This window comes from Paenibacillus nicotianae (assembly GCF_042681745.1).
GTDB classification, from domain to species: domain Bacteria; phylum Bacillota; class Bacilli; order Paenibacillales; family Paenibacillaceae; genus Saccharibacillus; species Saccharibacillus nicotianae.
Genome location: NZ_JBHUGF010000010.1, coordinates 1,384,112 through 1,499,454, shown reverse-complemented (window position 1 = coordinate 1,499,454; position 115,343 = coordinate 1,384,112). Strand labels below are relative to the sequence as shown.

General features: G+C 37.7%; 100 protein-coding genes and 3 pseudogenes (1 of these 103 cut by a window edge). 32 read left to right on the top strand and 71 right to left on the bottom strand.

Annotated elements, in window-relative coordinates; all coding sequences use genetic code 11:
* The first annotated feature begins 63 nt into the window (after positions 1 to 63).
* A complete protein-coding gene (locus ACFSGI_RS10895; protein WP_204824156.1) occupies positions 64 to 1,275 on the top strand; it encodes a multidrug effflux MFS transporter in 1,212 nt (403 codons plus the stop codon).
* An 87-nt stretch (positions 1,276 to 1,362) separates the two neighbouring features.
* Here ACFSGI_RS10895 and ACFSGI_RS10890 read toward each other — a convergent pair whose 3' ends face one another.
* Positions 1,363 to 1,824 carry a hypothetical protein gene (locus ACFSGI_RS10890; protein WP_204824155.1) on the bottom strand — a complete coding sequence of 154 codons (462 nt, stop codon included), beginning with the start codon at positions 1,822 to 1,824 and terminating at the stop codon, positions 1,363 to 1,365.
* A gap of 424 nt (positions 1,825 to 2,248) precedes the next feature.
* On the opposite strand from ACFSGI_RS10890, the gene ACFSGI_RS10885 reads away from it, so the two are divergent.
* From ACFSGI_RS10885 to ACFSGI_RS10870, 4 genes are all read left to right on the top strand, one after another.
* Positions 2,249 to 2,953 (top strand): SDR family NAD(P)-dependent oxidoreductase, encoded by a 705-nt coding sequence (locus ACFSGI_RS10885; RefSeq protein ID WP_204824154.1) that lies wholly within the window; start codon positions 2,249 to 2,251, stop codon positions 2,951 to 2,953.
* Positions 2,954 to 2,982: 29 nt separating this feature from the next.
* Positions 2,983 to 3,468, top strand: coding sequence for a MarR family winged helix-turn-helix transcriptional regulator (locus ACFSGI_RS10880; protein WP_204824153.1), 486 nt, complete (start codon positions 2,983 to 2,985; stop codon positions 3,466 to 3,468).
* A gap of 210 nt (positions 3,469 to 3,678) precedes the next feature.
* Complete coding sequence (locus ACFSGI_RS10875) at positions 3,679 to 4,257, top strand: Crp/Fnr family transcriptional regulator (RefSeq protein WP_204824152.1); 579 nt, start codon at positions 3,679 to 3,681, stop codon at positions 4,255 to 4,257.
* 78 nt (positions 4,258 to 4,335) lie between these two features.
* Positions 4,336 to 4,680: a darcynin family protein gene (locus ACFSGI_RS10870; protein ID WP_204824151.1), complete on the top strand. Its 345-nt coding sequence runs from the start codon at positions 4,336 to 4,338 to the stop codon at positions 4,678 to 4,680.
* Positions 4,681 to 4,801: 121 nt separating this feature from the next.
* On the opposite strand, the gene ACFSGI_RS10865 is transcribed toward ACFSGI_RS10870, so the two are convergent.
* The 3 genes from ACFSGI_RS10865 to ACFSGI_RS10855 all read right to left on the bottom strand — a co-directional run bounded on the left by ACFSGI_RS10865 (position 4,802) and on the right by ACFSGI_RS10855 (position 8,264).
* The gene (locus tag ACFSGI_RS10865) at positions 4,802 to 7,321 is read right to left on the bottom strand and encodes an FAD-dependent oxidoreductase (RefSeq protein WP_204824150.1); all 2,520 of its coding nucleotides are present in this window, start codon (positions 7,319 to 7,321) and stop codon (positions 4,802 to 4,804) included.
* Complete coding sequence (locus ACFSGI_RS10860) at positions 7,318 to 7,632, bottom strand: ArsR/SmtB family transcription factor (protein WP_204824149.1); 315 nt, start codon at positions 7,630 to 7,632, stop codon at positions 7,318 to 7,320. The genes ACFSGI_RS10865 and ACFSGI_RS10860 overlap by 4 nt, the downstream gene beginning before the upstream one ends.
* Before the next feature lie 164 nt (positions 7,633 to 7,796).
* Positions 7,797 to 8,264 carry an Lrp/AsnC family transcriptional regulator gene (locus ACFSGI_RS10855; protein WP_204824148.1) on the bottom strand — a complete coding sequence of 156 codons (468 nt, stop codon included), beginning with the start codon at positions 8,262 to 8,264 and terminating at the stop codon, positions 7,797 to 7,799.
* A 140-nt stretch (positions 8,265 to 8,404) separates the two neighbouring features.
* Here ACFSGI_RS10855 and ACFSGI_RS10850 point away from each other — a divergent pair.
* The 7 genes and pseudogenes from ACFSGI_RS10850 to ACFSGI_RS10820 form a co-directional block, all read left to right on the top strand.
* Positions 8,405 to 8,706 (top strand): annotated as a pseudogene (locus tag ACFSGI_RS10850) (MBL fold metallo-hydrolase); the annotation flags it as partial.
* A 73-nt stretch (positions 8,707 to 8,779) separates the two neighbouring features.
* Positions 8,780 to 9,454: a response regulator transcription factor gene (locus tag ACFSGI_RS10845; RefSeq protein ID WP_204824988.1), complete on the top strand. Its 675-nt coding sequence runs from the start codon at positions 8,780 to 8,782 to the stop codon at positions 9,452 to 9,454.
* Positions 9,451 to 10,809 (top strand): sensor histidine kinase, encoded by a 1,359-nt coding sequence (locus tag ACFSGI_RS10840; RefSeq protein ID WP_204824147.1) that lies wholly within the window; start codon positions 9,451 to 9,453, stop codon positions 10,807 to 10,809. The genes ACFSGI_RS10845 and ACFSGI_RS10840 overlap by 4 nt, the downstream gene beginning before the upstream one ends.
* A 238-nt stretch (positions 10,810 to 11,047) precedes the next feature.
* Positions 11,048 to 13,159: a serine hydrolase domain-containing protein gene (locus tag ACFSGI_RS10835; protein ID WP_204824987.1), complete on the top strand. Its 2,112-nt coding sequence runs from the start codon at positions 11,048 to 11,050 to the stop codon at positions 13,157 to 13,159.
* Complete coding sequence (locus tag ACFSGI_RS10830; protein ID WP_204824146.1) at positions 13,156 to 14,094, top strand: alpha/beta hydrolase; 939 nt, start codon at positions 13,156 to 13,158, stop codon at positions 14,092 to 14,094. Before ACFSGI_RS10835 ends, ACFSGI_RS10830 begins: the two co-directional genes overlap by 4 nt.
* 379 nt (positions 14,095 to 14,473) lie before the next feature.
* Positions 14,474 to 15,664 carry a glycine C-acetyltransferase gene (locus tag ACFSGI_RS10825; RefSeq protein ID WP_204824145.1) on the top strand — a complete coding sequence of 397 codons (1,191 nt, stop codon included), beginning with the start codon at positions 14,474 to 14,476 and terminating at the stop codon, positions 15,662 to 15,664.
* 37 nt (positions 15,665 to 15,701) lie between these two features.
* Positions 15,702 to 16,661, top strand: a complete 960-nt coding sequence (locus ACFSGI_RS10820) for an L-threonine 3-dehydrogenase (protein WP_204824144.1) — start codon at positions 15,702 to 15,704, stop codon at positions 16,659 to 16,661.
* An 837-nt stretch (positions 16,662 to 17,498) separates the two neighbouring features.
* Here the strand turns inward: ACFSGI_RS10820 and ACFSGI_RS10815 are convergent.
* Entirely contained in the window at positions 17,499 to 17,825 is a 327-nt protein-coding gene (locus ACFSGI_RS10815) for a DUF3139 domain-containing protein (protein WP_204824143.1), read from the bottom strand.
* Between the two features lie 233 nt (positions 17,826 to 18,058).
* Here ACFSGI_RS10815 and ACFSGI_RS10810 point away from each other — a divergent pair, with 233 nt between their 5' ends.
* A complete protein-coding gene (locus tag ACFSGI_RS10810) occupies positions 18,059 to 18,610 on the top strand; it encodes a hypothetical protein (protein ID WP_204824142.1) in 552 nt (183 codons plus the stop codon).
* Positions 18,611 to 19,499: 889 nt separating this feature from the next.
* Positions 19,500 to 20,162, top strand: a complete 663-nt coding sequence (locus ACFSGI_RS10805) for a CPBP family glutamic-type intramembrane protease (protein ID WP_204824141.1) — start codon at positions 19,500 to 19,502, stop codon at positions 20,160 to 20,162.
* A gap of 172 nt (positions 20,163 to 20,334) precedes the next feature.
* Here ACFSGI_RS10805 and ACFSGI_RS10800 read toward each other — a convergent pair whose 3' ends face one another.
* The 18 genes and pseudogenes from ACFSGI_RS10800 to ACFSGI_RS10715 all read right to left on the bottom strand — a co-directional run bounded on the left by ACFSGI_RS10800 (position 20,335) and on the right by ACFSGI_RS10715 (position 41,808).
* Positions 20,335 to 25,098, bottom strand: a complete 4,764-nt coding sequence (locus ACFSGI_RS10800; protein ID WP_204824140.1) for an S-layer homology domain-containing protein — start codon at positions 25,096 to 25,098, stop codon at positions 20,335 to 20,337.
* A gap of 230 nt (positions 25,099 to 25,328) precedes the next feature.
* On the bottom strand, positions 25,329 to 25,967 hold the full coding sequence (locus tag ACFSGI_RS10795; RefSeq protein WP_204824139.1) for a sugar O-acetyltransferase: 639 nt from the start codon (positions 25,965 to 25,967) through the stop codon (positions 25,329 to 25,331).
* A 95-nt stretch (positions 25,968 to 26,062) separates the two neighbouring features.
* Positions 26,063 to 26,536 (bottom strand): coagulation factor 5/8 type-like protein, encoded by a 474-nt coding sequence (locus tag ACFSGI_RS10790; RefSeq protein WP_204824138.1) that lies wholly within the window; start codon positions 26,534 to 26,536, stop codon positions 26,063 to 26,065.
* 214 nt (positions 26,537 to 26,750) lie between these two features.
* The gene (locus tag ACFSGI_RS10785; RefSeq protein ID WP_204824137.1) at positions 26,751 to 28,115 is read right to left on the bottom strand and encodes a glucoamylase family protein; all 1,365 of its coding nucleotides are present in this window, start codon (positions 28,113 to 28,115) and stop codon (positions 26,751 to 26,753) included.
* A 289-nt stretch (positions 28,116 to 28,404) separates the two neighbouring features.
* Positions 28,405 to 29,706, bottom strand: coding sequence for an NCS2 family permease (locus tag ACFSGI_RS10780; protein WP_204824136.1), 1,302 nt, complete (start codon positions 29,704 to 29,706; stop codon positions 28,405 to 28,407).
* A gap of 442 nt (positions 29,707 to 30,148) precedes the next feature.
* Entirely contained in the window at positions 30,149 to 30,862 is a 714-nt protein-coding gene (gene bglS, locus ACFSGI_RS10775; protein WP_204824135.1) for a beta-glucanase, read from the bottom strand.
* A 105-nt stretch (positions 30,863 to 30,967) separates the two neighbouring features.
* On the bottom strand, positions 30,968 to 32,497 hold the full coding sequence (locus ACFSGI_RS10770; RefSeq protein WP_204824134.1) for a glycoside hydrolase family 43 protein: 1,530 nt from the start codon (positions 32,495 to 32,497) through the stop codon (positions 30,968 to 30,970).
* Positions 32,498 to 33,016: 519 nt separating this feature from the next.
* Positions 33,017 to 33,568 (bottom strand): annotated as a pseudogene (locus ACFSGI_RS10765) (TetR/AcrR family transcriptional regulator).
* Positions 33,569 to 33,799: 231 nt separating this feature from the next.
* On the bottom strand, positions 33,800 to 34,195 hold the full coding sequence (locus ACFSGI_RS10760; RefSeq protein WP_204824133.1) for a cupin domain-containing protein: 396 nt from the start codon (positions 34,193 to 34,195) through the stop codon (positions 33,800 to 33,802).
* 78 nt (positions 34,196 to 34,273) lie between these two features.
* Positions 34,274 to 35,032: a carboxymuconolactone decarboxylase family protein gene (locus ACFSGI_RS10755; protein WP_204824132.1), complete on the bottom strand. Its 759-nt coding sequence runs from the start codon at positions 35,030 to 35,032 to the stop codon at positions 34,274 to 34,276.
* A gap of 34 nt (positions 35,033 to 35,066) precedes the next feature.
* Complete coding sequence (locus tag ACFSGI_RS10750; RefSeq protein WP_204824131.1) at positions 35,067 to 36,128, bottom strand: NAD(P)-dependent alcohol dehydrogenase; 1,062 nt, start codon at positions 36,126 to 36,128, stop codon at positions 35,067 to 35,069.
* A gap of 335 nt (positions 36,129 to 36,463) precedes the next feature.
* Positions 36,464 to 36,859: a hypothetical protein gene (locus tag ACFSGI_RS10745; RefSeq protein WP_204824130.1), complete on the bottom strand. Its 396-nt coding sequence runs from the start codon at positions 36,857 to 36,859 to the stop codon at positions 36,464 to 36,466.
* 54 nt (positions 36,860 to 36,913) lie between these two features.
* Positions 36,914 to 37,696 (bottom strand): SDR family NAD(P)-dependent oxidoreductase, encoded by a 783-nt coding sequence (locus tag ACFSGI_RS10740; RefSeq protein ID WP_204824129.1) that lies wholly within the window; start codon positions 37,694 to 37,696, stop codon positions 36,914 to 36,916.
* A gap of 183 nt (positions 37,697 to 37,879) precedes the next feature.
* On the bottom strand, positions 37,880 to 38,458 hold the full coding sequence (locus tag ACFSGI_RS10735) for a TetR/AcrR family transcriptional regulator (RefSeq protein ID WP_204824128.1): 579 nt from the start codon (positions 38,456 to 38,458) through the stop codon (positions 37,880 to 37,882).
* A 103-nt stretch (positions 38,459 to 38,561) separates the two neighbouring features.
* Positions 38,562 to 38,819 (bottom strand): muconolactone Delta-isomerase family protein, encoded by a 258-nt coding sequence (locus ACFSGI_RS10730; RefSeq protein WP_204824127.1) that lies wholly within the window; start codon positions 38,817 to 38,819, stop codon positions 38,562 to 38,564.
* A gap of 29 nt (positions 38,820 to 38,848) precedes the next feature.
* Positions 38,849 to 39,550, bottom strand: coding sequence for an SDR family oxidoreductase (locus ACFSGI_RS10725; RefSeq protein ID WP_204824126.1), 702 nt, complete (start codon positions 39,548 to 39,550; stop codon positions 38,849 to 38,851).
* Positions 39,551 to 39,957: 407 nt separating this feature from the next.
* The gene (locus ACFSGI_RS10720) at positions 39,958 to 40,977 is read right to left on the bottom strand and encodes a Gfo/Idh/MocA family protein (RefSeq protein WP_204824125.1); all 1,020 of its coding nucleotides are present in this window, start codon (positions 40,975 to 40,977) and stop codon (positions 39,958 to 39,960) included.
* A gap of 60 nt (positions 40,978 to 41,037) precedes the next feature.
* Positions 41,038 to 41,808 carry a sugar phosphate isomerase/epimerase family protein gene (locus tag ACFSGI_RS10715; protein ID WP_204824124.1) on the bottom strand — a complete coding sequence of 257 codons (771 nt, stop codon included), beginning with the start codon at positions 41,806 to 41,808 and terminating at the stop codon, positions 41,038 to 41,040.
* Between the two features lie 147 nt (positions 41,809 to 41,955).
* On the opposite strand from ACFSGI_RS10715, the gene ACFSGI_RS10710 reads away from it, so the two are divergent.
* Positions 41,956 to 42,783, top strand: coding sequence for a helix-turn-helix domain-containing protein (locus ACFSGI_RS10710; protein ID WP_204824123.1), 828 nt, complete (start codon positions 41,956 to 41,958; stop codon positions 42,781 to 42,783).
* Between the two features lie 289 nt (positions 42,784 to 43,072).
* Here the strand turns inward: ACFSGI_RS10710 and ACFSGI_RS10705 are convergent, their stop codons facing one another.
* The 5 genes and pseudogenes from ACFSGI_RS10705 to ACFSGI_RS10685 all read right to left on the bottom strand — a co-directional run.
* The gene (locus ACFSGI_RS10705; RefSeq protein WP_379283947.1) at positions 43,073 to 44,533 is read right to left on the bottom strand and encodes a DHA2 family efflux MFS transporter permease subunit; all 1,461 of its coding nucleotides are present in this window, start codon (positions 44,531 to 44,533) and stop codon (positions 43,073 to 43,075) included.
* Complete coding sequence (locus ACFSGI_RS10700) at positions 44,529 to 45,677, bottom strand: NtaA/DmoA family FMN-dependent monooxygenase (protein WP_204824121.1); 1,149 nt, start codon at positions 45,675 to 45,677, stop codon at positions 44,529 to 44,531. The genes ACFSGI_RS10705 and ACFSGI_RS10700 overlap by 5 nt, the downstream gene beginning before the upstream one ends.
* Positions 45,678 to 45,965: 288 nt before the next feature.
* Positions 45,966 to 46,262: an ArsR/SmtB family transcription factor gene (locus tag ACFSGI_RS10695; RefSeq protein WP_204824120.1), complete on the bottom strand. Its 297-nt coding sequence runs from the start codon at positions 46,260 to 46,262 to the stop codon at positions 45,966 to 45,968.
* 153 nt (positions 46,263 to 46,415) lie between these two features.
* On the bottom strand, positions 46,416 to 47,402 hold the full coding sequence (locus ACFSGI_RS10690) for a Gfo/Idh/MocA family protein (protein ID WP_204824119.1): 987 nt from the start codon (positions 47,400 to 47,402) through the stop codon (positions 46,416 to 46,418).
* A gap of 34 nt (positions 47,403 to 47,436) precedes the next feature.
* Positions 47,437 to 47,844: pseudogene (locus ACFSGI_RS10685) on the bottom strand (Gfo/Idh/MocA family oxidoreductase); the annotation flags it as partial.
* A 197-nt stretch (positions 47,845 to 48,041) separates the two neighbouring features.
* Here ACFSGI_RS10685 and ACFSGI_RS10680 point away from each other — a divergent pair.
* The 4 genes from ACFSGI_RS10680 to ACFSGI_RS10665 all read left to right on the top strand — a co-directional run bounded on the left by ACFSGI_RS10680 (position 48,042) and on the right by ACFSGI_RS10665 (position 50,486).
* A complete protein-coding gene (locus ACFSGI_RS10680; RefSeq protein ID WP_204824117.1) occupies positions 48,042 to 48,908 on the top strand; it encodes a MurR/RpiR family transcriptional regulator in 867 nt (288 codons plus the stop codon).
* A 229-nt stretch (positions 48,909 to 49,137) separates the two neighbouring features.
* Positions 49,138 to 49,416, top strand: a complete 279-nt coding sequence (locus tag ACFSGI_RS10675) for a sigma factor (protein ID WP_379283163.1) — start codon at positions 49,138 to 49,140, stop codon at positions 49,414 to 49,416.
* A 27-nt stretch (positions 49,417 to 49,443) separates the two neighbouring features.
* The gene (locus tag ACFSGI_RS10670; RefSeq protein WP_379283161.1) at positions 49,444 to 49,632 is read left to right on the top strand and encodes an RNA polymerase sigma factor; all 189 of its coding nucleotides are present in this window, start codon (positions 49,444 to 49,446) and stop codon (positions 49,630 to 49,632) included.
* 5 nt (positions 49,633 to 49,637) lie between these two features.
* A complete protein-coding gene (locus tag ACFSGI_RS10665; RefSeq protein ID WP_204824116.1) occupies positions 49,638 to 50,486 on the top strand; it encodes a hypothetical protein in 849 nt (282 codons plus the stop codon).
* A 47-nt stretch (positions 50,487 to 50,533) separates the two neighbouring features.
* Here the strand turns inward: ACFSGI_RS10665 and ACFSGI_RS10660 are convergent, their stop codons facing one another.
* Both ACFSGI_RS10660 and ACFSGI_RS10655 read right to left on the bottom strand, forming a co-directional pair.
* Positions 50,534 to 51,871, bottom strand: a complete 1,338-nt coding sequence (locus tag ACFSGI_RS10660; protein WP_204824115.1) for a dihydrolipoyl dehydrogenase family protein — start codon at positions 51,869 to 51,871, stop codon at positions 50,534 to 50,536.
* A gap of 196 nt (positions 51,872 to 52,067) precedes the next feature.
* The gene (locus ACFSGI_RS10655) at positions 52,068 to 53,327 is read right to left on the bottom strand and encodes a cytochrome P450 family protein (protein ID WP_204824114.1); all 1,260 of its coding nucleotides are present in this window, start codon (positions 53,325 to 53,327) and stop codon (positions 52,068 to 52,070) included.
* 277 nt (positions 53,328 to 53,604) lie between these two features.
* Between ACFSGI_RS10655 and ACFSGI_RS10650 the strand changes: the two genes are divergently transcribed.
* Positions 53,605 to 54,198 (top strand): TetR/AcrR family transcriptional regulator, encoded by a 594-nt coding sequence (locus ACFSGI_RS10650; protein WP_204824113.1) that lies wholly within the window; start codon positions 53,605 to 53,607, stop codon positions 54,196 to 54,198.
* A gap of 81 nt (positions 54,199 to 54,279) precedes the next feature.
* Here the strand turns inward: ACFSGI_RS10650 and ACFSGI_RS10645 are convergent, their stop codons facing one another.
* Entirely contained in the window at positions 54,280 to 55,407 is a 1,128-nt protein-coding gene (locus tag ACFSGI_RS10645) for an NAD(P)/FAD-dependent oxidoreductase (protein WP_204824112.1), read from the bottom strand.
* A 164-nt stretch (positions 55,408 to 55,571) separates the two neighbouring features.
* Positions 55,572 to 56,567 (bottom strand): aldo/keto reductase, encoded by a 996-nt coding sequence (locus tag ACFSGI_RS10640; RefSeq protein ID WP_204824111.1) that lies wholly within the window; start codon positions 56,565 to 56,567, stop codon positions 55,572 to 55,574.
* Positions 56,568 to 56,847: 280 nt separating this feature from the next.
* Here ACFSGI_RS10640 and ACFSGI_RS10635 point away from each other — a divergent pair, with 280 nt between their 5' ends.
* The 3 genes from ACFSGI_RS10635 (at position 56,848) to ACFSGI_RS10625 (ending at position 59,643) form a co-directional block, all read left to right on the top strand.
* Complete coding sequence (locus ACFSGI_RS10635) at positions 56,848 to 57,765, top strand: AraC family transcriptional regulator (RefSeq protein WP_204824110.1); 918 nt, start codon at positions 56,848 to 56,850, stop codon at positions 57,763 to 57,765.
* Between the two features lie 39 nt (positions 57,766 to 57,804).
* A complete protein-coding gene (locus ACFSGI_RS10630) occupies positions 57,805 to 58,350 on the top strand; it encodes a TetR/AcrR family transcriptional regulator (protein WP_204824109.1) in 546 nt (181 codons plus the stop codon).
* A 252-nt stretch (positions 58,351 to 58,602) separates the two neighbouring features.
* Complete coding sequence (locus ACFSGI_RS10625; protein WP_204824108.1) at positions 58,603 to 59,643, top strand: NAD(P)-dependent alcohol dehydrogenase; 1,041 nt, start codon at positions 58,603 to 58,605, stop codon at positions 59,641 to 59,643.
* A gap of 124 nt (positions 59,644 to 59,767) precedes the next feature.
* Here ACFSGI_RS10625 and ACFSGI_RS10620 read toward each other — a convergent pair whose 3' ends face one another.
* From ACFSGI_RS10620 to ACFSGI_RS10605, 4 genes are all read right to left on the bottom strand, one after another.
* Positions 59,768 to 61,660, bottom strand: coding sequence for an RICIN domain-containing protein (locus ACFSGI_RS10620; RefSeq protein WP_204824107.1), 1,893 nt, complete (start codon positions 61,658 to 61,660; stop codon positions 59,768 to 59,770).
* A 310-nt stretch (positions 61,661 to 61,970) separates the two neighbouring features.
* The gene (locus tag ACFSGI_RS10615) at positions 61,971 to 62,738 is read right to left on the bottom strand and encodes a nucleotidyltransferase domain-containing protein (protein ID WP_204824106.1); all 768 of its coding nucleotides are present in this window, start codon (positions 62,736 to 62,738) and stop codon (positions 61,971 to 61,973) included.
* 209 nt (positions 62,739 to 62,947) lie between these two features.
* Entirely contained in the window at positions 62,948 to 63,886 is a 939-nt protein-coding gene (locus ACFSGI_RS10610) for a serine hydrolase domain-containing protein (protein WP_204824105.1), read from the bottom strand.
* Positions 63,887 to 64,237: 351 nt separating this feature from the next.
* Entirely contained in the window at positions 64,238 to 64,792 is a 555-nt protein-coding gene (locus tag ACFSGI_RS10605) for a TetR/AcrR family transcriptional regulator (RefSeq protein ID WP_379283945.1), read from the bottom strand.
* 175 nt (positions 64,793 to 64,967) lie between these two features.
* Between ACFSGI_RS10605 and ACFSGI_RS10600 the strand changes: the two genes are divergently transcribed.
* Positions 64,968 to 65,309 carry a YciI family protein gene (locus ACFSGI_RS10600; protein WP_204824103.1) on the top strand — a complete coding sequence of 114 codons (342 nt, stop codon included), beginning with the start codon at positions 64,968 to 64,970 and terminating at the stop codon, positions 65,307 to 65,309.
* Positions 65,310 to 65,718: 409 nt separating this feature from the next.
* On the opposite strand, the gene ACFSGI_RS10595 is transcribed toward ACFSGI_RS10600, so the two are convergent.
* The 9 genes from ACFSGI_RS10595 to ACFSGI_RS10555 form a co-directional block, all read right to left on the bottom strand.
* On the bottom strand, positions 65,719 to 66,255 hold the full coding sequence (locus ACFSGI_RS10595; RefSeq protein WP_204824102.1) for a GNAT family N-acetyltransferase: 537 nt from the start codon (positions 66,253 to 66,255) through the stop codon (positions 65,719 to 65,721).
* Positions 66,256 to 66,439: 184 nt separating this feature from the next.
* Positions 66,440 to 66,727 (bottom strand): hypothetical protein, encoded by a 288-nt coding sequence (locus ACFSGI_RS10590; RefSeq protein ID WP_204824101.1) that lies wholly within the window; start codon positions 66,725 to 66,727, stop codon positions 66,440 to 66,442.
* A 55-nt stretch (positions 66,728 to 66,782) separates the two neighbouring features.
* Positions 66,783 to 67,151 carry a hypothetical protein gene (locus ACFSGI_RS10585; protein ID WP_204824100.1) on the bottom strand — a complete coding sequence of 123 codons (369 nt, stop codon included), beginning with the start codon at positions 67,149 to 67,151 and terminating at the stop codon, positions 66,783 to 66,785.
* Positions 67,148 to 67,969 (bottom strand): hypothetical protein, encoded by an 822-nt coding sequence (locus ACFSGI_RS10580; protein ID WP_204824099.1) that lies wholly within the window; start codon positions 67,967 to 67,969, stop codon positions 67,148 to 67,150. The genes ACFSGI_RS10585 and ACFSGI_RS10580 overlap by 4 nt, the downstream gene beginning before the upstream one ends.
* Positions 67,970 to 68,355: 386 nt before the next feature.
* Entirely contained in the window at positions 68,356 to 69,072 is a 717-nt protein-coding gene (locus tag ACFSGI_RS10575; RefSeq protein WP_204824098.1) for a DUF7002 family protein, read from the bottom strand.
* Between the two features lie 48 nt (positions 69,073 to 69,120).
* On the bottom strand, positions 69,121 to 70,098 hold the full coding sequence (locus ACFSGI_RS10570; protein ID WP_204824097.1) for a hypothetical protein: 978 nt from the start codon (positions 70,096 to 70,098) through the stop codon (positions 69,121 to 69,123).
* Positions 70,099 to 70,255: 157 nt separating this feature from the next.
* A complete protein-coding gene (locus ACFSGI_RS10565; RefSeq protein ID WP_204824096.1) occupies positions 70,256 to 70,519 on the bottom strand; it encodes a hypothetical protein in 264 nt (87 codons plus the stop codon).
* A 1,181-nt stretch (positions 70,520 to 71,700) separates the two neighbouring features.
* The gene (pelA, locus tag ACFSGI_RS10560; RefSeq protein ID WP_204824095.1) at positions 71,701 to 72,651 is read right to left on the bottom strand and encodes a pectate lyase; all 951 of its coding nucleotides are present in this window, start codon (positions 72,649 to 72,651) and stop codon (positions 71,701 to 71,703) included.
* A gap of 204 nt (positions 72,652 to 72,855) precedes the next feature.
* A complete protein-coding gene (locus tag ACFSGI_RS10555; RefSeq protein ID WP_204824094.1) occupies positions 72,856 to 73,461 on the bottom strand; it encodes a pentapeptide repeat-containing protein in 606 nt (201 codons plus the stop codon).
* A gap of 342 nt (positions 73,462 to 73,803) precedes the next feature.
* On the opposite strand from ACFSGI_RS10555, the gene cyoE reads away from it, so the two are divergent.
* From cyoE to ACFSGI_RS10540, 3 genes are all read left to right on the top strand, one after another.
* On the top strand, positions 73,804 to 74,715 hold the full coding sequence (cyoE, locus tag ACFSGI_RS10550; RefSeq protein ID WP_379283151.1) for a heme o synthase: 912 nt from the start codon (positions 73,804 to 73,806) through the stop codon (positions 74,713 to 74,715).
* Positions 74,716 to 74,902: 187 nt separating this feature from the next.
* The gene (locus ACFSGI_RS10545; RefSeq protein ID WP_204824093.1) at positions 74,903 to 76,294 is read left to right on the top strand and encodes an N-acetylmuramoyl-L-alanine amidase; all 1,392 of its coding nucleotides are present in this window, start codon (positions 74,903 to 74,905) and stop codon (positions 76,292 to 76,294) included.
* Positions 76,295 to 76,346: 52 nt separating this feature from the next.
* Entirely contained in the window at positions 76,347 to 77,429 is a 1,083-nt protein-coding gene (locus ACFSGI_RS10540; protein WP_204824092.1) for a glycosyl hydrolase family 18 protein, read from the top strand.
* A gap of 117 nt (positions 77,430 to 77,546) precedes the next feature.
* Here the strand turns inward: ACFSGI_RS10540 and ACFSGI_RS10535 are convergent, their stop codons facing one another.
* Entirely contained in the window at positions 77,547 to 78,671 is a 1,125-nt protein-coding gene (locus tag ACFSGI_RS10535) for an NADH:flavin oxidoreductase (RefSeq protein ID WP_204824091.1), read from the bottom strand.
* Between the two features lie 193 nt (positions 78,672 to 78,864).
* Here ACFSGI_RS10535 and ACFSGI_RS10530 point away from each other — a divergent pair, with 193 nt between their 5' ends.
* Positions 78,865 to 79,461: a TetR/AcrR family transcriptional regulator gene (locus tag ACFSGI_RS10530; protein WP_204824090.1), complete on the top strand. Its 597-nt coding sequence runs from the start codon at positions 78,865 to 78,867 to the stop codon at positions 79,459 to 79,461.
* A 35-nt stretch (positions 79,462 to 79,496) separates the two neighbouring features.
* On the opposite strand, the gene ACFSGI_RS10525 is transcribed toward ACFSGI_RS10530, so the two are convergent.
* The 5 genes from ACFSGI_RS10525 to ACFSGI_RS10505 form a co-directional block, all read right to left on the bottom strand.
* Positions 79,497 to 80,159: an SGNH/GDSL hydrolase family protein gene (locus ACFSGI_RS10525; RefSeq protein WP_204824089.1), complete on the bottom strand. Its 663-nt coding sequence runs from the start codon at positions 80,157 to 80,159 to the stop codon at positions 79,497 to 79,499.
* A gap of 108 nt (positions 80,160 to 80,267) precedes the next feature.
* Positions 80,268 to 80,417, bottom strand: coding sequence for a hypothetical protein (locus ACFSGI_RS10520; RefSeq protein ID WP_204824088.1), 150 nt, complete (start codon positions 80,415 to 80,417; stop codon positions 80,268 to 80,270).
* A gap of 15 nt (positions 80,418 to 80,432) precedes the next feature.
* Positions 80,433 to 81,653: an MFS transporter gene (locus tag ACFSGI_RS10515; RefSeq protein WP_204824087.1), complete on the bottom strand. Its 1,221-nt coding sequence runs from the start codon at positions 81,651 to 81,653 to the stop codon at positions 80,433 to 80,435.
* A 148-nt stretch (positions 81,654 to 81,801) separates the two neighbouring features.
* A complete protein-coding gene (locus ACFSGI_RS10510; protein ID WP_204824086.1) occupies positions 81,802 to 82,812 on the bottom strand; it encodes an ROK family protein in 1,011 nt (336 codons plus the stop codon).
* A 163-nt stretch (positions 82,813 to 82,975) separates the two neighbouring features.
* Positions 82,976 to 84,982, bottom strand: a complete 2,007-nt coding sequence (locus ACFSGI_RS10505; RefSeq protein ID WP_204824085.1) for a TerD family protein — start codon at positions 84,980 to 84,982, stop codon at positions 82,976 to 82,978.
* A 191-nt stretch (positions 84,983 to 85,173) separates the two neighbouring features.
* Here ACFSGI_RS10505 and ACFSGI_RS10500 point away from each other — a divergent pair, with 191 nt between their 5' ends.
* On the top strand, positions 85,174 to 85,737 hold the full coding sequence (locus tag ACFSGI_RS10500) for a GNAT family N-acetyltransferase (RefSeq protein ID WP_204824084.1): 564 nt from the start codon (positions 85,174 to 85,176) through the stop codon (positions 85,735 to 85,737).
* 136 nt (positions 85,738 to 85,873) lie between these two features.
* Here ACFSGI_RS10500 and ACFSGI_RS10495 read toward each other — a convergent pair whose 3' ends face one another.
* The 12 genes from ACFSGI_RS10495 to ACFSGI_RS10440 all read right to left on the bottom strand — a co-directional run bounded on the left by ACFSGI_RS10495 (position 85,874) and on the right by ACFSGI_RS10440 (position 101,889).
* Complete coding sequence (locus tag ACFSGI_RS10495) at positions 85,874 to 86,377, bottom strand: ferritin (RefSeq protein WP_204824083.1); 504 nt, start codon at positions 86,375 to 86,377, stop codon at positions 85,874 to 85,876.
* Positions 86,378 to 86,607: 230 nt separating this feature from the next.
* On the bottom strand, positions 86,608 to 86,961 hold the full coding sequence (locus tag ACFSGI_RS10490; protein WP_204824082.1) for a DUF948 domain-containing protein: 354 nt from the start codon (positions 86,959 to 86,961) through the stop codon (positions 86,608 to 86,610).
* Positions 86,962 to 87,023: 62 nt separating this feature from the next.
* Positions 87,024 to 88,751 carry a ubiquinone-dependent pyruvate dehydrogenase gene (gene poxB / locus ACFSGI_RS10485; protein ID WP_204824081.1) on the bottom strand — a complete coding sequence of 576 codons (1,728 nt, stop codon included), beginning with the start codon at positions 88,749 to 88,751 and terminating at the stop codon, positions 87,024 to 87,026.
* Between the two features lie 236 nt (positions 88,752 to 88,987).
* Positions 88,988 to 89,710, bottom strand: a complete 723-nt coding sequence (locus tag ACFSGI_RS10480; RefSeq protein WP_204824080.1) for a YebC/PmpR family DNA-binding transcriptional regulator — start codon at positions 89,708 to 89,710, stop codon at positions 88,988 to 88,990.
* A gap of 184 nt (positions 89,711 to 89,894) precedes the next feature.
* Positions 89,895 to 90,242 carry a hypothetical protein gene (locus tag ACFSGI_RS10475; protein WP_204824079.1) on the bottom strand — a complete coding sequence of 116 codons (348 nt, stop codon included), beginning with the start codon at positions 90,240 to 90,242 and terminating at the stop codon, positions 89,895 to 89,897.
* Positions 90,243 to 90,416: 174 nt separating this feature from the next.
* Positions 90,417 to 91,973 (bottom strand): ribosomal protection-like ABC-F family protein, encoded by a 1,557-nt coding sequence (gene abc-f, locus ACFSGI_RS10470; RefSeq protein WP_204824078.1) that lies wholly within the window; start codon positions 91,971 to 91,973, stop codon positions 90,417 to 90,419.
* A gap of 187 nt (positions 91,974 to 92,160) precedes the next feature.
* Positions 92,161 to 93,888: an assimilatory sulfite reductase (NADPH) hemoprotein subunit gene (gene cysI / locus ACFSGI_RS10465; protein ID WP_204824077.1), complete on the bottom strand. Its 1,728-nt coding sequence runs from the start codon at positions 93,886 to 93,888 to the stop codon at positions 92,161 to 92,163.
* 63 nt (positions 93,889 to 93,951) lie between these two features.
* On the bottom strand, positions 93,952 to 95,796 hold the full coding sequence (locus ACFSGI_RS10460; RefSeq protein ID WP_204824985.1) for an assimilatory sulfite reductase (NADPH) flavoprotein subunit: 1,845 nt from the start codon (positions 95,794 to 95,796) through the stop codon (positions 93,952 to 93,954).
* 187 nt (positions 95,797 to 95,983) lie between these two features.
* Positions 95,984 to 97,162 (bottom strand): alanyl-tRNA editing protein, encoded by a 1,179-nt coding sequence (locus tag ACFSGI_RS10455; protein WP_204824076.1) that lies wholly within the window; start codon positions 97,160 to 97,162, stop codon positions 95,984 to 95,986.
* A gap of 195 nt (positions 97,163 to 97,357) precedes the next feature.
* Complete coding sequence (locus tag ACFSGI_RS10450; protein ID WP_204824075.1) at positions 97,358 to 97,798, bottom strand: GNAT family N-acetyltransferase; 441 nt, start codon at positions 97,796 to 97,798, stop codon at positions 97,358 to 97,360.
* Positions 97,799 to 97,818: 20 nt separating this feature from the next.
* The gene (locus ACFSGI_RS10445) at positions 97,819 to 98,841 is read right to left on the bottom strand and encodes an acyltransferase family protein (protein WP_204824074.1); all 1,023 of its coding nucleotides are present in this window, start codon (positions 98,839 to 98,841) and stop codon (positions 97,819 to 97,821) included.
* A 306-nt stretch (positions 98,842 to 99,147) separates the two neighbouring features.
* The gene (locus tag ACFSGI_RS10440) at positions 99,148 to 101,889 is read right to left on the bottom strand and encodes a family 78 glycoside hydrolase catalytic domain (RefSeq protein WP_204824073.1); all 2,742 of its coding nucleotides are present in this window, start codon (positions 101,887 to 101,889) and stop codon (positions 99,148 to 99,150) included.
* A gap of 121 nt (positions 101,890 to 102,010) precedes the next feature.
* On the opposite strand from ACFSGI_RS10440, the gene ACFSGI_RS10435 reads away from it, so the two are divergent.
* On the top strand, positions 102,011 to 102,925 hold the full coding sequence (locus ACFSGI_RS10435) for a helix-turn-helix domain-containing protein (protein WP_204824072.1): 915 nt from the start codon (positions 102,011 to 102,013) through the stop codon (positions 102,923 to 102,925).
* On the opposite strand, the gene ACFSGI_RS10430 is transcribed toward ACFSGI_RS10435, so the two are convergent.
* Positions 102,926 to 103,981 (bottom strand): LLM class flavin-dependent oxidoreductase, encoded by a 1,056-nt coding sequence (locus ACFSGI_RS10430; RefSeq protein WP_204824071.1) that lies wholly within the window; start codon positions 103,979 to 103,981, stop codon positions 102,926 to 102,928.
* 119 nt (positions 103,982 to 104,100) lie between these two features.
* On the bottom strand, positions 104,101 to 105,768 hold the full coding sequence (locus ACFSGI_RS10425) for a GGDEF domain-containing protein (RefSeq protein WP_204824070.1): 1,668 nt from the start codon (positions 105,766 to 105,768) through the stop codon (positions 104,101 to 104,103).
* Between the two features lie 391 nt (positions 105,769 to 106,159).
* Between ACFSGI_RS10425 and coaA the strand changes: the two genes are divergently transcribed.
* The gene (gene coaA / locus ACFSGI_RS10420; protein WP_204824069.1) at positions 106,160 to 107,089 is read left to right on the top strand and encodes a type I pantothenate kinase; all 930 of its coding nucleotides are present in this window, start codon (positions 106,160 to 106,162) and stop codon (positions 107,087 to 107,089) included.
* A 36-nt stretch (positions 107,090 to 107,125) separates the two neighbouring features.
* Positions 107,126 to 107,494 carry a DUF423 domain-containing protein gene (locus ACFSGI_RS10415; RefSeq protein WP_204824068.1) on the top strand — a complete coding sequence of 123 codons (369 nt, stop codon included), beginning with the start codon at positions 107,126 to 107,128 and terminating at the stop codon, positions 107,492 to 107,494.
* Positions 107,495 to 107,659: 165 nt separating this feature from the next.
* Here the strand turns inward: ACFSGI_RS10415 and ACFSGI_RS10410 are convergent, their stop codons facing one another.
* The 6 genes from ACFSGI_RS10410 to ACFSGI_RS10385 form a co-directional block, all read right to left on the bottom strand.
* Complete coding sequence (locus ACFSGI_RS10410; protein ID WP_204824067.1) at positions 107,660 to 110,491, bottom strand: chitinase N-terminal domain-containing protein; 2,832 nt, start codon at positions 110,489 to 110,491, stop codon at positions 107,660 to 107,662.
* 267 nt (positions 110,492 to 110,758) lie between these two features.
* Positions 110,759 to 111,871, bottom strand: coding sequence for an NADH:flavin oxidoreductase (locus ACFSGI_RS10405; RefSeq protein ID WP_204824066.1), 1,113 nt, complete (start codon positions 111,869 to 111,871; stop codon positions 110,759 to 110,761).
* Positions 111,872 to 112,066: 195 nt separating this feature from the next.
* On the bottom strand, positions 112,067 to 113,080 hold the full coding sequence (locus ACFSGI_RS10400) for an AI-2E family transporter (protein WP_204824065.1): 1,014 nt from the start codon (positions 113,078 to 113,080) through the stop codon (positions 112,067 to 112,069).
* Between the two features lie 155 nt (positions 113,081 to 113,235).
* Positions 113,236 to 114,288 carry an aldo/keto reductase gene (locus ACFSGI_RS10395; protein ID WP_204824064.1) on the bottom strand — a complete coding sequence of 351 codons (1,053 nt, stop codon included), beginning with the start codon at positions 114,286 to 114,288 and terminating at the stop codon, positions 113,236 to 113,238.
* 151 nt (positions 114,289 to 114,439) lie between these two features.
* Positions 114,440 to 115,237, bottom strand: coding sequence for a helix-turn-helix transcriptional regulator (locus ACFSGI_RS10390; RefSeq protein WP_204824063.1), 798 nt, complete (start codon positions 115,235 to 115,237; stop codon positions 114,440 to 114,442).
* A 36-nt stretch (positions 115,238 to 115,273) separates the two neighbouring features.
* Positions 115,274 to 115,343 carry the 3' portion of a fumarylacetoacetate hydrolase family protein gene (locus ACFSGI_RS10385; protein ID WP_204824062.1) on the bottom strand. It continues 824 nt past the right edge of the window, so 70 of the gene's 894 nt are visible here — the last part of the coding sequence; its start codon lies off the right edge, out of view; its stop codon occupies positions 115,274 to 115,276.

Here is a 115,343-nt window from a genome sequence, read left to right as displayed (position 1 = left end):
TAGCCGGCTAAAGCTTATTCATAGCATTTCAAAAATCAATTGATCTAGTACCAGGAGGAATAGATGAAAGTTACTAAAAAACAAAATACATTAGGATTTGCTTTGTTATTAGCTTCCTTTTCTGCATTAGGGCCTTTTACAGTAGATATGTATTTGTCGTCTCTGCCCGAAATCATGAATTATTTTCAAACCAATACATCGATGATCCAGACGACATTAACAGCTAGCTTATTAGGCTTAGGAATCGGGCAATTTGTAATGGGGCCTTTAAGTGATATATACGGTAGGCGTTATCCTTTGTTAATCTCGATGATTCTTTATTTTATGTTCTCGATTGCCTGTGCTTTTGCACCTACTATTGAATTGTTTATCGGTATTCGATTTGCTCAAGGATTCGTAGCTTCCGCAGGGCTTGTTATTTCTCGCGCGATTGTACGCGATCTATATCATGGATCAGAATTAACTACATTTATTTCACTTTTGACAATGATTAGTAATGTTGCTCCATTAATCTCACCACTTGCTGGAAGTGCAGTTATTGCGTATACCTCATGGAATCATATCTTTATTAGTTTGGGACTGTTAGGCATTGTACTTACGCTATTAACGATATGGGGCATACCCGAGACATTACCTGCTGACAAGCGTATAGCTGGTCATTTTGGCAAAGTGATTGGCAATTATAAAGAGTTATTTGGTAATCGGATATTTATGAGTTATGCACTGGGAAATGGTATTTTGTTTGCAGGAGTTTTTGCTTATGTATCGGCGACACCTTTTATTTATCAAAATATGTATGGCGTATCACCTATAGTATTTTCGATTCTATTTGCGCTGAACGGTGTAGCGATTATGTTAGGATCACAATTGGTGAAGTATTTGGCAGGGCATATTGATGAACGTCGTATTTTTGTTATTGGATTACTATCTGCTTTTGTAGCAAGTATAGTTATTCTACTGATCACTTTATCTTCCGGTTCGTTTATCGGGTTAATTATCGCGCTGTTTTTGTTTGCTTTTGCGATTGGAGTGATTGGGCCTGTGTCTTTCTCTTTGGCTATGGAATCTCAAGGTCATATCGCCGGAAGTGCTTCTGCTGTACTGGGCGTGTTACCTTTTTTCTTAGGTTCTTTGACTTCGCCATTGGTGGGACTTGCCGGAGAATATTCTGCCAAACCGTTTGGAATCGTTATTTTTACAGTGAGCTTGTTGTCTCTGATAGGTTATAAGGTATTAAATACTACCTCTACAAGCAAAATAATCAATAATCATTGATAATCCTCATTGAAAAGTTAGAAAAACACAAGAAAAGCGTGGAAAGAGCAGGCGATAGCTGCTTCCGCGCTTTTCTTATTTGATAAATTAAGACCAGCGATCAAACCAGTGAATATCCGTAATGATATCTTGATCTAAAGGAATACCGTACGTTTCGTTGATCCATTTTAAGCTATTGAGTTTGTTTTTGACCACTTCTGCTTCTTCTGGAGATAACTGTTTGTCCATGACTTTGATTACGATATAGTCGCTCCAGAAATCGTAAAAAATAACAGGAGCCCCGATAGCTTCTTCAACCGCACGGTAAAACTGTCCACGCGGTTCACTGTCGCCTGCCATAATCGTATCCATAAAATCGATTGAAAAGCGAATACTGTGATAATTAACAGATGCTTGAGAGGTAGAAGATTGCAACGTCGTTGGATGTCCTGCGGAGACCGGGGTAGACGCATTAGTATACTGATCACTATCGGATGCTGAAGCAGATGTTACCGGCATAATCGAAGCAACTAACGTTGCAGACAACAACAAAGAAGATAATTTTTTCATTATAAACCTCCTGTATAAGTGTATTGGGCATACAACTAAAGATTCCTGTAGCATCTAAACCAATAACTACTGTGCTGATCGCAGATACTACTGTTATGTAATGCATTCCTCCTTTGTCGCTTAATACATATATGCGGAGAATACACATAAAGTATATATTATTTTTATTTTCATTAATATACCTAAATTGTTAAAATATTCTTTTTATGTTTAATATGATCGTAAGAACAATATCGTTGCATACTAGATCGAAAAGCAACTCGAAAAGTAACGATGATAAACAGGCTTTAAGTCATCATTTATCATGATTATAAAAATAGCTTGCGGAGAATGAAAAAATATTTTAAACTGTTGATAAATCAACCGTTGATGTATCAACGTTATTTGTTTTGATAAAAATAAGAGGTCACAAAGGAGAATTGTCATGACAAAAACAGCATTCGTTACAGGAGCAAATAAAGGAATTGGATTTGAAATAGCAAAACATCTATTGCAAGCAGGCTATCATGTATTAGTAGGAGCACGCGATCAAGAACGTGGAGAGTCAGCAGTAAATGAACTTAAAGCATTTGGTCAAGCAGAGTTGTTATTAATCAATATGGCTGATCTACAAAGTATTGATCAAGCTGTCGACACGATTAAGCAAAACTATAAACATTTGAGTCTTTTGGTAAATAATGCCGGTATTCCTGGAGATATGCATAAAGTAGGATGGGAATTTGATGTAGAAGAGTTAGAAGCGACTTATCAAGTTGACTTTATTGGCCCATTTGCTCTTTCCAAAGGATTATTGCCTTTATTAATAGCTAATAAAGGAACGATTCAAAATATCAGCATACCGATTGAGCCACTATCCTTTTTTAATGCTTTTGCTTATCAGACTGCTAAAGCTCCGTTGAATGTGATGACCAAGTCATGGGGAATGAGCTTTGAAAAAGAAAATATACCGGTTGAAATTTTTGCTGTTATGCCAGGAGCGGTCTCTACCGATCTCAATGGAAATATGACAGGAGACTTTGTCAAAACAACAGCTCAAGCTGCTGAAATTATTGTAGGTTATGTACTTGATGATAAGAATCACAATGGACAGGTCATCAATTACGACGGAACTCTGTCGGTATATCAATAAAACGCAATTTTTTTTATAATCGATATATAATGTACTTCAAGTGTCAAAATAAGATTACGAAAGATGGGATAGTGTTGAAAAAAGATTGGTCAGAAGAGAGTGCGTTGTTATACCAAATGTATCGTGTAAACAACGCGATAAATACGACATTTGATGCTTATATTAGTATCAGCCAATCTCGCTTTGAAATACTTGCATTGATATATCAAGACACAGAAATTAGTCAAAGTGATCTACAAAAAAAGGTAACGCTTGATAAAGCAGCCGTAGCAAGACATCTCAAACAGCTTGAAGATCAGAAAATCGTATCCCGAAGAAGAAAAGATGGAGACAACCGCATTATTTTAGTACAACTGACAGACTACGGCACAGAAGTAATCGAGAACTCGCAAAAAGAGAAAGAGCAATTTGCCAGAGGACTTTTGAATAATATTAGTGATACCGAGTTCAATATGCTCCAAAAAGTGCTAGAACAATTAAATGAAAATGTGAAGCAGATGAAAAATAATGCATAATTACTCGAAAGTCGCAAGCACATCTAGCAATCAAATACATGCTATTCAAGCAGATAGTGACACCAAAGTCGGTCTATACTGATCGACTTTTTTTATTTTTACATAGAAGTATATACAAAAGAGAGCGAAAGAGAGAAACTATAATCAACTAGATGGATCATAACATTAGAAAATGAACGGACAATATCTAATCAGAGAGAGGCAACGATCATGGAGCATCATTATCAGACCCTTCAGTCTATGGCTTATCAAGCTTCTATATCGCCTACAGAGTGGAAATGTTTTGTAACTGCAACGACCGTGAAGTCTATTGCACGTGGAGTGAAGATTATTAAATCTGAAGATCATGTAAAACATGCTTATTTCTGTACACAAGGGTTGTTTCGGCTGTATTATACATTAGCAGATGGGCAGGAATATAATGTCGCTTTTACATTGGAAAACGATTTTGCTACAGCTTATGGAGCTATGATCACTGGATTAACTTCAAAGTATACTATTGAGGCTATCGAAGATTCCACTGTTATCGAAATTCCGTATTCGACTTTACAAATGCTTATGGATCGAAGTCATGGATGGGAACGATTTGTTCGGACTGCTTTAGAACGACTTTATATCCGTAAAGAAGAACGTGAACGAGAATTGTTATATTTATCTGCTTTGGAGCGCTATCAAGCTTTTTTGTTAAAATATCCCGGACTTGAACAAAGAATACCGCAATATCATATTGCTTCTTACCTCGGCATCTCACCTGTATCTCTAAGTCGAATCCTGCATGAAAATGATTAACCTATGTTAATGCGATTGTAGATCATGCACGTTAGACTAGAGATATAGCAACGATTATTTAAATGAGGTGAAACAAGTATGCGACAATTAATGATTGTGTTACTAGAATTTTATCCTTCTTGGTTAGCCTTACCACGAGAAGAACGAAGAGAGCATGCAGAAGAATTACAGCAAATTATCAATAAGTATCGTTCATCTATCACTGTACGCTTTTTTGACGCCGAAGCTTTACCTGGCAAAGATTATACCGATTTTGTAGTCTGTGAGACAGAAGATCTCAAGCAGTATCATTATATGTGGGAAGAAATTCGTGATTCCAAGACATATACTAAAGGATACGTGAAAATCAAAGATGTAATTATGGGCTTAGAAAATGCGTTTCAATCGTATGAGAAGGAGGCTTTGCAGATGTCTTCAGAATAAAATGGATTACTATGAAATGAACTATTAAGATCAGTGCATTTATATTAGAGTCTAATCAAACGTAAAAAGGAGCGTCTTTTATAGACACTCCTTTTTACGTTTTTTACAAATTGCTTCTTAATTATATAAAAAGATTATGGTTCGCTTGAGAAGCTTCTCCCAGATAGTAACCGACGCCAACACTTTTAACATGATCCATCAATTCGTCGCGATGAATATTCATCAAATCCATCGACATCTGACAAGCAACCATTTCTACACCTTGATCGACTGCACTCTGTATTAATTCTTCCAGAGAAGGAACATTGTGATGTTTCATAAGACCCCGAATCATTTTGGGACCCGCACCGAACATATTCATTTGTGATAAGCGTAGCTTGCGGCTAGTACGAGGAAGCATCATATCAAACATACGACCGATCGTCGTTTTGGAGATCGCTTGAGGTGGCTGTTTACGAATAATCGTTAATCCCCAGAATGTGAAAAACATTGTAACTTTACGACCGCTTGCAGCAGCACCGTTGGCAATAATTAAAGAAGCGATTGCTTTATCCAGATCACCGCTAAAAACGACCATCGTACTAGCAGGATCGACTTCAGAAGCATTGGAGGATGAAATTTCAGAGTTCTGCTGTGGTATTGCTTTGCTAATAATAGCTTCAACAACACCACTTTTCCCATGTTCTAATTTTAGCAGAGTAGATTTAGTCATGGTTGTCCATGCTTTGATATCTTCATAAAATCCAGGGTCAGAAGCTTGTACACGCAAAGTTTGCCCGTCTGCAAGCATATCCATTTTTTGCTTTACTTGCATCAGAGGACCAGGACAGCTTAATCCGCGTGCATCCAGTTCAGCATCTATATGAATAGAATGAACAGATGTCTGTTCGTTATTAGCTAATGGATTTGCTTGTACAGCAAGTGTTGGTAAGTGATCAGATGGATTGTTAGGAGTATTATCTGATTTCTCGGCAATTATAAGAGTTGGTTGGAATTCAGCCATACGGTATGTTTTGTAACCACCACTTAAATTTTTAGTCTCAAAACCATGCTGACGCAAAATTTGAGAAGCGGTATAGCCGCGCAATCCCACCTGGCAATACACCCAAATTTCTTTGGAACGATCCAGTTCATCCAAGCGCTGACGAAGTTCATCAACAGGGATATGCAGCGAACCGGGAATATGTCCATTGTGATGTTCCAGTTCACTACGTACATCGAGCAGAATAGACTGATCATGATTACGTTCTGCTAGTTGGTCGTAAGTAAAGACCTTTACACGTCCAGACACTATATTTTCCGCGGCATATCCTGCCATATTTACAGGGTCTTTTGCAGAAGAATAAGGTGGTGCATAGCTAAGTTCCAGTTCTGCCAGATCATGAATAGAGCCGCCAAAATGAATAGCTGTAGCAATATCGTCAATCCGCTTATCTACACCTTCATAACCGATTGCTTGAGCACCTAAAATTTTGCCTTGTGGTGTAAAGAGTAACTTGAGTGTGATAGCGCTGGCACCAGGATAGTAAGAAGCATGAGAGGAAGGATGAACAATGACACTCTGGTAATCTATGCTTAGACGTTTGAGCGTTTTCTCATTACTACCTGTAGAAGCACCGGTTAGGTCGAATATTTTAATCACAGACGTTCCCATCGTTCCTTTGTAACTAGAGTTCAATCCAGCGATACGGTCAGCAACGATTCTACCTTGTTTGTTAGCAGGCCCTGCAAGTGGAATTGCCGTCTGGTTTCCATGAATATAGTCTTTAACTTCAATAGCATCCCCGACAGCATAGATATCTGGCAAGTTGGTTTCAAGCGCTTCATTGACAACAATATGACCACGTGCTCCAAGAGCCATACCGCTACTTTGCAAGAAAGAAGTGTCGGGCATTACACCAATAGCGAGAATCACTAGATCAGCAGATAGAGATTTACCACTTTCAAGTTCAACACCGATCCCTTGCTCATGGGAATGAAAGCCGGTAACACGTTGCTTAAACATCAATTTGACACCATGTTGCTCCATTTCTTGTGCTAATGTCGTCGCGAGTTCGGGATCGAAGGGAGCTAGTAGTTGTGCATTACTTTCGATCAGCGTTACATCCAGACCAGCTTCACGTAAATTTTCTGCCATTTCTACCCCGATAAATCCTCCACCTACCACAAGCGCTGATCGCGTATGTTCGGAAGTGACACGTTGCTTGATACGCTCGATATCAGGTACATTGCGTACAGTAAAGATAAGCGGATGATCATTACCGGGCAAGTTAGGAATAAAGGGACGAGCACCTGGAGACAAGATCAACTTGTCATACGTTTCTTCATATAGACCACGTTCAGGATGCTTGATCTGAATGGTATGAGTATCGGGATGAATAGCTACCACTTCGCTTTGTATCCGCACGTCAATTCGAAAACGCTCTGCCATGCCTTTCGGCGTTTGCACAAGCAAACGTTCACGATCGGTAATAGAACCACCAATATAGTAAGGTAATCCGCAGTTAGCAAATGAAATATGGGGGCCTTTTTCAAACATAATAATCTCGGCATGTTCATCAAGTCGGCGCAGCCGTGCCGCAGCCGATGCACCTCCAGCCACACCACCGACAATTAATACTTTTTGACTTTGTTGATTCATGATTCGCAATCTTCCTCTCCAAACAAAATATGGACGATTGGCTCGATCCGCGGATCAGCAAGAAGATAATTAACTTCCAGACCACTACGTTCAGTGGTAACAATCCCTGTACTACGAAGCTTCTGTAGATGTTGAGAAATCGTCGATTGTGGAATATCCAGACATTCTTGCATATAAGAAACGTTACATTTACGTTTACGTATTAAGCCACGCACAATACAAAGGCGAATAGGGTGCGATAAAGCTTTCAGCAGGTTAGCAGGTTCATCGAACTGTTTTAAATCTTTGACGTCAAAAGCAGCAATATCCATATTAACTCTCCTTATATCGTTATATTAGAATAATACGATATAAAGAATAATCAGTCAAATGTATTTGGAAAAGAGAGATTAGGAGGATAGAAGTAGATTGCCATTTTATAAAAGGTAGTAGATAAAAAAGGAAACTATTGTTGCAGGCTTCTTTTTTATACCGATTATGAATAAGAGTTACTTTTATTTTGTAATACCGCTGTTAGGGCATCGATTTGCTTCATTTTTTGGATAGACAAATTTAGACTATAATTGCCGTGAACAAGTAATGTGTCAAGAAAATCATTTAACTGTTCTTGCGAACTGACTTTCAATGTTACATGATAGCAACCATTTCCAGAAATGCGATGAGTTTCGATAACTTCATTCCGTTCGCTAATAAAACGGATAAAAGATTTGTGATTGGCACTATTCATTGTAATAATAACAAACGCTGTATAAGCAAGACCTAGCTTGAATTCATTAACAATCAAAGAATAAAAGTGGATCACTCCGTTATCTTCAAGCTTTTTGATCCGATTGTCTACCGCTTGTCCTGTCATATGAATCTGCTCTCCAAGATCTTTCCATGGAATACGTGAGTTTTCTGATAATATACGAAGGATCTGATAATCCGTATGATCAAGTTGCATATAGAAATCCTTTCATCTTGAAATGATTTGATACGAAATGGTTTCGCTAAATGATGGTCTGCAATCCAAATAATCTTTATCATTTGATTATACGCTAAAAGTGATATAGGAATGAAATACCTATTTCTATAAATCTTAATATGTACTTACCGTATCCCAATAAAAGGAATATCCAATTAATCCGTAATGCTACTCTTATCGTTCAATATGCAGGCAAGAAATTTCTCATAGATTCCTTTTAGCTGAAAAGGGTACACTTCCTGCTTTTCCTAATGCGGCTAGAGAAGATCAAAAAAATCCGCTTGTCGCTTTGCCTATTTTAATTGAAGAAATGATCAGTGTAATAGACGCAGTGATCGTGACTCACTTACATATTGATCACTGGAGAGATGCAGCTAAAAGATCATTTTTTCGATCAATCCTGTTGCATGATTACAACCAATAAGGTAGCATGATTTAAACATTCATGACTTTTACATCACCGCAGAAATTTTCTTATCAGGAGAGTGGAAAAGATACCTACAATATTGGTAGTTGACGATGATGCAAATATTCGGAAGCTAGTCTGTTTATTTTTGAATAATGATGGATTTACAACGATTACTGCCGCGGATGGAAAGCAAGCACTGGCTCTATATACCTCTACGCCAGTCGACTTAGTCATTCTCGATATTATGATGCCCGTTATGGATGGTTGGATATTGTGTGAAGAACTTCGAAAAGCCAATCCTGATCTTCCGTTACTGATGTTGACGGCAAGAAGTGAAACATGGGAAAAAGTACAAGCATTTCAACTTGGAACAGATGATTATTTAACCAAACCATTTGATCCGCTTGAGTTGATGGCTCGTGTTAAAGCATTGTTAAAAAGATACCGTATAGGTTCGACACAGACGATTCAGTTAGGGGACGTTATTCTAAATCGGCAGACTTACAAAATTGTAAAAGGAACCGATTTATTTATTTTGCCACTTAAAGAATTTGAATTGTTATATAAGCTGGCTGAATTGCCAGGACAGGTGTATACGCGTGAGCAATTAATCGATCAAGTCTGGGGAATTAATTATAGTGGAGATGATCGAACGATCGATGTACATATTAAGCGTCTACGTGAACGTTTTGCAGACGTACCTGATTTTCGTATTGAGACCGTAAGAGGACTTGGTTATCGACTTGAGGTGCAGAAGTGATCAGTTCTTTGTATACGCGCGTGGTTCTGACTTTTCTGGCTTCTGTGATCGGAGGGACTGTGATTGCTTTTTTTGCGACAACATGGATATTTCAGGATAAATTAAACGAAAATTTACAAAGTAATTTGTTTGATTTTGGTCAGGATGTTGTCCATATCTATAATACGTTACCTTTAGATGAAGCGGAAGCATTTGTAAGTGAGATGAAGCAACTTCATTCGTATTATATTCGAATCTATACCACAACCGATCAATTCCGTTCTTATGGAGAGCTTAAAGGACAAGAACCTTTCTCGGTGACTAATGAAGAAGTCCAACAAGTGCTAGATGGGCAAAATGTTCATATCAATGGGATTGATACGATTTTTTTGGGATTACCGATAAAAACAGAAAGAGGCAATCAAGCGATTTTTATAGAACCCCTTACTTCCTCATCCAATTCGTTTCTTATTAAGTTTGTGCTTACTTTTTTGTTTTGCTCGTTAATAGCAGGAAGTTTATTAATATTAGTAGCCGCTATTTTTCTAGTGAGACCAATCAAAAAGCTGACAAAAGCGACCCGATTGATAGCAGATGGAGATTTCAATATCCAACTTAATATTAAGCAAAAAGGCGAAATAGGCATGTTGGCTCGTAGCTTTGAAGAAATGATGCGAGACTTACAGCAGCTTGAACAGATGCGTAGAGAATTCGTAACCAATGTTTCTCATGAAGTTCAATCGCCACTTACATCTATTTCTGGTTTTGCTATAGCGCTCAAGCAAGTAAACCTTTCAGATGAAGAACGAAGCTCTTATCTTGATATTATTATTACTGAAACAGTACGAATATCTAAAATAAGTGATAGTCTACTTAAATTAAGTGTGCTTGAATCTCAGTCATTACAAATGAAACTTGTGACCTTTGATCTTGATGAACAGATTAGACGAGTAATTGTTGCTATTCAACCTCAATGGTCAGCTCGTAATATTCAATTTGATCTTGATTTGTCCCCTACTTCTATTACTGCCGATTATGATCTATTAGATCAGGTGTGGATCAACCTTATTGCCAATGGTATCAAATTCTCTGAAAAGGATTCTCAAATGAGTATCACGATCAAGCAGGATAGCAAGAACACGATAGTCTGCATATCGGATTCAGGTATTGGCATTCTGCCAGAAGACCAAAAGCATATATTTGACCGATTCTTTAAAGCAGATCGTTCTCATAGCCAGACATACGGAGGTAGCGGTATGGGGCTTGCGATTGTAAAGCAGATCGTATCACTTCATCAAGGAGATATCCGAGTAGAAAGCGAATATGGTAAAGGGACGACATTTATAGTTACCTTACCGATCCTCATAGATACCTAATCATTTAACATTCAACAAGGTGCTTTGATTAGGTTACAACATCAGGCACCTTCCTGCATTTCTATACTCATTTCAACTTTTTGAGTCTGTTCATACTCCGTTCATATTGTAGTCATTGGGAGGACATATGGGTTGTCTATACTGTCTTTAGCGCCACTATTAGTGTGACGTAACCATGATAGAGACAGGAGTAGATACAAGAGTGAAACATACAGAGAGGGCATCAAAAAAAAGAACTATGAGCACAGTAAGCAAAAGAAAGGTTATAACCGCTGTGACTCTTATACTCACATTGCTTGCTCCACTATCGGCAATGGCGGCACCAACGACTACAAATAATACTAGTCATCTTTCGTATAAAACAATGAAGAGCGCAATCAGTGAAAAAGCTGATTTACTGATGGAGAAGTACGATACGACAAGTCTGCAATACGCACTTATCGACAATGGCAAAATTGTAGTATCCGGACAAACGGGAAAGAATGATATCAACAACAAAGTACCTCTTACTTCTAATACGATTTATGGTATTGGTTCCACTAGTAAAATGATGCTAACCGCGGCAGTCATGAAGCTGGTTGACGAAGGTAGGATTGATTTGAATCGTCCTGTTGTGAACTATATGCCTGATTTTAAAATGAAAGATAAGCGCTACACACAGATTACACCACGCATGTTGTTGAATCATTCCGCTGGTCTTTTGGGCAGTTCATTTAACAATGCTACATTGTATGCAGATAATGATACCTATGCACACGATACTTTTCTGAAGCAATTAGCAGGTCAAAATCTAAAAGCAGATCCTGGTGCATACTCAGTCTATAGCAACGACGGCTTTACGTTAGCCGAGCTGCTAGTCGAAAGAGTGAGTGGTATTTCTTATACTGCATTTATACACAAATACTTTACAGAGCCTTTGGATATGGAACACACCAAAACACCACAGGATCTAGTTCAACCAGCAGAAATGGCAGGAATCTATTCGCCTTTCTACAAAGGTCAACTTCCCAAAGAAGATTATAATATTATTGCTACAGGAGGTCTTTATTCTACTGCTGAAGATCTGGTTAAATTTTCAACTTTATTTACAGGAAAGGGTAATGGTATTCTTTCTAGCAAGTCTATCAAAGCTATGGCACAAAAAGAATATAGAAGAGGCATATGGCCCAAAGACAGCGATACATCTATGGGCTATGGGTTAGGATGGGATAATGTGAACGTATTCCCATTCAGTGAATACGGTATCCAAGCATTAGTAAAAGGTGGAGATACATTTTCTTATCATTCTTCACTGGTGGTAATTCCCCAATATAATATGGCTGCGGCCGTTATTTCTTCAGGTGGGTCAAGTGTAACAGATAGTGTTATCGCAAATGAGTTATTACTTCATGCACTGGAAGAAAAGAATATTATTAAAAAAAGAAAACCGGACAAATCTTTTGGTGTACCTGTAAAAGTAAATATGCCTAAAGAGATATCCAAGTATGCAGGTCTATATGGTGGAAGTGATATGGTTACAAAGATCAAAATGAATACTGCTGGACAAATAACGGTATCTACACTTGAAGCTCCAAACAATCCACCTCAAACATACACATATACAGCAGATGGTAGTTTTGTGAATGCTGATGGGACAGAAAAGTTAAAATTTGTTGTTGAGAAAAATGGTCATACCTATCTTTGGTCTCGTTCTTATGCATCTATACCCGGACTGGGGCAATTCGCTTCCTCAGAATATAGTGCAGAGAAGCTTAAAGCCAACCCATTATCCAAGCCGATTAAAGCTTCGTGGCAAAAGCGTGATGGCAAAATATATTACCTGCTGAATGAGAAATACACATCTATGGTATATCTAAATAGTTCGCCTATTGTGCTTATGCATATGAGTAAAGAGAACCCGGGATATATTTCTACGAATAAGATTATTGGAGCGAACGAAGCCACGAATCTATTGCAAATTCCGGGTAATGCGGGACGTGATACGAGAGATATTCATTTTTTTACAAAGAATGGAGTGGAGTATCTTACAACTTCAGGATATGTATATGCGAGTGAAGAATTTGTTAAGCCGATCTATTCGGATAAGCAATCTGCAATAACTATTCAAAAAGATGGTTATAGTCAATGGTTTTCGATACCAAAGACTCTAAAAGGAAAAGTGATGAAGGTAGAAGTACCTGCCAATAGTGGATTTGCTGTGTATGATAAGAATGGTGTTTGTATGAATCACACTGTGGTCAGCCATAAAAATGAAGTTATTTTACCAGAAAATGGACGCATTGTATTTGCAGGTGAAGTCGGCTCCCAATTTAAAATATCATTCAAAACGAATAAGGAAAAACAATCATGATGAAAAAAATTATGCTCATTTTAATTAAAATATTTGGTGTTGTCGTTATCGCTTTTGCACTATTTATTGCTACTGTTTTTGTTGTTAATATCGTTAGCAACCAATCAGAGGCAAAAGAAATAAAGCCTTATGGTCAGTTAGTCAAGGTTGATGGCAAAAATATGAATGTATTTATTCAAGGAAAAGGCGAGAATACAGTAGTATTACTACCTGGCTACGGAACGCCCGCGCCCGCCCTTGATTTTAAACCTTTAATTGATGAACTATCTCCATTTTATAAAGTTGTTGTTGTTGAACCTTTTGGTTATGGCTTAAGCGATATTACGGATAAAGAACGTACCACTGCAAATATAGTCAGTGAAATTCATGAAGCTTTAGGACAACTTCATATTTCCCGTTATACGCTCATGGTTCATTCGATTTCAGGCATTTATGGACTAGATTATGTAAATAAATATTCGAATGAAGTGACTGCCTTTGTCGGAATCGAAAGTAGCGTTCCCACACAAGGAGATACCGATGATCCATTTCCAACAGAAACGTATACTTTATTGAAAAAATCAGGTTTTTACCGATTGTTAATGAAACTGGCTCCAGACCAATTGCAGGCACCTGATGTGGATAATGATACGAGAGAGCAAATTAGAATGCTTTCCCTTAAAAACACATTTAATCCTGATAATCTAAATGAAGGTGAGCACTTCGGTGTTAACTTTAAAGCAACAGAGCATTTAACTTTCCCGAAAGATCTGCCTGTTATTTTCTTTTTACAAGCGAATGATACGGAAACCGAAAATTGGATACCTCTTCATGAGGAACAAATAAAAAACTCTGTACATGGAAAAGTAATGACATTTGAAGGCGCACATTATTTGCACTATACCCGCTCCAAAGAAATCGTAGAGAATTTCAGGAAGTTTATGAATCAAAGATAAGGAAAGATTACCAAAGACATTTTCTCCAAATTGATGGAGAAAATGTCTTTTTTTATTGATAGGATAGATAAGGTATTCATATTAGTAAAACGTAGTTAGTGAAAGTAAATAGGGTAAGTTGATCATATTGGTGCCACCAAACATAGTATTTATTGATAATTTAAGAGTTTAAATAATATATTTTATTTAGTTCAATTGACAACTTTCGTATTTACAGTAGTATTCATCACTATGTCTTGTATATCATTTGTCCTCCACATGTGTACAAAAAATGAAAAAGGTGATACATTAAAATTAGCAATTATCTTTATTGTAAGCGTTTATTTTGTGTTTTGATGTCTCCTGTATAAAGACATTTGTGTAATGAGGAGGGAATGAAATGTCGAGCCAAGCATTGGAACAATTCTTAAGCTCCAGCATAGAGGATTTAAAAGCGAAAGGTCTGTATAACGTCATTGACACGCTACAGGGTGCTAATGGGCCTGTTATTCAGATTGATGGAAAATCTTTTATCAATTTGTCTTCTAACAACTACTTAGGTCTCGCAACTGATCAGCGCCTGATTGATGCTTCAGTGAAGGCGGCGCAGATATACGGTGCTGGCGCAGGAGCTGTGCGAACCATTAATGGTACGATGGATCTGCATATTGAGCTTGAAGATAAGCTTGCGCATTTCAAAAAGACAGAAGCTGTTATCGTATATCAATCGGGATTTAACTGCAATATGGCCGCTATATCTGCGGTAATGGATCAGCATGATGTGATTTTATCAGACGAACTGAATCATGCTTCGATTATTGATGGCTGCCGCTTATCGAGAGCCAAGGTAATTCGATATAAGCATTCAGATATGAATGATCTAAGGCAAAAGGCGAAAGAAGCTACAGAATCAGGACAATATCATAAAATTATGGTCATCACCGATGGCGTGTTCTCTATGGATGGCGATATAGCTAAGCTACCTGACATTGTCAATATAGCTGAACAATTCGATTTGATTACGTATGTAGATGATGCCCATGGTTCGGGGGTTCTAGGAGCAGGTGCAGGAACCGTTAAGCATTTCGGATTATCCGACCGTATTGATTTTCAAATCGGTACGTTGTCCAAAGCAATCGGCGTTGTTGGTGGTTATGTCGCTGGTAAGAAACAACTGATCGAATGGTTGAAGCTGAGAAGCCGTCCATTCCTATTTTCGACCTCACTACCGCCGGCTGCAATCGCTGCTTGTAGCACATCAGTCGATATTTTAATGAGTGATACAGAACTGATTGAGAAGCTATGGGCGAACAGCAAGGAGTTAAAGCATGGCTTGAGTCAGCTTGGATATGATGTAGGTCAAAGCGAAACACCGATCACTCCTTGTATCATCGGCGATGAAGTGACTACCCAGCAGTTCAGCAAACGGCTTTATGAAGAAGGTGTCTATGCCAAGGCGATCGTATTCCCCACGGTACCCAAAGGAACGGGCAGAATACGTAATATGCCAACGGCTGCCCATACGAAGGAAATGTTGGATCAGGTGATCTTTGTCTATGAGAAAGTCGGCAAGGAAATGAAACTGATCTAGATGCATTCACAGGATTCTACTTCGGGAGGAATGTCTGATGAAAAAGATATTGGTAACGGGAGCACTCGGTCAGATTGGTTCAGAGTTAGTGATGAAGTTACGTGAGCTATATGGCGCGGATCACATTGTTGCTACAGACCTCAAGTCATCTGCCCACGAAATCACTCGCTCTGGACCCTTCGAGTTGTTAGACGTGACGAATGATAAAGCAATGTTCGAAATCGCCAAGCGATATGAAGTCGATACTGTTATCCATTTGGCTGCATTGCTATCAGCTACTGCAGAAGAGAAGCCGCTGCTTGCTTGGAATCTGAATATGGGTGGATTGATGAATGCACTTGAAGTATCTAGAGAGCTTGGCTGTCAATTCTTCACACCTAGCTCGATTGGAGCTTTTGGTCCTTCGACGCCAAGAGATAATACGCCGCAGGATACCATCCAGAGACCGAATACGATGTACGGTGTGAATAAGGTATCAGGTGAATTGCTTTGTGATTATTATTTCCATAAATATGGCTTGGACACAAGAGGATTACGTTTCCCAGGCTTAATATCTTATATGACACCTCCCGGTGGAGGAACCACAGACTATGCGGTGGAAATCTATTATGCAGCTGTAACGACTGGAAGGTACACATCTTATATTGCGAAGGACTCGAATATGGACATGATGTATATGCCAGATGCGCTGGACGCTATCATTAATTTAATGGAAGCGGACTCATGTCGGTTAGTACATCGGAACTCATTTAACGTTACCGCAATGAGTGTTGATCCGGAGGCGATCGCTGCGGCAATTCGAGAAGAAATTCCGAGCTTTATCCTAGATTATAATATTGATCCAAAAAGACAAGCGATTGCAGATAGTTGGCCGCATTCTATTGATGCAACAGCAGCTACAAGAGAATGGGGATTTCATGCCAACTATGACTTAAAGGCGATGACGAAGGATATGCTGGCAAAGCTGAGTGAGAGACATGTACTTCGTAAGGCTTAAATTTTTGATATTTTAGCTAGGTTAATCCATTGGAAATTATTAGGGATTAAAGCTAGTATACATGTAGTAGCAAAAAAATGTTGCAAGAGGTTGGGCGTTACGCAGATTATTTTTTGAATTATTATAATGAACCTTATTTGCACTATAAGCATTATTAACACTGAACAGATGTTCACTGGATATGCAGCATATATACGATAAGCTTCATACGAAATAAAAACTCTGTAGCGTGATTATAAAATAGCCGATACAGAGTTTTTTTATTTAAGAGTAATTTAAAATTATTACAACAAATAGAATATTGTTGCGTAAGCTTAAAGATGATGTGAGTCCAAAAGAATAAGATTGTAAACTAACTACATGTAAAAAATATAGATAAATTGCTAATGGGAAAGTATGTATGTGAGATACAATAGTAAATAAAAGTCAATTATATGCTTAAATCACTAAAACATAATCACAAAACTCGTATTTTGTACATATGTATATATGTTTGATATGACTCTGTTTTCTCACCTTGTTTTGTAGTCTCATACAAAATCACCTCTTTGTTGAGGAAAAAATACTAATTTGAAGCTTTACATATAAAATAAATGTATAAAGAAATTATTCATCTTTATTTTAGTGTCAAAAACTAATAAGATATATCTTATATCTGGATAAAAAATTCTAGCTAAGTTGGCATTTTTGTGTTGCTACTTAAGTAAGTCAGCATTATTTACCGCAATCTTCATTTCTTCATCTGTTAAGTATGTATAGATTATATTTGTTTGAACTTAAGCATCATCTAATTAATTCTTTAATTTTGAAATATGCTTATTTAACTATCAAAATAGTCTACTTTTCCTTATGTTTGTATGGATAGCTATCTTGTTCATATATATTAAAACCTATGACCTCCGGTGTCCCTTGGAATATTTTATCTTTGACTTTCCAATAGTAATAGATAACCTTTTCTTCATCTTTAAAAATAACTTTAGTATTGAATAACGGGGCTTTTGCGATTTCGGTTTTGATCGAAACAATATCTGAGGCAATATATCCCTTTTCTTGCAAATAAGCTTCTATATCTTTTGTCTGAGTTGACTTAAAGTAGCTAATAATTAAATATCCCCCTGTTACAATGACAATTAAAACTATTATTAAAAACGTAAATTTTTTCATAGCTATTATTTCTCCTTTTAAACGCTTGAATCTAGTTTACTACATATTACATTATCATTGTTTGGTACCCGATGCTGAATTTACTTAGCCAAAAAGAGCAAACCACTATGCATTATTCTTTATATTTTGCTCTTTATCTACGTTTTAAGATATTTCTCCCCTTTTACTAACCAGATGCTTGAGAAACCTGCAAACTTGTAGTGCAAAAATAGTACGTTGAAAGGAAAATATATATGATAAGAAACGACAGAGATACAATTGTAGAGGGTATCAAACATTTATGTGATGGAATTGGGCCATTCCAAAAAATGGATTCCCTTGAGGATTATTTTAAAATGCAAACGGATGTCTACGATACTTTTGGAGACGATTCGTTCGATATTTTAATAGACATTTTATTACATCCTCCTGATTTGGGACGCTTTGATCCGAATGATTTTGAATACGAATTACAAGAAGCTCTCACAGCGGTCGGGCGTAGAAACCCTCGCTATGCCTTAGATAAAATCGATGATCTGCTCGGTATCAAAAGTATACGGCTTGTCCTGATAAATATTATTGGTGGATTGGAAAATGAAGACGGTTTGTTTCTATTAGAGTCTTTATTGCAACAGTCAACAGAGTCGGATCCTTTGTCAGAAGATGAACTTATAGGTTTGGCTTGTGCGCTCCGTGAGATTAGAGGCAAGAAAGCAGTTGAACTTTTATCAAAAATGAAAGTTAGATATCGAAATCATTCATCTGATCTATTGGAATATATTGAAAATGGGTTAAAGGTACGCTAGAAGCTTTTTTAAAGTAATGAAGCAAAGCCCAGCAATTCTTTTGAACGTTCATCTTGGAGATGATGACCTTGCTGGGCTTATCTTGATCTGCAAAGGAACTATGCTCATGGATTCCTCTTTTTTGTCTCTGAGCTTCTATCTTTCCCCACGATTCTATCGCTTCTTCAACGCGAAAAAAGCCCCGCGAAAATTTGGATCCGCTGTGTGCAGATAGATTTTCGTGGGACTTTGCAGTGAGGTGACGCCGTTTTCTGCGAAAAAGCAGAGAACGGTTTTCTTTATATCTTACTCCTGTATCTTATTCCTTCTGTTTAAGAAAATGTCCTACCAGTTTGTACGCGGTATCAACTCGTACAATTGAACGTCAAGACCGAAATATCGTGGAAGATCAAGTTTATCTTTGCGCGTTTCTATCATGCTTACAATCTTTTAGGCAACTTTTAAGCATTTGCTTTCAAAAATAATCTTTTTTATGAATAAATATAAAAAATAAAGTAGTTTTGTTACGATAGAACCCTGGCGAAATGCTTTCTTTTTATCATTTTGTTTTAATTATGATAATGTAATCCGTCTTAAGTTTTATTCTTTACTAGGCTAAAGCCTTAAATAGAGCCTAGTCTTAGGTTTATTCCTCCTATTTTCAACGACTGCTATACTTCTTATTAAAATACACTTGTTTTTAAAGGAGTGAAGTCGTTTGGAAACTGATAGAATCAATAACAGAGCAACGAACCATCAAGACCCGAACATTATTCGGAAATCTAGAAAAGGATTGGTTGTTTTTTTTGCATGGCTTGTTCCTCTCACATTCCTCAGTTATATACTTGCAATCTACGTATCACCTGTATTTGGGCTTCTCCTTATGTGGTCGCCAGGATTATCATCTTTCTTGACCCGCCTCTTGTTACGTGAAGGATTTGCAGATATTTCATTTCGATTTCGAGGAAAATTAGCTTTACAATCGATTCCGTTTGTATTACTTTTTCCGGTCATTATTGGACTGCTTGCTTACGGTTTTGCATGGATAACAGGCTTAGTTGACTTTGTACATACTGACAACTCCTATGTGTGGCCCTTGATGATAAGCATTATTTATCAGATGTTTGTAGGGACATTAATCGGCATAATCAGCAGTGCTGGTGAAGAGTTGGGATGGAGAGGATATATGCTCAGCCGATTAATAACAGCAGATGTGCCAAAGCCGATTTTGACAAGTGGACTGATTTGGGGCGCTTGGCACCTCCCTGCTATTCTACTAGGCAGTTATTACTCGGGCCCTTCATTAATGCTATCTATCATCTTGTTTATGATCACAATTAGTTCATTTAATTTTATTATTAGCCACCTTCGCTTAAGCACTGGAAGCATATGGCCAGCCATCCTGCTTCATGCTTCCTGGAACGCTGTAATTCAAGATTCATTTGATGTAGCTACCAAAGGTGAAAATGCCTATCTATGGACAGGTGAATCGGGCATTTTGGTTACACTTATAATGTTGTTAGCTGTCTGGATATTTTCCAGAAAATCAATTTTTATGTATCGTACTCGCTGAAATTAATACAAAATATAGAAGGAAATGCACATACACAGTTAAGCAAAAAAAGCCGTACGAAAAGAGCAACCTCATTTGAGATTGCTCTTTTCGTATAACCATGTTGTAGCTTTTTCTTATTACCTATAAACTTATTTACTTTTTCTTATACTCCATTATCAGCATACATTCATCACTTATTCAATAATCTATAAATTACAACGGCTGTTTCTTCTTTGGTAATCTTCTGCTTAGGCTTGAATTGACCATTCTCGTAACCAATAAAAAGTTCTCCTCCTAATTTATTGATTGCTGTTTGTGCCCATGAAGGAATACTTTTTTGATCAGTAAACTGATAGACTACATCTTCTTGTTGCTTAATAAAGTTTTGTAAAATTGTAGCTGCTTCTGCTCTGGTTATTATTCGATCTGGTTTAAAGGTTCCGTCTGGATAACCTGAAACGTAGTTCAGTTCAGCCGCTTTTACTACATTTGAGGTATACCATTTTTCATCAATATCACTAAATAAATTAGATGCTGGCATAGAAGCAGTTGCAACTTCAAGCTGTTCATTTCTAGAGCGAAGTAACATGCTTATAAATTCTGCTCTTGTAATACCTGCTTTAGGATTGAACTTACCTGATTGATCACCATATACAATGCCGCGATCAGCTAGATCATTAATTGCACTCTCCGAGTATCGAGACTTCACATCAACAAATCGATTGGGTAGATTATTATCGTTAGTAGTTGGACGCACAGATAATGAAGTATCTTCCTCTGTTGTTTTATCCAGAGGTTGATGATCTATAGTCACTGCTGGATTCAAAACAGTCGAAGACACATTACCTACTGGCTTTTCTTTCGTTTTAAAAGTTATACGATGTACTTCCGATAGAATACCTGTTGAGTTTTCAGTCCATACATTTATTGTATAACGGTGAGCATCTGACAGGTTTTTGAGCTCGATCATTGGCGATGATGATCGCTGTATTTCATTTTTACCATCTGCAAAAACAAATACATCTAACTTGCTTCCATTTAGCACATTTATCGTTGCTGAAGATGTAGTGATATCATCGACTTGTAGTTGGAATTCTGAGAACGGATGCGTTTCAAATGAGAGCTTATACAAATCCCCCATAACTCCTGTTGAATTGACTGCACGAATTCCAAAATCGTTATATCTTGTACTGCTTGCTAGCTTATCTATATGCACTTCATTGTCCTCAACAGTTTGGATTAATGTATTACCATCATACACACGATAAGATGTGGCTCCCTTAAAATGTCCCCAACCTATAGTAACAGAATCAGAATGTAACGCTCGGATTGCTAAGACAGTAGATTGATTCGGAATAGGCGCTCCCTGATATTGTATCCATAAGCGCTCAGTACTTTCACCATCTCTACCTACAGCCGCAATTCCGAAAGAGGATAACATGCCAGCACCCGGGCTAGGTACATTAGCATTCAATTCACTGGTTGTTTGGATCAAATGACCATACATATCGTAGATACGGTAGTATAGAGCACCTTGAGAAGACGAAAATGATAATTGAACCTCATCATTTGTATTTGAATATACTTTTCCAGATTTAGGAGCAAGCGGTATCGTCTGAAATTGAAAAGATTGTCCAGCAGACTTGCCACTTTCATTGACAGCATATACATTTACTGAATACATTTCACCAGCGGTTAGGTCGTTTAAATCGATAGTTGACGTTGAACTTGTATACTCTTTTCCGTTGATGGTTGCAATATAAGCAGAAGCTCCCTTTACCGGAATAAACTTTATTTGTGCTGAAGTATAAGTGATATTGTCTATATGCACATCCTGATTAATAGACTCAGGCAATGTAATAAATGTACCATCAGCAGATTCTCCTGTTCCAAAATCATTAAAAGGAACTACTGAAATCGCATGAATACTACCTGGATTCAATTTAGTAAACTCATAACTTGCATGCTCTGTTGTTGCTGTTTTGATACCATCCAAATAGATATCATAACCTTTAGCACCACGCACATCTTTCCAGATATAAGTAGCAGATTCTGTGGTTATACTTTTCTGTATCAACGTTGTTGCCACAGGTAACGTCCACAATGAAATATTTTTAAAATTACTTTGCCCTGATGCATTGGTGACAGCGATCGAGTAATTGTAAGATGTTCCAGAAATAAGATTATGATCTGTAAATAGAATATTTGAATTGGGATAAGCTACATTATATTCGTTATAGGTAGCATCTGTAGCTGTTGTATAAGTTTCTTCGGTAACGGTTACGATATGCTTATCATCGCGGTTTACATCGTAATAAACATCTCCTGTTACACTGTCCCAGGATAGCTGTGCAAAATTGGTTCCAACCCCTACTATATTTAGACCAGCAAGCGAAGGTAAAGTCAAAAAGGTATAACGACTCTCTAAGCTTTGTCCTGATTCATTTACTGCATAAATACTCAAAGTATAGTTATGATTAGGAGTAAGTTGCTCAAATGTACGACTTGTATTCATACTTCCTTTTGAAATAAGGTTTCCATTTTTATCGGAAAGTTCATATAAGTAATGAGTAGCCGATGGAACAGATTCTAACGCTATACGAATAGAAGTCTCGGATAATGGATAGACGCCTTCGACTCTTGCAGCAGCAGGAATAGTCATATAACTATAGCTTACTGATTCACCTCTACCTGATACATTAATAGGTGTGATGATGTAAGTATATAGAGTACCTGGGTTTAAATTTGTATCTATAAATGAATGGCTACCAGCAGGTATATGTAATGTAGTTCCTGTTTGCTGATTAAACACTTCATAACTTTCATCTGTTCTCGATGGTAAAATCCCTTGAATACTGCCTGATGATAAAGAACTTACATGAATATCACTATTGGCAAGCTTTTCTGGTAAAGCTTTAATTTTAATTTCTTTTGAGCGTCCATACGACTCATTGCCGGCTGAATCTATTGCAAGCACATGAACATACCAAACTCCCTGCTTTTCGGAAGGTAATGCAAGAGAAAAGTTCTCGGTACCATCTGTCCACTGTGCATAGATGTCTGGACGAGTACTTTGCTGATTAACAAGATAACGAACAGATTGTAATGATCGATCAGCAGTTAGAACATGTACATCTACTTGATTAGCTTGCCAATCGGAGCCATCTGGTGTAAATGAAATTGTAGGGCCTTCTTTGTCAATATTTGAAACTGTGATTGTTTTGGAAGACTGGTTCCCTATCCAGTCATATGAAGTAAATGTATAATCACCATTCTCGGTCACATCGTATGACGTAACTCCTGTTGCTACACTATTGCCATTTGGAAGTGTGGTCTTGGTAATCCATGTGCCCGAATCTGTGGCAGATACATAAATGGTATTCCCGTAACGATTCAATGTATTGGATGCAAGCGATAGATTCAATTCTGGTTGACTATTATCCGTTAAAGTGATCGTTTGTGTAGCACCAATATTACCATTATTATCAACTGCGGCTACATGAATAAATGGAGTTTTAGCATCGGGATTCACGGTTATATGAGTCGCAGAAGTAGTCATAGATCCAGATGTAATTATTCCATTAGCATTATTATCTTGAGTTACGATGTATCCTGCTATACCAGAAGTGACTTTCACTTGAGTAGGATCTTGAACTGAACCTAACGAGCCATCTCTTAATTGACCTTGAATAGTGTATGTATAGTCTGATCCATTATCTAGTGGAGCTGTCCATGTTAGATCGACATTTTTATGTGAAGGTGCAAAGGCATAGTTCAGACTTTCAACCTTATTAGGTTTCTCCGTATCTACAGCAGTATTATCGTTATAATTTGAGTCATAACCCACATAGACTTGTTGACCATTTCGGTAGATAATGGCTTTTTGCGCATATCCAATTTTGAATTCGTCCACTTGCATAAGACCGTTAGTGGATGAGGTAAAACTAAGATTGGCTCCATACTTACCAAGATCAAACTGTGTCGTATCTGATGGAATATCTAGACTACGACTGTATGTTGTCCAATTGGGATGATATCCTATATCAGACATTCCGGTACCAAAATCTCCATACGGAAAAGTAACCAGCGAGTCTCCAGATTGAAATGTATATTCTCCATTGCTAGTCATACCTGATGCTCCAATAGTCGTATACCAGAAAGAAGAATTAGAAGAGTCTAGAACCAGCGACTGAGTAGCAGCTTGATATTTATAATAAGCAACTGCCCAATGCCAATCCGTATTTGCGGAACTAAGTATAGTTAGAAATTTTCCATCAGGCCAATTAGGGCTTCCTCCCTCCACATATATAGGAATGATTTGAGGCGTATTTGCCGACTTGCCCGGAACAATAGAAGTGACGTTTCTAAAGCGGACAACTCTTCCACTATCATCTGTCAATTGAAGCCCTTTTTTACCACGAATATCACCAAATTGAACTGCACTTTGATTCGTTGATCCAGATAAAGAACGCATATCGTATTGAGCCTGAAGCCGTGCTCCTTGCTGAAGACTTGCAATAGAAGTCCGAGCCAAACTGGTATCGCTAGATGTACTAGGATATCCATAAGCATTACCTTTACGATTCGTGATAGTATCGGCGATTTGTAATGATGTACCTTTATCGGTAGAGACATAAGATTGATTGCCCTGACTACCGCTACCACCATAATAAGTAGAAAATTGATTAGACTCAAAATTAGTTTTATATAGAACCTCACTATCTGGCATAATGACAGAAAAGTTCAATGCCACCGAGTTAGTCCCGGCTTTGGCAGATGTGATATCGGCTGTGACATTGGCAGCTTGAGCATTTGGGATTGGACCGAATACAGATGTTAATATAAGAAGGCTTAAAGAAGTTTGAAGTAGTTTACGATTAGATACCCAACGATGTAATTCACTATAAATAGTGGGTATTGCTTGTTGATCGATAAGTTTTTTAGAATTTTTCACAATATATGCTCCTTTACGAAAACAAAAAAAGCACCTCGCCACAGATACAAAGTATCTATAAGCGAGGTGCTTCCTCGTAACTTAATTTAATTGAGTTTATCATAACTGCATTTTAGAAAAAAAGCAAAGGGAATATTATATACATTAAAAATTTTTATTTCATACATCAAACTATAATAATCATAAAAAGCTCTACGATATTTTTTGTTTTTCCAATCCTTTTCTTTCATCTACTCTAAGATATTACAATCTGCTAAGACCTCTGGTTTAAAACGCATACTGTCTGACTCTGTAATCGGCCTAATCACTTTACAAGGAACTCCTGCTGCAAAAGAATGTGGTGGAATGTCCTGAGTAACTACACTACCGGCTCCAATAACACATCCGTCTCCTATTGTTACACCACCGCACACTGTTACATTTGCAGATAACCATACATCATTCCCAATCTTTACAGGTTTGGCATAGCATAAAGAATTTGGTACATTGTGCTGATCGATCATCTGTCGACGTTCTGAAGCTATAAATGGATGAACAGGTGTAACAATAGTAACATTAGGGCCAAAACTGGTATGATTTCCAATTTTGACTTTAGCATCATCTTGAACTGTAAGATTGTAATTAGCAAAAAAGTGATCCCCGATTTCGGTGTGAAGACCATAATGAAAAAAGATAGGTCCTTGTAAGAAACATCTTTCCCCCATGCTTCCGATAAGTTCGCCAAGCAATACCTCACGCTCTTCCACTTGATCTTCATAAGTATCGCTATACTGATGACTGAGCTTGTGAGCATTTAGTTTGATTTTTTTCAATTCAGGATGACCAGGGTTAAACAATAATCCATCAAAAATACGTTGTTCTTCACTCATAAAAATCACAGCTCCTTTAAAAGTAATCAAAACTTACAGTTGTTTAAATATCACTTATAAATAAATATAACTTTTTCCTCAAGCCTAAGAGTATATTAAATTCCGACATGAAGAATAGACTTATTGCTATGCGAAGCTTCAGTAGCTAGATCTATCAATGACTGTAATTCATGTTGTAAAGCATCTCGATGTATTTGAGTTCTAGTGCTTTCCCAGTAGCCTTCTTCTTTGCCTGTTTCTTTCCAAATAGTCTGACCTCTCAAACTGAATAATTCTGGTGCTTCCTCTATAAAAACAAGCCACTTTTCTAACAATTGTTTTAACTGTGATGTCTCTGCTGTATAGATTACTGTTAAGCCATAGTAATTAATACCTGTTGTTTTTTTCCTTGTAGCAGGATTGTAGGTAGGTATCCAATTCAAGAAATCCATTAAATACAAAATGATATTGTCTGCTAATACTACTTTTTTTGTCCATGTATACCGATTAGAGCTATACCACTCATACATTTTATTCATATCAAAATTAAAATCGTTACTAATTACAAAAAATTCATGTTCTAAACTCATTCAAATCACCTGGGATCATCCCGTATTTATGTATTGGTATACCTATAACCATCCTACCATAGATTGGCATAACTCCACTCTTTTCTATTACATATATCATTTTATTTTACAAAAATAATTCGAGATATCATTTAAAGCTCATCTGGTTATAACAAAAAAAGCCGCTGTTTAGCGGCTTTTTAGAAGATTTTCTTTGAATACTCTACACACTTTTTTACTGAATCGAAAAGACTTCTTTCTTGAGCAAACTTTCTGGTTTTTTACCAATAGGATCACTGTGGAAATAATTACGAATAACGCCGTCTTGCAGGTAGTTAGCGATAGAGATCATAATCATTCCTTGATCGAGAGCAAGATACGCCTTGGCAAGTTCACCGGTCTTTACATTCACAGAATCGTAAAAGCCATACTTGCCAGTCATCTTCAATTTTTGAAGTGCCTTGATATTCTTTTGGGCAGCTTCAGGAGCATATTCTAATGCTAAAAATGTGGCATGAGCTGTTACCGTTGCTCCGTCTTTGTAACCTGAGATGCCCAGAGGCGTAGCTGCAAATTCACTGTATCCAGTAGGTGTGGCAGCAGGTGAGAATCCCCATGCAGCATATCCTTTGTCTTTGGCGTATTGAATTTGTAATTGTACATATCGTTTGTTGTTAAGTCCAAGTGCGCGAGTACCTAATTCTTTTTCTTTAATGACCATACCAGGCATCAGCGCTTCGAACATGCTACCACCCCAGCTTGGGACGAATTTTGTCTTTTTATATACATAACTTCCTTCAAATACTTTTACTCCATCGTATTGGACGGTTTTGCCTTGAGGAACCTGAGATTGCCAGTCGAATTCTGCTGGCATTGTACGGTACATTTTCCACCAGTGTTCTTTGGGAACATCGCCTTTACCGATGGCAATATAACTGCCTACACGTGGTTCAGTATAAAAAGAACCGTAATGATGCTCTGTCAGTTCTCCTTTGGCTACATCATATCCACCGCGGAATTGACCAACTTCGGGATCATACAGTGTGGTGTAGTTCATCGCATTCACCAATTGGCTCGTCTGACCATGAAGTTCTTCATATGCCTGTCCAACCACAATTAGACCGGCTGACATCCACCCATTATCGACTTGAGAAATAAACTGCCCCCAATCTTTTTTTAGTGATCCATCATCTGTGTTATACCAGTTATAAAATAAACCGTTCCACTTATCCATCTTTTCCAAAGAATGAAGCGTCGTTTGCAAACGCGTGACTGCTTCTTGTTTGCTAATGATACCTAATTGCTGAGCAGAAACGGTACTCATCATATACATCGCAATATTGGTAGGCGAAGTTCGTTTAGCCTCTTCTGTTCCTTTATCAGTCGTTCTGACTTCATCATAGGTTAAGCCGGTAGTCGGATCAGTATAATCTGTAAAATAGGCATATGTTTTATTTGCAACCGCTTTCAATTCTGTATTGAATGTGGCCTTTTTACTTGAGGATGTTAAGGATGGTGCAGCAGAAACCATAGGAGTTAAAGTTAAACCAGTTAACAGGCAAAAAGCTACAAACAGACTTAACACTTTTACTTTGTTCATTTACTTTTCTCCTTCCAAATCAAATTTGAAACGTTTCGTCATTTATAATAACATGGATGTTTCATTACCGTAAACCATTAATTGATAACGCTTACTTAAAGGATTGATTTGGTAGACCTTTTTAACTATCAATGCGAAACGTTTCTTTTTAAGCAGTTTACTTTTATCTGCGATCAGCATTTTTTATATATTGAACATAGGTTTACTAGATTTAAATAAGGTGCTGGATATAACAAAAAGAGAACGATCTATAATAGACCGTTCCCTTTTTTACTATACAAAATATATGTTAGTGATCCAAAAATACAAGTTGGATCAAGAATAACACTGCGAAAACATAGAAAACGGGATGAACTTCTTTACCTTTACCGCGAAGTAATTTGAGTAACGGATAGAAAATGAAACCAAAACCAATCCCTGTAGCAATACTATGTGTTAATGGCATCAAGATAATAATCAGGAAAGCAGGAAAAGCTACTTCGAGATCTTTCCAGTCAATCTTGTTAATTACGCTGATCATAAAATAACCCACGATAATCAATGCCGGTGAAGTAATCGCTGGAATACCGGATAGTACACTTACAATCGGTGCAAAGAATAACGTAAGCGCAAGCAGTATACTTACTGTAATCGCTGTAAGCCCTGTTCGACCACCTGCTGCAACACCTGTACTGGATTCAATATAAGCAGATGTTGGACTTGTTCCTAGTAAAGAACCTGTTGTCGTCCCTACTGCATCTGCTAATAATGCACCACGCGAACGCGGGAATTTGCCATCTTTGTTAAGCAATCCTGCTTGTTCGGCAACACCAAGCATCGTTCCTGTTGTATCAAATAAAGTGATTAGTAAGAAAGTAAATATAATCGTATACAGACCATTTGAGAATACTCCTGCTAGATCCAGTTGGAAAGCTGTTGTAGACAACCCTTGTGGCATAGCCATAATCGATGCAGGCAATTGGAACAATCCTAAAATCCAAGCAAGAATCGCTGTAACGACCATACCAATAAACAGATAACCTTTTACATTATACGCCATCAAAACGACAGTAATCAGTAATCCGATAATCGTTAGATACGTCATAGGCGCTGTTAGATTACCAATCGTAATTAGATTAGATTCAGAAGCGATAATGATACCGGAGTTCTGTAGACCAACTGTTGTAATAAAAAGTCCAATCCCTGCGGTAATCGCATGCTTCAAACTTGCCGGAATCGCATCAAGCAACATATAACGGAATGAAGTTACAGATAAGATAATAAACAAAATACCTGCGATAAATACGGCACCTAGCGCAACCTGCCAGGTTACACCATATCCGCCAACCACACTATAGGCAAAAAATGCATTCAGACCCATACCCGGTGCTAACACAATCGGATAGTTAGACCATAACCCCATAATTAGAGTCGCTACGATACTTGCTAGAATAGTAGCAATAAATACTCCATTAAAATCCATACCAGTACTGCTAAGTATGCCTGGATTTACGATAACGATATAGACCATCGTAAAAAATGTAGTCAATCCTGCAATAATTTCTGTTGAAACGGTCGTGCCTCTTTCTTTGAGTTTGAACCAGTTATCCATGCTAAAGGCATCCTCCACGCCATATCTATTCATCAAAGCTAAAAATCCTAATGTTCTTATAGGATGATGTGCTATATACTCCTATAATAATCATAAGGATTGAATGTAGATGCTTATGAATAAACTCAAGGCAATTATATTTATAATACGTTTTAAATCTGACGTCCATTTCGAATTTTAATGAATATAACGTATATTGTCAATGAAATATTGTTATTTAGATCGCTAATTACGAACTATCTATTTATTTTCATGTTTTTTATTCGTTTTTATTTAAGAAATAGTAACTCATCTTTTATTGCTTGTTCTTAACTTATGCTTACCAGTATGTTAGATACTTTGATGCTGATTGAATACAGAAAACGATAATTCACAACCAAAAAGACAGCCTATCTGGCTGTCTTTTCTAGTATCATAGTCAGTATTTACTATAATATGATTATTAATTACTTGTATATTTTACCCAATCATACTCTGCATACAATGGATTGGCTCCGTTATACGCTCCTAACCAATCATCTACACCTTTACCATTCCAGATATTCATCATAATTTTGCCTGCATTGGTTGGAATATTCGTTGTTGCTGTATGCTTGAGCACACCATCTACATACCATTTGATTGAATTTGGCTGCCAGTCAAAAGCATACGTATGGAAACCTTGTGAAGCATCAAAGCCCAAGTTAATAACTTTTTCATGATTACCTACACCATTGGTATAATAGTTAAATTGTACTTTGGTAGTATCTTTACCTAGAAATTCAATATCGATCTCATCCCATGGTGTACCATCTGTAGGGCCTGTGTAGGTGAAAAAGGAAGAAACAATACCTGTATTTTTGGCAGGCTTCATACTCACTTCATATAGACCGTATTTATATTTGCTAGTCGAACGATATTCAGCACAGTCAAATTTATTCGTAGCTGAACTGGTTAGACCTAATCTCAGCTTACCATCACTTGTGAAATTGGCATTATTTGCACGCCATGTACAATTGAACATATCTCCATTAGAGTACCCATCTGCTTTTTGCCATGTGCTTGCATTAAAATACGTTAATGGTTCCCAAAATACAGTTCCTGCAAAAGCGCTTACCGACACAAACAGCGAGAGCATACCTGTAATTACTAATGTTACCCAAGATTTCTTCTTCATAAATACCTCCATCTGGATATGAGATCAAAGTAATATTCTAAAAGGCTAGCTAGTCCTTTACACATCCTCTACTAGCTATTCAATCGTAACAACTTCGCCTACGTATTAAGAACCAAACTGCCAGTAATCCACATTAAACAGATTCGCATTGCCTGATCCTGTAAATACAAGATATACATTGTGAGTACCTGTTACATTATTAATAGTTGTCTGCATTTCTTTCCAGTTCTGCATCCCTCCAGTCGAAGTTACTTTCAATGTGCCTACTAATGGACCGGTGTCACTATCTAATCGCACTTCAATATTTCCACCAACAGTACCAGCTACATTCGCTTTGAATGTTTTCGCTCCGCTAGAACCGAAGTCTGCTCTACCTACAGCTACCCAATCACCATTGTTAATATTCGTTACATTAAGATTACTAATTGGGCCACCACTTGCTTGGGTCGGTTCTGTAGCAATGCCGGCTTGCCATCCAATCGTTTCTGCTTCTACTCTGGTATAAGGATTAAGATTCGACAATTGAGCGACTCCAGTCATATTCGCTTGTACTTCAGCAATACTGCCATCTGCATTGTGTACTAATTTATTGATATGTGGAGAACGGTATCCTTTTCCTGTTCCAATTTGAGCTTTACTTACCGTTTGTGCATGGTACACGACATACCATTCGTTTTTAAAATTAAAGACAGCATGATGGTTGTTACCACCTACACCGAAAAAGTTATATGGATTTTTGAGGAAATGACCTTTATACGTAAAAGGCCCCATCGGATTATCACTTACCATATAGCCGATTTCGCCTGCTGGATATTGTGCAGGATGAGTACCTGCAAAATTGATGCAGTACGAATAGTAGTATTTTCCGTTGTATTTATGAATACCTGAATCTTCAAACATATAAGGAGCATCAATAGTGGTCGCGCTGCCATTCACACTAATCATATCTGCTCCTAATTTGATCACTCTAGCCGTTTTCGGATTGGCAATCGAAGCAGGGTCAGATTCATTAGGGATTCCGCCGCCGCTATACAAATATCCTGTACCATCATCATTGACAAGCACAGCAGGATCGAAAAGCCATGTCACTCCTGCCATACCAGGCGTACTTTGTGTTACCAACGCTTTGCCTATTGGATCTGTCCAGGGGCCAATAGGAGTATCTGCGGTTAACACACCGATTCCTGCTCCACCATTAGCAAAGTATAAAAAGAATTTATCTTTTCCATTTACTTTTTTGGTCGCTACGGCTGGAGCCCATGAGTTGCCAGCCCATTTAGCGATTCCTTTGCCACCATTTTTGTTATTTACTCCAGCAACAGGTATCGTTCCATGATCAGTCCAATTCACCATATCTGCTGAAGAAATGACTTGAATACGATCAAGTGAGCTAAAATCATTTTCTTTAATCGATCCATCACTGTTATACACATAAGTATCGCTAGACATGTAAATATACACTCTTCCGTTATAGACCAATGAATACGGGTCAGCTCCAAGTTTGTGATCCACTAAAGGATTTGAATTACCCGGCAACTTGGCCAATGGTCGATTTGCAGCATCAACACTTGCTGTAGCCAAAATACTAAACAACAAAGCGAAGGAAAGAAATAAAGCCACACATTTTCTACTCATCTGCGTACCTCCATAATTTTGTATAGTATAAAACTGAGCTATCCATTATTTTAGAACTAGAGAATAGACTCAGAGTTGTACTAGCAAGAAAAATAAATAAACACCTAAATGTTAACGCTTACATAAATCACTAAAAAATAAGTACCAACATATTGTTGGTAATTGGTCACACCCATTAAAAAGTATAAATATGTATTTAATTGAAAATAATGTTTTATTGGAATTATCATAACATGACCTCTATCATATAACAACATTCTGACATATAATAATAACGCTATCGAATATCTAGTACATATATTAATCTTAGAAAGAGCCAATGAAGCTATCTATCGGCTCTTTTGTTTAAGCTTGTAGCAGTCTAGATTCAATCATAATCATGTGTTCTACGCGTTCTTTAATCAACCATTTTCCGTTTTGGCGTATATAATGGTTGATTGTGAACCAGAAAAAAGAACGACTACCTATAGATAGTCGTTCTTTTTGTGTATGATTAATTATTAAATTAAAGACGCACATTTAAGATTCTACAACTCTTTCCAATAAATCGCCTAATTTTTCTGCCATTTCTCTGGATGAGTAAGGCATTTCATTTTTGATCCACCATTCTACTACGCCAACATAAGCATTAGCTACGAACTCCGCGACGATTTCTTCGCTATGTCCTTTATTTTTACCTTTCGTGATATCGATATCTTTTTTAAACTCTTTAATATTATGTTCTACAAATTGATTGCGGAAAAAAGAAGCTCCTTAACTTGCTAACATAGTCGAAAAGAATAAATAATTTTCTTCTAAGTACTCAATACAATGTACTGTAGATTCGAACCAGTCGAGATCGGCTTCTGTCTCACAGATCGTAGACATATTCAGGATATGCTCCTCAATCATTTTATCTAACAGATCAAATTTATCCAGATAATGAAGATACACTGTAGCACGATTGATATTGGCTCGATCTGCGATATCTTGAATCGTAATGTTATCAAATTTCTTTTCTGACATCAGTTCTAAAAGTGCTTTTTTAATCGCTTCTTGGGTTCTCAATACTCTTCGATCTATTTTGACAATCAGAACTCAGCACATCCTTCTCTATATCATCCAACATACATATAAAATACAATTATTTTAAATTATAGACATTTGTCGCAAAAACATCAATTGTAGTCTATCTTACATATCTTTATCAAATAGGTGTACATAAAAAGCTAGTACAGTGCTTGTCAAAAAGCGACTATACTAGCTTTGGAGCATCATACGATTACATCGCTTTATATAATATCTGTTCGTTAGAGAAACGTATTATAACTGATCGAACCATTCATCTTCTACTGGTTCTAACCAATCTGTTTCTCCTGGCGTCATTGCTAAATGAACAAACCAGCTATCTTTAGTTGCCCCATGCCAGTGTTTGACATTTGGCGGAATATTGACAACATCACCGGTTTGAAGCAATTGAGCAGGCTGTCCTTCAGCTTGATACCATCCTTGACCACCGGTCACTAACAACACCTGACCGACATGATGAGCATGCCAGTTGTTACGAGCACCTGGAGCAAATGTGACATTTCCGATAGCTGTATTTAATGGTGCAGGATCTGTAAATACCATTTGCAAATACGCATCGCCGACAAAGTTAGCTTTGACTTTTTCACCCAAAGGAAAAATAGTACTATTTGATAAATGTTCGTTTTCCATAGTTGATACCTACTTTCTATTATTGATAAGCGTATCTATTAGTTACAATCAAATCGTATAAACGAATCAGTGATTACGCTATTCTGATTGTTCTGCTGCTTCATTCACACAACGTAAACCATTCAAACTTCGTGGATATCCGATATAAGGCAGACACTGAGAAATGATCTTAATCAGAAATTTTTTATCTTGCCCCAACCTTATATTAGCCGCTGCATGACTGGTTAATTGAGGTTCACAACCTCCTTGTGCCAGTAGAAAGCAAAATGTAATCATTTCTCGTTGTAAATGATCTAGACCTGTTCGAGTATAGTAATCGCCAAAGCAATTAGCCGCTAGCCATTGATTTATATGCTTGGTATCTGCTGCGCCTGATTTCCAGAAGTCTTTCATACTATCTCCAAAGATATCGACTTGTGCTTGAATCCCTGCTTCCAGTCGATTGTCTGTCGTAGTGGTAGATTGATTCGGTAAAGGCAATGCAATACCCTGAGCTGTCAAAATATCATTAGCCGCATGCAAAAAAGGTAAAACACGTCCTATCCCCAGATAAGCGACAGACTGATATACAATTTCTTTTATTTCTACAGGCGTTACGTCAAAGTTAAGCGCTGCTGGAACCATAGCTTTGAATTCATCGATTCCTTGACATCCGATTAATGTAGATATAATAGCTATCATTCGAGTACGATCATCCAGATCATCTTGATTCACAACTTCATCGAAAGCAAAATTATCAAATAATTCGATAAATTCAGGATCTGTTTCTGCTAACTTCGATTGGGAATGAGGAAACATCTTTTCGTAATATTGCTTAGCGGCGGCTGTGATATTCATCTTATCTGCTCCTTTTGGAATAAATTAGAAATCTTTACACTAAAGTAGACATATCAATCACAAAGCGATAACGTACATCACCATCAAGTACACGTTGGTACGCTTGATCTACCTGACTAGCATCAATGACCTCAATCATTGGCACGATATTATGTTGAGCTGAAAAGTTTAACATTTCTTGTGTTTCCTTGATTCCGCCTACATTCGATGCGCTTATACTTCGGCGACCTGCAAATAAAGAAAATACATTATATTGATCAGGCTGATTAGGTAAGCCCAGATTAACAAGCGCTCCATCTACATTCAAAATAGATAAGAAAGCATCTACATCGATATTGGCGGATACGGTATTAATAATCAGATCAAATTGACCTGCTAGCTCTTGGAATGTAGCCGGATCGGTTGTTAAATAATAATGATCTGCTCCAAAAGCATAAGATTCATCTTTTTTATTAGCGCTATGACTCAATACGGTCACTTCTGCTCCCATTTTATAAGCAAATTGAACAGCAAGATGCCCCAGTCCGCCCATGCCAAGCACAGCTACTTTTGTACCTTCTTTCACACCCCAGTGCTTGAGCGGAGAATACGTTGTAATGCCTGCACACAATAGCGGACTCGCAATATCTAGTGCTAACTGATCAGGAATATGCAGTACAAATTGCTCTTTGACAACAATATGTTGGCTATATCCGCCATATGTTAATTCGCCATCGTAACCTGTAGCATTGAATACAACGACAACCCCTTTTTTGCAGAATTGTTCTTCTCCTTTAAGGCAAAATACACATTCACCACAAGAGTCTACAAAACAGCCTACACCGACTCGATCGCCGATCTGAAAAGTAGTTACTTCGCTACCTATCGCAGTCACTATGCCTGTAATCTCATGTCCTGGAACCATCGGAAAGACACCTCTGCCAAAATCGTCATGTGCGTTATGAATATCAGAGTGGCAAATACCACAATATTGGATATCGATTGCAATATCATCTGCTCGCAATTCTCTTCGTTGGATAGTTGTAGTTACAAATGATGCTTGGGCTGTAGGAACACTTAATGCCCGGGTTGTTGGATGAGTATGATGATTACACATATTATAAATTCCTCTTTTCATTCAAATAAGAGTAATCTTGCTATGACTCTATTATGAAGGATTCCCAAAAAATCGAATATCCTGATCATCTCGAATGATTGCCTAATTATCTCAATCCATTTTATATAGTTATGGTAAACAGAGCATATTTATCCGGTCAGACGATAGATTTGCAAACGACATTAGATAATTTTCACTCAGACCAATAAAAAAAGTCGCTGTATAAGCGACTTTAAATTAATTTTTATTTATAAAATAATAATAAAAATAATCTTATTTATCTTGATGTACATTCATGCCTATACACCATCTTATTAGCTAGAATGCTTTCGTTCTCAACGGGATGATGACGACAACCATTGTATAGCTTCTTCCATTGAATTGAAGTTTGCAGTAGTATAGCTTCCTACAAGCTCGGTATCTAGTCTTTTCAAAATAGATCTAGCTACTACTTTTTCTGGCGTAATTAGAGCCATATATTTTAATCCGGCTTCCGTTGCTTTTGGAAACCAAACGTTAGAGAACCACTGCTGATCAGCAGGTGATATAGCTGAGAATTTTAATGTGTTTGCAATAGATTTTGTCGCTTGGTGTGTGATTAATAAATCCAAGCTTTTGTTCAAAGGAACCTGATACTTATCTCGACTAGCAAACCCTTTCCATTCAATAACAACTGTTTTTATATCTTCATGCCAGGAGACTAGCGCCTCTGGAGATTCGTAATAAAGCAAGGGGGTTCACTCCTTTTATACTATAATGGCTAAGTACTTTAATTTGAGATTAGATTAACGATCAACATGTTCTGTACGTGCTCTAATCTGACCTGTCATCATTTTACGTGGTAAAAATCGAGGTAAAGAAGTAATAAAGCGGTGAATCGCTCCTGGAATAATCAATGTTTTGCCATGTATGAAACCACGATAAGCTTCATCGGCCACGACTCCGACTTCCATCACACCGCTTTGGTATAGCTTGGAAGCTCCTACATCAGATCGATCTACGAAATCCGTTGCTGTAGGTCCCGGGCAAAGAGCAGTTGCAGTTACGCCGGTTCCTATTAATTCATTTTGCAATGCTTCTGTAAACGAAAGAACATATGCTTTTGTCGCAAAATACACTGCCATTAGTGGCCCCGGATAGAAAGCTGCTACTGAAGCAACATTCATAATACCACCTTGACGACGCTTGACCATATCAGGTAAGAATAATTTGGTCATTATCGTTAATGCTTTAATATTTACGTCGATCATATTCATTTCTTGTTCTAGATCCGTTTCTAAAAACGATCCGTATAAGCCAAATCCTGCGTTATTAATAAGATAATCTACTATAATACCTTCCTTTTTAAGCTCGGTTGCCATCTCTTGAGCAACGCCTGGTACAGTTACGTCTTTTGCAAATACAGTGACATCAACACCATAATTTTTGCGATATCCTTTTGCCATTTCTACAAGTTTGGCTTCACTTCTTGCTACAAGAACCATATTATGACCATCTTTAGCAAAACGATCTGCTAATTCTTTTCCAATTCCACCTGAAGCACCAGTGATAAGTACAGTTTTTCTCATTTGCATCCACCTTAATATATAATTTGTTTGTTTCTATGACAGATAGTTAGTACGCATCATTTCAAAATTTATTATTGAGAATGATCGTTCTCGAAAAGGCAAAAGTATCAATGATTAGCACTATGATCATGCTAAATCAGATACTTATATACTAAAAAATCATTTTCAACACTTTGAACAAGGTTAGCTTTTTATTAAATTGATAGATACATCTATAATATGCAATAACTTTGCTTTATCTATCGATGATCTTCCCATAACTCTTATCCCAATCGAAAGTGTATTCAGATATTCTGCCAGTTCTTTAGCATTCTGATCTGAAGTAAATTCTCCGTCCCGTTGACCCCATAACACAATTTGTTCAAGCATATCTTCCGTTATTCTAAACGATTCAATCGATTTGGTATTCACATCTGTATCACGAGCTGCCAGTTCTGTTATTGTATTGACTAACAAGCAACCAGAAGGTAATCCTTCTTCTTCTGAAACCATAAATTGAAAAATAGACTGCAATGCTTCTGTTGCTGTTTTGGATTGTTTAACTTCACTGGTAAGATTAATTTTAACTTTATTTGTGTAACGATCTATAGCCTGTAGAAACAATGAATGTTTATCGCCAAATGTATCATATAAACTTCTACGATGAATACCCATATGCTCTACCAGATCACTCATCGATGTTTTCTCGTAACCTTGTTCCCAAAAAAGAACCATAGCTTTATCGAGTACTTCATTAACTTCAAATTCTTTGCTTCTTGACATAAAACTCCCCCCAATACGAAGAATGTAACATATTGAGAACGTTAAGTAAAGAAAGCGCTAGAGGTGGTATACCACCTCTTATTTAAGTGCTACAATCACTTTCTTATTCGTCAACCAATTCAGTATATTCTACGATCATATATTTATAAAATGGTAATGTTTGTAAAGCTTCTTGTAATGTATCTTGATGATCAGCTATACAAATAGACCAATGTTCATCTCTAGTATGCGAAAGATAAAAGTTCTGGATAACCCCTTCTGCTACTAATTCTGCAAATCTTGCTTGTTCTGCTGGTAACTGTTCATCTATTTCTTGCTGTGGGGCATCCGGTTGAATTCGGACGTGAACTAGAAAACGCATATTTAATTCTCCTTATAGGTGATCTACTTTTATTGGAATAATTGCGGGTACAACGCAGGAATACCTCCAGCAAATCCTTGTTGTACTTGTCGGCTGATATCATCGCCAAGAATCTCATAAACACCAGCTTCGATTCCATCTACTGCAAGTTTGGCTATATCTTGTGGAGAAGATTTCGGTGTATCCAACCCTGCTGTCATATCTGTATCCATAAATCCTACATGCAAGCCAGCTACTTTGATATTTTTAGGAGCTAATTCGAGACGTAATACGTTGGTCAATCCCCATTCAGCAGCTTTGGCAGCCGTATATGCTCCTTCTTGACCTATACTGATCCAAGATAATACGGATAAGATGTTTAGAATAGAACCTCCACCGTTCTTCTCAATAATCGGTGCAAACGCACGAATCATAGAAAGTGTACCGAACAGATGAGTGTTGAATTCGATATGAATATCTTCCAAACTCCCTGCTAACAAAGGAGCTCCTGTAGATGACCCTGCATTATTAATCAAAACAGTTGCATCGCCTGCGATTTCAGTTGCCGCCATTACAGATTGAGGATTGGTAATATCTAATTGTAAAGGAATAGCTCCTGGTAGATCGACAGATTCTGGATTTCTCGCTCCTGCATATACTTTAGCCCCTCTTGTCAAAAGCTCAAGAGCTAGTTGTTTACCCAAACCTCGATTAGCACCACTAATAATAACGACTTGTTTTGAAATATCCATGTTTTCACTACTCCTCATATAGAATGATCGTTCTCAAATCACTAAAAAAATAATTTCTTACATATATACAGTTATACATCTAAAAAGATGTTCTTTCGGGAATGATCGTTCCCGATGAATAAAGTATAGTTTATTTGAGAACGATCAGTCAACTATTATTTTAAATTCTTTTTTTGATCTTTTTGAATTTATAAATCTTGCGGTTACTATCATTGTATTTTTGTTGCGTAGAAGCAATGGAATAACTACAAATCGCTAGGTACGTAAATGTAAAATAAGTAAATATAAAAAAAGATCGTAGCTTCTACAAAGAAGTTACGATCTTTACTTTTATGATATACATATAGTCAGGATACTTATTCTAGTTAGAATAGTGATTCAAGCCACCTGCACTATTTGCTAAAAGATTACAGTTGTACAACGCGTCCAGTTTTTTGCGATTCAAAAGCACCTAAAATGACTTTCACTGCACGCAAACCTTCTTCGCCTGAAATCGTAGGAGGGGTATTGGTAGTAATAGACTCTACAAACGCATCAATTACACCACTTGGAACTTGTTTTTCATTCGTAGACATCATACCTACTTCATACGTTTCAACTGTTCCGTCTGTAAGTTCTACAATCACTTCGTTACCATGAACCGTTCCGATTTTCATTACACCATTTTCACACCACAAGATCGTGCTGTTGTCTCCGCCTCTATATTGTGTCCAGCTTGCTACCAGTGTACCGATTGCGCCGCTCTTCATGCGTAACAAGCAAGTAGCATTATCGTCTACTTCTGTACCTTCTTTGTGCAAAGTACCGATAAAGCTAGCAACATCAGCTACTTCATCGTTTAACAAATAGCGGATAAAGTCAGATTTGTGTACACCTAGATCACCCATCGCACCCATAATAGCTTCTTCTTTACGGAAAAACCAGCTATCTGCTCCATCTACGCTCCAACCTTCAGGGCCAGGATGTCCGAAAGATGTACGGAACGTTAATACTTTACCAAGTTTACCAGAATCCAAAATTTCTTTTGCTTTCACATGAGGAGGCATTAGACGCTGGTTATGACCTACCATCAGGTATACATTATTTTTGCGAGCTGCTTCGATCATTTGCTCTGCTTCTTCAATCGAACAAGCCATAGGTTTTTCAACCAATACATGTTTACCTGCATTAGCCGCTGCAATCGTCATAGGAGCATGCAAATAGTTCGGTGTACATACACTTACTGCATCAATGTCTTCATTAGCTAGAATCTCTTTATAGCTTGCGTACGCTTTACCACCGTACAGATCAACCATTTCTTGTGCGCGTTCAAGGTTAGGATCGGCAAAAGCAACCAATTCTACATGTTGATTTTCTGCATATTCTGGAATATGTCTGCGCTGAGCAATAGCTCCGCAACCGAATACAGCTACTTTAATCTTGTTCATGAATAATAGTCTCCTTTTAGTCGATATCGATTAGATGTATGTGTTCTGATAAACGTTGGATTAATGTAAGTAATTTTGTTTAAGCCAGTTATAGCTATTGGACACGCTTTCAAGAGGAGGATTTTGACATACGTCTTGTTCAACGATAAGCCATTGTACGCCTGCTTTACCTGCTTGTTCAATCACTTGTGGAAGATTTACAATCCCTTGTCCTAATTCTAAAGTTTTCATTTGACCCTGCTCATCTTTGTCAAAATCTTTAAGATGAAGAAGCGGTAAACGTCCTGCATACTTTTGAATATATTCTAAAGGATCTTGTCCTGCAAATTGTACCCAACATACATCCATTTCTACTTGAACTGCTTCTGGAGTTGTCTCTGCAAACATACCATCAAAAGCATTTGTATCTTTAAATGCACCGTGGAATTCAAAATCATGGTTATGATAACCAAAAGTAAGTCCTTGTTTGCTTGCTTCTGCTCCGAATTGTTGCAACTCTGTAAATAAAGCGCCCCATTCTTCACTGCTTTGCGGACGATCTTCTGGCATAATATAAGGACAGATCATATACTGTGCACCGATCACTTTTAAGTAATCGATTTCTTTTTGCAAATTGTCGCGCATCGATTGTAAAGGAACGTGACTGCTAAATCCTTTCAGTCCTAGCTCGTCTAAAAGCGCCTTCATTTCTTCAGCGGGAATATCTCCATAACCTGCAAATTCTACACCTTGATAACCAAGTTCAGCCACTTTTCGTAATGTTCCTGCGAAATCTTTAGCTGTTTCATCACGAAGTGTAAATAATTGCAGACCAATATTTAATGTTGTCATTTCAAAAGCACCTCTTTGGATTATTTTTATTCTATGTGTAAGAGTTATCTTTCATCTATTATTTTAGAACAAGACACGCTAAAATGAACATACACAATATCGTAAAAACATGAACTATTTGCTCAAGTTTTGGCTAGGGGGATTATTTTGGACACATCTCTTTTGATCTGTGATCATTCATATCATTACAAAGCATTTAATCATCAAATAAAAAATGGACTACAACATTACATTTTTCGCTTACAGACAGATGGTTATTGTGAAGCGTTCTCACGCGGGAATCGATATATTTTAAAAAGTGGTGATTTGCTATTACTCAAGCCCGGGGATGATTATCATCTCGTGGTGCAAGAGCCTACTAAAAAAGATGGATTATCTAGTGGCGATTATTATTTGTTCTGTCAGGGATCATGGATCGATGAATGGTGGCAACGTAAGCCGCGTTCACCGGTGTATTCGATAGGAACAGAAAGTAAATTGATCGGACTATGGCATAATCTGTTACTAGAAAAGCGGCGCGGGCTTCCTGAAGAAGATACCGAATTAGAAGACGTATTGTTACGCAGTCTATGCCTGTATATTGATCGAGCGATTAGCGATAATGTGCAGATGGATCGCAAAGGTTCTGCTACCTTGTTACTCAAACGCTTTATTGAAGAGCATGCTACAATGACTTTCAAATTAGAAGAAGCCGCTAGATATGCAGGTCTTAGTCTTTCGCGTGCAGTCAAATTATTTAAAGAACATTATGGCAAAACTATGATCCAATATGCAATTGAAATTCGTCTCAAAGCAGCGATCGAACAAATTCAGTATAGCGAGATGACACTAGAGCATATTGCAGAGACTTGTGGTTTTGCCAGTTATTCTTATTTTCATCGGGTATTTCGTAATCAATTCGGCATGTCTCCTGTAGAATACAGAGCATCTAACCCTATATTAAAGCTAGATAATGTAGAACAAATTAACAGATAACGTTCTATGTATCAATATCTAGACTCAATTAAAGAAGTAGTATCCTTTCTGCTATGAATAACATTTCTATTGGCTTCAATGTATTGTTTCATAAATATAATAATCCTGTAGAGAAGCAAAAAGAGCATTGATCGTTTTGATATCAATGCTCTTTTTGTTTCTAGCGATTATTTATAATACGTATATTTGGACGATACCAGCTCATGAATTTCAACTGGCTTCCTGTTTTTGGTTCATTTTAGTATGACTATTTTGGATAGATATTTATACAGAATTAGTTAGTAAACCATCAAAGCTGCGTACTGACCTCTTTGCGGTTGACTACACCACGGCGAATAAAGAACGCTGTAACCAATCCAATAAGTGCTAATATAATCATATAAAAGAACACGTTATGTGATCCTGCCGACATCGCATTTGCCATTTCGCTCAGTTTGGCAGAAGTGGAGAAGCCTTGCAGATATTTATCTATACCACCTGTGAGGATACTGACAGCTACAGCAATTCCAATCGCCCCTGTAACTTGCGGCAATGTGTTTACAACTGCTGTACCGTGTGGATATAATTCTGGCGGTAATTGATTGAGTGCGTGCGTTTGAGCAGGCATTAATATCAAGGCTGTCCCAATAGAAAGCCCTATATGCAAAGCGACCATCAAAGTGATTGAAGAAGCAGGAGATAGAGTGGTGAAGAACCATAACATAACGGAAAGAATCGCAAATCCGGGAATAACCAACCATTTAGGTCCATATTTATCGAAAAGGCTACCTATACGTGGGGACAGGAGCCCGAAAAGTGCACTACCCGGCAAAAGCATGAGCCCCGCAGTGAACGGAGATAATCCTGCACCTGTCTGTAGAAACATTGGTAGTGTAATCAACGTCGTCATAAAAATCATTGGGCATAATGCTACTAGGATTAGTCCGATAACATACATCGGATATTTGAAAACCCTCAGATCGATCATCGGATTACTCATCACGTTCTGACGCAGTATGAATAGCACCAGTGCGATAACGCCAACAATGATTGAAGTAATCACTACTGGATTGCTCCAACCTTCCGATCCTTCGCTGACCTGACTAAATCCATAAACAACTCCTCCGAATCCAATCGTTGATAATAACACAGACAGTATATCAATCTTTTGCTTGATGACATCAGTAACATTCTCTAAATACTTCAATCCCATCAACAACCCTACAACTAAAAATGGAAGCGATATCCAGAAAATATACTGCCATGTTAAATATCCCACGACTAGACCACCGAAAGTCGGCCCGATCGCCGGGGCAAACATCGTTACAAGCCCCACTAACCCCATTGCTGCTCCCCGTTTATGATGTGGATAGATGACGAGAACGGTATTGAACAAGAGCGGGATCAAGGTGCTCATACCTACTGCCTGCAAAATTCGACTGAACATTAACATTTCAAAGTTAATAGCCAGCGCCGCGATCAATGTACCTAATATTAAGCTGACAAGCGAACCTATGAATAGTTGTCTTGTAGAAAACATTTGCAATAACATTGCACTTATTGGTGTCAAAATACCTATAGTCAACATATACCCTGTCGTTAACCACTGTACAGTTGCCGCTGAAATTTGGAATACTTCCATTAGATTAGTCATAGCAATATTGATAGCAGTTTCGCTTAGATATCCAGAAAAACCGCAGATAAGTAGCGCTACCATAATAGCACGCGTATTGTATTCCTTTTTCATTTCTATATCTCCTTGTAGATTAATTTAAGTCATCATGGTTTCGAATAGAGTATCTATTTGTAGGATAAGGTAAACCCAAATTATCTCGTAATGTGTTGGATTCATATTCTTTGTGGAAAATTCCTTTGTCTTGTAAAATAGGCACGACTAATTCAATAAAGTCATCAAATCCAGAAGGATGTTCCTGTCTTATGAGCAATACATCCATCGCCCCTGCCTCATACCAACATTGAACTTGATCTGCTACTTTTTCTGCTGAACCAAAAAAATTCGGCTTTGGTATTTGGTAAATAGGCATGAGTGACTGCAACTCTTGAAATTTTTCTTCTGCTTCTTTTTCTGTCCGTCCTACAATCGGATTATGTCCGGGCATAATCAAGAAATCATCAGGTGAACGACCCTCTAGTCTGACTCTTCTTTTTAACTCTTTACTGAATGCTTTAGCATCCTCTAACTCTTCAAAACCAGTGAATATACCATCTGCATGTTTCGAGGCAATATTCATTAGATCTGAAGAAGTACCAGCTTGAAATATGACCGGTCTTCCTTGTCTTGAAGGGCTAATATTTAACGGCCCATCTACTGAAAAATAGTTTCCTCTATAGTTGAGAGCGTGCATTTTTTGTGGGTCATGGAATACTCCGCTTTTTTTATCGCGTATAAAAGCATCCTCTTCATAGGAGTCCCAAAGCCCTTTTACAACCTCCAAAAATTCATTTTGCATTGGATACAAATCTGCTTTAGAAAGATGGGTGCGACTATAATTTGCTAATCCACCTGGATTAGAAGTAACAGCATTCCAACCCGCTCTGCCATTACTGATTTTGTCGAGAGAAGCCATCTGACGGGCAACAGTGAATGGATCTGCATAGGAAGTCGCAATGGTAGCAGTAAGTCCAATAGAATGAGTCACCATACTTAAAGCAGACAGAATACTGACTCCTTCAAACATACTAAGGTAATGAGGAATCATTCTTGGTCCAATATGGCTAACATCAGCTAAAAAGATCATTTCAAACTTTCCTTCTTCTAATCTTTTAGCTTTTTGTACATAGTAATCAATGTTCTCACTGGCGTTAGCAGGCATATCCGGATGTCGCCACCCCATATAATTAAAGCCTACTCCATCTATAATGCCGCCAATTTTGAGTTGTTTTTTCTCTGTCATTCATACCGATCTCCTTTCTTTTTGTTTATTTTGGTTAGTGAATTAGCGTAGAGTTACATTTTTCACCTACTAATAATTGTGTAACAGCTTCATATACTTTAATTCTATATTTCTAAAAATACAGAAATATTAATCAGTATAGATGGTAAAAATTCCAATCTGTATGACTATTTAAAGAAATACGATAGTAACAAACCTCCGATTTTTTAAGGTATAACATTTTATATTTCGAAAAAAGTGGAAATAATAAACAAAAAATAATTCCGTATAAATACAGAATTATCATATTTATGATTTCGGCGTATCCGTTTTAATGGAAATATCATATAGATCAGGTATAAACTTTTTGGCAACAGCCTCATTCAAACTATAAAAAATATAGGTTCCTCGCTTCTCAGAATTTAAAATTCCACAATCTGATAATTGCTTTAAATGATGAGATAACGTGGACAAAGGAATACCATCAAGACGGCCTTCAAGCTGTGCGGGACACAAACTATTTTCCTCACCAATAATTTGGACAACCTTGTATCGAGTACTATCCCCCAATGCTTTATAAACCTTAACAATTTGATCAATCTCCATTTTCAACTAGCCCTTTCTCGAGTATAAAATGTTTTACCCTATAGTATTTATTTCGATATATATCGAAATAAATACTATCATGAAATAAATACGATGTAAAGGATTAGCCTTTATGACTCATCGCTATACATTTGTTCTAATTTGTTATTGTATTTACATATCTGCATCAAATACAAGTCCAGCAGAAGATTTGGCTTGTTCGATTACATTCATCACTTTCTCACTGTGATTAAGCATTTCAGCCACTTTAAGTAGATCTTGTTGTTGAATGATTCGTTCGAACTCTACAAATTCATCATACATACGATGCGGATGATCTTTGATATCTATTTGAACAGGGGATTCATTATACGCAACATACTCAAAATGATCGACAATATTGGTAGAACCTGCAATCGAGATATAACCTTGATCGCCTTGAATATTGGTTCGATTCGGTGCACTCGTGTCTTTGGAACCGATACAGACGCATTTGAAATGATCATAATCGAGTAACAATATGCCTGAGGTGTCGATCCCCCGCTCTATATTGGCATAATAATGAACCGCATGTGGACTACCAAATAAACCAACCACAAGATGAATATTGTACAGATTAATATCCATCAATGCGCCACCTGACGCAGCAGGATTGAACGCGGATAATACTTCCCCTGCTTTGAATCTGTGGTAACGTGATGAGAATTGCGAATAGTTAGACTCTACAATTTTGATATTGCCAAGCTTGGGCAGTTGTTCGCGGATAGCGAGTACATTTTTTAGATATTGATTAGAGATCGCTTCAACTAGCACCAAATGTTGGAGTATCGCAAGTTCTTTGAGTTCTACAAACTCTTGTAGATTCGATGTAAAAGGTTTCTCACAGATTACATGCTTGCCTTGTTCTAAGGCTTGCTTGGCATATGAATAATGCAAATGATTAGGAAGTCCAATATAAATAGTGTCTACCTGCTCATCGGCAAGTAATCGACTATAGTCTGTATACATGTGCTTGATCTGATATTGAGCTTGCCACTTCGATAACTTCTCTTCATGACCTGAACGCGCGCAGATAGCTTGTAGATGAATCGCTGGAATATCTCCAATAAAGCTCAGTAAATCTTCTACAATCATCCCTGATCCGACGATTCCTAACTTCATATTAAGAACACTCCTTTATCCCTTTTTCTAATATTTCCATCACTTTTTGCATCGTTAAGAAATCAGAGTCATAGCGTCTATTTTGATAGCATTGGATCAATAAGTTCTTTTCTTTAGCGTATTGAAAAATAGAATCTGCTTCGTCTTTGGTCAGCATAAATGGTTTTTCGACAAGTACATGTTTGCCATGATCCAGTGCCATTTTGGCATACGTATAATGAGACTCGGTATGTGTGCAGATCACGACTAACTGAATATCAGGATCATGAAGTATATTTGTGATATCATCGGTATAGAGGATATGTTCCATCTGTGTCCAGTCTGTTTTGTAGGGATGACGTGCATAAATTGTTTTGACATTCAAATAATCGCGATTTATAGAAAAAGGCAAATGATAGCGATTTGTACTTTTGCCATTGCCGATATAGCCAATAGTTAACATCATGCTTGCTCCTTTTATCACTTGGTTTCTTTTATTATAAAAAAAGAATCTGTAGCGTAAAGGGATTAGCTTTATAACGGTATATTCGACCAGTATTCGCTGATTGATCAACTAAATATAAGGTGTTCTTTGAACAAAATGTTCAATACCAAAAGATTTTGAACGTTATTGTTGTATTGGAATAGGAGTGAAATCTTTTGAAAGTGCTTTTACAATTAGCTGAAATGAAACAATTTACGACCAATGAACAAAGTATTGCTACTTATATTTTGACGCATCAAGAAAAAATGTTAGCTTTCACTATTCAGGAACTAGCGAAAGCTACATATACTTCTCATTCTGCAATCAATCGGTTAACTCATAAGCTAGGATTATCCGGGTTTAAAGAATTTAGCCTTTCTCTAGCACGCGAATTTGAGCAGAATCAACATCAATTTAGCGAAGTCGATGTGAACTATCCATTCAGTCTTGGAGAATCTTCGATGCAGATCGCTAAGGAAATCGCTGATTTGATGAAAAATACGATTGAGAAGAATATTGCTTTTATGGAAGAGGCGTTACTTTCACAGACAGCACAGTTACTAGATAAAGCAGAGCGTATTTTTATATATGCTTTAGGGGATTCTCAGATTCGTGCTAAAAGCTTGCAAAACAAATTATTTAAAATCAATAAGTACGTTATTATTGCGACTGAACTGTCTGAATGGGCACATCATACCCTTAATATGACACCACGAGATTGCGCTCTGTTTTTGACGTATCATAGCAATTCTCCTAGTTATCTCAAAGTATCTCGTTACTTACAGCAGGAACAGATTCCTTTTGTAACGATAACAGCGAATGATCAAAGTGAATTAGCACGATCAAGTACAATCTGTATCAAGCTTCCTAACGATGAAGTAAAACTCGCTAAGATCGGTACATTCTCTTCACAAATAGCCTTAGAATATGTATTAAATGTGATCTATAGTTGTATTTACAAAATCGATTATAAGCATCATCTGAAAAATACCGAACAATCCCTGCACAAATTCAATAGTAGCCATATGATTGATGATATCTAATATAAATGTAGCCATATAGATTTTACTTCTAACCAGCCGGGTAACAGGCTGGTTTTTGCTACTGATCGTTTATGATTTAGTTTTATTATACATAACGAAAACTATTTGGCTTTCTTATCAGTTTAACAAGTACTGACTATTCAAGCGCTTGAGCAGTACAGAAATTGGGATGACTATATAGAGTCTGTCCGTTGATGTTAATAAGGAGTGTTGATAAGAAGTGTTTATGATGAATCGTAAAAAAGAACAACAATTCAGCAAAAAAATAGCGACGATACGTGAAAAATTATATCGACTGGCTTACTGTTACGTGAAAAATGAACATCAAGCACTGGATATTGTATCCGAAGCCGCCTACAAAGGCTATATTGCTTTTGGAAAAAAAGATTCGATTGCTTATTTCGATTCATGGATGTCCCGTATTGTTATTAATACTGCTATTGATTACATTCGTCGGAATAAACGATTTACTTATATTGAAGATCATACACAGGAATTTATTGTATAGTCGGATGGAACTACGCTAGAGGACAAAATGGATTTATATGATGCTATCGATCGTCTGATTCCTGAAGAAAAATCCTATATTATTCTAAAATTCTTTGTCGACCTGTCTTTTAAAGAAATATCTGAAGTTCTTTCGATATCTGAAAGCACAGTCAAAACAAGATACTATCGTATTCTCAAAAAGTTAAAGGTTTATTTGATTGAAGGAGAGGTCTAAAAGATATGATGAAAAAAAATCGTTATGATGATATTCATATTCCTGAGCAACTGGCTGATGTTATCCACCATGCTCAACAAAAAGCGATCCAGCGTAAACGATCATTGCGTATTGTTCGATATAGTTCTCTGATTGCAGCCTGTATTGCTTTTGTATTGTTAGTTAATATTCCTGGCGTAGCAAGTGCTATGTCCAAGATTCCTGTGCTCGGACATATCGTACAAGTATTGCAATGGGGTCAAGGCGGAGAAATAACAGATGGTGCTCAAATCGATACCTCTGTAGTGCAAGACCGTATTCAAATTCATTTTAGTCATGACGGCAAAGTTAGCAATCGTGTTCCTTTTTATACGGTAAAACACAAAACAGCACCGAATCGCTTAATTTTTACTTTTGAAGGTGTACGCACATTTAATTACGATCAAGTGAGAAAAGATTTACTTGCGCTTCCGTTAGTAAAAGATGTGTATTCATCTATGATTTTGGATGATTCAGCTATGGGATTTGTAGTGCAGCTCCAAAACAATGTGAACTATTCTGTTACTGAATTTGAACATCCCGCTTCTATGGAATTAACACTAAGTTCAAATAGCAAGCCCGCTCAACCGCAAAAGATATTTACTCTTCGTACACAGCCTATGCCATTTGGAGAACAGATGGGTATGTTAGAAGAAACTTATCCGCAAGAAGATATTTCATTTATCAAAATAGCAAACGATCAATTTATTGGTGTGATTGGTGAGTATTCTACGTTAGAAGAAGCTCAATCTAAACTCAAACAAATCAAAGCACAAGCAGATAACAATAATGACTTCCAAGTAGATAGTTGGATGAATAATGAAATGCCTGAATAACATAAAAACCCCCTACTGTATATTACAGTAAGGGGTTTTATTTCTGCTTATTTTGCTTCTTGCATATATCTTGGAATCATCGTTTCAAAAGAAGGGAATGCATAGATCAATTTGTCTACATCTTTGGAAGTTAATCCTAGTGTAATCACAGGAGTTAAGCTATTAATGATCTCAAGTGCTTCTTGACTATAAGCAGACGCACCGACAAGTTTTTGCTCTTGATCGTAGATAAGAGTCAAATGAGCTTCTGTTTCATTACGACCTGCAAAGTCCCACTGTTTGCCTAGATCGATTGGTTTCACTGTAAGTCCAGTAGATTCAGCTTCTTCAACTGTTATCCCAATTTGTGCAATCCGAGGTACAGTAAAAGCAATCGTAGCGATCGGTGGATACTCAATACCCTGAGTCTGAGCACCCAAGAAAGAAGCCGCTAGGTATTTCGCTTCAAATACAGCAGTTGGAGTTAGACGCGGTTGTTTTTTATCAAGAATATCTCCGCTTGCGTAAATCCCTTTTTGTGTAGTTTGTAGGTATTCATCAACCACTATACCTTTACTGTTGTACTCTACACCGGCTGCTTCAAGATTTAGATTTTCTACATTCGGCACGCGGCCTGTAGCATTAATGACTAATTGGGTTGTTAATGTCAGACCGTTTTCTGTCGTGATCTGCAACTGCTCACCTTGTTGTTCGACTTTGCTTAATTTTTCACTGAAATGGAATTGGATTCCATCTTGTTGCATCTTTTTCAGTAATTTCTGCGCATAAGGTTGGTGGAATTCATTTAAAATATGATCGGATGATTGGATTACATGCACAGTTGCTCCTACTTTAACAGCAATAGAAGCCAGTTCCATCGATACATAACCAGCACCTACAAATACAATATGATCTGGAAGATCTTCTAAGTATAAAAATTCATTGCTTGTTTTTAAGTATTCTTTACCAGGTATATCTAGTGGCGTTGGACGTTGACCACTTGCAATTACAATTTTGTCTGCGGTATATTGTTGACCATTCACAGAGACCGTTTTTTCATTTACAAAAGACGCTTCCCCTTTGATCACTTCAATGCCTGCTTTTTTGAAATTTTCCTCTAACATCACAGGTAAAGCATCTAGAACTTTATTTTTGTGAGCCATTAATTCAGACCAGTTAATCTTCATTTCACTTGTCATACCGATTCCATGATATGCTTGCGCGTCTTCCATCACTTTAATAGGGCCATCCAAAATAATTTTTGGATTACAACCATAGTTTGTACATACACCAGCAATTTTATTGCGTTCGACAATAGCTACTTTTTGACCTGCCATCGTTAAAGGCATCGCTGCATTCCATGCGCCTTGACCACTACCTATAAATAAAACATCAAAGTTACTCATTATATATTCCTCCATTTTCGAATGTAATCTAAGGATATCTAAAGATTTGAATATGATTTGTTATTTGTATTATAACCAAAAGTAGTCCTAATCAATCGTACGCGATTAATTGGGATTAAAGGTAATTAGATATACAAAAGGAGTACAGACCGCGTCTGTACTCCTTTTTTTCTTCCAAATCACTGTATTATATAGATCAAAATGTAACTGGCAATGTGACCAGACTTTGCGAACTCAGGGCAAAATGCCAGTTCACTTCTTCACGCGGAACAGCTAGTTGTAAATTAGGCATCCGACGAAGTAATGTTCTAAAAGCTACATCGCCTTCGACGCGCGCTAACGGCGCTCCCAGACAAGAGTGAATCCCATGTCCAAAAGCTAGATGACGATTCACCGCACGATCGATATCCAACTTTTCTGAATGTTCAAATAACAGTTCGTCTCGATTCGCTGATTTTAGTAAAGGAATCACTACATCTCCTTTGCTGATTTGCTGACCACCGAGTATGGTATCTTCTGTAGCATAACGAGGGCCTGTCATTGTAGCAGGTCCGTTGAATCGGAGTAACTCTTCAAATGCTGAGGATGTGAGTTCAGGATCAGCTTTGAGCTTATTCAATTGCTCTGGATAATCCAACAACATCAAAGTTCCAGTAGCAAGCAAATTAGAAGTCGTCTCATGACCGGCAAAGATCAATAATGTAATCATAGAAAGTAGTTCATCTTCACTCAAATGATCCCCCTCTTCTTCGATTGCAATCAATTGGCTTATCAGATCATCGGCTGGACGTTTACGCTTGGTTTCTACAAGTTGAGCTGTATAATCGCCAAATGCACGTAAATTAGCTTCTACCTCAGGTTCTCTTACTCCTAGACCAAGACCATGTGAAATAGCTGTCGACCAGACATGAACTTGAGCACGCTCTTCTACAGGCACACCTAACATATCGCAGATCACATTAATCGGCAGTGGATGTGCATAGTCTTTGACAATATCCATATGTCCTTGTTCCTGTACTTTATCTAATAATTCGTCAGCAATCTGTTGTACACTTGGACGCAGACTTTCCATATATCTGGGTGTAAATGCTTTGGATACCAGTCTACGCAAACGTCGATGATCCGGTTCATCTACAGATATCATGGATTTGCCGCTAAAAAAAGTAGTAGGCGCAGATGAATCTGCTTTCGTTGTCGTTTCAGGTACAGAAGGTGTTAATCCTTCGATTAGACTTTGATCCACAGTAAAAAGTCTGGGATTTTTGAGTACTTCGGTTACTTCTTCCATACGAGTGATCATCCACTGCTGACCCTTCGTATTTCCCATCGGAACAGTGATTGGGATCACCGCTCCCATTGCTCTCAATTCAGCAAAAATTGAAAATTGTCCTTCACCAGCATCACTGCGAAATGGATTCAGCCTGGAAGTTGCAGTTATAGAGTTAAATGTATTCATGATCATCATCCTTTCAATGCTTTTTTAGAAAATACACTAATGACTTTTATAAATAGAGAATAGCAACAGAACGGTTTTGGACTTCATAACTATAAGACTGGCATCGTTGTAATTCATTGACAAACAGAACGTTATTAGGTTTACTTTTCATAGGTTGCCTATTCCTTTCTTAAAAAATATTGATAAAGGGAGAGTTCTCCGCTTACCACTTTTAAAGCTTAAACGGAGAACTCTCCCCTTGTCAAATTTCATACTGAATAACAGGATGTGAGAAATAATGGATCACCCCAATACAACGTATCGATCAGAACGCCGGGATGCTGCGGAAAATCGTAAACGTATCTTGGATGTAGCATTTAAACTATTTGAAATACATGGTGTCGAAGAAGTTAGTATGAACCAGATCGCTACAGAAGCACAGATCGGATCAGGTACTCTATATCGTCGTTACCGTAACAAAAGCGAACTGTGTTCTGAATTAATTCAAGATAATGCCAATCTACTGTTTGATAATATTGAGAAGTATTTGCAAAGCCATCTATCTTCTACAGGAAAAGAACGTTTACGAGGATTATTGAGTTTATTTATACAATTCAGAGAAAAGAATGTGCAGTTACTTACAGGGATAGAGAACTCTAATGATCGCGGAATAGAGCAGCAGAACAAAAGCCCTTTGTACAATCGATTACACCATATACTGTGTACTTTATTTGAAGAAATATCACCTGAAAATGAGCATTCATTCGCTTTATTTCAAGCAGATATGTTGATGAGTGCCTTGCGCAATGATTCCTATGTATTTCAAAAAAATGTGCGTGGTCATTCTTCTGACTATATTTTAGAGCATATCTGTAACATCTTTATTCCATAACAAAAGGCAAATCATTCAAGATCTACTGATCTAAAATGATTTGCCTTTTGGTTATATTTAGATTGAAGCTATTCAGTTAAGTCATTCATTCAAAGCTGTTCTAATATCGTAATCATTGATATCAATATCGACTTCCATATCAAGCGCTAACTTAGCCAGTTGATAGCCGATAAAAGGCCCCATCGTTAAGCCTGATGCTCCAAGCCCGTTGGCTGTTAATAATCCTTTCCATTCTGGAATCGCTCCAATGACAGGTAAGAATCCTGGAGTAAAAGGTCTAAAACCTACACGTACTTCTTGTAGTGAACTATTTGCAAGATCGGGTGCTAATTCTAATCCTTTATTCAATACTTCTTGCATGCCACCTGCTGTAACTCTAGTATCATAGCCTTCGATATCATTTTCATGAGTAGCGCCGACGACTATTTTTTGCTCATCAAATGCAAGCAGATATTGGTCTGTAGGGGGCATAATCACAGGCCATTTTCCGATATCATCAGATTGCTGTTCTACCTGTAAATGAATAATTTGTGCTTTCTGGTAACTCACTTGTAGCTCAATACCTAAAGGCTGAAGTAATGAAGTAGCCCATGCGCCTGCACATACAACCACCTGATCTGCTTGCCAACTTTCTCCGTTCACAGCAACTCCTGTAACTTGATGATCTTGGTATAGCAGGGTCGCATCTCCTTCGATCCACTGTGCCCCATGTTTCTGTGCTGATCGGATTAGTGCATCTCGTAATGCACGACCATCTACACGAGCAGCTCCGCTAATATGAACAGCATGATAGCCTTTTTTTAGCAAAGGGAATCTTGCTTGGGTCTCCTGATCATCCAAAATAGTAATATCTCCAATTTCAGGCGCATGTTCTTTACGTACCTTTGCTCGTTCTTGCATTTTGATGATTTTATCTATATCTTCATGAATACTCAGTGCTCCGACTTGAGCATATCCAGTATTGATTTCTCCTGCTTCTTCAAGTTCTTGAATCAGTTGTGGATAAAATTGTGCTCCTGCTTTGGCAAGACGATACCATGCTTGATTACGACGTTGAGATAACCACGGGCAAATGATTCCTGCCGCCGCATCGGTGGCTTGCCCTTGATCTTGCCGATCTATAAGAAGGACTTCTGCTCCCATTTTACTTAACTGATAAGCGGTTGAAGCTCCTAAAATTCCTGCTCCGATTACGATTACTTTCTTCATCACTGCATTCCTTTCTTGTACACGAATGTCTCTATTATAACGAAAATGCAGATCATTCTCTTCTATTGTTACGATATGTACTCCAAAATGTACTACAAAGAGCAGTAGTCATAGACCTACTGCTCTTCATTGCACTCACTTACTGGTATATCTTATTGTAGTATTTATTTGGACGGATACGGAAGTAAGCCGACAACAGGATGCGGGATATACCCTTCTTCCAGAGAAGTTACTTCTTCTGGAGTCAACGTTATAGCAAGAGCGGCTACTGCATCTTCCAAATGAGAAGATTTGGTTGCTCCTACGATTGGAGCACTCACCGGTTGCTTTTGTAACAGCCAAGCTAGAGCGATATGGGAACGTGGCACACCGCGTTTTTGTGCAATATCAGCCACTTGATCAATAATGACACGATCTGCATCTGCTGTAGCATCATATTTAGATTTTTGCACTTTATCTGTTGTTGAACGCTCCGTCGTTTCATTAGGATCACGTGTTAATCGTCCAGAAGCTAATGGACTGTATGGAATTACGCCTATACCTTCTTCGATACAAAGCGGTAACATTTCTCGTTCTTCTTCACGATATAACAAATTCAAATGATTCTGCATCGATACAAAAGAAGTCCAATGATTGGCTTTAGCAGTATCAATAGCTTTCAAAAACTGCCAAGCATACATGGCAGATGCTCCAATATATCTCGCTTTACCAGCTTTAACGACATCATGTAATGCTTCCATCGTTTCTTCAATCGGCGTCTCATAATCCCATCGATGGATTTGATACAAATCTACATAATCTGTACCTAGACGTTGAAGACTTTTATCAATTTCACTCATAATCGCTTTACGAGATAATCCTCCGCCGTTAGGCCCTTCATGCATTTTGCCATGAACTTTAGTCGCGAGTACAATTTCATCACGATTCGCATATTCTTTCAGTGCGCGTCCTACAATCTCTTCACTAGCACCAAGAGAATATACATTAGCAGTATCAAAAAAGTTGATTCCTAGTTCCAAAGCTTGCTTGATAATCGGACGGCTTTGCTCATCGTTAAGTACCCACGAATGAACCCAACGGTTGGGATCTCCAAATCCCATACAACCCAAACAAATACGTGATACATCCAGACCTGTATTGCCTAATTTGATATATTCCATTACGATTCTCCTCGCTTTCATATACTCAGATTCAAAAGTACTTGCTTCGTTAATGAACAGATGTCTATAATAATAGACACATTAAACAGGTTATCGTATGCAACTGCTTAGATACATTATGCAACATCATTTACAGGCATCGTTATCACATTTATCTTAAATGATTGCCTAATTCTCTTATATCCAATATTTAGTAAATCAAGCATAATCAATAAGATTTTAATGTTATACGAATGTAGGGTAAGCGATTTATTACATATTTACAAAGGAGGAGTTCGGTATGTCTCAAGAAATGCAAAGAAAAAAAGATGAACTTGCTCGCTTAATCAAACGTCATTCTACTCTTGAAGGTGTTCAAGAAACAGCTATTTCTTCATTGTTTTTTATACGTTATTTGCATACCTCAGAACCAGATTATCGTGTAGCACGACCTGCACTCTGCTTTATTGCGCAAGGCTCCAAAGAAATTTATTTAGCCAAAGAACGATTTTCGTACAATCCGAATGATTATCTGGTCGGTTCGATAAATTTACCTGTAGTAGGTCAGGTTATCAAAGCTTCTGCGGAAGAACCTTATGTAAGCTTTAAGCTTGAATTTACTCAACAGCAGATTTTAGATGTGCTCAATGATTCTTCGCTTCAGTCAGTAGCCCATAACAATGCTGGACGTGCACTATTTGTCGGTCAGATCAACGCTGGCTTGCTTGACTCTATTCTTCGGTTAGCTCGTCTGTTGGATCATCCTGAAGATATTCCATTTCTAGCTCCGCTATGTATCAAAGAAATATTATATCGATTGTTACAAGGAGAATATGGAGCTACACTCGCTCAGATAGCAATGGAAGGAAGCAGTACGTATCGTATTCAGGATGCTATTCAGCACATTATGGATCATTATGATCAATCGTTATCAATCGAAGGTCTCGCTGAAGTAGCCAGTATGAGTGTCTCTTCATTCCATCGTAACTTCAAAGAAGTCACAGCAATGACCCCTCTTCAATTTCAAAAGCAATTGCGATTACAAGAAGCAAGACGCTTATTATTATCTGAATCCGCAGATGCCGCTGATGTGGCTTTTCGTATAGGTTATGAAAGTGCTTCTCAATTTAGTCGCGAATATGCGCGTATGTTTGGCTCACCACCACGTACCGATATTAAGCGTCTCAAAGAAAAATACGAACTTACGTTTAACTTATAGAGGTATAGATATAATTTAAGAAAGCTTGGTGCACTGGTTATGTCCAAAATCGATCGCCGTATTCTTAAATCACAAGAAGCGATGAAAACAGCCGTTATTGAATTAATGACTGAGAAAAGATTTGATGAAATTACACTGCAAGATATCTCGGATCGCGCCAATATCAGCCGGGGAACGATCTATCTTCATTATGCAGATAAATTCGACTTACTTAATAAGCTGATAGAAGAACATATTCAGAAATTAAGAAATATTTGTCGTTCTGTAGCTGATCTTGATTTTAGAGAAGCGATTTTGCCCTGGTTTGAATATTTAGAACAAAATTATCTCTTTTTCTCAACGATGTTAGCTAGTAAAGGTGCTACTTCTTTTCGCAACCAATTTGTTGAATTTCTTAGTGAAGAATTTGAAAATGAAGTTAAACAATCTGGCGAGAAAAATGCTAGTGTTAGCAAAGATATTCTTTTACAATTTATCGTTACTTCGTATGTAGGCATGACAGAGTGGTGGATTGTGAACAAAATGCCTTATTCAAGTGAAGTGATGGCTGATCAAGTAGGTTTATTACTAGATCGCAACTTATAGGGCTTTCTAAATGCATAAACATATATGAGTTATTGAACATATATACATTTATTGTTCATTAATAGACAAATCGCTCTTTTTTATCGATTGTAAGCAATCTTATTTTGGTGATAATATACAGGTGTATATTAAAGTATAGATGTTTGGTTGATCCGTAAAATGTGTTATACGTTTAATATACTAAAAAAAATCGAACACTTTAGCATTTCAAAAGAAATTGATATTGCTTAAGGAGAAGGAGCAGAGAAACTTATGTGCAAAACACACGTACTCAGTGCTGCAAGTCCAAAAGCACCATTTGAGAAAACAACGATTGAACGGAGAGAATTACGTCCAAATGATATTTTGATTGATATCAAATTTAGCGGTATCTGTCACTCGGATATTCATAGCGCTTATGACGAATGGGGCGGCGGTATTTTCCCAATGGTTCCAGGTCATGAAATCGCTGGTGTGGTTGAAGCAGTCGGAACAGATGTAACTAAATTTGCTGTAGGCGACCGCGTAGGTGTAGGTTGTTTTGTAGATTCTTGTGGCGAATGTGAATATTGTCTACAAGGTGACGAGCAATACTGTACCAAAGGTGTTGTCCAAACATATAACTCTAGAGACTATGATGGTAACCCAACTTATGGCGGATACAGCCAAAAAATCGTTGTTACTGATCGTTTTGTAGTTAGTATTCCAGAAGCATTAGGCTTGGATGTAGCTAGTCCACTTCTATGTGCTGGAATCACTACGTATTCTCCTTTGAAACACTGGAATATCGGCCCTGGTAAAAAAGTAGCAATCGTTGGTGTTGGTGGTCTAGGTCACCTTGCGATTCAATTCGCTCATGCACTAGGCGCAGAAGTAACGGTATTGAGTCGTTCGATGAGTAAAAAAGAAGAAGCAATCGGTTTTGGAGCAGATCATTATTATGCAACAGGTGATGCAGAGACATTTGCAACACTTGCGAACAAATTTGATCTGATCTTGAACACAGTGTCTGCTAACCTTGATGTGAATGCTTATCTTTCTATGCTACGTGTAGATGGAACGCTAGTAAATGTAGGCGCACCTGCTGATCCAGATCAATACAGTGTATTCTCACTAATCATGGGTCGTCGTAGCCTTGCAGGATCACTTGTAGGTGGTATTCCAGAAACGCAAGAAATGCTTAACTTTGCAGCAGAACATAATATCGCTCCAATGATCGAAGTGATCGGTGCAGATTATGTAGGCGAAGCTTACGAGCGTGTAGTAAACAGTGATGTACGTTATCGCTTTGTTATTGATATCGCTACATTGTAGAATATCAACGTATATTTGATATGAATTTGATATAAAATCTTCTATATAGGTATATTAAAAAGAAGCCCTTCGATTGCGAGGGGCTTCTTTTTGATGGTTGTATTGTATCGTTATTAGCTGAGTATTATTCTGTAACTTTGAGCAATATCCATTTTTGATTAGTGCCACCGTTGTCTGTCCACTGAATCACATCGCCACCATTACTGGTTGAACCACTACTAATATCAGCGACTTTGTTACTGTTACGGTTCACTAATTTCAATGTATTATCTGTAAATGCAGGTTTCCACTGTTGATTAGTGCCACCATTATCTGTCCACTGAACGACATCGCCACCATCGGCTACCGATTGAGCAGATACTTCAAGTGCTTTCCCTGTTTTGCGGTTAATTAATTTGTAATAACCGTTGGTAGTCGCTACGAATTTCCATTGTTGATTCGTTCCTCCAATATCCATCCATTGAATCACATTCGCTCCATCTGCTGTCGATGCTTCGCTGACATCAAGCAGTTTATTACTGTTCTGGTTGACGATTTTGTAATACGAATTTGCATCTATCGTTGTCCCACCACCTGTAGCACCAGAGATCCCTGTGATCACAAATGTACTGACCGAATTAGCAGGTTGAGTATTGGTGAATTTCTTATTAGCTAGAGATAATCCGCTAATTGGCGCCATATTTTCAGAACTGCTTGTCCGATAACCGGTTACATTGCCAGTCAACGTAGTGAATTGAGATAGATCGTAATTGACTGTATTCGATGATGTTGTGCTATTGACAGTGACAATTACTAATTTTTTGCCTGTTGTATCATAAGCCGCTACCGAATTATTATCGACAATGTCAATAATTTTGTATCCCGGACGTATAAATTTGCTCCATTGTGCCATCATATGATATTTCTTTTTAACAGTGTATGTTCCTAGATTAGCACTGGCATTATTCAAATCCGTTTCGATCATACCCCAACCGCCCGGTGTCTCTACCGCTTGCCAGTAGACCCATGCACTATTTTTCATATATTTCAGATCCGATAAAATTGTACGGGACAACGTCATCCCTGTATCATCACCGTCACCATGCTCGGAATTCCAAAGTCGCTTACCATTAGCTGAAGTGTTCAGTCCTGTGCGGTCACTACCCTGATACGTATGGGTATTGTATTGCACTAATTTGGACTTGGTAGCCGCTGAATAGCTATCAATACTTTGACGAGTCAGATCAATACTTGTTTCTTCAGGAGCACTAATACCTGTAGCCAAACCTTTGGCTGCTATCGCACTGGATAACTGCCCGATCATTACTTGTTGATTAGGGGCAAACATCACGTTACCTTCTTGACGATTGCCGAAATACCAATAATCTGAACTGGGTTCGTTAAAAGCAGACAATGTACGGAAATTGATGCCCCATTGATCCCTGAACTGTTTGGTGACTGTTGTAAGATAATCGGCAAAATCATCATACATATCATCTTTCAGATTTTCAGCAGCATTCTGATTACCCGTAACACTTCCACTTTTCGTCATCCACCACGGTGGTGAATTGGAAAAGGCTTCGGCAATAAATTCGCTGGATGGGATGCGAGATTTGGCTGCTTGTAAGATCGAGCGCTGATTACTGTCTCTTGTCCAATCATAAGCAGATGTTGCTGAATCTTTGAAACCCGGAATACGTGCACGCAGTTCCATATGATTCGGATAGGCTGGATTCTCTCCGCCACCGATATTGTAACGAACAATATTCATTTGTAGTCCGTTACTGCCAAACAATTTGTCCGCATAATCATTACGTACCGATTCAGAAGCACCACCTACCCGATTCGCCCACCATGCGAGCGATGTTCCCCAACCTTCCCATGTCTGATACTGCACATTCGGATTAACCGTTGCATTATAACTTGCCGCAGACGCATTTTTCATCGGAACCACTCCATACGTTGTGATTAGTAATGCCAGGATAAGCAGGCTGTGGTTAAGTATTGCGAACCGTTTTTTGTACTTTTTTTTGGTCATTTAACATGTCCTCCTTCAGATGATGTTATTAAAATAGTATTTATGTATACGCTTACAAAATGGTGTGTAAAGAAGAGATCGATTCGTGAAGAACGATCTCTTTTCTATCATACACAGAATTGAGAGCTATTTCAATTATTTTACAATTTAAATATTATTCAAAATAATTCTCCTTTATTATGTTAGATTTACTTTGCTCTTATTATAATGTTGACCTTCGTCCAATCGCTAATATAGTTACATTCCAAGCGACTTAGTAACTAAATATAATCCCTCGTTACTTGGAGCAATGTGAAGTTTCAATAGGATTTTAGCTTAAAGAATTTCTGAAAGTAACCATTGCATGTAGAGCGTTCTCAAAATAGCGATAGACTTCATCTGCAACTCTCAGAAACTCCTCAACATCTATATGACTACCCAGGTAACAAGCATATAGATAATCCACTAAAGCAGGGTCAATCTTACAATAGTCTAATATGGCATTCTTCATCTTAACCATATCATCTTCCCACACACCTGTATCTTCTAAAACCAAAGAGTATAATGCACGAAGTAATCGCTTAGAGTAACCTTTTATATATCTCATTTGCATTGTGTGATCACTAGCATTAGAAAGTGAATGATGTATACGATCTATCTCTTCTTTGGTGTCTGTATTTAAGTCTACAATGAACGTTGGAGAAATGATGATCGGAGGTACTTGTTCACCAATGTCTTGACCATATACACAGACACAAATGATCTTCACCCAAAACCCCCACTCATTTGGTTTACTTAATATATCATCCAACGAGCAAATGATCGTATCGATCTTAGTGACTACTGGATATTCTTCTAACAGTTTATCTTTAATCTTTGACAGTCTTTCATAATCTATATCGTGTGGATCTTCGCATACAATCGTAAAATCTGCATCCGACTTAAAAGGTGTAGCCGTTCCTTTTGGAATCGAGCCGCACATATAAATGCTGTGAATTTTATCTTTGAATTCAGTTAGAATGTTATCGACATATGTATCAACAAAATCTTTATATTCTTTTTGTATTGTTATCTTACGTATGACTTTTTCTAATATCATATAGACTCCTCCTAGACTAAAATTTCTTGCTGATAACGTGTAGCTTTCCTAATTTTCAAAAAGTTTAAGTGATCCAATGAAACAGATCGGTAGACTGAGGCAATTAAATGAGTCACCTAAATTCACACTTCCACTATCTCACTTGATGAACAAGAAGCACATCCAACAATATAAAATGTTTTATTAGCAGATATACTAGCTTCTTTTTGTTATCGCAAAAGTTCTGTAATTGCTCTTAAAGGTTTTAGGGTATCACTGTATGTATCACTTGTTAATGCAATAACTATATTTTGAGAATGATCTATACAGATATACTGCCCGCCCATACCCATAGCGAAATAAAAAGGGCGATCTAATGATCTACCTGATACCCACCAGTGATGACCATAATAACCGATGTCATCATATGTCAAATACTTGGGTGTGGTTGAAGTAGCTATCCATTCCTCGCTAAGTAATTGTCGCTTCCCACAACGTCCTTTGTTTAAATAAAAGCAGCCGAATTTGTGCATATCTTGTATAGACATATGTATCCCAAAACCACCAATATTCACTCCCTGAGGATCTACATGCCATATAAAATCTTTCATTTTCAAACTAGAGAAAAGATATTTGATTGCGAAATCTTTGGCGCTCATTCCTGAAACCTGTTGAAGTATCGCTAATAATAGATGGCTACAGCCAGAATTATAATTCATTCTTTCACCAGGCTCAGCGTTTAATGGACGTTCTAATATATAATCAACCCAGTTCGAACTATGTATCATGGCTGGCCAGCCATTCCATTCTCCTAATTCTGGCCAATCAAATCCTGCACTCATGCTCAATAAGTGCTCAATGGTAATGCTCTGCTTCCGAATATCTTGATCCTGTTGAAGAGATGGAAAGTACTGAACAATCGGCGTATGAAGATCTGAAATTAATCCTTGTTCGACAGCAATTCCAATCAAGCATGAAGTAATACTTTTCGTACATGAATTGATTTTGTGGAGCTTGTCTTTGGATTTATTGTTTCTAAAATATTGAAGTACAATATCTGAACCCAAACTTACCAAACAGCTTTCAATCTTTTCTTTTTTCAAATAGCTAATAAATGATTTAATTTTGTCATCGTTGATTTGAGACTGATTTAGAGATTCAAGGATCATAGGTTTGCTCCTATTCATTATTCTGAGGATCATTTGAAGATTTATGTTTTATATTCGTGAGAAGAGTGATACAAAAGATCAAAAAATGACTTTCCTGAAATACTCCATCTATAAGGTATTCGCGAAATGAATCAACTCCCCTGCTTGTTAGCTTAATAAATTGAATCAATAGTTAAATGCTTATCTAATCGGTAATCGGAACAAGAACTGTACCAATAAAACAAAAAAGCCGCTAAAATATAGCGACTTTTAGTAGATACGGGTTCTTTTCCAATGACAACAAGAACATAGTCCCTTATAAGACATAATGTTGAATAAAGCATTATGGTGTAGTTGAACAACTTTAGCCAGTTACGTTTTCTTAATTCCGTTGATGAGTGCATTGACGGAAATTCGTGCTAAATGCTCAATTCCACCTGGTCGAGACGTGATCGGTTGCATATGGTTTTCGATAATTAAAAGAGCTGTTCCATGAATCGTAGACAAAAAGATACAAGTCAGTTCTTTGCTATCATCCGATTTCAATGTACCGCTCTCTTGACCTGAGACGATTACACTTTCAATCAAGCCAAATACCTTCTTGGAAGTTGCATAGAGGGACGGATACGCATTGTGATCAATCGTCAATCCGCTAAACATTTCCCGTACTGACCAGGGATTCTTGACGGCGAATTCGACGTACGCCAGACTAATATTTTGCAATTGGTCTGTAGGATTAGCCTCGCTCATATCAACTGCGTGTTGCAAAGAATTGTATAACTGAGAGAAGCCCTCTTCAATAACTGCGGCGATGAGCTCACCTTTGTCTTCAAAATGACGATAGGGTGCGGCATGACTTACGCCAGCTTTGCGAGCCACCTTTCGTAGATCCAACGCTGCTACCCCACCTTCGGCTAGAAGTTCCAATCCAGCTAAGGTTAGTGTTTCGCGAAGATCTCCATGATGGTAGGGACGTTTTTTATCCAATAGATATCATCCTTAATAATAATATGTTGACAATGTAAGCAAGTATGTTTACGATGTAAACATGTTAAGAAACACTGTTTCAGTACAATATACACGAAATGGAGGTTTTTTTGAAATGTCAGATAACTCTACAAGCAATATTCAGGAAAAAATGCATTACATGTTATGGTCAGTGCCTCCTAAAGAATCTCAACAGGATATGACCGCAGAACAACGCAATATTTTACAACAACACTTCGCCTATTGGACAGATAAGCAGAATCAGGGGATTGCACTTTTTTGGGGACGAGTTCTAAAACCAAATGATCCTCATGGAATGGCGATCATCGAAGTTGAGAATGCAGACGAAGTCACGCAACTCATCAGCGAAGATCCTGCTGTTATCGCAGGAATGATAACGGTGGACTTTTTCCCGATGATGGTTCCGCCCAGAACAACGAGCACAAACCTAACGTGATATGAGATAGCGTTAACGCCATCTTTCGAAGCTTACAGGACAAGTGGCTGTGTTCAATAGAACATCTCGAACCGGAGCTATATTACAAGTGCATAATGAACGAAAGTGAACCTATATCTATGGCGCGTGAGGCTTATGCTAACCGCTTAGCCACTCGGAATGTAATTATTAACTGAACATTCAGCCACCAAGCTCCAAAAATAAAGCCATGCTTAATTCTCAATTAAGCGCGTCGTTTCTGTAAAGATCGTTAGTGATTTAAGAGAAGAAGTGAGTTGAAGACTTAGCTTAGGTGGTGTTGATCGCCTGACTTCGCTTTCTGGCTTCTTCTCTTCTGGCGATTCAAAGGTTACCAAGTCTCGCTGCATGAATATTATGTTATCTGAAGAAATCTATTATCCTAAATTACTCACAAAATCTTTATTAATTCTAAATTTGCATACGTATGTTCTGAATATTCACTGTCTCCATAAATTCCACATACATTATTAAATCCAGATTGTATCCAGAACTTTATAGCTAGCCAATTCTTTATTGAAACATTGATTCGTATTTCTTTATATCCTAACTCAGTAGTTAATTCGGTAAATTGATTTATGACTTCTTGTCCAAACCCTTGTTTTTGAATACTTTTATCAATATACAAAAATTCAAGGTATATACATTCAATAGCTGGATAACCATGATACACACTTAATATTCCTATTATTTTTTGATCTTTATTGTTTCGAATAGTTTGTATTCTATAGTTTTCTACTTTCCCATCAGGAGGCAGATGGCCCTCAAAGAAACAATTTTTTATGTGTTCTGGATTGTATTCTTGGCCATCCCACTGGTTCATATATCTACTTGTCTCATATAGATCTTGTACTAAAGAGATTTCTTCTTCTTTCAAATTTGACATCATAAGCCTTTGAGAATTCCATTTATCTAAGATGATTTTCATAATTTTATTCCTTCTTTTTTTAGCCACTCTTCAGATTCTTTGAGATAACGTTCCTATATTCACAATCTGGCGTATACTATACATTCGACCAATACTCACAGCGTGGACATTATGTTTATAATAAATCGTGCATCTTGAGTATCTACCACAATGTTGTTTTATTGATTGTCTTAATTAGTAACCTCTATGCATAATATCCGCCTTCTAATAAGTACTCTTTTGTCTCTTTATAATGTTTGTAAATTTTGCTAAATGCTCTATTTGCTTTATGCTGAGATTCTGTATCACTAATACATGGTTTAATCACTTTCACCACTTCTTTCATATCAGTGTTAAATGAAGTTTCCCCTGATAGTAATTTTTCTAAATCTAATTCAAATAAACCTTCAAAATTTTCGGAACAATCCCCATACATGTATAATGCTTTAGTACCATTCGTTCGAAGTAACTTGAAGTCAATACAAAACGCCATAGAATTTAACACCTCTTTCTTTAATTTATTGATTTTCTTAAAAATCTTTCAGATTTTATAGCCCTATTAAAGTAATAGTCTCGTTTTCTTCGAGTTCGTTTTCAATCCAGTCGATAAGTTCTTCAATAAATCGCATTAGTTTTAAAACACCTATCTTCTTATACTGTTCCAATTGCCATTCAGAAACGGATTCCTGCAAAAAGAATGTAGAAATATACGTTTTTAGCCTTTGTCTATCTTTACAACCAATTATTTCTCTTATTTTTGACAATTCTTTTAGGATTGAATACCACTGAGTTTTTTCGATTTCGAACCGTTCAAAGCCTGTATAGCATTTAAACCCATTACGAATAGCTGGAGCGATCAAACTAAAAGAATCATCATTGATATAAATAGATTCTTCATTTCTCTGTCTAAAAATCATCTGATTTTGATATTAATAGTCTTATGATAAGTGAATATAATATCAATAAGGTTTCTAATTAAAAAAGACAGTTCAAAAAAAATTTTTGCTCTATTATCATTTTCTAACAGCTTTTTATAATAAGAAGGTCTATAAGTAACATTTAAATCAAATAATAATACACACCGAGTTAGAAATAATTCTATCTTTTTAAAGTTCCCGTTTTTATACCAGTAATTTAATTTTTTCGTTATTATTTCACAATGCTTAGAGTCCTTCTTAAAATAAGAGATGACAATTTTAGTGCCACCATCTTCAGGAAAAATATTCATAAATAATTTTTCTTTTATGTGTCCTCCGTATCTGTATTTCATATAAGAATAGGGAAAGAGCGACACACATGATATAAAATGAATCTTCGTAAGAATTGTGTATATTTCGGTATTTAGCACTTCCCATTCACTCTGCATATAGGCTTCTTTAAATTTCAAAAAATATGCTTCCTCTTTCTCTTTATTCAAATCATATACTGCATCAAATGCTAAATGATGTCTCAAACTTATTTCAGAATCCCCTACTTGCATTGAATGAATGTATTTAAATAAAAATGATCTAAATGCAATTTGAAAGCATTGTTCTGGATAGTCTTTATTTTTTTCGTTAAAAGTTATTTTGTTGTCGATTTTATTGAATAATGTTTTATCATGGTGACCACAAAGTAAGTTTTTAGTGTTAGCTGTATTACTTGTTTTAACTTCTTTAAATGAATCTTTAAGCTCACTCACTTCAAAATTTTTCTTTTTTTCATAATACTTTGTACTTTTAAGATCACATACCATCACTAAATCATCATCAGATATCCTACTTAGATAATCTTTTTGTGCAATTACATGACTATCTATGGTTTTCTTGTTTTTTTATGCTAACAAATATTTGTTTCTAAAAATAAGCAATCTTTCTGCGCATCCATCTGTTTTACTCGATTCAAGTTTTTTTCTAGTCTTTTTCTTTGTGTCATCTTCAATGTCCTTTCACAGTATGAAATATCAGATGCATTTTGAAGAATTGCGTACAACGTTCCTGTATTCATGACCTCAGCATATGCGGAGGTGTTTGGCTGCCGCCTATACTTCCCCCGACTTCCTTTCATGCCAGACTGATGCTATATGCTCAATGCATGAATATTAAGTTAGGCGAAGTTCATACTTTTCGACTTGTAAGAGCTTTATTGAATTTTTATCTTGTTATGCCACTTAGTAAAATTAGATTTTTTATTAATTGTGATTTCTTCAATGATATCTATTAAGTTAGGAATTTCTTCTTTTATTAAAATTTCTTTTACTTGAGAGGGGAAACGAGGAACTATGTTTGAGTTCATTTTTAAATATTCCCTTTTAAAAAATCGATCTCTTAGTGGTATAAACATTTTTCTGCTTTTTTTGCTTAGTGAGTTATACTGAGGATTCGATCCAGAATTAAATTTAGAAACATAAATTCTGCCTTTGCAAATATTTAATAATTTTGCAGTATTCAATTTTAACGTTACCATATCATACTTGCTATAACTTTTTAACATATTTTCTTTATATTTTTCATCCGCCCATAGAAAAACATGGTTATCAAGATGTAAGTAAAATCTGTTTCTAAAAGTATTTGATTGATGCAAAAAATACTTTTTTTGTATATTTATTTGAGTATTAGGATAATATTCTGTTACTATACTGTTTTTATTAATCAGTACCTTTTGAGGTGTATTGATATATCTTTTTGAAGAGATTGATTGTGCAGTGAGATTATTTGTTATAATGTGCTTTTGAGCTTCATTTACTGATATCAACGCATTAAGCTTCATAATGTTTAAAAAATTCTCCATCCTAGTAACATGAAACAAATAAGGTTTAGACTTAATAAATTTATTCTCAAAATTCAATAATTTATCCAATTTATTTTCTCCTACTCTTTATGGATTTGGCTTGTAGTTTATTTAGAATTAATAAATCATATTCAAACTAATATCAGTATTCTGAGTGTATAATCTATTTAACATTTTAAAGGGTGTAGTACTCCTATTTAAAAAATACTTATCAAAACTCAATTTATTTTTTAATAAGTTCATCTCATATTTTTCAATGTAACGTTTATCAACTAAAATACCTTTATACTTTGAAAAATCTTCGTTTGATTCAAAAAAAGCCACTTCTTGAAAGCTAGATTTTACTTCTTCAATCTCCTTTAATTGATTTTTAATTGTATTCACATGCAATTTAACACCAGAAGACATAAGTTTCCTATAGTACTCATGTATATCAAATAAATCTTTGATATATGATCTGATGTGATGAACTATGTTTAAGTCATCACTATTAAACTTTTCTAAATCCTCTTTATTCTTAATTTTATTTTTAAAATTATCATTTTGCTTCAAGTCGCTATATCGTATATTCACAATTATTGGTGCGATACTAATTTCCCCTGCTAAAGGTTCAACTAAAGTTATTTTTCTTATTAAAAGTCCTCTATGCTGATATATATTCCTGATTAACTCAAGCAATTGATAGCTCACATTACTATCGTACTTCTCACTTTTATACTTCTTTAAATTTTTCTGTATTTCTTCATTTGTTGAGTTCTTAAATATTTTTGTGGTATCGTAATCTATCTCATCGATATACATTCTTGCGCTTGCTGTAAAATTGAGAAGCCGCCTATTTAAAAGATTTATTCCTTCTTGCCCTATTTCAATTTGAGTCTTCTCTGCGCTCACTGAGATACAGTTTTGATATATATCATACATGTCTTTTTCAAATTCATAAAAATTATCTAGCAGAACTCTAAACTTTTCTTCAAACCATATAAACTTTAGTAAGTTCTCGTACGCATATTTAACTTTTTCATATTTAACCTTTTCTAAACATTCAACTCTATTCGTTAGCAGATCCCAATCAGTTTGATACCCAAATTTATTCATATATTTCCTCCTGACTGAATTTCGCATAGCGTTCCTTTGTTCACATATGGGGCATATATAAATATAATGTTATAGAATGCCAGCAACCTCTTGAAGTTTCAATCACAAATAATTATAAAATTAAATCTTACTGGTTGATTAAAATATCAGTCTCTATTCATATCTTTATATCTTCATCTAAATCTTCTGCTATCTCCATATCAAAGAAAATGTTTAGTTTATCAATTATTTTAAGATTTTCTATTCGTAGTTTCTTATTATAGATTTCTTCATAATGCTCTTTAATTTCAGCCAGTATTTCATATTTCTTCAATTCTGAATTTAGAGCACTTATATATTCATTAGCTAATGCAGAATCAAAGTTTAAAGGTTCAATATCTCTTATGAAATTTAAAAGAACAGTTTCGTCAGATGTATTCATCGAATACACAAGTATCTCTTTCCAAACAATGTTATTGTCAAAGAAGTCATACTTCTTTTCTTGAAAAATGATATCTGTTTTTGAATCGAACCGCAGTTCGTAAGTATACATATTTCGTGAACTGGATTCATATGCTATTATTCCATATTATTCCTCGCATAACGTACCAACCACTTTTCCTATGAATTTTTTGAATCTCCATTTATTTGAATTTGCAAAAAAACTCTCAGATTCAATATTTGTGTTTAGATATTTCTCTAAAAAAGTAACTAAAATTTCTTTCTCCTTGCTATATGCCCATAATGCTAATTAAAGAATACCGATCATACCTCATCTTAGTATAGAAATTACTTAATAGTTGAAGAAATTCATTATGAATATTATCTAACTTACATTTATGTTTTTTAGAAATCCTATTTAGTAGAATTAAAAGGTTATATGTTATTAGACTTTTTTCAAACTCATTTTGATCTTGTACATTAGTATGTTTAATTAGTATAACTGCTATTTTTTCAAATCGTTCTAGGCCTACGGAAATATTATATAAAAACTCAAATATCTCATCTTCGTAGTAAAAATTATTCAATGAATCAAAAGCTTTCAATCCACTAAAGATGAAACTACCCGCAATATCCAATTCCTTTCCCAAGCTGAAATTTTCCAAATAACCCTATTTCCCATTATCTTTGAATCATCTACTAAATAGATTATTTTCACTGCCTTTCGCCGATTTCTTATAACGTTTCTGCATTCACGACTCAGCGTATGCTGAGTGTCTGATGTATGCGAAGCCAAGGATGAATGTACGCAACGTGAATATGATGTTATCCGATTGATACTTTCTTCTTCGATTAATTATTCATTGACTTCATCATCACCGTATGGATTATAGATTTTAGCATTCAATATCTGCTCTCCGAAACCAATCAATGAATGAAATCGTTCTAACATTTTTGATTCAATCTTTATTGCTTTTACCTCCACTTTTATTTAGCATCTTTTAGATAACATTATTGTATTTACGACTCAATAATAGCACTGTTTTAATCCTTATATTATCATCTAATCCAATATTTAGGGTATTATTTTAATCAAAAAAAGGGCTTCCAGATGATATGCATCTAAAAGCCCTAACTCCTTCAGCACCGATCATTCTTCTTTAAAATAAAGTATACAATCCATCAACTCGGTGACCAGTTACCGTACCACGCATAACCCGTTCTTCTTTCCTGATCAATATCGCTCAATTTGTATTTCACAATACCATCACGTCCGATAAAGATAGGTTTGTTCGTATTCAATTCATAAAATCTTGCCCAGATCGGCTTGGTGACACTGGAATCATTTACTACGATCACATCGTTATTCTCTTTCACTACTTTGATCCCTACAATTTGTACAGCTTTGAACCAGTCTTCAGCCGCTTTGATCGAAGCTGCAATTTGTGAAGTAGAAGGTCTGGTTTTGAGGAATTTTACAATGGTTGCACTCTCTTTGGAACTCAGCGAAGGTACTTCATAGATACGTGCTGCGGCAGGCTTGAGGGTACTGGAATCATGTTGTTGTCCCCATACCGTCAATTTGCCTCCTGATGTGACTTGAGTTTTCAAGATGCAACTGACTCCTTTATCAACAGACTGTTTACTTTTACTAGCTAGATTGCTATCGATAAAGGTAAAGTCGCCTTTTTTATTGGCAACGTCGTCTAGCAAAATCATCACATTGATCATCGCATCGTCATTATATGTAATATGCGTATGATATCCCGAGCTCTGGTAGACTTGTGGCCATCCGCCATTCGCATACTGCATATTGATTAGAAAATTAATACCTTTGATCGCAGAAGCCGAATATTTGCTGTCTTTGGTTTTGGTGTATTCACTTGCCAGTCTGCGAATCTCGGTATATGTCGCTTTGTTATCGATCGTCGATTTTGACCATTCTCCACTGGCTTCTGCATAGTCTTTTTTCCAGCCACCATCGGCTTGTTGGTTTTTGATAATATCAGCCAGGCTTGCTGTAGTACCTGAAGCATCTGCCGCCATGATCGTGGTCGTAGGTTGTAATAGTACAACCGGTACAGACAACAACATGGTAAAAGCGAGCGCAATAGATATTCTGTTTTTCTTCATGTAGATAAATCTCCTTTTACATCCATTTTTTGATAACGCTTACAGTGATTAATAGCGAGTTTAGTCTATTTTTTTATTTTTGTAAATAATTTCCTTTTAATCTGATATTGGATATAAAAAAACAGATCAAAGCTATACTAGATAGCTTGATCTGTTGATTCATTTCTTATTATTTCTATTAGTAGAACGCAGTTAGCAAGATAGTTATTCGATCTTTGCCCCCAAAGAGCGTGCTACCAGAACAGCTTGTTCTCGATCCATACGGGTATTTTTGATCACCAATACTTTCAGATCTACACCTTCAAGATTAGCCCCTCGAAGGTCTGTTCCATGCAAGTTAGCTTTGATCAATACAGCACCCGTTAGATCACATTTTCTCAAGTCTGCTAGCGATAGATCAGCATTAGAGAAATCTGTTTCATAAAATTTGATATTTCGTAAATCTTGCTTTTTGAATATCGTATAACTCAAATTTGTATACGACCAATCGCCTCCATTGAGCGTGATCCCATCCATTTGAGCGCCGGCAAAGTCTGACCCGGTCATTTTACAAGAGTTAAATTTAGCGACAAACAGATTAGCACCGGTAAATGAGCAATTTTCAAAAGCCGATTCTGTATGGATCGACCCGTTCAAAGTGGCTCCTTTAAAATCACACTCGATAAAACGACAGTAACTGGTTTCTATTTCATCCATAGATACATTCATAAAGGTACATTTTTTAAAAGTACAACTTACCAATTCTCCGTACCGCAAATCTCGTCCATCAAATTCTACTGCATCATATTCTTGATCTTTATATTGGTACACAATAGACCTCCAAAATAAATAAAATCATTTAAGCAAATCTATTTTAATATACCATATAGGTGTCAAGTCCCCGCTTAAATCGTTTTGAAAGTCAATTCTTTTTTTAGAAAAGGTTATTTTGATTGCTTCTGCTAGTCATTTAGGCTACTTTTAATAGATATGACTTGTATCATATCGATGTATTTTTCACAATTCAATTACTAAGTGTTCTAAAATTGTTCACATTTAAATGACATTATTATTAACGAAGTCAAGTTACAGAATTCACCTACTATAAACAGTGATATAATTACTACATTATATAGTATAAAATTTTAATTATATAGAAATGGGTAGATAATAATGATGAATAATAGTGCGCAGTCTAACATTACAGTGGAGTACAGTTCAATACCAAAAGCTTTTTTTGATACAATTAAAGTCGGTATTATAAAATCTAATCTGATTGCTGTTATTGCTGGTCTATGTATGGCACTTTATGTATTTAATGAATCCGTCTGGGGACAGATTGTACCAATTATTCTCGCTATGGTGGGTTCGACTTTGATTATCGCTTCCGCAGGAGCATTTAATAACTTGTATGATCGGGATATCGACGCGATTATGGAACGAACCCGAACCCGTCCGACAGTTACCGGTCAAGTAGATACCAAAGTAGGTTTGATTATCGGTTTTACGATGACAATTTTGGGTGCTATTGTATTGTATATGGCTACGCCAATGGCGGCTGTATTCGGTATCTTGGGACTTTTTCTTTATGTTGTCCCTTATACCATGTGGACCAAACGTACAACTGTGTATAACACTGAAGTGGGTAGCCTGTCAGGAGCGGTTCCTCCATTAATCGGTTGGTGTGCGATTTCACAAGATTTAGGGCATTTCGAAATTTGGGCACTTGTCGTAACAATGTTACTATGGCAGATGCCGCATTTCTATGGTATTGCGATTCGCAGATTTGATGAATACAAAGCAGCAAGCGTGCCTATGCTTCCGATTGTTAAAGGAATCAAACGTACGTATATTCAGACCAATGTATATATCGTGTTACTGTTGTTCTCAAGTTTCTTATTCTGGACATTAAGTCCTTATGTCACACTCGTATCATTTGTTGTTACACTGGCATGGTTGATTCTAAGTGTATCTACATTTAAAAAATACGAAAACAAAAAATGGTCACACAAAATGTTTATCTTCTCGATCAATCATATTACAATCATTTTCTTAATGATTATTGCGTACTGTTTGATCGCTTAAACTAGACAATTGTTCTAATGATTTGAGCTATTATCGACTCTCTCTGTTATAGAGAAATAGATAATAGCTTTTTTTATTTTTGCATTAGAGAAACTTTTTTTCCTTACGTGAGTTTAACCTTTTAAGTGGGTAAAACCGAATATACATAAGTGAGCACTATTCTAACCGGAAAGAAGATGAGATAACGATGAACCGAAATCAACGAAATGTATGGATAACGATAGCTTTTGCGATGATAATGAGCTTTTTTATTCTCTTCCCTTCGACGACTCAAGCTGCTTCTACACAAATCATGCTAGATAATCAACCTGTGGAAGGTGCTGGCGATGTCATGATCACGAATCAGACAACGATGGTTCCTATTCGAGTGATCTCTGAAAAATTAGGCTACAAAGTAAAATGGAAACAATCCGATCAACTTATCACGATCTCTAACACTGCTGCCACGATCAAGCTAACGGTAGGTCAATCTAAAGCAGATGCTACCAGTGGTGATGTTGTATTAGAACAGGCTCCATTTATGAAATCCAATACGACCTATGTGCCTTTACGCTTTGTAGGAACGCAGATGGGATTGAAAGTAAAATGGGACAATACATCCAAAACAGTCTTTTTGGAAAAAGTATCTGCTGGCCCGGATACCAATAACGGTTCTATCCCTGATCCTAACAATACAACGATCGAAGGTATTAGTTATAGCGATAATCGCTTAATGATTTCGTCTAGTGGTCAAGTCAAGCCCGTCGACTCGGTACTGACGAATCCGAATCGGATCGTTATTGATTTCCCGAGTACAGCTTTTGGTAAAGGATTCTTGCAAGGAACCGAATTAAAACAAGGGGAAATTGGAACGATCCCTGTTACTGGATCAGCAGATGTAAAGCAGATTCGTTACTCTGTATTCAGTAGCCAGCCTGCTCAAGTGCGTATTGTGATTGATCTGAATCAAAGTAAAACGTACAAATTGTATCAGCAAAATGATCTAACATTTGTCGATCTAAATACAAGTGCAACTACCAAACCTGTTGGTTCTAATGGCAAAAAAGTAGTTATTATCGATCCAGGACATGGAGATACTGATTCCGGCGGTATCGGAGCTACAGGTGTACTTGAAAAAAATGTAGTGCTTAATGTAGGTAATAAAGTAGCTGCTTTGCTCAAAAAGGAACCTAAAATCGATCTGATTATGACACGTACGGATGATACATTTATTCCATTAGACAGTCGGGTCAAAATTGCTGAAGATGCTAATGCCGATGTATTCTTATCGATTCATGGTAATGCTGCTCCTAACAAAGATGCTAGTGGAACCGAAACCTTCTATGCCGATACCAAGCGAAGCAAATTGTTATCTGATATTATTCAAAAACATGTACTTGCAGCTACCGGCTTTAAAGATCGCAATTCCAAGCAAGCCAACTATCTGGTAATTCGCAAAACAACAATGCCAGCAGCATTGCTTGAAATTGGATTTTTGACCAACAAAACAGAAGAAGCGATTATGGTACAAGATGAATTTCAAAATAAAGTAGCTGAAGCGATCGTTGCAGGGCTTAAAGAATATTTGAATATCAAATAAGTTGTATCGTTAAAATATACGATCCCTATTCATACTCATGGAGGGACAAACTATGTTCAGAAAAAGTAGTGTGATGGTATTAGTATTAATCTGTATAGTCGTTCTCAGTATAGGTTCTGTATGGGCGGCTGATCGTAAGACTACATCTGTAGCGCAACCCCAACCTTTAGTGCTCGGCTATTATACAGACGCATCGCCAGAAACGTTTACCAAATATCATAGCTATATGAATCAAATGTCCACTGATACGCTAAATATAGATGCAAAAGGCAATCTGGTTGGAAGTATTCCTAAACAAGCTGTTCAGCAAGCTAACAAATGGAATATACAAACCTTTGCACTTGTTTCTAACTATGGTGAAACCGATTGGGATCCTAAAGCGGCTCATCAAGTATTAACAAATCAAGCAGCAAGCAAAAAACTAATTGCTGGTCTTTTACAAACGGTCAAACAAAATCAGTATAGCGGAGTTAATTTGGATTTTGAATCTCTTGTTCCAGAAGATCGTGATGCACTCAGTGCCTTTGTACGTGATACAGCGAAAGTAATGAAAGCGAATGGATTCAAAACGATGGTGTCAGTGCCTGCCAAAGATCAAGATGATCCAGAAGACGGATGGTCGGGTGCGTATGATTATCAGGCTATTGGTAAAGCAGCCGACTTGCTACAGGTGATGACCTATGATGAACATGGCGTATGGAGCGAACCTGGTTCTTCTGCTGGGAAACCCTGGATTGAATCTTCGCTTGCTTTTGCGGTAAAACAAGTCCCTTCATCTAAAATATTAATGGGACTACCTGCATACGGAAATGACTGGAATGTTACGCAAACTCAAGCATCACATAATGATGCTAATGTGATGCTTCCCTGGAAAAAAACCACTACACTCCTGGCAAAAAAACATATTGCAGGTAAACGGGATCAGGCTTCTGGTTCTATGATTGCCCGCTATACCGACAACAATGGCGATCAGCATCAAGTATGGTATGAAGATAAAGTAAGTATCACGCAGAAAACAAAGCTTGTTCAAAAATATCAACTCGCTGGTGTATCAATGTATGCGATCGGTATGGAAGATGAGCAATTCTGGCAAGCAGTACAAGCAGGTCTGGTGAAGTCAAACAAAAATATGTAAAACCAAAAAAGCGTTCTTCACTAGAAATGAAGAACGCTTTTTTTGATATCAATTTTGAGCTTATGTTATACATATCATTCTATGATTAGCAATAATCATAATGTTAAATCAGTATCTTTAGATCAATGTTGTTAACGATTCAGGTGTGAAATTGTGTAATTCTTCGGTACGATTTTCACGTATTTTGATCGCCCAATCAGGATCACTAATCAGCGCACGTCCTACAGCGACCAGATCGAACTCATTAGCTTCTAGACGTTCTAATAAACCATTGATATCTTTTTTTTCTGATCCTGTTCCTTCACTGTATAGCGTTGTAAAATCACTGTCTAATCCTACAGAACCGACAGTGATTGTTGGCTTGCCTGTTAACTTCTTCACCCATCCTGCTAGACTAAGGTCTGATCCTTCAAAAGCAGGCTCCCAGAAGCGGCGTGTCGAGCAGTCAAAGATATCGACACCTGCTTCAACCAACACATCTAGAAATTGACCCAGTTGTTCAGGTGTATCGAATAGTTTGGCTTGATAATCACTCATTTTCCACTGAGACAAACGAATCGCTATCGGATAGTCTTCGCCTACTTCAGCCCGTACACGTTGAATAATTTCGACAGCGAATTGAGCACGCTTGATAAAATCTCCACCGTAGCGATCGGTACGCTGATTGGTTTTCTCCCAGAAAAATTGGTCGATCAAAAAACCATGTGCTCCATGAATCTCTATACCATCAAATCCAAGCTTTTGCGCTTGTACAGCGGCATCGACAAAGTCTTGAATAACATCGTCTATCTCTTGTTGAGTCATCGGTTCAGTAACAAGGTTACCTTCTAGATCAAGCCCGGATGGAGCGATAGATGGTGCTTCAGGATGTGGTAAAGAACCGGCTGGACGAGCAATCCCCATATGACCGAATTGAGGGAATATCTTTCCGCCTGCTTCATGTACCTGACGTACTACTTCCGTCCATCCTTGTAGAGCTTCTTCTCCATAAAAATTAGGGATATTAGGTTCACTGATCACCGCAGGATGATCGATATTTGTACTTTCTGTAATGATAAGCCCGACTCCCTTTTCAGCCCGGCGACGGTAATAAGCAGCTACATCTTCTCCAGGTACCCCATTGATCGAGAACAGACGACCCATAGGTGCCATCACGATTCGAGTAGGTAGGGTTAGTTTACCTAGTGTATATGGTTGAAATAAAGCTTCTGTTGAATAAGTTTGTTGTTGTTGATTGTTCAAAATAGCACCTCCTGATTGGTATACATCGATCCTATCAAGCTTTGATAGGCTCTACAACCAACAATGTTTGCGTTATTTTGCTTAAGCAACAGATCATCCATATTGTTGTTTATCTTTCTAATTACTTGTTGCCACAATAGACTACGTTTATAATAACAATAAACAACAACTGAATCGAAAGTGGTGTATACTGATGGCAAGTATTCTTTCTCCTAATCCCAATGATCCACGTGTGATTCGTACAAGACAGTTGATTTTGGACTCCTTTTTACAACAGCTTCACAGTATGGACTTTGATACCATAACGATTAGTGATATTACCAAACAAGCTACTATTAATCGGGCAACCTTTTATGCTCATTTTCCAGATAAATATGCACTACTGGAAACGATGCTATCGGATACTTTTTTGCAATTGGTTATTCGTAAAGTAGACAGTCATATTAATTTGACAGAAGAAATGATTTACGAGCTAGTTATGGCTTTATGTGAATACCACGATTCAAGTATGACATGTATCAAAAAATACGATTCTGTATCTGCGATCATGGAGGAAAATATCAGGACCCAGCTAGAGAAATTTATACTCCAATTAATTACGCAAGAACACGCTCATGCAGATCAAAACACATTAACAACGGCGGCTACGATGATCAGTTGGGCAATATATGGAGCGGCTTATCAATGGAAAAAAAATAATCAGCAACAATCTCCATCTGATCTGGCTGAACGTGTAGTTCCAATTGTGATGGGCGGACTTCATATATTACATTCAACGCAAAAAGGCTGATAGGATGATCAGCCTTTAAGTTATAACGTATTCTTTTATAAGGTGTTCATAAATCCGATGATACGATTGGCTAATCGTTCATGCCCTTTTTGATTAGGGTGTAGTCCGTCAGGTATACCGTTTTCTCCTGTAAAATACATATTTTTGTGAACTTCTAGTAGAGGCTGAATCCCTGCTGTATTCCATAGGTCGCAACAAGGAAAAGAATAGAGCGAAGCGACTTCCCGTATAGCTTGAACATAATCGCTATACATTTTACCTGTTGTTCTGTTCGGTAAATATTCAGGTACCATATCGCTTGATCCATGAGGTGGAGTCAAAAAGATAATTAAGCGATCAGGATAATATTGAATAAGTCCCTCAGCAATATGTTTTAAAGCCCCATAAAAAGTATGTGTATCGTCAGCAGAAGTATTTATATCTCCAAATTCATTTTCTACTGATGAGAAATCATTTCGACCTCCCATAAAAAAGATGATATCTGCGTGTTTATTCATATGTTGATATCGTTCACACATCGGTTCCCATCCGCCACTAGATACACTGCTTCCAGAAATTCCGTGATTTTCATAAGAACTCAAACCTAAGCTTTTGCTAACTAAAGCAGGATATGCTTGTTCTCCTTCTTTTAATTCATAACCAAATGTAATACTATCTCCTAAAAAAACAGCTGTTTGATTCTGATATAATGCACACATATATGTAGCTCCTTTCTTTTGTATACCGATTACTAATATAGCAAAGGTATTTATAAGAAAGATAGCTTACTAGACATTTGAAAAAAAATTCTATAATAAAGAGCTTTGTTATAAAGGAAATAAATAAGCAAATGGATCATCGGGTGTAGCGTTCTTCTTGTCTATATCTGGGACTTTATCTGTTGCTGCATAACTAGCACCGAGTAAAATGACAATACGTAATAATATCCATAGAATTAATCCTGAAATGAGTAACATAATACTCCCTTCTTTCTATTTTGATTGTCTTTTTTGGATTTCCATATTAACAGATTCAGAGCTTAACAGCATCGCTACTATAAAGATCAGCACGACAATAGGAAATAACTGAATACTCCACTGTGAAGCTAAAACACCAAAAAGCGGTGGTAAAAAGGTTGTTCCTGTATAAGCAACTGCCATCTGGTAACCAATCAGTTGAGCAGAATTGATTTTACCGAAGCGATGTGGTGTTTCATGGATTAAGCCTGGATACACCGGCGCAAAGCCTATACCGATCAAAATCAAACCGATCATACTCGCGATATCAGGTAAAGGAAGTAACATCATCACTCCTCCACTCACTGCGATGATCTGACCTGCCAGAATCAAAATACGATTATTGACTTTTAACGTAATAAAGCCTGTAATCAATCGACCTACAGTAATTCCACCATAATATAAAGACACCCACAAAGCGGCTGTTTCAGCAGTCATTGACTTGGCACCTACAAGATAACTAGCACCCCATAAGCCAACGGTTGATTCTACTCCACAATAGAATAGAAAAGCGATTAAGGTCATCTTCACACCTTTGATACGGATCGGATGAACTTTTTTGGAATTCGTATTTGTAGACGTATCCGTTGTTGATAGGTCTGATGGATCAGATATGTCGCTAGGTTCGGCTTTGGATTGTTGAAGCATCGATACCTTTTTCCAGAGAGGTAATGTAACCAGTAGAATCAGAACCAATCCCCATTGAATCATAGATACGGTCGAATAGCCTTCACGCCAAGATCCATGTTTGGCAATAAAATAAGACATAATAATAGGCCCTGTCATTGCACCTACTCCCCAGAAACAGTGCAACCAGCTCATATGATGAGCTTTGTAATGATTAGCTACATAATGGTTAAGCCCAGCGTCTACAGCTCCTGCACCAAGCCCTAATGGAATCGCTAATAGAACCAACCATAATAATGAAGGTGCAAATGAAAATCCTAGCAGAGCACTAGCCGTTAACGCACAGCTAAATAATGTAAGTTGACCGGTTCCCCATTTCTGAATAATCGTTCCACTCGCTAGACTGGATACAATTGTACCTGCGGCAATAATCATAGATATAAGACCCGCCGATTCAAGAGAAGCCCCAATTTGCGGATACATCACTGGCCATGCTGAACCAAGTAATGCATCTGGAATGCCTAGACTGATAAAAGCAAGATAAATAACAATCAAAAACCAAGTCGCCATCACAATATAACTCCTTCATATTCACTATTTATAACAAAATAAATATACTTAATAAAGATTATTTATTAAGTATGCAATACAGAGCATCGACTGTCAATATGATTCTACATTGTATATAAAAAATACTCTCATTGGGTAATGAGAGCACTTAAATATTAGGAATATGCGACAAAAAAGGTTCTAAAGCTTTGAGCGTTAACCATTTCATTCCTATTTCAAAGTCATCATGGAATGAATCTAGAAAAATCAGTTCAGGATACGAAGGCATAGAGCGCTTCAATTGATAAGTTTCCCAATAAGGATGCCACTCTGCTTCCCCAATATAACTCTGGTACATAATTATTTGTTGCGGTGCTAGAATCGCATTGGTCGTCTGTACCAACTGACACAGCGTTTCAATAAATGTTTCTTTGCTCAGATCGCTTTCCCAATCAATCTCAATCGGCAGAAACTTGATCTCTCCTGCCATGCCTTGTTTCCCCTTGATTAATTGTCCATTCAGATGAATACCCATACCGGGACAATATTTTTCTGGAAAATACATGCCTACTATACATTGGTCTTGTGGTGAATCATGTTTAACATAATAGCCGGTAATCGCGGCATTGATATCATTCTCCAAAACAACAGGAATCCCAAAATGAGATTGGATATCTTCACTCATTCGTACCCCTTGCAAATTAGGATGACTACTCACAATGATCTGTCCGTCGACCGCTTGACCGGGAATACCTACTCCAATTACTTTAATAGCAGGATAACGAGCAAGATAATAGTCAATCATTTCATAAAAGCTTGTACGCTCAAAGATCGGCATATGATATTCTTGTTTTTCCAAAATATCTTCACGTAAATTGATAACGCTGGCTGAAATAGTATCTTTGCCTTGCTTCACATTCATATAGATCACTAATGCCATACTGAAATCATAATTATAACGATAGGTCAAAGCAGGTCGTCCACCGTTAGAAGGAATCATTTTGTCTTCCGCAATCTCACCTTGCTCTACTAAATCTTTTATGAGCGAGTTGATCGTCACTACACTCAATTGAGTCAATTCAGCGATTTGCGGTTTGGTGCCTACTTCGATATCTTTCATCACCCGGCGTACATTGCTTAGATTGATTTCTTTGATTAAATGCGTACTTATTTTTTTCATAATAGCCTTTCCTAATACATAATAAATAGGGTTTATTTAGTATGTGTGAAATCCTATCTACTTGTCAAGAAAAGGCATTATATCGACTATAGATGAAGTATTTGAATATCAATATTAGCTTTATATGCTATATTCCATTATTGATAGTACAGAGCAGATAAGATCAGCCTGTCGTGAGACCATACATTTTACAAGCTTCTTCTAATCCACCGACAAAATAAGTCTCTGAAGTGGTGAACGCCCATTCGCCATCGATTTTGCGGAATTGACCTAATACTAATGTGTCGCATACGGCACTCGGCATATATTCAAAGGTATGGTACAAATTTAATTCATTATCAATCGTTAATTCGACTTTTTGCTTGTACGCATCCAGTGAACCGACAATAACAATCTTCTCACAATAATCTGGTAAGCTCGATAGATCGATATACATCATTTTTTCCCATGCGGTATCATTGATCAATCGTATACACCCACTCGGATGATCTGTCTGATTATAGAAAATAAGATCTTCATCACTTTGACATTGATCCAATCCATTGACTAAAAAAGCAGAAATATCGATATCAATCTCATCTTCTGCATCCTTTTTAGAAAGTTTGAGTTTGAGCTCGTTTTCATCGGAAACACCGATACGCGAGCGTAAACGATCTTCGACTTTGGCTAACTGCATTTTGTCCCATATCTCTACATCTAATTGTTCTGCTAATTGCAGTGCAGCACGACTAAAATAGTTTGTGGCTACCACCATATATTTATCACAATTGTACATACGTGCCCCGGCATAGACTTCTTGTACCGCTTTGATTGGTACTACATTGCTAAAGCACTTTAACTGCACTGCCTTACGCACTCCACCTTTGATAGCGATAAGGTCTACACCGTAATCAGGTGCATACGGATCGCTAGTAGGCACTTCCACCTCATAACCCAATTTAGTAAATAAATCCTGCATATGATACTCAAACGTTTTACCATTTAGAGCGATATCTTCTAAAACTTCAGCCGTAAAATTATACGTATCGGTTAGATCAGGGATACCATAGTTCGCTCCGATTTTCTCCATCCCTGCATTATATCCGTTACCAATCGCATTAAAGCGCCATTCTTGTTTGTAATAATATAATGCTCCTAATTCCAGAGCTGTATTAGAAGCACAGGTCTCCATATCAATCTGAAAACGAATCAGTTCTCGATTATCATAAGTCAGCACACGAATATACAATTGTTCAGGTGTACCGTCAGGCATAACAAGTGTAAATAAAATCTTGTCTTGTCCTGCTTGTTCTATAGCGGATAAATTAACGGTATATTGCTCCATATCTTCTGTCGGTAATTCTCGACCATCTACATGAGTCATACCAATCGTTGATTTGTTACCGAAAAAAGCGATATTTTCTGCATCAGCCAATTGATTATTGGTAAGCAACATCGCCGCGCTTAGACATTCTCCTTCTACTGTTTTCCAACCAATTCCTACTTTTAGATTGGTTTGTTCCACTGTAGACTTGGAGCCTTTGATCACATGTTGTGAATCGGCAGTATTTTCAATCTGACTGATTCGTACTCGTCCATGCATCGGTAGATCCGTTTTGTTAATATACTGGGCGAATTTATTCAGCAATTTGCGATACAATACAGACGTAGCTAGACTGGATATTTTGGGAATATGGGTAAGTATAATATTTTTAGGTGGCTTGGTAGCACAGCGTAATGGCGATCCTTTGATCGATACAAAATTCCAGAACATATGCGGCGCATTCATCGATTGAATCACTCGCGTATAGGGTGTAACTTCTTCATCGGTGAACCAGATAATATGAGTTAACTCGCTGGTATGAAATAGTTCTGCGAATAAATCTATTTTTTCTCCGCGTAAAGAGTCTTTACCGTAAATCTGTGTTTTCATATATTGAGAAGCGGTATGCTCTGTAAAATCAGGCAATTGATAAAAAGATCCTTCAATCTGTGCAACGATTTGAATATCACCAAACATCGACAATGGAGAAAGCTTGGTCAATACCGATTGCATATTGTTACGTTTCATATATCGTTGTAATCCATCGGCGGTATTGATAATAAATATGTACCTCATTTTGGAACCATCTACATCCTGGCGGTTAAGGTAAGACTGATACGATGCTCTATAGTTAGTCGTCGAACTCATGTAAAAACTCCTTTAGTGAAAAGATAGAAAAAAAGATAGAAACGATATTATTGTGATTTAATAATCATTTATATTATTTCTAACTTTACCTCTTTTTTCCTAAGAAGGAAATGAAATATTTCATGATGATTAGTATATGACCGTTTGAGTCTAATATAATAAGGAGAGCGATATTGTAGGAGGAAAAAAGAATGACATCATTGATATGGAAAACGACGGTAACGTGGGATGAATCATTATGGCAAAAGATTCAGCCGATTTATGAAGAAGCATTTCCACATGGAGCCAAGCCTAAACGAATTTTGCGAACGATGCTTGAACAAAAAAATTCGTTTATTCATACTTTATTTGATCAAGAACAGGCTATTGCTATGGCGATTACAGGTCTGGTTGGTTCTTCTTCTGAATCGATATTAATTATTGATTATATGGCTGTACATGAGGACTGTCGGGATCAAGGTATAGGCTTATCTTTTTTGGAGCAAATTAAACAGTGGGCTATTGATGAGCATGGTATAGCTGCTATTGTTATCGAAGTGGAAGCAGAAGATACTCCGCTGAATCGAAGCCGGTTATTATTTTGGGAAAAGTGCGGGTTTATAGCCACTTCTTATGTCCATCAATATATTTGGGTTCCAGAACCTTATCGTGCGATGGTATTGCCGTTACAGTCTGATTTTGCTGTTCAAGATCAAGGAGAGTCGCTATTTCGTTATATTACTTCTTTCCATGAAAAAGCCTACCGTAAAAGGTAGGCTTAATTTATACATAATCGATAAGCATGATACTGAATAATTGATAGACGTGATATTAAATATCAATTTCATATAACTGTTTTACTTCAATGTATAAATAGTTATATCGTTCATCAGTTACACGCCAATGACTTTATTATAGCGCAGGAGCGGTGAATGAACGTCCGGCAAATTCTGTATCCATCATATAGAAAGCATTGCTATCTTGCTCAATACGACGTAACTTTTGAATTAGATTATCGAACAATGCCTCTTCTTCTACTTGCTCATCGATAAACCATTTTAAGAAATAAATCGTTGCATGTTCACGTTCGTTAAGAGCCAAGTCTGCCAGATGATAGAATTTCTCTGTATTTCTTTTCTCATGAGCATATCCATGTTCAAATACATCAAGCATAGATGTATATTCATTTGTAGGCTCTGGCATAGCTTTCAGTGTAGCACGATAGCCACGATCATTTAGAAATTTGTAGATTTTCATCGCATGAAAACGTTCTTCTTCTGCTTGTACAATAAAGAAATTCGCAAATCCATCCAAACTTTCTCCTGAACAGTAAGCTGCCATCGCCATATACGTATGTGCAGAATAAAATTCAAAATTCATTTGTTCATTTAGTGCATGTACTAATTCACTAGCCATGATCCGAACACCTCAACTTCTATGTAATATAGATGGATTATAACACACAATTGACGCACTAATTTTGAATATCCAGTGACTACAAATTGTGACGAAATATAGTGTGTTAAGTATGTTCGTGATAAGTAGTAGTAATATCTACATGAAAGTAACGCATAAAAAAACAGGATCATTTATACCAAAAGAGGCAAATGATCCTGTTTAGAAAGTTGGTAGTTTACGATTGATTATTAACGATTAGCTGACTGAAGCTCTCTTGGATGTTCTACTGTATGTTCAGAATACGTAGCTGGCGAGCTTGGCAGTGCTGGCTCTTCTTTCAAAGAAAAAAGTGCTTTTACTTCATTCAGACATAGCTTGAACGAGTTACCGATTTCTTTGGTATTTTGTCCTGCACCTTTAATCGTAGCCATCGCTACTTTTAGATCGGCTGACTTTTGCCCTGCTTGCTCTTTAATGCGATCTACATTTTTCTTTACACCATCGACATCTTTTTTGACATCATCTAGTGTTAATTTGATCTGGTCTGCTGTGCTTTTGCACTTATCGATACTTTTTTTTATATCTTTAATCGGGTTACCCATAGGAACGCCTCCTTGTGTCTTTCTTGATTTTCTCATACTCTCTATTACCCAAAATCACCAACTTAACGTAAAAGATTACTTTTTGCTAGATCAATGATTTCATCGCCACGTCCATTTAGGATAGCTTTCATACTCCAAACTGTAAATCCTTCTGCTTGTTTGAGTGTGATTTTCGGCGGCATCGATAGTTCTTGACGGTTAATGACTACATCCAATAATACAGGCCCATCGTGAGCAAGCATACGTTCAATAGCAGAAGGGAGATCTGCTGGATCTTCTACTCGAATCCCCATAATACCTAGTGCATTCGCTACAGCCGCAAAGTCAGGATTCACAAGTGAAGTACCTGTTTCAAGGAAACCGGCTGCTTTCATTTCCAATTCAACGAATCCTAATGCTCCATTGTTAAATACAACCGTTTTGATAGGCAATTGATGTTGTTTTAACGTTAATAGATCACCCATCAACATCGATAACCCGCCATCGCCTGACAAAGAGATCACCTGACGCTCTCTAGCAGTGGATTGTGCTCCAATCGCTTGTGGAAGAGCATTAGCCATTGTCCCATGATTAAATGAGCCTAGAAGACGACGTTGACCGTTCATTTGTAAATAACGAGCTGCCCATACCGTCGGTGTTCCCACATCTGCTGTAAAGATTGCATCGGTGGACGCTGCATCGCTTAATAATTTCATCAAATATTGTGGATGAATCGGAGTATGCCCTGGTTTGCCAACAGCTAATTCATCTAATCCTTCACGTACTTTTGTATAACGATCTACACATTTCTGCAAATGATTTGAATCATGTTCTGTTGTAAGTAAAGGTAATAATTGTTCTATCGTATGTTTGACATCTCCGCAAAGTCCATAGTTCACATTGGTACGTCTTCCGATATGAGAAGGATCGATATCGACTTGCAAAATAATCGCTTTTTCAGGGTAGAATTGACGATACGGGAAATCGGTACCTAACATTAGCAGTACATCACAATCCATCATCGTATGATAACCGGATGAATACCCAATTAATCCAGACAAACCTGCAAAATAAGGATTGTTATACTCTAAATGTTCTTTCCCTCTAAGTGCTGTTACCATTGGAGATTGTAGACGCTCTGCTAATTGCATTACTTCTGCATGAGCACCTTTACAACCTGCACCACATAGTAGACTGATTTTTTTGCCTTCATTTAAGTAAGTAGCTAGCTTTTGCAATTCATCTGCTGAAGGATGCACAACTGGACGAGTCACATGACCAGGAATTTCAGATGCAGGATGTTTGCCTGCTTCTAAAGCAGCAATATCCCCTGGTAAAATAATAACAGCTACAGTCGATTGAGCAATCGCTGTCTGAATAGCCATATTAATGGTACGTGGCATTTGTTTTTCCGTCATAATCGTTTCGCAGAAAGAACTACATTCCTGAAAGATCTGCTCGGGATGAGTTGCTTGAAAATAGCTACTGCCAATCTCATCACTTGGAATATGAGCAGCGATAGCAAGCACAGGTACACGATTACGATAACAATCATACAATCCATTAATCAAATGCAGATTTCCCGGGCCACTACTTCCTGCACATACCGCAATACTACCTTCTAATTCAGCTTCTGCACCTGCGGCAAAAGCAGCCACTTCTTCATGACGAACATGAATCCATTCAATTTTGCCAGATCGACGTACAGAGTCCATGATTGCATTTAATGAATCACCTACGATTCCATAAATGCGTTTAACACCTGAATTAATTAATGATTCTACCACTGAATCTGCAATATTCTTTTTCATACACAGTCACCTTCTCATTTCCTATAGTCTATTTTTTATTTGATTTTTCGACATAATTCATTCTTTACCCGCAGACTATACTTTTTCAAACAATATGTAAATATATACAAAAACCCTTCACCATATAAATAGGTAAAGGGCTCTTATCAATAGAGATTTTATACTACGATATCCAATGATTATCGATCGAAATAGTATCTATAACCATCGTAATCAAAATAGATAGTGATAAAATCTTAATCTTCAAACTCTACATTGTGATACACCTGTTGTACATCTTCCAAATCTTCCAGTGCATCAATCAATTTCTCAAATTGTGCATATGTTGCTTCATCAGGAAGAGTTAGGTAATTCTGTGGCAACATCGTTAATTCAGCAACTGTAAATTCGGTTACACCTGCTTCTTTGAACGCTTCTTGCACTGCATGGAATTGATCCGGTTCAGCATAAACGATCACCGCTTCATCTTCTTCAAGAATATCGCGAGCATCTACATCCGCTTCCATCAGAATTTCCAAGACTTCATCAGCCGTTTTACCGGTTACTCCGATAACTGCTGTCGAATCGAACATGTAAGCTACAGAACCAGCTACACCCATATTACCGCCATTTTTGTTAAAAGCAGAACGAACTTCTGGTGCAGTACGATTTACGTTATTCGTTAACGCATCTACAATAATCATCGAACCGTTTGGACCAAAGCCTTCATAACGAAGTTCAGCATATTGCTCATCACCGCTACCTTTTGCTTTTTCCAGTGCGCGATCGATAATCGCTTTAGGTACGTTATATGTTTTTGCGCGTTCTACAACGACTTTCAATGCACGGTTAGATTCTGGATCTGGATCGCCTTTTTTTGCAGCTACATAAATTTCAACTCCAAATTTAGCATAAACACGACTTGTGTTAGCATCTTTTGAAGCTTTTTTCTCTTTAATATTATTCCATTTACGGCCCATAGTTATCCCGCTCTCTTTCTAATATTAAATCTATATAATCAATCAGTGTCTAATTATACTCGTAAAAAGATGCGTGAACAAGGTCATTCCTGCTGTTTCTGTTCATTTCGGTTCATCATAATGGACATCACGTCACTTTCAACTATCAAAAAAGGATATTTATGTACCTTGAATTAAGCACAATTTACAATGATCCACCTGTTTTGAATTTGCGAATATTGACGATAATATTATAGATCGTTCCTACAATATAGACAGCAAGCAATACATAAGCGATCAGATTGGCTACAGGAGACTTGATATAGATCAATAAATAAAGAGCAACAAAAAGAAATTCAGTATTGATAAAAACAAACAATAACTTTTTAGCGATCTCTTCCGGTGTGAAAGCAAGAACACTATTGTCCGGTTCAACGACTGTTCCACTTTGCTTGCGTTTGTTGCTGAGATTCATCCAGCGTATACCTGTTAGGATGATCCCTATAGCAATGACACCAATCACAATCAATAAAGCAATCTCTAGATTGTTCATTTGATTCTCCTTTGAAGTAAATAAAAAGTAGTCTATTGATCTTTTTCCAAATATGGATAGACTTCGTTTTACATTATACAATAACTTTTATATCAATATATACATTTAAAAATAAACAACAAAAAAGAGTGCATGTAAGCACTCTTTTGCAATAGATCATCTTTATTTATCATCTTAAAATACTTTTGTTGTCCAATCTTCACAATTCCACGTTTCTGTTACGATATCACGATAAAATTCAGGTTCATGCGAGATCATCAAGATACTACCTTTATACGCTTGAAGGGCACGTTTAAGCTCGTCTTTGGCATCAACATCCAAATGATTCGTCGGCTCATCGAGTACTAGAATATTGGTGTCACGATTGATCAATTTACACAGACGTACTTTTGCTTTTTCGCCACCGCTGAGTACAGCGATTTTACTTTCGATATGTTTGGTCGTTAGACCACATTTCGCTAATGCAGCACGAACTTCAAATTGGGAATACGAAGGGAACTCTTTCCAAATCTCTTCGATGCAAGAATTGTAGTTGTCGCCTTTCATTTCTTGTTCAAAGTACCCAATTTGTTGATGTTCTCCACGTTGTACTGTACCTGAGATCGCTTGAATTTCACCCAAAATACTGCGTAGCAATGTTGTTTTACCGATACCGTTCGCACCGACTAAAGCGATTTTTTGACCACGTTCCATTTTGAGATCGAGTGGTCTGGACAATGGCTCATCATAACCGATAATCAATTGATTGGTTTCAAAAATCAATTTACCTGCGGTACGACCGACTTTGAAGTTAAATTGCGGTTTCGGACGTTCTTGCGCAAGCTCGATCACATCCATTTTATCCAACTTTTTCTGACGGGACATCGCCATATTACGAGTCGCTACACTTGCTTTGTTACGCGCTACAAAGTCTTTCAATTGTGAAATCTCTTGTTGTTGACGTTTGAAAGCAGATTCGAGCTGTTGTTTTTTCATATCATAGACTTCTTGGAAATAATCATAATCGCCAACATAACGGCTTAATTCTTGATTTTCCATATGGTAAATAATATTAATTACGCTATTCAGGAATGGAATATCATGCGAGATCAGAATAAACGCATTCTCATAATCAAGCAAATAACGTTTCAACCATTCAATATGCACTTCATCCAGATAGTTGGTCGGCTCATCCAGCAAAAGAATATCTGGCTTTTCAAGTAGCAACTTGGCAAGCAAGACTTTGGTACGTTGACCACCACTAAGATCATTAACGTCTTTATCCAGACCAATATCGGTCAATCCCAGACCACGCGCAGTCTCATCGACTTTGGCATCGATCAAGTAGAAATCTTGATTCGTTAATGTGTCTTGAATTGTACCTACTTGCTCTAGCAATTCTTCTAATTCTTCAGGAGTCACATCTCCCATTTTGCCGTACATATCATTCATTTCTTGCTCCATATCAAGCAAGTATTGGAAAGCTCCTTTGAGTACATCACGAATACTCATACCTTTATCAAGCACAGCATGTTGATCCAAATAACCGACACGTACCCGTTTCGACCATTCTACTTTACCTTCGTCCGGCTGTAATTTGCCTGTCACGATATTCATAAAAGTAGATTTACCTTCACCGTTCGCTCCGATTAAGCCAATATGCTCGCCTTTTAACAGACGAAACGATACATCTTTAAAAATAGCACGATCGCCAAATCCGTGACTTAACTTCTCTACATTCAATATACTCATGGTTGATATAACACCTTTTCTATTAGACTTTTTTCCTCGTTTTATTATAGGGGGAAATCGCTAACAACTCAACGTTATAATTGAGGATATTTTATAATGGAAATACACAAAAAAATCCTTTACAGCATCAAAGGCACTGTAAAGGATTTGGATACAATCATTTAAATTGTAGCTGAGACACTAAGCATTACGCATGAAATTGCATACCATCTAACACTTCTGCTACATATCCTGCACGAATTACAAAATCACCGAAATGCTCGCCAGCGATCCGTTCTTTGGCATATTGGTTCACCATTGGACGTAATGAATTCAAAATCTCTTCTTCGCCAATGTTTTCTTTGTATAGCTTGTTTAGACGATGCCCTGTAAAGCTACCGCCTAGATACATATTATATTTACCCGGTGCTTTACCAATAAATGAAATCTCTGCAAGTGCTGGACGTGCACATCCATTCGGACAACCGGTCATACGAATCACGATATCTTCATCACGCAGACCTGCTTCTTCTAAGATCGGTTCAATCTTGTCGATCAACTCAGGTAAATAACGCTCTGCTTCTGCCATCGCCATTCCGCAAGTCGGTAACGATACACAAGCCATCGAATTACGACGAAGAGCAGAATAATGAGCACCAGCGGTTAATTGATGACGCTCGATCAATTCTTCAATCTTTTTCTTTTTACGACTGCTTACATTACCGATAATTAGATTTTGATTCGCTGTTAAGCGGAAGTCTCCATCATGAATTTTGGCAATTTCACGCAAACCTGTCATCAACTGATAATCACCATCATCCATAATCCGTCCATTTTGGATAAATAACGTCAGGTGAGATTTGCCGTTGCTTCCTTTCACCCAACCGTAACGATCTCCATTATGGTCAAAATGGAACGGACGCGCACTCTGCAACTGCCAGCCCAGACGTTCGTGTAATTCATCCACGAACCACTGTAGTCCGCGATCATCTATTGTGTATTTGAAGCGAGCATGCTTACGCACCGCACGATCACCATGATCACGTTGAATCGTTACTGTTTTTTCAGCTACATCAATCATTTGTTCTGGTGTACAGAATCCGATTACTTTAGACACTTGCGGATAGGTTTTGTCGTCTCCATGTGTCATGCCCATACCGCCACCAACCGAAACGTTGAATCCGAGCAATACATCATTTTCGACCACAGCGATAAAGCCTAAATCTTGTGAAAATACATCGACATCATTAGAAGGTGGAACCGCAATCCCAATCTTGAACTTACGTGGCAAATAGACTGCACCATAGATTGGTTCTGGTTCTACCTCATTGCTGTCAATAATCTTTTCTTCATCTAACCAGATTTCGTGATACGCTCTTGTCTTCGGATCTAAATGTTCACTGACTTTGCAAGCCCACTCATACACTTGAGCATGTACATCTGATTGATATGGGTTCGGATTACACATTACGTTACGATTAACGTCTCCACAAGCTGCAAGGGTACTGAGTAACGATTCATTGACTTCACGAATCGTGTTTTTGAGATTCCATTTCAATACACCATGCAACTGAAACGATTGACGGGTCGTTAAGCGAATTGTATCATTGCCGTATTTATGAGAAATGCTATCCATCATCAGCCATTGTGCAGGAGTGACTACACCACCGGAAGCACGCACACGTAGCATAAACTGATAAGCTGGTTCTAACTTTTGCTTATTACGTTCTGTACGTAGATCACGATCATCTTGCATATAACTCCCATGATGCTTCATTAGACGGTTATCATCTTCTGGAATTGAACCGGTAATCGGATCTTTCAACGTTTCTTCTAAGCTACCTCGTAAATAATTACTATTGCGCTTGATATCCTCAACATCGCTATGTGCTCGATCATGTGGAGGATACGGTTTTTCTTTTTCTAGATTCCCCATCTGACTGTCTCCTCTCGATATCTACAGAATGATTAGCGTTCAACCGTTTGGAACCTTGAACGTTTAATATACATCCCGTTGATAACGTTTTTCCTGTTGCATACGTGTTAAATATTCTGTCGCTTCTTCAGGGCTTAATTGACCTTCTTGAGCGATAATTTGTTCCAATGTTAAATGGACATCGTTCGCCATCTGTTTCTCGTCACCGCATACATAGATAGCCGCACCTTCTTGAAGCCATTCAAACAACTCTTTACTGCGTTCTAACATACGATGCTGTACATATACTTTCTCAGCCGTATCGCGTGAAAAAGCAACATCCATTCGTGTTAGTACACCATCTTTAAGCCAGCGTTGCCATTCAGTCTGATACAAGAAATCGGTAGCAAAATGCTGATCTCCATAGAACAACCAAGATTTACCGGAAGCGCCTGTTTCTTCACGTTCGCCAACAAATGCTCTAAACGGAGCGACTCCTGTACCCGGCCCAATCATAATAATCGGTGTATCTGGATTCTCTGGCAGACGGAAGTTATCATTATGTTGAATATAGACAGGTAACGTGTCACCTGCTTCTAGACGTTCTGCTAAATGTACAGAACACACGCCATATCGTTCACGACCTCGTGCTTCATAACGCACTGCCCGCACCGTCACATGAACTTCTTCTGGAAAAGCTTGCGGACTACTTGCAATCGAATACAATCGTGCAGGAATTTTACGTAATACAGAAGTGAAATCTTGTGCAGATACCCCTACAAATGAATGATCTTGTATTAGATCTAGCAGATCGATGCCACTGATATAAGCACGAAGGTCTTGTTCACGACCGGGTGAGACTAATGCTTTTAACTCATCACTTGAAGATAGTTCGGCTAATTGCTGTACAATTGGTTTCGTGACAGTTGTAATCTCGTAATGATGAAGCAAAGCTTCATGCAGAGAAGCCTGATCTCCATGCTTGCTGATCGTAACGATATCATCGCCTTTCCAGTTCATCGCCGAGATGATATCGCTCACCAGTTGCGGATGGTTCTGTGGATACACACCCAGACTATCGCCAGGTTGATATTCCAAATGAGAACCTTCTAATGAAAGCTCAATATGGCGGGTTTCCCGACTGGAACCGCGTCCGTTAAGATTTAAGTTTTCTAGCACTTCTGCTTGAAACGGATTTGTGCGTGTATATTCAGACTCTACTGCAACTGCACTAGCTGTCCCAGAAGGATTGATAGCTACTGCACTGCTAGATGTATCCGACGATTGAGTCAAAGCTGTCAGTACATCGTTCATCCATGCTGTCGCCGGTTCTTCAAAATCCACATCGCAATCCACTCGCGGTACAAGGCGTTCTGCACCCAGTTCTTCTAAGCGTTTATCGAAATCTTTCCCTGTCTGGCAAAAGAATTCATAAGATGTATCACCCAATCCAAGCACTGCAAAGCGTGCATGATCTAATTGAGGTGCTCGTTTGCTATGCACAAATTCAAAAAAAGGAATCGCATTATCCGGTGGATCGCCTTCTCCTTGTGTACTCACCACGATCAGCAAGTTTTCTACTTTTTTCAATTGATTAGGCTTAAAATCACCCATCGATGAAAGTGTAATTTGAAAACCTTGCTCTTCTAATTTTTTTGCCATTTTTTTGGCTAAGCCATTACTATTACCGGTCTGTGATCCAAAAAGGATTGTAACGTCTTTGGATAGTGTAACTGTTTCTTGTACATTGCTTGTTTCTACTGGCGCAGCAACAGCAGTTACTGTTGTCGGACCTGCCGCTGATTCAGGCAATGCTGCAATATATCCACTAAGCCAAATCCGTTGTGTTGTATTGAGTGTAGGCAGAAGACGATTAAGCAGATCGACCTGCTCTTGATTAAAAGGACTATTCATCACTTGAAGTTCCAACAATATCCACCCCATCTGTAGCATCCTGCGATACTAATTCCTAGTATTGTGATCAGAATTAATTTACTCCTTTGAACTTATCATAGTGCGATGTAACGGTCAATTCACTATCAATCAGAATGCCTTATAGTACTTATCAGTTCTACTGATAAACGTTTTGAGATTATTCTGCCCCGCTATATTGATATTAAGGAACAAGGTTGAGTTGTTGCTGTGCAAATTCGTAAAAGGCGATAAGATCGGCTTCTGAAGTGAAAGTAGCTTGCGCGGAAAGATCACTTCCTCCACCTTTTCCATTAAATCTAGCTAGATGCTCTTTGAAAAAAGCTCCACATTTTAACTGAGGGTGCCCTTTTTGAGCTAAAAAGACTTTGTATTCACTTAATGTTGCAAATAGCACAGTCACTTCTTGCTCGGCGATCAATGTTCCAGCAAGTCGTTGTAAGTCTGATAATGTTTTGTGTTCAAATAGATGAGTTATCTGTTGATTTTGAATCTGAGCCAGCAACTGATTGGATTCATAACTATCATTCGCTTTACGCAATTGCTCTAATTCAGCTTTGAGTTGTTGTTGATCTTCTTCCCATTTCCCAAAGCGTTCCAAAATATCTTTGCGACCTGTATTAAATGTACTAGCAAGCGTATTCAAAATATGCAGACTGTCATTGTAATCTTGAAGTGCACGAGCCCCGCATTTGAAATATAGACGGATACTTCCTTTTTGCTTTTCTGCTTTGAATAATTTGATAAGCCCAATCTGTCCAGTTTGTGATACATGCGTTCCTCCGCACGTATTGTATTCGACACCTTCTATTTCGACGATGCGGATATTTTCGGTTACTTTAGGCATTTTGACTACAGGTAATTGAGCCAACTGTTCTGCATTGACAAAATAACTGGTTACCGCTAGATTATCGTAAATCCGCTGATTTACCGCTTGTTCGAGCGTTGCTAATTCAGTGTCACTCAAAGATTTGCGATCAATATCTATCGTTACCATATCTTGTCCTAAATGAAAACTCAGTGTTGGTGCGTCGAACAATTGTAAAGCAGTAGCTGATAATAAATGTTGTCCGGTATGATGTTGCATATAATCAAATCGACGTTCCCAGTTCAATTGACACTGTACTTCATCTTCATCAGGTAATTGCGACACTTGATGCCAGATCACCTCTTCTTCTTTTACCACATCCAGCACGTCAATATGATTAATCGTTCCTGTATCACAAGGCTGTCCTCCGCCATGTGGATAAAAAGCAGTCTCTGCCAAACGAACAAAGTACTGATTATTTTGTTCACGACGTTCTACAATCGTTGTTGTCCATTCTCGCAAAAAGGGATCGTTATAATATAAAATAGCTGACATAATCATTTCCTTTCCTTATCCAAAATATACGTTCTAAGTTACACTTCATTATCATATCTTCCTTCTACATCAGTCGTCTAGTGAACTTGCATCTATGGTGTATTATCAAGCCTCACCAAAAAACGTTAACAAAATATCGATAACAGAACATTTTACTGCTCTGCTCACCTGATATTTCATTAACGTTGGATTGATTTACTGGATATGTTTGATCATTTTACTATGCTTGATACCCACTTCTGTAAATGGTTCTCCGACTGAAGAGTAATTAAGCTTTGTATAAAAAGGAATAGCATTCTCGCGGGCATGTAAAATGATAGTGCGATATCCTTCAGTGATAGCAATCTGCTCAGCTAATTCTACTAACTTCTTGCCAACATGTTTCCCCCGAACAGCTTCGCTTACAGCGACTTGCTTCATCTGTATCATTTGCTGATCAAGTGGACGCAACAAAAGGACACCCACAGTATCTTCTCCCCAAGTCGCACAGATATGAATATCGTTGCCTTCTTCTTGCCAGGGATCATCCCATATACTGAGTCCTAAAGGTTGCCGTAGTACTTCATCACGCAATGCCAGACACGCAAGATATTGATCACTATTCCAATCTATCTGCTGTACCGTAATATTCTCCATAGCTCCTCCTTGTGATTGCTTTATCCTGTTTGGCTTTTGCGATTAGAACGATGGGGATTCGATTTCAATAACAACTTCATTTTAGGTTCAACTAACCATTTGAATAGATAACGAATACTGCTAAAAGATAATAACATCGTTAGCATGATTCCTAGAGGAATTAACAGTAACTTTTCGGTTGTCGTTGTAAAGTGAGCATAAGAATCACCTGCGGTCAGATACAACACGATAAATCCATGTAGCAGGTATGTATACAGCGTATTAGTACCCATTGTCGATATCCAGGGAAGTTGGCGCTGAGGAATTAAAATCATAACCATAGCTCCAATCACTACAGCAGCCCCATAAACAGCCATCCGATATATACCTGCACTCCATTCGTCATGCCCTAACGATTCATAAGAGAAACTGCCAAAAAACCATTCTTTTTTAAATGTATATCCATATGACGAGATCACCACATATGTAAGGATCAATCCAATACTGGAATAGATTCGCATCGTAGTCGTACGTAATCGATCGATAAGCGATTTATCTAAATAATAACCGATCAAAAAGAAAGGGAAAAAGACAAGCGTACGTGACACACTAGCATAATATTGTGCATCATTAGCATATCCTGCTAGGATAGCGATTCCAATCACTATAGGCACAGCATAACGAATACGAATGATATAAGGCATGGCTACTTTCCACAAAATCATACTAAAAAAGAACCACATCAACCAGTACGGCGTAAAATAAGAAAATTTTAATTCAGCGCGATCGTATATCCAGAAATCAAACAGCGAATATAACGATTCAAAAAGCAAATAAGGTACAATCAATCGGCTAATCACTTTGTTCAAATAGTCGCCACTACCGATATTTTTAGCAAAATAACCGGATATCAGCACAAATAGCGGAATATGAAACGTATAAATCATCAAATAAATCGGTCGTAGTACCGGATCTTCATATAACGGCTCAATCAAATGACCGATGACTACTAAAGTAATCAAAAGGAATTTCAAATTATCAAAATAATAATCTCTCGTGTTCATCTCTTTCGCTCCTTTGCCAGAAAACAATGCTATTGTTCAACAGCTCAATAGCCATTTTTTCTAGTTCTGTGCTGAGAAGGCACGTTGTATTATTGTCTCTCTATAAGTGTTATTGTAAATTTATGCATGTTTTACCCTGCCATTTTGACGATGAATCTCTAACACATTGCGTATGATTATAACAGTGGTTGTATAGCGATGCCACTTTTATAGATACAGCAGAATAGATAAGAATAGCAAAAAGCCCTGTTGTACAAAGAAACAACAGAGCTTTTAACCATATTTTTTGCCATGTATACCATGTATTTATACCGATGTTGTGATCGGCTGATATTGGTACACCAAATGGTAATGACCGGAACCAATCGTTAGGATGACTGTGCCTTGAACTTCTTGTATATTCTGAATCCCTTCAATCTCGTGTAATGGCTGACCATGTTCTCGAATAGAAGATAATATAGCATGATCTAATATAATATCAGCCGTTGTATTGGCAGGAATTATCACTTCTAATTGTCGCTGACCCTCCTGCTCAATCCAGCTAGATTGGATTTTTCCATAAGCAGATTCTAATATAGCGCTAGCAGAAGTAATCTCTCCTTCGCCATATCGAGGATGAATTTTACTTTTTTTGTAGGCAGGCATACTCTCATCCATATCTAATCCGGCAACATAACGATACAACCACTCTCCGATTGCACCATACGCGTAATGATTGTACGAGTTCATGTCATCCGGCCAGAATGATCCGTCTGTCTTAATACCATCCCAGTGCTCCCAGATTGTTGTAGCGCCTTTGGAAAGAGGATATAACCAGGATGGATATTGCTCCTGAAGTAATAATTTGATCGCTGTCTCATGATATCCATGATCTGACAAAGCAAAACATAGATACGGAGTACCGACAAACCCTGTCGTTAAATGATAATCATTTTGGATCACAAGACGATTTAATTCAGTGGCGGTACGTTGTTGATCGGGTTCTTCTAACAAATGAAACATCAATGCTAGCGCATGTGCAGTCTGAGTCGGTGCAGCTAGTCGTCCTGCTGGTGTCACAAATTCATGACGGTATGCCTGAATAATTTGCTCAAGGCGTTCACTGTATAATTTCACATCTTCTGCTTCACCTAATACAACAGCAGTATCCCGTACAATTCGAGTAGAATAGGCAAAGTACGAAGTAGCAACCAGATCGACAGGTGTCGCTCCCATATAACTATTTTCTTTGGCATCCAGTGCTAACCAATCTCCAAAATGAAATCCTGTATTCCAGAGATAATGATTACTGCCTTGATTGTAAATATAATCAACCCATGCTTTCATACTACTATATTGTTCTTGTAATATTTTCTGATCTCCATAATGCAAATAGATCACCCAAGGACAGATCACCGCCGCATCTCCCCACGCCGCTGAAGCAGGCAATTCTGTATCTCCTTTTTCATCGTCCGGTACACTTAAAACATCAGGCACAACAAAAGGTACACTGCCATTTGAGCGTTGATCTGCGCTCAAGTCACGTAACCACTTTTTGAAAAAAGGAGCGATATTGTAGTTGAATGCTGCGGTGCGTATAAATACCTGTGCGTCTCCTGTCCAACCCAAGCGTTCATCTCGTTGCGGACAATCTGTAGGCACGTCAAGAAAATTGCCCCGTTGTCCCCATACAATATTACGCTGTAATTGATTGATTAGAGGATGAGAACATTCAAATGAACCTGCAATCGGCATATCAGAATGCATCACTTCTCCTGTAACCATCTCTAGTAATTGCTGATCGGTGAGGTGATCTAATCCTTCAATCTGGATATAGCGGAAGCCTTGAAACGAAAAGCGTGGCGCATGGTTGATCATACGATCTTGTTGGTCATTAGCGATATAATGAACGGCTTGCTTGGCAGTTCGCAAATTACCACGATAAAAGTTCCCTTGTTGATCTAAAATTTCAGCATGATGTATAACATAGTGCGTACCAGCAGGTAAAATACCTTTTACACGTATACGACCGACCATATTTTGCCCCATATCTAATACTGTCTCTCCGGCAGGTGTATGTATCACTTCTACAGGATTCAGTATCTCTGTTACGCGAACAGCCCAATTTTCTTGAGCAATCAGATGATGATAAGGTAATTCGATTACTTTCACACCTGACCATGCAGAATCATCATAGACAGGTTGATCCCAATCCGGTTGTTCTAAGCGCGCATCATAATGTTCTCCATCATAAATAGACGCCAGAGTAATTGGACTGGATGCACTGCGCCATGATGTATCTGTACCGATGATTGCTTCTTCTCCATTGTCATACCGAAGATGAAGCTGTAACAATAAGGCTTTGTGCTCTCCGTAATGCTGACGCTGATTTTCCCAACCAAGACGACCGGTATACCATCCATCTGCTAGACTGACGCCAATTGTATTCTGCCCTGCTTGTAGATAATTTGTAACATCATACGTCTGATACTGATGGCGATGGGTATAGCTAGTCCAGCCTGGGGCAAACCATTCATCGCCTACACGCGCACCATTGATAGACAGCTCATATAATCCTGCTGCTGTTGCATAGATACGTGCAGAACTGATATTGCTAGCTAATGTAAATGCTTTACGTAATTGAAAAACAGATTCTAACTGTGGATGATGCCATTCTTCCTCTGGAGTAATCCATTGTGCTTGCCATTCTGCTTGATCTAACAAAGCCGTCTCCCACCACTGAATCTCACTCCATGTTGACCTTCTTCCCCTTTGATCTTCAATCTGTACACGATAATAATAACGGGTACGGGATTGCAAAGGTGACCCTGCATACTCGACTTGAATCGATTGATCACTAACCACGACTCCAGAATCCCAGAGAAGCTGTGTCCAATCTTCTTTCTCTAAAGAAACTTGTATATGGTAGCTATACTGTATTGTCGATCGTTGATTAGATTGAATAACCCAGCTAAATTGAGGACGAAGATGATCACTCCCTAACCAGTCGGTACGATATTCACATTGCAGTTGTATGACTTCTAATCCGTTATTTAAAAATGAATTCATAGTATATCCGCTCCTTCAATCGTTAAGATGATAAGCTTGCGCTGATACCTACTTGAGATGCTTTCTTTTTTATCATACGATAGTTGTAAGCGTTTAAAATGGAGTATTCGGACATATTAAAGTGGCAAATCGGACAACAGAAAGGATGAGTGATGATACGATGACGATCAAACGCAGAATAGATATGCTAATCGGCGATTACTTTTTTACCAAAGATATTCCAATCTATATTAATCGGGTAGCTGAGTCGTATGAACTGCATGAACATGTACATGATTTTTTGGAGTTGAATTATGTAAGTGAAGGTACAGGAAGTCATGTGATCAATGGTATCTCTTCTCCTGTCAAAAAAGGAGATCTATTTCTATTACCGATGGGCATATCTCATGTATATCGTCCATCACCGGCTAGTGATGCTGATCCATTGATTGTCTATAATTGTATTTTCGATGCAGATTCGTTAGTAGAGGTATTGTCTACTTATCCGGGGAGTGAAGTCATTAATCCTTTGTTAACTGATAAGCAGTATCGTTATTGTTATGATCGATTTCAACAATTTCATTGGTTATTTCAACAGGTATACGAAGAGTATCATCGGGGACGGTCAGGTTGGATAGCGGCTGTATATACTTATGTGATTCAAATTTTATTGGTGTTGCATCGACTGGAGAAGGAGAGTGAAGTCTTACTTCCTCCATCTTCTTCTACATGGGAAGAGATTCTACACAAGCTTCATACTCATTATCATGAACCGATATCTGTATCTGATATCGCTGTTCAAATGAAGATTAGTATTCGTCAGCTTCATAGACTATTTGTAAAGCATACAGGTTCATCAATGTCTCATTATGTACAGATGTTACGGATTCAAGCAGCATGTGATCTATTACGTACTACAGATCAGCAAATCAGTGAAATCTGCGAGCAGGTCGGGTATCATGATTTATCTTATTTTCATGATTTATTCAAAAGAAAAACCGGCTCTGCTCCGAAAGCATATCGCCGGTTTGTTCGTTCTATAGATCATGCTGAATAATTAACTGTTGACTGTGTTACGAATCTCAGCCACTTCACTGATAATTTCATAAGAGCGCAATCTTGCTTGATGATCATATAACATTCCTGTCACAATCAGTTCATCAGCTCCTGTATCTGCAATATATTGTGTTAGTTGCTGTTTGACTTTTTCAGGGCCGCCTTTGATGGTAGAGCGTAATTGTTGCTCGACAGCATTTTTCTCATAAGGTGTCCATTTGCTAGACATATCAGCAGGCGGTTGAACTTGACCTGTTTTGCCACGAATAATATTGAGGAATTGCTGTTGCATAGTCGTACCTAACCATTCTGCTTCTTCATCTGTATCTGCTGCTATCGCATTTACACCGACCATAGCATACGGTTTTTGCAAAATAGCTGATGGTTCGAAATGATGACGATAGACCGCTAATGCACGCTGTGTATAATCAGGTGAAAAATGACCTGCAAAAGCAAACGGCAATCCTTTTTGACCTGCTAATTGAGCACTAAAGTCACTAGAACCTAATAACCAGATCGGAATAGTCAAGCCTTCGCCCGGTACAGCGCGAATAGGTGCATGATAAGAAGTCGCTGACGCATCGAAAAAGGACGTTAATTCTTCTAACAATTCAGGGAAATCTTCTCCGCTATCTAATTGTCTCCGCAAAGCCAGCGTTGTCCGGCGATCACTACCTGGTGCACGTCCAAGACCTAGATCAATCCGTCCTGGATACATCGATTCAAGTGTACCGAATTGCTCTGCTATTACAAGTGGAGCATGGTTAGGAAGCATAATTCCACCGGAACCAACACGAATTGTTGATGTTCCAGCCGCTAAATAGCCGATCACTACTGAAGTTGCAGAACTCGCAATCCCTGGCATATTATGATGCTCGGCTACCCAGTAACGATTGTATCCCCATTTTTCTGCATGTTGTGCCATATCAAGGCTATTTTTAAAAGCATCTGAGGCAGTTGATCCTGCTGTAATCGGTGCAAGATCAAGTACAGATATTGGTATATTTCCTAATGTATTTGTAACATGTGATGAATCTGAATGTTGTTGTTCAGACATAATGAATACCTCCTTCTTGTTAATTATGGATGGTGTTATGGATTCACTATGTCTATAGTATACACCTAATTGTTATTAATTATAAGTTATTTATTAAAAATAACTAAATATCAGAGAAATTATTCGTTATTTCTTAATACATCTTCCCCGCAAATCACCTGGTTACGACCTGCTTTTTTCGCTTCATAGAGATGATAGTCTGCCAGAGCTAGTAATTCTGAACTGGATTGAGCTTGATCGGTAATCGTAGAAATTCCGATACTCGCTGTTACAGGTAAGCTACCTGTAATCGGGCTCCAATCTGCTGAACGAATTGCTTCACACAACATATTGGCGTATACCCTGCCCTGTTTAAGATCTGTTTCTGGAAATACAGCCACAAACTCTTCCCCACCTATACGCGCTACAGCCGCAGTCGAAGGAATCGTTAACGATAAAATTTTTGCAACATGAACCAGAACAATATCGCCTATTTCATGAGACAATGTATCATTGATTAATTTGAAAAAATCCAGATCGATCATCGCCACAGTTAAAGGTTGATCCAGTAGAATACAGCGCTCTAACAATTTGTTCATATGCACATCCATAAAGCGACGATTATGCAGACCGGTTAAAGGATCACGCAATGCCATTTCTTTAAAATACTCGCTATCGCGTTTGGCTTCTTCAGCATCATATACAATTTGTAAAATACGTGCCCGGGTCTCGCGCTGAGTGGAACGCAATGTTTCATTTTCTTTAAAAAATAAACGATGTTCTTCGTACGCTTCTTGATACCGATTGGAAGCGGCATACCATTCCGAACGTTCCAGTCTGACTTTGACACTTAGACGTGCAAGTCCATGTTCTTCAGAGACATGTGCAGCTTCTCGTAATGTTTTTTCAGACTCTTCTAATTTGCCTTGTAGACGTTGTGCTTTGGCTAGCGTTAATAGACATTCTGGCAATGTAGCAAGCTCTCCTAGCTTACGTGTGCCTACAGGTGCATAAAGCATCGGTTGCAATGTTTTCTCCGCTTCTTCCGGGCGACCAGCTTGAATCTCAATCACAGCAATCGTATCTAATTGTTGTGCTTCTAAAGGTACTTGATATTTCACACTTAATTCACGCATTTGAGCGATCAATTCTAACGTTTCAGGAACATTGCCACGTTCATAATGAGTGTATGCCATATTATTTAAAACAAACATGGAAATTTGAAAATCATTTGTAGCCGTTGCAATCTCCAATACTTCTTGAAAACGATGTACCGAATCTTCGTATGCTCCTACTTCATCTAGTGTTAACGCCAATGTCATCAGATGATCTGCACGAATAGGTAGTGAAGTATCGTCAGGTAAGTATTTAAAAGCAATCACAGCATTTTCTAATGCACTTTCATTATCTCCAATACGTCTATAAAAAGCAGCCAGTAATCGATGACTGCGAGCTAACAGATAATGATGATTATGATCCAATGCCCATTTATTAATTTTGCGAATTTTGCGTCCGCCTTCAGCAATTTTACCTTGTCTGCCCATAATATCAGCATGGATCAGTTGAGTACGAATAATCAGATCTTCTACATCAAGAGACTTCGCAATTTGTAGACTTTTACGAACTTCAGATACAGAAAGATTGATATTGCGGTAAGGCATCATTTCAAGCGTATCTAACATGTTGGCAAAAGAAGCAGGAGTATGCACAACAGATGTATCGCTTAATAAGGATTTGGTATGAAATTCAAGATTGAATGTAGATTTGTCCTGATCGGAAGAATGGGAGTGATGATATTTTTCGGACAAAATTGTTCCTCCTTATAGCCTGTCATCATAAGATCATTATGCATACATTTTGATAAAATAAATCCATATTGTAACGATAGCATGTACGCTTGTATCAACTTAAATAAAACAATGTATACTTATATTACCATTATGTATATTGAGAAATGAACATTATCTTAGTATCAAGAAAGTAAGTAAACTTCATTTCTATATCTAGTCTTTATCTACCTTAGTCTATTCAATACATAAGAAGCAAGATCGATGTAAGCTATTTGTTAGGATTATCATCAATCTTTGCTTACTCTCACTGCTTACACAGTCAATAGAACATACGATAAACCTTTTATATGTTTTTCGTTGTAAAGTTTGGTACACTAGAATTAAAAAAATTCTCAGAAAGTGAGAGCACATGAAACGATATTCGCCATACATCGAGTTTGATCGTAAGGAATGGGCTTCCTTAAAAGATCACGATACACCATTATCTTTGACCGAGATTGAATTAGAAAAGCTACGTGGATTAAATGAACAGGTCTCTCTCCAGGAAGTGGAAGAGGTCTATTTACCGCTGACTCATCTGATTCATCTTTACGTGGGTGCTTCTCAACAGCTCCATCAGTTAACGACTTCTTTTTTACAGAAAAAAGCCCGTAAAACGCCTTATATTATCGGTATTGCTGGTAGTGTAGCTGTTGGAAAAAGCACTACAGCACGCCTAATCCAGACTCTTCTCACCCGTTGGGATACGCATCGCAAAGTCGATCTTGTCACTACCGACGGCTTTCTTTATCCTAATGCTGTGTTGGAGAAAAAAGGTATTATGAATCGTAAAGGATTCCCGGAAAGTTATGATATTAAGCGCTTAATTCAGTTTATTGGAGAAGTCAAATCCGGTAAACCAAAAGTAAAAGCGCCTAAATATTCACATCTAACGTATGACATTCTTCCCGATGAACAAAGTGTAATCGATCATCCTGATATTCTGATCGTAGAAGGAATTAATGTTTTACAGGTGAAAAAGGATAGTCCGTTATTTGTGAGCGACTTCTTTGACTTCTCGATCTTTATCGATGCCGAAGAGAAAAATATTGCTCGTTGGTATGTAGAGCGCTTCCAATTGTTACGTCAGACTGCTTTTCAAAATCCAGATTCCTACTTCCATTCTCGCTTTGCGGATCTGTCTGAAGAAGAAGCGACTGTTGTAGCTCATCATACATGGGAATCGATCAATGCCAAAAATCTACATGAAAATATTCTTCCTACCAAAGGACGCGCACAGCTCATTTTGAAAAAGGAAGCCAATCATACGATTCAAAATATTTACTTACGTAAATTATAAATAACGATATTGTGAGGTCTATTGGAGGTAGATAACATGCAAACAATACTGATAATCGGTTGTATCATGATGGCTTTAGCTGTGGCTTTTGGAGCTTTCGGTGCACATGCTCTCAAAAAGAAGCTGAACGCCGATATGATGAAAGTATATGAAACAGGTGTACAATACCATATTGCTCATGGACTGGGTATTTTGATAGTAGGGACACTTGGACATAGTCTAACTCACTCTACGCTTGCAGTAACCGCAGGTTGGTTGCTGTTTGCAGGGATTATTTTATTTTCAGGAAGCTTGTATGTACTTAGCTTAACTGGCGTTCGTAAAATAGGTGCGATTACTCCTCTTGGCGGACTTGCTTTTATCGCAGGTTGGATCGTACTGCTCGTTGCTATTGTACAAGGATAAGTATATTCACAACACTGAATAACCGTATCCGATCTAGTTGAAGATTACTTCTATAGTCATAAAAAAGAAAAAGCCTTGAACTTCGATACTGATATGCGATCTGCATACCGTTGAAGTTCAAGGCTTTTTTGTAGATCATATTGTATTTATACAGAGAAATTTGGATTATTGAGTAACTTTTACAGTGATAGCTTCGCTTTTCGTTGTGCCTGAAGCATTAACCAATTCAGCCACATACTCATACGTACCTGCTGAACGATTCGTAATACCACTGATAGCATGTTGAGCTTGTGGAGTACCTTCTTTTAAAGATTGAGTGTCGATCAATGTACCATTTTCGTATAAACGGTATTCTGTCGCATTCGTTCCCCACCATAGATTCATACTTACTTGATAATTACCGTCTCCATCCCAGTTGTCATTAGACAATACTGGCTTAGCAGGAGAAGCATCTGTTACGTTTACAACTAACGGCTGGCTTTTTGTTGTACCGAATGAATTGGTTAATTCCAACGTATACGTATACGAACCGTTAGCTTTACCTTTGATATCGGCTTGTACTGTCTGTGCATTTGGTGATTGATCAGCAAGCTTGCCACTGCTAATCACTTGATCACCTTCATACAATTTGTACGTAGAACCATTATTTCCCCACCACATATTCATCGTGATAGTATAGTTGCCATCTTTAAGCCCTGTATCATGCCCATTGTTATCTGTTAATACAGGTGTGCCTGGTACGTCTGTTGCTAATGGATCAGTAGCTGGTGGTTCTGTCGGTTCCGTTGGTTCCGTAGGAGGTGTGCTAGTAACAGCTACGATATCTGCCGCACTTCTTGGTTTCAATTGGAATACACCTTTGAAAATAGCTGCTACTCCAGTGATATCTACAAATTGTCCATTTTGGTAAGCAAAATTAGCTTGAGTTAATCCTGTACGTGCATCAACACGAGCATGCGTAGTAACAGGTTGATCACCATATACATTGCCAGTCACATCAAATTCAAAAGAACCTGTCGGTGTAGCTGCAACGATATTGCTGATCTGTACATTTTTCAATTGTACCAATTGTCCTTGATTATACGTATCTACCGCTACTGCGGTTGTTGCACTAGGCAATGCCGCTGTACCTGTTTTCTCAATACTTACCGGATCGGTTAACTCTAGCTCTGTATTGTACAACGCAAGTGGAGCTGTTACTTTGATCACATCACCTTGATGAAATCCAGCTTGATTCTGGTATACATAGATTCCTGCTGTATTGTCTTGTAAATAAAAAGCTTGTCCTCCAAAAGCACCTGGTTCTGTAGTAACTGTACCTTCAATCGTGACCAGCTTACCTTCTGCTTGAGTACGAGCATTTGCAATGGTAGTTAATGCAGGTGTAGGCTGTGCTCCACCATTTTCTTCTGGCAATGGCTCAGCAGGAACATTCGCAATCGTCACTGGCGTAGTCACAAGATTACTACCGTTTAATCTTAGACGTAGACTTGCCGTTCCTGTTGTACCTGGCTTCACGCGTACTGTAATATCTTTGTATGCATGACCTTTACTATCTGCGGTTAAGCTGTACGTCGAGCTGTATCCATATGCTGTCGGCCATGTGCCATCAGCATTCTGTACTTGACCTACCTGCGTTCCACCTGTTAAGAAAATACCACTGCTGTAACCAGTCACTGTGCTGTTCGCTGCTAAATTATCAGCTACAATACGGATTTGAAAAGGTTCTGCATTTGGCAATTCAGCTTGGTGCACTAAGCTATACGTTGGTGTAGTAACCGAAACTGCGCTACCGTATGAACCTGGCTTAAATGTAGAAGAATCCCACCATTTGTAACCTGCTGCTGGTGCTGCCCAAGGCTCTGCTTGTGGCTCTGTAGACGTCTGTGGAGTCTCGATTGGCAACAATGCTGTCGGTTGATCTAATTGCAGACCATCTACCTGACTAAAGTTAGTGTAGTTTTCTTTGTCTGATAACCAGTTAATTGTATTAACAAGCAATACACCGTCATCTACTTCTTTAAATCCATCGTACGTTGTTTTTTTGGTACCTGTTTCTTCACGTAGATATTTAGGTGAAGCATCTTCCACTGGAGAAGAATCTCCGATAAATGCAGCTTTACCCGCTCCTAATTTGGAGACTGCTACATAAGGGCCTTCAGCAATACCGCCACCATTGTACACTCCTTGATCAACAGCATTTCCCCAAGACGCATTCGTTTCAGGCAAATACACAATTCCTTTAGCTTTGGCAGGATCAGTGATTGCAAGCGTAGAACCTGCATGCATTGCTACACTGCTTACACCTTCTGTAATGCCAAATGCTTGATTCGGTGCAACCACTTGATTAGCATTGATATCTCCTAAAGCATTATAACGATAACGAATCCCAAAGTTATCAGATAACCAATCTGAACTGACGACACCTTGCATAGCCGCAGAATTTTTCTCTTCTGTACTCATGCCTTTGGTTGGATCTTCCCATGCACCACGACGATACCCGTTGATTGCTTCTGATCCGTCCCAACGGTTTTTGTTACGGTCTGCATTGTAATGATCACCGACAAAGAAAATACTGCCACCGCTTTCAACATATTGTTTCATCGCTGCTTGTTCTGTTGTTTTGAACGGGATGTTCGGTTCTGCAATCACAAATACATCATAATCGCTCAAATCACTATATGTGATCGGTGTACTTTTGCGAAGTTCTTTGACATAGTAACCATCATTAGCTAATGCGTTTGCAAAATCAGAAAAACCTCCGTCAATCACCCAATCCGCCGCTCCTGCTGTTTGAGCATGACTGTTATCGAACAATACTTTTTTACCTGCATTGTCGTTAACGACTTTAGCCGCAATAAAGGGAGCCGGATCTGTTGGGCCTTCTGCATGAACCGCTGTCAATCCACCTAGCCATCCTGTCTCCATTGGTAAAGCAATTGCCACCATTAAAGCATACTTTACCCACCTTGATTTCATTCCACTACGTGTTACCATGTTTTGCCTCCTATGTACTGAAAGAATAGATATCTAACTCATATTAGCATGGAAATATATTCAAAAGTAAGCTATTTTGTAAAAAAAGCAAAATAAATGGGTAATATTTTATCTTATTTTTACATAGTAAGGTAGTTAAGTTTACATTCATATTATAAAAGTGACTTATAGATGCCAAAATGAATCATTTTATTTATCGTTTGCGTATACTATCAACAAAAAAAGAGCAACCTTCATAGCAAGGTTGCTCTTTTTCGATAATAGTACTTATTTCAAAGACTTCAAGTCTTCTTGATCAAATGTTTTGATATCATCAGTACGTTGCTCATGTAATTTGGTAGCCCATGCCGCATCACCAATCAATGCACGACCAACAGCGACTAGATCAAATTCACCTGCATTTAGTTTTGCATCCAATTCTTCAAGACGAATACTTTCAGATACATCTTCGGTTGTATTACTCAAAAAGACTTGATTCAGTCCTACAGAACCAACTGTAATCGTTGGTTTACCTGTAATTTTTTTCGTCCAGCCTGCAAGATTTAGGTCAGAACCTTCAAATTCAGGCTCCCAGAAGCGACGAGTCGAACAGTGGAAAATATCAACGCCTGCTTCAGATAATGGTTGTAAAAATTGAGCCAATTCTTCTGCTGTCTCGACAAGACGAGCATCGTAATGATTCATTTTCCATTGTGAGAAACGGAACACGATTGGATAATCAGGGCCTACCGCAGCGCGACATGCTTTGACTACTTCTACACCAAAGCGCGTACGTGCTACTAGATCGCCACCATATTCATCAGTACGTTGATTCGTTTGCGACCAGAAGAACTGATCAATAAGATATCCATGCGCTCCATGAAGCTCTATCCCATCAAATCCTACTCTTTTGGCATCAGCCGCCGCTTGGGCATAGGCTTGAATAACTTCTTGAATCTCTTCTGTAGTTAAAGGTTCATTTACTTTTTGACCATCAATATCAAGACCGGATGGCCCAATCGGTTGAGCTTCTACATTTGGCAAAGACCCTACTTTACGAGCCATACCGACATGCCAGATTTGAGGCATAATTTTGCCACCAACTTCATGGACTTGTCTCACTACTTCTGCCCAACCATTTAGCGCTTCTTCGCCATGAAAAACAGGAATATCAGGAGAAGAGACTGCCGCAGGATGATTGATCGCTGTACCTTCTGTAATAATCAACGCTACTTCATTTTCAGCACGACGTCGATAATATGTTGCTACATCTGCTCCAGGTACACCATTAGGTGAAAAATTACGTGTCATCGGAGCCATAACGATCCGATTGGACAATTCTAATTGTGTTGTATGAAAAGGGGTAAATAGTTCTGATGTTTTTGGTGAATTGACGCTCATATAAAATCCCTCCAAATATGAATAGTTGTATACCTAAGTAGATCGATATGTTTATAAGGATATCATGCTCTATAATGAAAAGCTAATCCTATATGTAAAATTTTTGTAAAAATAAAAAACGTTTATAGCTCTCATACTCAGCATAAACGTTTTCAATATACGCAAGCGATCTAATAATATTTTAGGATAAATCGCTTATTCTATACTTCTTTTCTTACGAGTAACACCGATTAGATCAAGGAAAAAGACAAATAGCGGAATACCGATAATCAATCCCCAAGGGCCGATAAAATGCTCGGAAAAAATCAGAATGACAAAAGTATAAAAAACCGGCAAATTGGTTTTACTGGACATCAATTTCGGATTAAGGAAGTATGCTTCAATCGCGTGAATAACAACCACCAGAATCAGCAGATAGACAATATATTTGACTCCGCCAATACTGAACGCAATCAATCCCAATGGCACCAGTGAGATAAATACTCCTGCAACCGGGATTAAGCCTAACATAAAGATAATCAAAGCCAGCCCTAACAAATTCGGGAAGCCCATAAACCAGAGCGCAATAATCGTAATAATACAATTGATCAATGAAATCAATAATTGAGCTTCAATCACTTTGCCAAATGTATCTAAAAACATTTTACCAAAATAGCCGACTTCTTTAAAAAACCAACCTAACTTACTTTCTTGGAAAGAAGCTGTAAACCGCGTAATATGCGCACGATCTAATAAGAAAAATAAGCTAAGCAATAATGCTATAAGTAATTGAGAACCTAATTTACTAATTTTCAAAATCACATTAAAACCCGGTTCGATAAAACGCTGTACATTTAACGTATTCAAAAAGTTAATAATGTACGGATTCCACTCACTCTCGTGAGGATGTCGATATGCTTCAATAATCATCTGGTATAACTGAGTGACCTGCATAATCACTGTAGGCACCATTCGATATACACCCCAGCCGATAACAGCAAGCAAAATCAAATAAACTAATGGCAATACAAAAAAACGTGAGACATTAGGAATGAACTTTTGAAATAACTTCATTAGCCCATCATACATACTACCGATTAAGATCGTCAGCAGTAATGTAAGTAAAATAATATTCATCATACTTTGCATAGCAAAAATCACCAGAACCAGAATCGCAAGTACAATAATGCGCCGGATTCCATCGTGATTTATCCATTCCCTTACCTTCATTCATAGACCTCATCTCTATTTATGTCCGCTCCTTTTATCATAACGTTTTTCTGCTTTCTTGTCATCGTAGCATTGAGAACAAAACGTAACATACACTAAAAAAAGGAACCCACAAGTATATTACCTGGGGATTCCTTTTTTTAGTGTAATGTATATCACGAACGGGGATGCCGCACATTTTTCAATTGTTCTGTTCTTGCTTGACTCCATATATCTGTCATCCAACCGGGATATTCACTAGGAATCTGGCTGATCTGATTCAATGTCTGCAATTCTTCTTCAGAAAATACAATATCGATAGCGCCTAAGTTATCTTCCAACTGATGGATCTTCTTAGTCCCTATAATAACGCTGGTCACTGCGCGTTGGTGTAGAAGCCATGCTAGAGCAAGTTGAGCTACCGATGCTTTTTTCTGACTCGCCATTTCTGCCAAAGTATCGATAATATCATAGGCGCGTTCTTTATTTACAGGTGGGAAATCAGAATCATTGCGGCGACTGCCTTCAGAATTTTGCTGATCTCGTGTAAATTTACCGCTTAATAAACCTCCTGCAAGTGGACTCCATACAAGTAGCCCCATATCGTTATGACTATGCAACATCGGGATAATCTCGCGTTCTAGCTCACGACCTACAAGTGAATAATACGCTTGTGTAGAAACAAATTTTTCAAGTCGATGCTGATTCGAAATACCGATAGATTGAGCGATTTGCCATGCTGCCCAGTTAGATACACCAATATAGCGAACTAATCCTTGGCGTACAAGGTCAGTTAAGGCTTGTAGCGATTCTTCTATCGAAGTAGCAGGATCGAATCCATGAAGTTGATACAGATCAATATGATCCATCTGTAGACGTTCCAGACTATTTTGGACACCATCCATAATATGATTACGAGAAGAACCTCTCTGATTAGGAGAAGACCCCGTTACACCGAACACTTTCGTAGCGATAACCACTTCTTCTCGGTTGACGCCTAAGTTGCGAAGTGCTTGTCCAGTAATTATTTCTGAATTGCCTTTAGAGTAAGTGTCTGCGGTATCCAAAAAGTTAATTCCTGCTTCAAAAGCACGCGCCAGTAAAGTTTCTGCTTCTTCTTGCTGTACTTTACCAACGATATCAAAATTTTCTCCGCCTCCGAACGTCATTGTGCCAAAACATAATTCAGATACAAATAGCCCGCTTGGACCTAATTGATTATAGTGCATCTATCGTTCCTCCTGTTCAATCTATACAATAGTGTGGTTACTTTCTATATCCTATTCCATATGTATATGTTCAACCACAGTACAGTTATGCTAGTAAAAAAACTAACAGGCAGCATGTTAGCTATCTGTTAGTTTAAGAGTTCGATATCGGCTATAAGGATACAGGCGTATAGATACACATATAATAATTAGGGCTATTATCGAGTGTCGCTATTGAATTAGAGTCAAAACTAATCGTTTGTTTGGCGCTAGGCATATCAATGTGTAAAAGACATGATTTTTTTATTTGCACATGATGTAGATTCCATATGACTTCAAATTCAGGACTTTCTAGACATAAACGCTGTACAAACTCTCTAAAAACAGGATTTTCTGGATGACGATCATAATAACTGCGGTAGACAGCAACACAACTGGTAGAATATTCTTCCCAATTTACAATCCGACTTCGAAAATCTTTATTCAGAAACACTAACCTTATAAAAAATCGTTCTTCAGGTAACATGTTATCTAGATTGGAAAATAATTCATTGCCCGCTGGATTCCAAAAAATAAATTCTGACATATAATTTGTAATGACTGCTGGGGAATGAAGCTGATTCAGAATCGATTGCCAATGCGGGCTTATCGTAGAGACATTTGCAATCGTCTCAGGATCATTCGGATTCCAGAGCTGAAGCAAATGTATTCTTTCATCAGGATTCAATTGTAGCGCTCTGGCTATATTTTCAATCACATCGCGTGAAGCGGTCACATCTCTTCCCTGCTCTAACCATGTATAATACGTAGCACTTACACCAGCAAGTACAGCCACTTCTTCCCGGCGTAATCCTGGCGTTCTACGTGTACCGTAAGAATGACTGAACCCTGCTTGTTCTGGTTGCAATTGATGACGACGTGATTTGAGAAACGTTCCCAGTGTTCTCAGTTTGGTGTTTTGCTGGATCATATCGATCCCTCCTATACTTTGAAATATCGTTTGATTCTATTCAGCAGAGACGAATGTATTCGTTAATCTACCTAACTTTTCAATTTCTATTGTGACTTGATCACCT

Excerpts from the sequence above, each read along its gene's own strand:
- ACFSGI_RS10895 (WP_204824156.1), top strand. The coding sequence starts at position 64 with ATGAAAGTTACTAAAAAACAAAATACATTAGGATTTGCTTTGTTATTA.
- ACFSGI_RS10890 (WP_204824155.1), bottom strand. The coding sequence starts at position 1,824 with ATGAAAAAATTATCTTCTTTGTTGTTGTCTGCAACGTTAGTTGCTTCG.
- ACFSGI_RS10885 (WP_204824154.1), top strand. The coding sequence starts at position 2,249 with ATGACAAAAACAGCATTCGTTACAGGAGCAAATAAAGGAATTGGATTT.
- ACFSGI_RS10880 (WP_204824153.1), top strand. The coding sequence starts at position 2,983 with ATGTACTTCAAGTGTCAAAATAAGATTACGAAAGATGGGATAGTGTTG.
- ACFSGI_RS10875 (WP_204824152.1), top strand. The coding sequence starts at position 3,679 with ATGGAGCATCATTATCAGACCCTTCAGTCTATGGCTTATCAAGCTTCT.
- ACFSGI_RS10870 (WP_204824151.1), top strand. The coding sequence starts at position 4,336 with ATGCGACAATTAATGATTGTGTTACTAGAATTTTATCCTTCTTGGTTA.
- ACFSGI_RS10865 (WP_204824150.1), bottom strand. The coding sequence starts at position 7,321 with ATGAATCAACAAAGTCAAAAAGTATTAATTGTCGGTGGTGTGGCTGGA.
- ACFSGI_RS10860 (WP_204824149.1), bottom strand. The coding sequence starts at position 7,632 with ATGGATATTGCTGCTTTTGACGTCAAAGATTTAAAACAGTTCGATGAA.
- ACFSGI_RS10855 (WP_204824148.1), bottom strand. The coding sequence starts at position 8,264 with ATGCAACTTGATCATACGGATTATCAGATCCTTCGTATATTATCAGAA.
- ACFSGI_RS10835 (WP_204824987.1), top strand. The coding sequence starts at position 11,048 with ATGAGCACAGTAAGCAAAAGAAAGGTTATAACCGCTGTGACTCTTATA.
- ACFSGI_RS10830 (WP_204824146.1), top strand. The coding sequence starts at position 13,156 with ATGATGAAAAAAATTATGCTCATTTTAATTAAAATATTTGGTGTTGTC.
- ACFSGI_RS10825 (WP_204824145.1), top strand. The coding sequence starts at position 14,474 with ATGTCGAGCCAAGCATTGGAACAATTCTTAAGCTCCAGCATAGAGGAT.
- ACFSGI_RS10820 (WP_204824144.1), top strand. The coding sequence starts at position 15,702 with ATGAAAAAGATATTGGTAACGGGAGCACTCGGTCAGATTGGTTCAGAG.
- ACFSGI_RS10815 (WP_204824143.1), bottom strand. The coding sequence starts at position 17,825 with ATGAAAAAATTTACGTTTTTAATAATAGTTTTAATTGTCATTGTAACA.
- ACFSGI_RS10810 (WP_204824142.1), top strand. The coding sequence starts at position 18,059 with ATGATAAGAAACGACAGAGATACAATTGTAGAGGGTATCAAACATTTA.
- ACFSGI_RS10795 (WP_204824139.1), bottom strand. The coding sequence starts at position 25,967 with ATGAGTGAAGAACAACGTATTTTTGATGGATTATTGTTTAACCCTGGT.
- ACFSGI_RS10790 (WP_204824138.1), bottom strand. The coding sequence starts at position 26,536 with ATGAGTTTAGAACATGAATTTTTTGTAATTAGTAACGATTTTAATTTT.
- ACFSGI_RS10785 (WP_204824137.1), bottom strand. The coding sequence starts at position 28,115 with ATGAACAAAGTAAAAGTGTTAAGTCTGTTTGTAGCTTTTTGCCTGTTA.
- ACFSGI_RS10780 (WP_204824136.1), bottom strand. The coding sequence starts at position 29,706 with ATGGATAACTGGTTCAAACTCAAAGAAAGAGGCACGACCGTTTCAACA.
- bglS (WP_204824135.1), bottom strand. The coding sequence starts at position 30,862 with ATGAAGAAGAAATCTTGGGTAACATTAGTAATTACAGGTATGCTCTCG.
- ACFSGI_RS10770 (WP_204824134.1), bottom strand. The coding sequence starts at position 32,497 with ATGAGTAGAAAATGTGTGGCTTTATTTCTTTCCTTCGCTTTGTTGTTT.
- ACFSGI_RS10760 (WP_204824133.1), bottom strand. The coding sequence starts at position 34,195 with ATGGAAAACGAACATTTATCAAATAGTACTATTTTTCCTTTGGGTGAA.
- ACFSGI_RS10755 (WP_204824132.1), bottom strand. The coding sequence starts at position 35,032 with ATGAATATCACAGCCGCCGCTAAGCAATATTACGAAAAGATGTTTCCT.
- ACFSGI_RS10750 (WP_204824131.1), bottom strand. The coding sequence starts at position 36,128 with ATGTGTAATCATCATACTCATCCAACAACCCGGGCATTAAGTGTTCCT.
- ACFSGI_RS10740 (WP_204824129.1), bottom strand. The coding sequence starts at position 37,696 with ATGAGAAAAACTGTACTTATCACTGGTGCTTCAGGTGGAATTGGAAAA.
- ACFSGI_RS10735 (WP_204824128.1), bottom strand. The coding sequence starts at position 38,458 with ATGTCAAGAAGCAAAGAATTTGAAGTTAATGAAGTACTCGATAAAGCT.
- ACFSGI_RS10730 (WP_204824127.1), bottom strand. The coding sequence starts at position 38,819 with ATGCGTTTTCTAGTTCACGTCCGAATTCAACCGGATGCCCCACAGCAA.
- ACFSGI_RS10725 (WP_204824126.1), bottom strand. The coding sequence starts at position 39,550 with ATGGATATTTCAAAACAAGTCGTTATTATTAGTGGTGCTAATCGAGGT.
- ACFSGI_RS10720 (WP_204824125.1), bottom strand. The coding sequence starts at position 40,977 with ATGAACAAGATTAAAGTAGCTGTATTCGGTTGCGGAGCTATTGCTCAG.
- ACFSGI_RS10715 (WP_204824124.1), bottom strand. The coding sequence starts at position 41,808 with ATGACAACATTAAATATTGGTCTGCAATTATTTACACTTCGTGATGAA.
- ACFSGI_RS10700 (WP_204824121.1), bottom strand. The coding sequence starts at position 45,677 with ATGACAGAGAAAAAACAACTCAAAATTGGCGGCATTATAGATGGAGTA.
- ACFSGI_RS10695 (WP_204824120.1), bottom strand. The coding sequence starts at position 46,262 with ATGGAGATTGATCAAATTGTTAAGGTTTATAAAGCATTGGGGGATAGT.
- ACFSGI_RS10690 (WP_204824119.1), bottom strand. The coding sequence starts at position 47,402 with ATGAAGTTAGGAATCGTCGGATCAGGGATGATTGTAGAAGATTTACTG.
- ACFSGI_RS10675 (WP_379283163.1), top strand. The coding sequence starts at position 49,138 with ATGAATCGTAAAAAAGAACAACAATTCAGCAAAAAAATAGCGACGATA.
- ACFSGI_RS10670 (WP_379283161.1), top strand. The coding sequence starts at position 49,444 with ATGGATTTATATGATGCTATCGATCGTCTGATTCCTGAAGAAAAATCC.
- ACFSGI_RS10665 (WP_204824116.1), top strand. The coding sequence starts at position 49,638 with ATGATGAAAAAAAATCGTTATGATGATATTCATATTCCTGAGCAACTG.
- ACFSGI_RS10660 (WP_204824115.1), bottom strand. The coding sequence starts at position 51,871 with ATGAGTAACTTTGATGTTTTATTTATAGGTAGTGGTCAAGGCGCATGG.
- ACFSGI_RS10655 (WP_204824114.1), bottom strand. The coding sequence starts at position 53,327 with ATGAATACATTTAACTCTATAACTGCAACTTCCAGGCTGAATCCATTT.
- ACFSGI_RS10650 (WP_204824113.1), top strand. The coding sequence starts at position 53,605 with ATGGATCACCCCAATACAACGTATCGATCAGAACGCCGGGATGCTGCG.
- ACFSGI_RS10645 (WP_204824112.1), bottom strand. The coding sequence starts at position 55,407 with ATGAAGAAAGTAATCGTAATCGGAGCAGGAATTTTAGGAGCTTCAACC.
- ACFSGI_RS10640 (WP_204824111.1), bottom strand. The coding sequence starts at position 56,567 with ATGGAATATATCAAATTAGGCAATACAGGTCTGGATGTATCACGTATT.
- ACFSGI_RS10635 (WP_204824110.1), top strand. The coding sequence starts at position 56,848 with ATGTCTCAAGAAATGCAAAGAAAAAAAGATGAACTTGCTCGCTTAATC.
- ACFSGI_RS10630 (WP_204824109.1), top strand. The coding sequence starts at position 57,805 with ATGTCCAAAATCGATCGCCGTATTCTTAAATCACAAGAAGCGATGAAA.
- ACFSGI_RS10625 (WP_204824108.1), top strand. The coding sequence starts at position 58,603 with ATGTGCAAAACACACGTACTCAGTGCTGCAAGTCCAAAAGCACCATTT.
- ACFSGI_RS10620 (WP_204824107.1), bottom strand. The coding sequence starts at position 61,660 with ATGACCAAAAAAAAGTACAAAAAACGGTTCGCAATACTTAACCACAGC.
- ACFSGI_RS10615 (WP_204824106.1), bottom strand. The coding sequence starts at position 62,738 with ATGATATTAGAAAAAGTCATACGTAAGATAACAATACAAAAAGAATAT.
- ACFSGI_RS10610 (WP_204824105.1), bottom strand. The coding sequence starts at position 63,886 with ATGATCCTTGAATCTCTAAATCAGTCTCAAATCAACGATGACAAAATT.
- ACFSGI_RS10600 (WP_204824103.1), top strand. The coding sequence starts at position 64,968 with ATGTCAGATAACTCTACAAGCAATATTCAGGAAAAAATGCATTACATG.
- ACFSGI_RS10595 (WP_204824102.1), bottom strand. The coding sequence starts at position 66,255 with ATGAAAATCATCTTAGATAAATGGAATTCTCAAAGGCTTATGATGTCA.
- ACFSGI_RS10590 (WP_204824101.1), bottom strand. The coding sequence starts at position 66,727 with ATGGCGTTTTGTATTGACTTCAAGTTACTTCGAACGAATGGTACTAAA.
- ACFSGI_RS10585 (WP_204824100.1), bottom strand. The coding sequence starts at position 67,151 with ATGATTTTTAGACAGAGAAATGAAGAATCTATTTATATCAATGATGAT.
- ACFSGI_RS10580 (WP_204824099.1), bottom strand. The coding sequence starts at position 67,969 with ATGGTATGTGATCTTAAAAGTACAAAGTATTATGAAAAAAAGAAAAAT.
- ACFSGI_RS10570 (WP_204824097.1), bottom strand. The coding sequence starts at position 70,098 with ATGAATAAATTTGGGTATCAAACTGATTGGGATCTGCTAACGAATAGA.
- ACFSGI_RS10565 (WP_204824096.1), bottom strand. The coding sequence starts at position 70,519 with ATGAATACATCTGACGAAACTGTTCTTTTAAATTTCATAAGAGATATT.
- pelA (WP_204824095.1), bottom strand. The coding sequence starts at position 72,651 with ATGAAGAAAAACAGAATATCTATTGCGCTCGCTTTTACCATGTTGTTG.
- cyoE (WP_379283151.1), top strand. The coding sequence starts at position 73,804 with ATGATGAATAATAGTGCGCAGTCTAACATTACAGTGGAGTACAGTTCA.
- ACFSGI_RS10545 (WP_204824093.1), top strand. The coding sequence starts at position 74,903 with ATGAACCGAAATCAACGAAATGTATGGATAACGATAGCTTTTGCGATG.
- ACFSGI_RS10540 (WP_204824092.1), top strand. The coding sequence starts at position 76,347 with ATGTTCAGAAAAAGTAGTGTGATGGTATTAGTATTAATCTGTATAGTC.
- ACFSGI_RS10530 (WP_204824090.1), top strand. The coding sequence starts at position 78,865 with ATGGCAAGTATTCTTTCTCCTAATCCCAATGATCCACGTGTGATTCGT.
- ACFSGI_RS10525 (WP_204824089.1), bottom strand. The coding sequence starts at position 80,159 with ATGTGTGCATTATATCAGAATCAAACAGCTGTTTTTTTAGGAGATAGT.
- ACFSGI_RS10520 (WP_204824088.1), bottom strand. The coding sequence starts at position 80,417 with ATGTTACTCATTTCAGGATTAATTCTATGGATATTATTACGTATTGTC.
- ACFSGI_RS10515 (WP_204824087.1), bottom strand. The coding sequence starts at position 81,653 with ATGGCGACTTGGTTTTTGATTGTTATTTATCTTGCTTTTATCAGTCTA.
- ACFSGI_RS10510 (WP_204824086.1), bottom strand. The coding sequence starts at position 82,812 with ATGAAAAAAATAAGTACGCATTTAATCAAAGAAATCAATCTAAGCAAT.
- ACFSGI_RS10505 (WP_204824085.1), bottom strand. The coding sequence starts at position 84,982 with ATGAGTTCGACGACTAACTATAGAGCATCGTATCAGTCTTACCTTAAC.
- ACFSGI_RS10500 (WP_204824084.1), top strand. The coding sequence starts at position 85,174 with ATGACATCATTGATATGGAAAACGACGGTAACGTGGGATGAATCATTA.
- ACFSGI_RS10495 (WP_204824083.1), bottom strand. The coding sequence starts at position 86,377 with ATGGCTAGTGAATTAGTACATGCACTAAATGAACAAATGAATTTTGAA.
- ACFSGI_RS10490 (WP_204824082.1), bottom strand. The coding sequence starts at position 86,961 with ATGGGTAACCCGATTAAAGATATAAAAAAAAGTATCGATAAGTGCAAA.
- poxB (WP_204824081.1), bottom strand. The coding sequence starts at position 88,751 with ATGAAAAAGAATATTGCAGATTCAGTGGTAGAATCATTAATTAATTCA.
- ACFSGI_RS10480 (WP_204824080.1), bottom strand. The coding sequence starts at position 89,710 with ATGGGCCGTAAATGGAATAATATTAAAGAGAAAAAAGCTTCAAAAGAT.
- ACFSGI_RS10475 (WP_204824079.1), bottom strand. The coding sequence starts at position 90,242 with ATGAACAATCTAGAGATTGCTTTATTGATTGTGATTGGTGTCATTGCT.
- abc-f (WP_204824078.1), bottom strand. The coding sequence starts at position 91,973 with ATGAGTATATTGAATGTAGAGAAGTTAAGTCACGGATTTGGCGATCGT.
- cysI (WP_204824077.1), bottom strand. The coding sequence starts at position 93,888 with ATGGGGAATCTAGAAAAAGAAAAACCGTATCCTCCACATGATCGAGCA.
- ACFSGI_RS10455 (WP_204824076.1), bottom strand. The coding sequence starts at position 97,162 with ATGTCAGCTATTTTATATTATAACGATCCCTTTTTGCGAGAATGGACA.
- ACFSGI_RS10450 (WP_204824075.1), bottom strand. The coding sequence starts at position 97,798 with ATGGAGAATATTACGGTACAGCAGATAGATTGGAATAGTGATCAATAT.
- ACFSGI_RS10445 (WP_204824074.1), bottom strand. The coding sequence starts at position 98,841 with ATGAACACGAGAGATTATTATTTTGATAATTTGAAATTCCTTTTGATT.
- ACFSGI_RS10440 (WP_204824073.1), bottom strand. The coding sequence starts at position 101,889 with ATGAATTCATTTTTAAATAACGGATTAGAAGTCATACAACTGCAATGT.
- ACFSGI_RS10430 (WP_204824071.1), bottom strand. The coding sequence starts at position 103,981 with ATGTCTGAACAACAACATTCAGATTCATCACATGTTACAAATACATTA.
- coaA (WP_204824069.1), top strand. The coding sequence starts at position 106,160 with ATGAAACGATATTCGCCATACATCGAGTTTGATCGTAAGGAATGGGCT.
- ACFSGI_RS10415 (WP_204824068.1), top strand. The coding sequence starts at position 107,126 with ATGCAAACAATACTGATAATCGGTTGTATCATGATGGCTTTAGCTGTG.
- ACFSGI_RS10410 (WP_204824067.1), bottom strand. The coding sequence starts at position 110,491 with ATGGTAACACGTAGTGGAATGAAATCAAGGTGGGTAAAGTATGCTTTA.
- ACFSGI_RS10405 (WP_204824066.1), bottom strand. The coding sequence starts at position 111,871 with ATGAGCGTCAATTCACCAAAAACATCAGAACTATTTACCCCTTTTCAT.
- ACFSGI_RS10400 (WP_204824065.1), bottom strand. The coding sequence starts at position 113,080 with ATGAAGGTAAGGGAATGGATAAATCACGATGGAATCCGGCGCATTATT.
- ACFSGI_RS10395 (WP_204824064.1), bottom strand. The coding sequence starts at position 114,288 with ATGCACTATAATCAATTAGGTCCAAGCGGGCTATTTGTATCTGAATTA.
- ACFSGI_RS10390 (WP_204824063.1), bottom strand. The coding sequence starts at position 115,237 with ATGATCCAGCAAAACACCAAACTGAGAACACTGGGAACGTTTCTCAAA.